Source organism: Paenibacillus sp. RC21 (assembly GCF_044907935.1).
Taxonomy (GTDB): domain Bacteria; phylum Bacillota; class Bacilli; order Paenibacillales; family Paenibacillaceae; genus Paenibacillus; species Paenibacillus terrae_A.
In genome coordinates this window covers 402,674-518,016 of the sequence record NZ_JBIYCS010000002.1, presented here as the reverse complement: position 1 = coordinate 518,016, position 115,343 = coordinate 402,674, and the positions used below count along the sequence as shown (strand labels likewise).

General features: G+C 45.7%; 104 protein-coding genes, 1 tRNA gene, 3 pseudogenes, 1 riboswitch and 1 other annotated feature (1 of these 110 cut by a window edge). Of the genes and pseudogenes, 83 read left to right on the top strand and 25 right to left on the bottom strand.

Annotated elements, in window-relative coordinates; all coding sequences use genetic code 11:
- The first annotated feature begins 222 nt into the window (after positions 1-222).
- The 4 genes from ABIA61_RS07645 (at position 223) to ABIA61_RS07630 (ending at position 5,292) form a co-directional block, all read left to right on the top strand.
- Positions 223-1,113, top strand: coding sequence for an ABC transporter permease (locus ABIA61_RS07645; RefSeq protein WP_283652426.1), 891 nt, complete (start codon positions 223-225; stop codon positions 1,111-1,113).
- Positions 1,114-1,140: 27 nt separating this feature from the next.
- Entirely contained in the window at positions 1,141-2,019 is an 879-nt protein-coding gene (locus ABIA61_RS07640; RefSeq protein WP_283652425.1) for a carbohydrate ABC transporter permease, read from the top strand.
- Positions 2,020-2,103: 84 nt separating this feature from the next.
- The gene (locus tag ABIA61_RS07635) at positions 2,104-4,149 is read left to right on the top strand and encodes a beta-galactosidase (RefSeq protein WP_404580036.1); all 2,046 of its coding nucleotides are present in this window, start codon (positions 2,104-2,106) and stop codon (positions 4,147-4,149) included.
- A 90-nt stretch (positions 4,150-4,239) separates the two neighbouring features.
- A complete protein-coding gene (locus ABIA61_RS07630) occupies positions 4,240-5,292 on the top strand; it encodes a glycoside hydrolase family 53 protein (protein WP_283652423.1) in 1,053 nt (350 codons plus the stop codon).
- A gap of 91 nt (positions 5,293-5,383) precedes the next feature.
- Here ABIA61_RS07630 and ABIA61_RS07625 read toward each other — a convergent pair whose 3' ends face one another.
- From ABIA61_RS07625 to ABIA61_RS07610, 4 genes and pseudogenes are all read right to left on the bottom strand, one after another.
- Positions 5,384-7,147 carry a methyl-accepting chemotaxis protein gene (locus ABIA61_RS07625; RefSeq protein ID WP_283652422.1) on the bottom strand — a complete coding sequence of 588 codons (1,764 nt, stop codon included), beginning with the start codon at positions 7,145-7,147 and terminating at the stop codon, positions 5,384-5,386.
- A 391-nt stretch (positions 7,148-7,538) separates the two neighbouring features.
- A pseudogene (locus tag ABIA61_RS07620) lies at positions 7,539-8,370 on the bottom strand (AEC family transporter).
- A 107-nt stretch (positions 8,371-8,477) separates the two neighbouring features.
- Complete coding sequence (locus tag ABIA61_RS07615; RefSeq protein WP_283652421.1) at positions 8,478-10,196, bottom strand: NAD-dependent malic enzyme; 1,719 nt, start codon at positions 10,194-10,196, stop codon at positions 8,478-8,480.
- Between the two features lie 448 nt (positions 10,197-10,644).
- A tRNA-Val gene (locus ABIA61_RS07610) sits at positions 10,645-10,716 on the bottom strand.
- A gap of 141 nt (positions 10,717-10,857) precedes the next feature.
- On the opposite strand from ABIA61_RS07610, the gene ABIA61_RS07605 reads away from it, so the two are divergent.
- Positions 10,858-11,301 carry a GNAT family N-acetyltransferase gene (locus ABIA61_RS07605; protein WP_044648641.1) on the top strand — a complete coding sequence of 148 codons (444 nt, stop codon included), beginning with the start codon at positions 10,858-10,860 and terminating at the stop codon, positions 11,299-11,301.
- Positions 11,302-11,389: 88 nt separating this feature from the next.
- A complete protein-coding gene (locus ABIA61_RS07600) occupies positions 11,390-11,626 on the top strand; it encodes a DUF3892 domain-containing protein (protein ID WP_283652420.1) in 237 nt (78 codons plus the stop codon).
- Between the two features lie 121 nt (positions 11,627-11,747).
- On the opposite strand, the gene ABIA61_RS07595 is transcribed toward ABIA61_RS07600, so the two are convergent.
- Positions 11,748-12,512: an MBL fold metallo-hydrolase gene (locus ABIA61_RS07595; protein WP_044648640.1), complete on the bottom strand. Its 765-nt coding sequence runs from the start codon at positions 12,510-12,512 to the stop codon at positions 11,748-11,750.
- Positions 12,513-12,713: 201 nt separating this feature from the next.
- Between ABIA61_RS07595 and ABIA61_RS07590 the strand changes: the two genes are divergently transcribed.
- Positions 12,714-13,271, top strand: coding sequence for a hypothetical protein (locus ABIA61_RS07590; protein WP_044648639.1), 558 nt, complete (start codon positions 12,714-12,716; stop codon positions 13,269-13,271).
- A gap of 79 nt (positions 13,272-13,350) precedes the next feature.
- Positions 13,351-13,656, top strand: coding sequence for a DUF1292 domain-containing protein (locus ABIA61_RS07585; protein ID WP_025684269.1), 306 nt, complete (start codon positions 13,351-13,353; stop codon positions 13,654-13,656).
- Positions 13,657-13,778: 122 nt separating this feature from the next.
- Here the strand turns inward: ABIA61_RS07585 and ABIA61_RS07580 are convergent, their stop codons facing one another.
- Positions 13,779-15,254: an aminotransferase class I/II-fold pyridoxal phosphate-dependent enzyme gene (locus ABIA61_RS07580; RefSeq protein ID WP_044648638.1), complete on the bottom strand. Its 1,476-nt coding sequence runs from the start codon at positions 15,252-15,254 to the stop codon at positions 13,779-13,781.
- 186 nt (positions 15,255-15,440) lie between these two features.
- Between ABIA61_RS07580 and ABIA61_RS07575 the strand changes: the two genes are divergently transcribed.
- Positions 15,441-16,724 (top strand): MFS transporter, encoded by a 1,284-nt coding sequence (locus ABIA61_RS07575; protein WP_283652419.1) that lies wholly within the window; start codon positions 15,441-15,443, stop codon positions 16,722-16,724.
- 26 nt (positions 16,725-16,750) lie between these two features.
- Here ABIA61_RS07575 and ABIA61_RS07570 read toward each other — a convergent pair whose 3' ends face one another.
- Complete coding sequence (locus ABIA61_RS07570) at positions 16,751-17,383, bottom strand: YktB family protein (protein WP_283652418.1); 633 nt, start codon at positions 17,381-17,383, stop codon at positions 16,751-16,753.
- A 279-nt stretch (positions 17,384-17,662) separates the two neighbouring features.
- Here ABIA61_RS07570 and ABIA61_RS07565 point away from each other — a divergent pair, with 279 nt between their 5' ends.
- Complete coding sequence (locus ABIA61_RS07565) at positions 17,663-18,262, top strand: hypothetical protein (RefSeq protein ID WP_283652417.1); 600 nt, start codon at positions 17,663-17,665, stop codon at positions 18,260-18,262.
- Positions 18,263-18,449: 187 nt separating this feature from the next.
- Positions 18,450-19,856: an NADP-dependent phosphogluconate dehydrogenase gene (gndA, locus tag ABIA61_RS07560; protein ID WP_044648633.1), complete on the top strand. Its 1,407-nt coding sequence runs from the start codon at positions 18,450-18,452 to the stop codon at positions 19,854-19,856.
- 250 nt (positions 19,857-20,106) lie between these two features.
- Here gndA and ABIA61_RS07555 read toward each other — a convergent pair whose 3' ends face one another.
- The gene (locus ABIA61_RS07555; RefSeq protein WP_014282339.1) at positions 20,107-20,412 is read right to left on the bottom strand and encodes a rhodanese-like domain-containing protein; all 306 of its coding nucleotides are present in this window, start codon (positions 20,410-20,412) and stop codon (positions 20,107-20,109) included.
- 270 nt (positions 20,413-20,682) lie between these two features.
- On the opposite strand from ABIA61_RS07555, the gene aroA reads away from it, so the two are divergent.
- The 4 genes from aroA to ptsP all read left to right on the top strand — a co-directional run bounded on the left by aroA (position 20,683) and on the right by ptsP (position 26,489).
- A complete protein-coding gene (aroA, locus tag ABIA61_RS07550; protein WP_404580532.1) occupies positions 20,683-21,975 on the top strand; it encodes a 3-phosphoshikimate 1-carboxyvinyltransferase in 1,293 nt (430 codons plus the stop codon).
- Positions 21,976-22,009: 34 nt separating this feature from the next.
- The gene (locus ABIA61_RS07545; protein ID WP_283652415.1) at positions 22,010-22,444 is read left to right on the top strand and encodes a CoA-binding protein; all 435 of its coding nucleotides are present in this window, start codon (positions 22,010-22,012) and stop codon (positions 22,442-22,444) included.
- 419 nt (positions 22,445-22,863) lie between these two features.
- Positions 22,864-24,747: a glucose PTS transporter subunit IIA gene (locus ABIA61_RS07540; RefSeq protein ID WP_404518824.1), complete on the top strand. Its 1,884-nt coding sequence runs from the start codon at positions 22,864-22,866 to the stop codon at positions 24,745-24,747.
- Positions 24,744-26,489, top strand: coding sequence for a phosphoenolpyruvate--protein phosphotransferase (gene ptsP / locus ABIA61_RS07535; protein ID WP_283652413.1), 1,746 nt, complete (start codon positions 24,744-24,746; stop codon positions 26,487-26,489). The genes ABIA61_RS07540 and ptsP overlap by 4 nt, the downstream gene beginning before the upstream one ends.
- A gap of 104 nt (positions 26,490-26,593) precedes the next feature.
- Here ptsP and ABIA61_RS07530 read toward each other — a convergent pair whose 3' ends face one another.
- Positions 26,594-27,130, bottom strand: coding sequence for a type 1 glutamine amidotransferase domain-containing protein (locus tag ABIA61_RS07530; RefSeq protein WP_404518825.1), 537 nt, complete (start codon positions 27,128-27,130; stop codon positions 26,594-26,596).
- A 335-nt stretch (positions 27,131-27,465) separates the two neighbouring features.
- On the opposite strand from ABIA61_RS07530, the gene ABIA61_RS07525 reads away from it, so the two are divergent.
- From ABIA61_RS07525 to ABIA61_RS07510, 4 genes are all read left to right on the top strand, one after another.
- Entirely contained in the window at positions 27,466-27,912 is a 447-nt protein-coding gene (locus tag ABIA61_RS07525) for a hypothetical protein (RefSeq protein WP_044648627.1), read from the top strand.
- A 101-nt stretch (positions 27,913-28,013) separates the two neighbouring features.
- On the top strand, positions 28,014-28,355 hold the full coding sequence (ytxJ, locus tag ABIA61_RS07520; RefSeq protein ID WP_283652410.1) for a bacillithiol system redox-active protein YtxJ: 342 nt from the start codon (positions 28,014-28,016) through the stop codon (positions 28,353-28,355).
- A gap of 107 nt (positions 28,356-28,462) precedes the next feature.
- The gene (gene ccpA, locus ABIA61_RS07515) at positions 28,463-29,470 is read left to right on the top strand and encodes a catabolite control protein A (RefSeq protein ID WP_044648625.1); all 1,008 of its coding nucleotides are present in this window, start codon (positions 28,463-28,465) and stop codon (positions 29,468-29,470) included.
- Between the two features lie 111 nt (positions 29,471-29,581).
- Positions 29,582-30,280: a 5'-methylthioadenosine/adenosylhomocysteine nucleosidase gene (locus ABIA61_RS07510; RefSeq protein WP_283652409.1), complete on the top strand. Its 699-nt coding sequence runs from the start codon at positions 29,582-29,584 to the stop codon at positions 30,278-30,280.
- Between the two features lie 19 nt (positions 30,281-30,299).
- On the opposite strand, the gene ABIA61_RS07505 is transcribed toward ABIA61_RS07510, so the two are convergent.
- Complete coding sequence (locus ABIA61_RS07505; RefSeq protein WP_404518826.1) at positions 30,300-30,932, bottom strand: GNAT family N-acetyltransferase; 633 nt, start codon at positions 30,930-30,932, stop codon at positions 30,300-30,302.
- Positions 30,933-31,174: 242 nt separating this feature from the next.
- Here ABIA61_RS07505 and acsA point away from each other — a divergent pair, with 242 nt between their 5' ends.
- A complete protein-coding gene (gene acsA / locus ABIA61_RS07500; protein ID WP_283652407.1) occupies positions 31,175-32,890 on the top strand; it encodes an acetate--CoA ligase in 1,716 nt (571 codons plus the stop codon).
- Positions 32,891-33,017: 127 nt separating this feature from the next.
- On the opposite strand, the gene ABIA61_RS07495 is transcribed toward acsA, so the two are convergent.
- The gene (locus tag ABIA61_RS07495) at positions 33,018-36,041 is read right to left on the bottom strand and encodes a transglycosylase domain-containing protein (protein ID WP_283652406.1); all 3,024 of its coding nucleotides are present in this window, start codon (positions 36,039-36,041) and stop codon (positions 33,018-33,020) included.
- A gap of 135 nt (positions 36,042-36,176) precedes the next feature.
- Positions 36,177-36,445: a binding site (T-box leader), on the top strand.
- A 65-nt stretch (positions 36,446-36,510) separates the two neighbouring features.
- On the opposite strand from ABIA61_RS07495, the gene tyrS reads away from it, so the two are divergent.
- Both tyrS and ABIA61_RS07485 read left to right on the top strand, forming a co-directional pair.
- Entirely contained in the window at positions 36,511-37,764 is a 1,254-nt protein-coding gene (gene tyrS, locus ABIA61_RS07490; protein WP_283652405.1) for a tyrosine--tRNA ligase, read from the top strand.
- A 226-nt stretch (positions 37,765-37,990) separates the two neighbouring features.
- Positions 37,991-38,857 carry an AraC family transcriptional regulator gene (locus ABIA61_RS07485; protein WP_404518971.1) on the top strand — a complete coding sequence of 289 codons (867 nt, stop codon included), beginning with the start codon at positions 37,991-37,993 and terminating at the stop codon, positions 38,855-38,857.
- Positions 38,858-38,939: 82 nt separating this feature from the next.
- Here ABIA61_RS07485 and rpsD read toward each other — a convergent pair whose 3' ends face one another.
- Complete coding sequence (gene rpsD / locus ABIA61_RS07480; RefSeq protein WP_025684247.1) at positions 38,940-39,539, bottom strand: 30S ribosomal protein S4; 600 nt, start codon at positions 39,537-39,539, stop codon at positions 38,940-38,942.
- A 436-nt stretch (positions 39,540-39,975) separates the two neighbouring features.
- On the opposite strand from rpsD, the gene ABIA61_RS07475 reads away from it, so the two are divergent.
- The 5 genes from ABIA61_RS07475 to ABIA61_RS07455 all read left to right on the top strand — a co-directional run bounded on the left by ABIA61_RS07475 (position 39,976) and on the right by ABIA61_RS07455 (position 44,982).
- Entirely contained in the window at positions 39,976-41,961 is a 1,986-nt protein-coding gene (locus ABIA61_RS07475) for a sensor domain-containing diguanylate cyclase (RefSeq protein WP_404518827.1), read from the top strand.
- Between the two features lie 213 nt (positions 41,962-42,174).
- Positions 42,175-43,026 carry a hypothetical protein gene (locus tag ABIA61_RS07470; protein WP_283652403.1) on the top strand — a complete coding sequence of 284 codons (852 nt, stop codon included), beginning with the start codon at positions 42,175-42,177 and terminating at the stop codon, positions 43,024-43,026.
- A 76-nt stretch (positions 43,027-43,102) separates the two neighbouring features.
- Positions 43,103-44,218 carry an aminopeptidase gene (locus ABIA61_RS07465; RefSeq protein WP_283652402.1) on the top strand — a complete coding sequence of 372 codons (1,116 nt, stop codon included), beginning with the start codon at positions 43,103-43,105 and terminating at the stop codon, positions 44,216-44,218.
- Between the two features lie 89 nt (positions 44,219-44,307).
- On the top strand, positions 44,308-44,550 hold the full coding sequence (locus tag ABIA61_RS07460; RefSeq protein WP_044649319.1) for an HPr family phosphocarrier protein: 243 nt from the start codon (positions 44,308-44,310) through the stop codon (positions 44,548-44,550).
- 141 nt (positions 44,551-44,691) lie between these two features.
- Complete coding sequence (locus tag ABIA61_RS07455) at positions 44,692-44,982, top strand: Fpa/YlaN family protein (protein ID WP_014282319.1); 291 nt, start codon at positions 44,692-44,694, stop codon at positions 44,980-44,982.
- Between the two features lie 102 nt (positions 44,983-45,084).
- Here the strand turns inward: ABIA61_RS07455 and cax are convergent, their stop codons facing one another.
- Positions 45,085-46,155 (bottom strand): calcium/proton exchanger, encoded by a 1,071-nt coding sequence (gene cax, locus ABIA61_RS07450; RefSeq protein ID WP_283652401.1) that lies wholly within the window; start codon positions 46,153-46,155, stop codon positions 45,085-45,087.
- A gap of 192 nt (positions 46,156-46,347) precedes the next feature.
- On the opposite strand from cax, the gene ABIA61_RS07445 reads away from it, so the two are divergent.
- Positions 46,348-46,713, top strand: a complete 366-nt coding sequence (locus tag ABIA61_RS07445; protein ID WP_013310912.1) for an Asp23/Gls24 family envelope stress response protein — start codon at positions 46,348-46,350, stop codon at positions 46,711-46,713.
- 219 nt (positions 46,714-46,932) lie between these two features.
- Here the strand turns inward: ABIA61_RS07445 and ftsW are convergent, their stop codons facing one another.
- Positions 46,933-48,192: a putative lipid II flippase FtsW gene (gene ftsW, locus ABIA61_RS07440; RefSeq protein WP_283652400.1), complete on the bottom strand. Its 1,260-nt coding sequence runs from the start codon at positions 48,190-48,192 to the stop codon at positions 46,933-46,935.
- Positions 48,193-48,457: 265 nt separating this feature from the next.
- On the opposite strand from ftsW, the gene ABIA61_RS07435 reads away from it, so the two are divergent.
- The 9 genes from ABIA61_RS07435 (at position 48,458) to ABIA61_RS07395 (ending at position 57,887) form a co-directional block, all read left to right on the top strand.
- Complete coding sequence (locus tag ABIA61_RS07435) at positions 48,458-49,663, top strand: M20 metallopeptidase family protein (RefSeq protein ID WP_283652399.1); 1,206 nt, start codon at positions 48,458-48,460, stop codon at positions 49,661-49,663.
- 89 nt (positions 49,664-49,752) lie between these two features.
- Positions 49,753-50,181 carry a CBS domain-containing protein gene (locus ABIA61_RS07430; protein ID WP_014282315.1) on the top strand — a complete coding sequence of 143 codons (429 nt, stop codon included), beginning with the start codon at positions 49,753-49,755 and terminating at the stop codon, positions 50,179-50,181.
- A gap of 151 nt (positions 50,182-50,332) precedes the next feature.
- Positions 50,333-52,156, top strand: coding sequence for a DNA repair helicase XPB (locus ABIA61_RS07425; protein ID WP_404580531.1), 1,824 nt, complete (start codon positions 50,333-50,335; stop codon positions 52,154-52,156).
- Positions 52,157-52,162: 6 nt separating this feature from the next.
- The gene (locus ABIA61_RS07420) at positions 52,163-54,229 is read left to right on the top strand and encodes a helicase-associated domain-containing protein (RefSeq protein WP_283652397.1); all 2,067 of its coding nucleotides are present in this window, start codon (positions 52,163-52,165) and stop codon (positions 54,227-54,229) included.
- Positions 54,230-54,335: 106 nt separating this feature from the next.
- The gene (locus ABIA61_RS07415) at positions 54,336-54,776 is read left to right on the top strand and encodes a YlbF/YmcA family competence regulator (protein ID WP_014282312.1); all 441 of its coding nucleotides are present in this window, start codon (positions 54,336-54,338) and stop codon (positions 54,774-54,776) included.
- A 39-nt stretch (positions 54,777-54,815) separates the two neighbouring features.
- Entirely contained in the window at positions 54,816-55,076 is a 261-nt protein-coding gene (locus ABIA61_RS07410; protein ID WP_014282311.1) for a YlbG family protein, read from the top strand.
- A 229-nt stretch (positions 55,077-55,305) separates the two neighbouring features.
- Complete coding sequence (locus tag ABIA61_RS07405) at positions 55,306-55,743, top strand: hypothetical protein (protein ID WP_014282310.1); 438 nt, start codon at positions 55,306-55,308, stop codon at positions 55,741-55,743.
- Positions 55,744-56,061: 318 nt separating this feature from the next.
- Positions 56,062-57,018, top strand: a complete 957-nt coding sequence (locus ABIA61_RS07400; RefSeq protein WP_404580530.1) for a selenium metabolism-associated LysR family transcriptional regulator — start codon at positions 56,062-56,064, stop codon at positions 57,016-57,018.
- Positions 57,018-57,887, top strand: coding sequence for a PHP domain-containing protein (locus ABIA61_RS07395; RefSeq protein WP_283652394.1), 870 nt, complete (start codon positions 57,018-57,020; stop codon positions 57,885-57,887). The genes ABIA61_RS07400 and ABIA61_RS07395 overlap by 1 nt, the downstream gene beginning before the upstream one ends.
- A 197-nt stretch (positions 57,888-58,084) precedes the next feature.
- On the opposite strand, the gene ABIA61_RS07390 is transcribed toward ABIA61_RS07395, so the two are convergent.
- Positions 58,085-59,830 (bottom strand): Rqc2 family fibronectin-binding protein, encoded by a 1,746-nt coding sequence (locus ABIA61_RS07390; RefSeq protein ID WP_283652393.1) that lies wholly within the window; start codon positions 59,828-59,830, stop codon positions 58,085-58,087.
- A gap of 228 nt (positions 59,831-60,058) precedes the next feature.
- Here ABIA61_RS07390 and ABIA61_RS07385 point away from each other — a divergent pair, with 228 nt between their 5' ends.
- The 21 genes from ABIA61_RS07385 (at position 60,059) to ABIA61_RS07285 (ending at position 82,850) form a co-directional block, all read left to right on the top strand.
- On the top strand, positions 60,059-62,857 hold the full coding sequence (locus ABIA61_RS07385) for a calcium-translocating P-type ATPase, SERCA-type (protein WP_283652392.1): 2,799 nt from the start codon (positions 60,059-60,061) through the stop codon (positions 62,855-62,857).
- Positions 62,858-62,973: 116 nt separating this feature from the next.
- Positions 62,974-63,807 carry a diaminopimelate epimerase gene (dapF, locus tag ABIA61_RS07380; protein WP_404580529.1) on the top strand — a complete coding sequence of 278 codons (834 nt, stop codon included), beginning with the start codon at positions 62,974-62,976 and terminating at the stop codon, positions 63,805-63,807.
- A 194-nt stretch (positions 63,808-64,001) separates the two neighbouring features.
- Entirely contained in the window at positions 64,002-65,030 is a 1,029-nt protein-coding gene (locus tag ABIA61_RS07375) for a hypothetical protein (RefSeq protein WP_283656292.1), read from the top strand.
- 153 nt (positions 65,031-65,183) lie between these two features.
- Positions 65,184-67,076 carry a bifunctional homocysteine S-methyltransferase/methylenetetrahydrofolate reductase gene (locus ABIA61_RS07370; protein WP_404580528.1) on the top strand — a complete coding sequence of 631 codons (1,893 nt, stop codon included), beginning with the start codon at positions 65,184-65,186 and terminating at the stop codon, positions 67,074-67,076.
- Between the two features lie 35 nt (positions 67,077-67,111).
- Entirely contained in the window at positions 67,112-67,999 is an 888-nt protein-coding gene (locus ABIA61_RS07365) for a YicC/YloC family endoribonuclease (protein ID WP_404518834.1), read from the top strand.
- A gap of 56 nt (positions 68,000-68,055) precedes the next feature.
- The gene (gene remA, locus ABIA61_RS07360) at positions 68,056-68,316 is read left to right on the top strand and encodes an extracellular matrix/biofilm regulator RemA (RefSeq protein WP_005548256.1); all 261 of its coding nucleotides are present in this window, start codon (positions 68,056-68,058) and stop codon (positions 68,314-68,316) included.
- Positions 68,317-68,330: 14 nt separating this feature from the next.
- Positions 68,331-68,903: a guanylate kinase gene (gene gmk / locus ABIA61_RS07355; RefSeq protein ID WP_137063621.1), complete on the top strand. Its 573-nt coding sequence runs from the start codon at positions 68,331-68,333 to the stop codon at positions 68,901-68,903.
- Between the two features lie 121 nt (positions 68,904-69,024).
- Positions 69,025-69,228, top strand: coding sequence for a DNA-directed RNA polymerase subunit omega (rpoZ, locus tag ABIA61_RS07350; protein ID WP_013310893.1), 204 nt, complete (start codon positions 69,025-69,027; stop codon positions 69,226-69,228).
- A 90-nt stretch (positions 69,229-69,318) separates the two neighbouring features.
- Complete coding sequence (gene coaBC, locus ABIA61_RS07345; protein WP_404580527.1) at positions 69,319-70,632, top strand: bifunctional phosphopantothenoylcysteine decarboxylase/phosphopantothenate--cysteine ligase CoaBC; 1,314 nt, start codon at positions 69,319-69,321, stop codon at positions 70,630-70,632.
- Complete coding sequence (gene priA, locus ABIA61_RS07340) at positions 70,632-73,253, top strand: primosomal protein N' (protein ID WP_283652387.1); 2,622 nt, start codon at positions 70,632-70,634, stop codon at positions 73,251-73,253. Before coaBC ends, priA begins: the two co-directional genes overlap by 1 nt.
- 130 nt (positions 73,254-73,383) lie before the next feature.
- Positions 73,384-73,881 carry a peptide deformylase gene (def, locus tag ABIA61_RS07335; protein ID WP_404518837.1) on the top strand — a complete coding sequence of 166 codons (498 nt, stop codon included), beginning with the start codon at positions 73,384-73,386 and terminating at the stop codon, positions 73,879-73,881.
- Between the two features lie 6 nt (positions 73,882-73,887).
- A complete protein-coding gene (gene fmt, locus ABIA61_RS07330) occupies positions 73,888-74,847 on the top strand; it encodes a methionyl-tRNA formyltransferase (RefSeq protein ID WP_404518838.1) in 960 nt (319 codons plus the stop codon).
- The gene (gene rsmB / locus ABIA61_RS07325) at positions 74,844-76,259 is read left to right on the top strand and encodes a 16S rRNA (cytosine(967)-C(5))-methyltransferase RsmB (protein WP_404518974.1); all 1,416 of its coding nucleotides are present in this window, start codon (positions 74,844-74,846) and stop codon (positions 76,257-76,259) included. Before fmt ends, rsmB begins: the two co-directional genes overlap by 4 nt.
- Before the next feature lie 189 nt (positions 76,260-76,448).
- Positions 76,449-77,489 (top strand): dual-specificity RNA methyltransferase RlmN, encoded by a 1,041-nt coding sequence (gene rlmN, locus ABIA61_RS07320; RefSeq protein WP_283652384.1) that lies wholly within the window; start codon positions 76,449-76,451, stop codon positions 77,487-77,489.
- Between the two features lie 6 nt (positions 77,490-77,495).
- Positions 77,496-78,272 carry a Stp1/IreP family PP2C-type Ser/Thr phosphatase gene (locus tag ABIA61_RS07315; RefSeq protein ID WP_283652383.1) on the top strand — a complete coding sequence of 259 codons (777 nt, stop codon included), beginning with the start codon at positions 77,496-77,498 and terminating at the stop codon, positions 78,270-78,272.
- Complete coding sequence (gene pknB, locus ABIA61_RS07310) at positions 78,269-80,545, top strand: Stk1 family PASTA domain-containing Ser/Thr kinase (RefSeq protein WP_404518839.1); 2,277 nt, start codon at positions 78,269-78,271, stop codon at positions 80,543-80,545. Before ABIA61_RS07315 ends, pknB begins: the two co-directional genes overlap by 4 nt.
- 87 nt (positions 80,546-80,632) lie before the next feature.
- Complete coding sequence (gene rsgA, locus ABIA61_RS07305) at positions 80,633-81,550, top strand: ribosome small subunit-dependent GTPase A (protein WP_404518840.1); 918 nt, start codon at positions 80,633-80,635, stop codon at positions 81,548-81,550.
- Between the two features lie 4 nt (positions 81,551-81,554).
- Positions 81,555-82,223, top strand: a complete 669-nt coding sequence (gene rpe / locus ABIA61_RS07300; RefSeq protein ID WP_283652380.1) for a ribulose-phosphate 3-epimerase — start codon at positions 81,555-81,557, stop codon at positions 82,221-82,223.
- On the top strand, positions 82,220-82,471 hold the full coding sequence (locus ABIA61_RS07295; protein ID WP_044649370.1) for a hypothetical protein: 252 nt from the start codon (positions 82,220-82,222) through the stop codon (positions 82,469-82,471). Before rpe ends, ABIA61_RS07295 begins: the two co-directional genes overlap by 4 nt.
- Before the next feature lie 142 nt (positions 82,472-82,613).
- Positions 82,614-82,694: a stage V sporulation protein SpoVM gene (gene spoVM / locus ABIA61_RS07290; RefSeq protein WP_014282289.1), complete on the top strand. Its 81-nt coding sequence runs from the start codon at positions 82,614-82,616 to the stop codon at positions 82,692-82,694.
- Between the two features lie 24 nt (positions 82,695-82,718).
- A complete protein-coding gene (locus tag ABIA61_RS07285) occupies positions 82,719-82,850 on the top strand; it encodes a hypothetical protein (protein ID WP_404529618.1) in 132 nt (43 codons plus the stop codon).
- A 71-nt stretch (positions 82,851-82,921) separates the two neighbouring features.
- Here the strand turns inward: ABIA61_RS07285 and rpmB are convergent, their stop codons facing one another.
- Positions 82,922-83,110: a 50S ribosomal protein L28 gene (gene rpmB / locus ABIA61_RS07280; protein WP_014282288.1), complete on the bottom strand. Its 189-nt coding sequence runs from the start codon at positions 83,108-83,110 to the stop codon at positions 82,922-82,924.
- Between the two features lie 512 nt (positions 83,111-83,622).
- Between rpmB and ABIA61_RS07275 the strand changes: the two genes are divergently transcribed.
- The 9 genes from ABIA61_RS07275 (at position 83,623) to ABIA61_RS07235 (ending at position 93,521) form a co-directional block, all read left to right on the top strand.
- Entirely contained in the window at positions 83,623-85,407 is a 1,785-nt protein-coding gene (locus tag ABIA61_RS07275) for a DAK2 domain-containing protein (RefSeq protein WP_404518843.1), read from the top strand.
- A gap of 49 nt (positions 85,408-85,456) precedes the next feature.
- Positions 85,457-86,326 carry a DegV family protein gene (locus ABIA61_RS07270; protein ID WP_044647316.1) on the top strand — a complete coding sequence of 290 codons (870 nt, stop codon included), beginning with the start codon at positions 85,457-85,459 and terminating at the stop codon, positions 86,324-86,326.
- 1 nt (position 86,327) lies between these two features.
- Complete coding sequence (recG, locus tag ABIA61_RS07265; RefSeq protein ID WP_283652378.1) at positions 86,328-88,376, top strand: ATP-dependent DNA helicase RecG; 2,049 nt, start codon at positions 86,328-86,330, stop codon at positions 88,374-88,376.
- Between the two features lie 111 nt (positions 88,377-88,487).
- On the top strand, positions 88,488-88,775 hold the full coding sequence (locus tag ABIA61_RS07260) for a stage VI sporulation protein F (protein WP_014282284.1): 288 nt from the start codon (positions 88,488-88,490) through the stop codon (positions 88,773-88,775).
- A 948-nt stretch (positions 88,776-89,723) separates the two neighbouring features.
- Complete coding sequence (locus ABIA61_RS07255; protein ID WP_404580526.1) at positions 89,724-90,149, top strand: hypothetical protein; 426 nt, start codon at positions 89,724-89,726, stop codon at positions 90,147-90,149.
- 869 nt (positions 90,150-91,018) lie between these two features.
- Positions 91,019-91,228, top strand: coding sequence for a hypothetical protein (locus tag ABIA61_RS07250; RefSeq protein ID WP_283652376.1), 210 nt, complete (start codon positions 91,019-91,021; stop codon positions 91,226-91,228).
- Between the two features lie 228 nt (positions 91,229-91,456).
- On the top strand, positions 91,457-92,212 hold the full coding sequence (locus ABIA61_RS07245; RefSeq protein WP_404518848.1) for a DNA/RNA nuclease SfsA: 756 nt from the start codon (positions 91,457-91,459) through the stop codon (positions 92,210-92,212).
- Positions 92,213-92,228: 16 nt separating this feature from the next.
- Positions 92,229-93,176, top strand: a complete 948-nt coding sequence (locus ABIA61_RS07240; RefSeq protein WP_404518849.1) for a helix-turn-helix transcriptional regulator — start codon at positions 92,229-92,231, stop codon at positions 93,174-93,176.
- Between the two features lie 102 nt (positions 93,177-93,278).
- Positions 93,279-93,521 (top strand): NADPH-dependent FMN reductase family protein, encoded by a 243-nt coding sequence (locus ABIA61_RS07235; RefSeq protein ID WP_283652373.1) that lies wholly within the window; start codon positions 93,279-93,281, stop codon positions 93,519-93,521.
- A gap of 287 nt (positions 93,522-93,808) precedes the next feature.
- Here the strand turns inward: ABIA61_RS07235 and ABIA61_RS07230 are convergent, their stop codons facing one another.
- Both ABIA61_RS07230 and ABIA61_RS07225 read right to left on the bottom strand, forming a co-directional pair.
- Entirely contained in the window at positions 93,809-94,075 is a 267-nt protein-coding gene (locus ABIA61_RS07230) for an MFS transporter (RefSeq protein WP_349361962.1), read from the bottom strand.
- Between the two features lie 11 nt (positions 94,076-94,086).
- Positions 94,087-94,338 carry an MFS transporter gene (locus tag ABIA61_RS07225; protein WP_283656290.1) on the bottom strand — a complete coding sequence of 84 codons (252 nt, stop codon included), beginning with the start codon at positions 94,336-94,338 and terminating at the stop codon, positions 94,087-94,089.
- A 447-nt stretch (positions 94,339-94,785) separates the two neighbouring features.
- Here ABIA61_RS07225 and ABIA61_RS07220 point away from each other — a divergent pair, with 447 nt between their 5' ends.
- From ABIA61_RS07220 to ABIA61_RS07205, 4 genes and pseudogenes are all read left to right on the top strand, one after another.
- Complete coding sequence (locus ABIA61_RS07220; protein WP_283652371.1) at positions 94,786-95,709, top strand: carbon-nitrogen hydrolase family protein; 924 nt, start codon at positions 94,786-94,788, stop codon at positions 95,707-95,709.
- A 62-nt stretch (positions 95,710-95,771) separates the two neighbouring features.
- Positions 95,772-96,671: an NmrA family NAD(P)-binding protein gene (locus ABIA61_RS07215; RefSeq protein ID WP_404580525.1), complete on the top strand. Its 900-nt coding sequence runs from the start codon at positions 95,772-95,774 to the stop codon at positions 96,669-96,671.
- 186 nt (positions 96,672-96,857) lie between these two features.
- Positions 96,858-96,996, top strand: a pseudogene (locus ABIA61_RS07210) (Y-family DNA polymerase); the annotation flags it as partial.
- A 589-nt stretch (positions 96,997-97,585) separates the two neighbouring features.
- Positions 97,586-97,966 (top strand): VOC family protein, encoded by a 381-nt coding sequence (locus ABIA61_RS07205; RefSeq protein ID WP_044647313.1) that lies wholly within the window; start codon positions 97,586-97,588, stop codon positions 97,964-97,966.
- 249 nt (positions 97,967-98,215) lie between these two features.
- Here the strand turns inward: ABIA61_RS07205 and ABIA61_RS07200 are convergent, their stop codons facing one another.
- Together ABIA61_RS07200 and ABIA61_RS07195 are read right to left on the bottom strand one after the other, a co-directional pair.
- Positions 98,216-98,473, bottom strand: a complete 258-nt coding sequence (locus ABIA61_RS07200) for a LysR substrate-binding domain-containing protein (protein ID WP_404518851.1) — start codon at positions 98,471-98,473, stop codon at positions 98,216-98,218.
- Between the two features lie 67 nt (positions 98,474-98,540).
- A complete protein-coding gene (locus ABIA61_RS07195; protein ID WP_283652367.1) occupies positions 98,541-98,672 on the bottom strand; it encodes a LysR family transcriptional regulator in 132 nt (43 codons plus the stop codon).
- A 297-nt stretch (positions 98,673-98,969) separates the two neighbouring features.
- Between ABIA61_RS07195 and ABIA61_RS07190 the strand changes: the two genes are divergently transcribed.
- The 3 genes from ABIA61_RS07190 to ABIA61_RS07180 all read left to right on the top strand — a co-directional run bounded on the left by ABIA61_RS07190 (position 98,970) and on the right by ABIA61_RS07180 (position 101,382).
- Entirely contained in the window at positions 98,970-99,320 is a 351-nt protein-coding gene (locus tag ABIA61_RS07190; RefSeq protein WP_404529616.1) for a hypothetical protein, read from the top strand.
- Positions 99,321-99,561: 241 nt separating this feature from the next.
- Positions 99,562-100,830, top strand: a complete 1,269-nt coding sequence (locus ABIA61_RS07185; RefSeq protein WP_404518853.1) for a DNA polymerase IV — start codon at positions 99,562-99,564, stop codon at positions 100,828-100,830.
- A 312-nt stretch (positions 100,831-101,142) separates the two neighbouring features.
- On the top strand, positions 101,143-101,382 hold the full coding sequence (locus ABIA61_RS07180) for a hypothetical protein (protein WP_404529615.1): 240 nt from the start codon (positions 101,143-101,145) through the stop codon (positions 101,380-101,382).
- 327 nt (positions 101,383-101,709) lie between these two features.
- Here the strand turns inward: ABIA61_RS07180 and ABIA61_RS07175 are convergent, their stop codons facing one another.
- Positions 101,710-102,603 carry a LysR family transcriptional regulator gene (locus ABIA61_RS07175; RefSeq protein ID WP_283652364.1) on the bottom strand — a complete coding sequence of 298 codons (894 nt, stop codon included), beginning with the start codon at positions 102,601-102,603 and terminating at the stop codon, positions 101,710-101,712.
- 377 nt (positions 102,604-102,980) lie between these two features.
- Here ABIA61_RS07175 and ABIA61_RS07170 point away from each other — a divergent pair, with 377 nt between their 5' ends.
- From ABIA61_RS07170 to ABIA61_RS07155, 4 genes are all read left to right on the top strand, one after another.
- Positions 102,981-103,421: a DMT family transporter gene (locus ABIA61_RS07170; RefSeq protein ID WP_283652363.1), complete on the top strand. Its 441-nt coding sequence runs from the start codon at positions 102,981-102,983 to the stop codon at positions 103,419-103,421.
- A 6-nt stretch (positions 103,422-103,427) separates the two neighbouring features.
- Positions 103,428-104,888 carry a glycoside hydrolase family 1 protein gene (locus ABIA61_RS07165; RefSeq protein ID WP_404518854.1) on the top strand — a complete coding sequence of 487 codons (1,461 nt, stop codon included), beginning with the start codon at positions 103,428-103,430 and terminating at the stop codon, positions 104,886-104,888.
- A gap of 103 nt (positions 104,889-104,991) precedes the next feature.
- Positions 104,992-106,857 carry a beta-glucoside-specific PTS transporter subunit IIABC gene (locus ABIA61_RS07160; RefSeq protein WP_404580524.1) on the top strand — a complete coding sequence of 622 codons (1,866 nt, stop codon included), beginning with the start codon at positions 104,992-104,994 and terminating at the stop codon, positions 106,855-106,857.
- A 676-nt stretch (positions 106,858-107,533) separates the two neighbouring features.
- Complete coding sequence (locus tag ABIA61_RS07155) at positions 107,534-108,328, top strand: arylamine N-acetyltransferase family protein (RefSeq protein WP_404518858.1); 795 nt, start codon at positions 107,534-107,536, stop codon at positions 108,326-108,328.
- A 462-nt stretch (positions 108,329-108,790) separates the two neighbouring features.
- On the opposite strand, the gene ABIA61_RS07150 is transcribed toward ABIA61_RS07155, so the two are convergent.
- The 3 genes from ABIA61_RS07150 to ABIA61_RS07140 form a co-directional block, all read right to left on the bottom strand.
- Positions 108,791-109,102, bottom strand: a complete 312-nt coding sequence (locus ABIA61_RS07150; protein WP_283652359.1) for an EamA family transporter — start codon at positions 109,100-109,102, stop codon at positions 108,791-108,793.
- A gap of 288 nt (positions 109,103-109,390) precedes the next feature.
- Positions 109,391-110,305 (bottom strand): dihydrodipicolinate synthase family protein, encoded by a 915-nt coding sequence (locus tag ABIA61_RS07145; RefSeq protein WP_283652358.1) that lies wholly within the window; start codon positions 110,303-110,305, stop codon positions 109,391-109,393.
- A gap of 331 nt (positions 110,306-110,636) precedes the next feature.
- On the bottom strand, positions 110,637-111,281 hold the full coding sequence (locus tag ABIA61_RS07140; RefSeq protein WP_404518860.1) for a YczE/YyaS/YitT family protein: 645 nt from the start codon (positions 111,279-111,281) through the stop codon (positions 110,637-110,639).
- Positions 111,282-111,395: 114 nt separating this feature from the next.
- On the opposite strand from ABIA61_RS07140, the gene ABIA61_RS07135 reads away from it, so the two are divergent.
- The 4 genes from ABIA61_RS07135 (at position 111,396) to ABIA61_RS07120 (ending at position 113,426) form a co-directional block, all read left to right on the top strand.
- Positions 111,396-111,848, top strand: coding sequence for a MarR family winged helix-turn-helix transcriptional regulator (locus ABIA61_RS07135; protein ID WP_404580522.1), 453 nt, complete (start codon positions 111,396-111,398; stop codon positions 111,846-111,848).
- A 26-nt stretch (positions 111,849-111,874) separates the two neighbouring features.
- The gene (gene paiA, locus ABIA61_RS07130; RefSeq protein WP_404518862.1) at positions 111,875-112,393 is read left to right on the top strand and encodes a spermidine/spermine N(1)-acetyltransferase; all 519 of its coding nucleotides are present in this window, start codon (positions 111,875-111,877) and stop codon (positions 112,391-112,393) included.
- Positions 112,394-112,571: 178 nt separating this feature from the next.
- A riboswitch (guanidine-I (ykkC/yxkD leader) is annotated at positions 112,572-112,670 on the top strand.
- Between the two features lie 96 nt (positions 112,671-112,766).
- Positions 112,767-113,108: a DMT family transporter gene (locus tag ABIA61_RS07125; protein WP_283652354.1), complete on the top strand. Its 342-nt coding sequence runs from the start codon at positions 112,767-112,769 to the stop codon at positions 113,106-113,108.
- Between the two features lie 3 nt (positions 113,109-113,111).
- Positions 113,112-113,426 carry a DMT family transporter gene (locus tag ABIA61_RS07120; RefSeq protein ID WP_044647304.1) on the top strand — a complete coding sequence of 105 codons (315 nt, stop codon included), beginning with the start codon at positions 113,112-113,114 and terminating at the stop codon, positions 113,424-113,426.
- A gap of 445 nt (positions 113,427-113,871) precedes the next feature.
- Here the strand turns inward: ABIA61_RS07120 and ABIA61_RS07115 are convergent.
- Positions 113,872-114,339, bottom strand: a pseudogene (locus ABIA61_RS07115) (Y-family DNA polymerase); the annotation flags it as partial.
- 216 nt (positions 114,340-114,555) lie between these two features.
- Between ABIA61_RS07115 and ABIA61_RS07110 the strand changes: the two are divergent.
- A protein-coding gene (locus ABIA61_RS07110; RefSeq protein ID WP_404580521.1) for a transglycosylase domain-containing protein crosses the window boundary here: on the top strand, positions 114,556-115,343 show its beginning. It continues 1,729 nt past the right edge of the window; the window shows 788 of its 2,517 coding nt (coding positions 1-788); it begins with the start codon at positions 114,556-114,558; its stop codon lies beyond the right edge, outside the window.

Sequence of the window (115,343 nt, the reverse complement as noted above, 5' to 3'; positions counted from 1 at the left end):
GTTAACAGGCTGTCCCAAACGGGCAGCCTTTTTAATACAGATTATCAGAATGAATTGGAAATGAATGCATTATAATGATGCTTGCGAGATAGACTTTCATTCACCGGGTGAGACTAAAAAATGATTGCTTTTGTGCCATGTATGTTGGTTTTTTGAACTGTTGGGAGAGTAGAATCGTCTTTATAATTGAAGTATAACATGAGAGTTACAGGAGGAACTGCAATGAGAAGTCTGCAACGTACGTGGCCATTTCATATTATGCTACTGCCAGCCATCATTTTCTTAATTGTATTTAGCTACATTCCGATGGGCGGCATTGTGATGGCCTTTCAAAATTACAAGCCTTGGCTCGGCATAACCGGTTCCGAGTGGGTTGGACTGGACAATTTCCGCTTTTTGTTTCAACGGGAAGACAGTCTTCAGGTCGTCTGGAATACGCTCATTATCGCGGTATTAAAGATGTTTTTCAATCTGCTGATTCCGTTTGTTTTTGCTATACTGCTCAATGAAATCCGCAAGGTTGGACTTCAGCGTTCCATTCAGACACTGGTCTACCTGCCACACTTTCTGTCGTGGGTAATCTTGGGCGGAATTCTGGTTGACCTGTTGGCTACAGATGGATTTATGAACCGTATTCTCGGAAGTTTCGGGATCCAGCCCATTTTCTTTCTGGGAGATAATAACTGGTTTCGCTTTACTGTCATTGTGTCGGATATATGGAAGGAGTTTGGCTACAACACCATCGTATTTCTCGCCGCACTGGCGGGCATTAATCCTTCGTTGTACGAAGCATCCGAGATGGATGGGGCAAGCCGCTGGAGACAGACGCTACACATCACTGTACCTTCGTTGATTCCTATGGTGGTGGTTGTCGGTACGCTTGCACTCGGCAATGTCCTGAATGCCGGTTTTGACCAGATTTTTAACCTTTATAATCCGTTGGTATACCAAAAAGGCGATATTATTGACACCTTCGTCTACCGGACAGCCTTAATTAATGGGGAAATGGGCTTTGCTACCGCCATTGGGTTATTCAAATCCGTTATTAGTATGGTTCTCATTCTGATATCTTATCGACTTGCTTACAAATGGGCAGGTTACCGCATATTTTGATTCTACGAGGCTGAAAGAGGGAGAGTCATGTATCATAAAACAACGGCATATCGCATCTTCAATGTGTTTAATATTTGTTTGCTTGTGTTTTTATCCATCCTGTGTATCGTTCCGCTGATTCATGTATTGGCGGTATCATTTAGTGCCAAATCAGCAGCAGACGCCAATCTGGTTGGACTGTGGCCGGTGCAATTTTCATTAGAAGCCTACAAGAAGACGATGAATAATCCTATTTTTCTGCACTCTATCTGGATTTCTGTTCTCCGGACCGTGCTGGGAACTGGTTTGACGCTGCTCATTACCTTCTTAGCTGCTTATCCACTTTCAAAGGAAACATCTGTGTTCCGTAGCCGAAACGTATATTCATGGCTGTTTGTATTCAGTATGATTTTTAACGGTGGCCTGGTTCCATTCTATATGGTTATTCAAAAGATTCATCTAATGGACAGCTTTTGGGTACTTGTTTTGCCAGGAGCGGTCAATACATTTCTGGTAATCCTCATGTTGAACTTTTTTAGAGGAATACCCAAAGAGATGGAGGAGGCCGCACTGATTGACGGGGCAGGTCATTTTCGGACCTTGTTTAGTATATTTTTGCCGATATCCATGCCATCTATTGCGACGATTGCGTTGTTTAGTATGGTATTTCACTGGAACTCATGGTTTGATGGCCTGCTTTATTTGAGCAATGCCAAGGATTATCCATTGGCTACATTCCTGCAAACGGTAATCATTCAGAAGGATATGAGCTCCATGAGTATGAGTCCCAAAGAGATGGAGTTGCTTTCGCAAACGACAGTGAATGCAGCGCAAATTTTTATTGGTGCAGCCCCTATTCTGATTGTATATCCATTTTTACAAAAGTATTTTGTTAAAGGTATGACGCTTGGTTCTGTCAAGGAGTAAACAGCATTGATTAAAAGGAGATGATTTATAGTGTCACAGCAAAACATAATCAAATACCCGCCAATCAGTGAGCGAGTTCCACGTATGCTGCATGGGGCGGATTATAACCCGGAGCAATGGCAGCATTATCCCGAGGTGCTAAATGAGGATATTCGGCTGATGAAGCAGGCTAAATGTAATGTGATGTCCGTCGGCATATTCTCATGGGTTTCATTGGAGCCTGAGGAGGGTGTATTCACGTTCGAATGGCTGGACCGTATCCTGGATTCGTTTGCTGAAAACGGGATCTATGCGTTTTTGGCTACTCCTAGTGGAGCAAGACCGGCCTGGATGTCGCAGAAATATCCAGAGGTATTGCGTGTGGAGGCTAACCGTGTCCGTAACTTGCACGGGTTTCGTCATAATCACTGTTCTACGTCGCCTGTCTACGGGGAAAAAGTACGTATCATGAATACGAAGCTGGCCGAGCGTTATGCAAATCATCCGGCTGTCATTGGTTGGCATATTTCCAATGAATTTGGTGGGGATTGCCACTGTGATTATTGTCAGGAGGCATTTCGCGTTTGGGTGAAGGATAAATACGGCACGTTGGATAAGCTTAATCACGCATGGTGGACGACCTTTTGGAGTCATACGGTTACGGATTGGAGTCAAATCGAATCTCCGGCCCCTCACGGTGAAACGCAGGTCCATGCTATGAATTTGGACTGGAGACGCTTTGTAACTGATCAGACCGCAGATTTTATCAAAAATGAGATTATACCGCTCAAAGCTGCAAACCCGGCGCTTCCGGTCACCACAAATCTGATGGAGTTTTTTGAAGGATTGAATTACTGGAAGTTTGCCGATCTGCTCGATGTTGTATCCTGGGACAGCTATCCAACGTGGCATGACCGTGGGGGAGATGATAGCCGTCAGGCTGCCAAAGTGGCCATGATGCATGATATTATCCGTTCAATCAAGGGCGGGAAGCCTTGGATGCTGATGGAGAGTACGCCAAGCTTGACGAATTGGCAGGAGATTAGCAAGCTGAAGCGGCCGGGTATGCATCTGCTATCGTCTTTACAGGCTGTGGCACACGGATCAGATACAGTCCAGTATTTCCAGTGGCGGAAAAGCCGCGGTTCGAGTGAAAAATTGCATGGTGCAGTCGTCGATCATGTGGGGCATGAGCATACTCGGGTGTTTGGGGATGTGACAAATGTGGGCAACGCGCTGGAAAAACTGGAGGAGGTTATCGGCACATCTGTACCAGCAGAGGCGGCAGTTATTTTTGATTGGGAGAATCGCTGGGCGGTCAACGACTCACAAGGGCCACGTAATAAAGGTGTAAAATATGAGGAGACAGCCGAAGCACATTATTTGGCTTTGTGGGAGCAGGGTGTGCCTGTAGATGTCATTCATATGGATGCAGATTTCTCCAAATACAAACTTGTGGTAGCTCCAATGCTATATATGGTGCGCAGCGGTGTAGGTGAGCGAATACAAAAGTTTGTTGAAAGCGGTGGCATTTTTGTAGCAACCTATTGGTCCGGTATTGTGGATGAACATGATTTGTGCTTCCTTGGAGGCTTTCCGGGGCCGCTTCGTAAGACGCTTGGGATCTGGTCGGAAGAGATTGACGGGCTGCATGATCACGACCGTAATCATATTTTGCCAGTTGAAGGCAATGAGTTGGATCTGCATGGCGAATATGAGGCTGTAGAACTGTGCGATCTCATTCATACGGAAGGTGCAGAGGTACTGGCTGTATACGGTTCAGACTTTTATGCAGGACGCCCAGCCTTGACGGTGAACCGCTTGGGACAGGGAAAAGCTTATTATATCGCCTCACGCAACACCGGATCGTTCAACAGTCATTTTTACAGAAGTTTGATTGATGGCGCAGGAATTAGTAAAGCACTCGATGTTCAGTTGCCGCATGGAGTGAATACGGCGATTCGTACCGATGGAGTCCATGATTATATTTTCATGCTGAATTTCACTCATGAGCCGCAAGAGATTAGGCTGGATGGACGAATTTATGCGGATATGCTCGAAAATCATGTGGTGGAAGACGGCAAGGTTCTATTGGATGCCTATGCTGTTAAGGTACTAAAGACAGAGCGGAGTAAATCGGAAATAGTATAGAGTGTGATGGCTGACGTTTTCCCGAATGAGGGATCTGGGTAGATTTGTCAGAGACAATGAGGGGTACACAATTCAGATGGGGGATGACTTATGAAAACAAGTAAACGGACTATGGTATTTGTGATGTTGATCTTGTTATCCAGCTTTTTGTATCCATTTGGCTCTGCGGGATTAGGTGCGGCCTCGGCCGCCCCTGCTTTTGCCAAAGGAGCAGATATAAGCTGGGTAGCAGGAATGGAAGCGCAAGGTAGGACCTGGAAGGATAAAAAAGGGGTTCGCGGAGATGTGCTGCAAATTTTGCGGGACGATTATCAGATCAACTCGGTGCGTATCCGGGTGTGGGTAAACCCTGACATGAAGGATTATGGAAGCGGATACATGAATGCCGAAAAGGCAGCAGAACTGGCGCAGCGAGCTAAAAAATTGGGTATGAGCGTCATGCTGACGCTGCACTACAGCGATTCATGGGCTGATCCCGGGCAGCAGAACAAACCTTATGCGTGGCGAAATCTTACATTTACGCAACTTATGGATGCGGTCTGGTCTCATACGGTTTATGTTATGAACACGATGAAAAGCAAGGGGGTAACACCGGATTGGGTGCAAATCGGCAATGAAACGAACAATGGAATGCTCTGGGAAGACGGCAAAGCCTCAGTGAACATGAAAAACTACGCCTGGCTCGTCAATACAGGGAATAATGCTGTAAAATCGGTAAGCAGCAGTACTAAAACGATCGTACACCTGGCAAACGGGGATAGTGGCTCCACCTTAGCCTGGAATATTGGCGGCTTAATTGACAATGGAGCTCAGTTTGACCTCATCGGGTTTTCTCTGTATCCGTCTCCTTCGAACTGGCAGGGAAAAGTGAACCAGACGATTACCAATACCAATGATCTCATTGCAAAATACGGCAAAGGTATTGTTATCAGTGAAATCGGAATGGAATATAATGAACCTGCAACCTCAAAGGCATTTATTGCAGACATCAAAACGAAGGTTCGTAGTATCACGGGCGGCAAAGGCTTGGGAGTATTTTATTGGGAGCCGGCTGCAACCCCAGGTTATAATCAGGGCTATAACAAAGGTGCTTGGCAGGCTGACGGTAAGCCAACCTCAGCGCTGGAAGGCTTTATAAACTAGAGTACGTGACGAGTATGTCAAAGAACCTCTAATCCGCACAATGTGCAGAATAGAGGTTCTTTGTTTTCGTTGGTTTATTGAAGGTAGATCGTTAGGATTTCCGGTTTACCTTGAAGAATGAAATAAGCTCTCCTAACTCCCCGGACATCATGGTAAGCTTGTCGGAAGCTTTGACGATAGAAGCCATCGACTCAGCCTGTTCTCCAATGGTGTGCTCAATTTGTTTGCTGCTGTCTGCTGTTTTGCTTACTGTGGAAGACAGCTCGTCAGAGGTTGCTGACATTTCCTGCGTACTGGCTGAAATCTGCTGCGTCGCACTGGATACCTCCTGAATTTGTGACGATACATTATTGGCCGCATTCAAAATCTCCGAGAACATTTCGCCCGTCTGACGTGTGACTTCCAGCCCGACTTGAACTTCCTTCGCGCCTAGACTCATTCCTTCTACCGTTTGTTCAATTTCCTTTTGAATTTCCCCAATAAGCTCGGCAATTTGTCTAGCGGATTCTTGAGATTGCTCAGCCAAATTACGCACTTCTCCTGCTACTACTGCAAAGCCTTTACCTTCCTCACCTACTCTGGCGGCCTCAATGGAGGCATTCAGTGCGAGCAGATTGGTTTGGCTGGCAATGCCTGTAATGATGCTTACGATATTACTGATTTCGTTAGATCGGTTCTGTAGCGCATTAACGGAATCAACTGTTCTTTCTATTGTAGTAGAGATAGAATCCATTTGAGTAGATAGCTTCTGGGCTACCTGGTTGCCTTCTACCGAGCGTTTTTCCATGGAATAAGCTTGATCTGATACGGAAGATGAGCTTTCGGCAATGGTTTGGATAACCGTAGACATTTCATTCATAGCCCGGGAGCTTTCAAGCGCAGCTTGATCCTGGGATTCAAGTCCTTGGGTTATTTCCTGAATATTGCTATTAATGATGTTCGTATTCTCACTGTTTTTCTCGCTAATACTTAGCAATTCCTGAGCTGATCCTGTAACCTCTTGCGTCGTATCCTGTACTTTTACCATCGTATCGTTAATACGTTTGATCATGGTATTAAACTTTTGATTGATAATGCCAAGATCATCCTGGCCTGTTTTGATGCTAACATTCAGATTGCCCTCGCTCACTTCCTCGATGCCCTTCATCAAGCTGCGAATCGGGGAAAGGGTACGTTTTACCAGCAAATATTGAATGGTTAAGAAAATAGCAAGGAACAGAATGAGCAGGGATACACCGTATAAAAGCAGTTTATGAAGTCCGGCAGGCACTGAGCTTGCGTCTACGTCAAAGTAGATGGCGCTCGTAATTTTACCGCTTGCATCAGTAATGGGATAAACAATGGTAGTCCATGTGCCATAATCGTCGGAATAAAAGCTGCTCAACGCCGATTCTTTCGATTTTAGCATTTCATTTACGGCGTTTACGTTTTCAATAGGAAGAGCATACATATCCCCTATGTTCATTTTGGAATCTTGGAACGATTGAACCAGATTTGTGGGAACGCCAATGATGGAGGTTTGGTCTCCTTCTTTTAACTCTGTACCAAATATGTAAGCTTGGGCAACATTAGGATAAAAGGTGTGAATGGAGTCGAGAAATTTGCGTAAATCCTGTTGAACAGAGCCATTATAATCTTTCTCGGTCAAGGCTTGCTCTACTTTCGTTTTATCGACATCATTTGCCCATTTTTTGGTTAACACCTTAACCTGGTCTTGCAACTGTGTGGTCAGAATGTTCTTTTGAAGTATGTAGCTGGATGTGATGAGAATCGTACCGATCAATACGATGTTAAGGAATGAAATCAATAGATTTTTACCAAAAAAGGACATAGTACTCCACTTCAAGTTTTTCACGTGCTTCTTCTCCTTTAAGTTGAACTATATTTTTAATATACAACCTATACCTTATATATTTCGTCAATTAGCTTTCTAAATGTTAGATATTTATTAAATTTGGAGAATATCGGTTACATATTGGTGAAATATAGTGACAAAAACCGACAAAGATTCTTTTCACTTTCATATGGGAAAAATGGGGTTTGGAGGAGAAAAGGAAATGGGAGGCTACATAATAACAACGGTGGCTTACAACGAAAGAACGTTGTGGAACGACCGCTTGTCGGCATGAATAATTCATTTTATTGTTTGGACAATATTTAAAAAATAAGATATTAAGGAACAGACGAGCACCCTAAGATCATGTATATGTCTGCATCACGTCGAGGCTTATAGAAAATCCTGCCCCTTATATAAGCAATGAAATGAGCAAGGGGAGGGAAATAAGCGACAATACTGAGCTGATGACAAATGCAGATGCGGCTTCCGTTTCCAGCGTTTCATAGCGGGTAGCAATTATAGCGGCTACCGCCGAGCCTGGAAATGCAACAAGCAGTACAGCTTTGGTTATATCTTCATGGGACAGTCCTACGAGTACAGCGATGCCTAGCATGACTATAGGCATGACGATGGCTTTCAGTACAGCAATGCTAATTGCTTTGGGACTGAACGTAATCTTTTTGATTCCGATGGTTACCCCGATGGCAAACAAGGCTGTACCAGAAGTGACGTTGCCGATTTGATCAAACATGGATTGCAGCAACTTCGGAGCCTGAAATCCACAAAGGGTGAGTATGACGCCGATCAACGGTACACAGGCAAGTGGCTCGCTGAGTCCGTGAAGGACTGATTTCATAGTAACTTTAAACAAGTTGCCTTGTTCCTTCGTTTCTGAGTTGCGCTGACCGACCGTTCCTAAAATACTTGCAAGTGGATCAAGAATCGCATTAACGACGATGCCAGTGATCGCAGTCGGAATGGCGACAGCAGCGCTTCCGAATAAGCTGCCGAGAACCGGTATTCCCATAAACGCAAAAGAAGGCTGAGTTGAATTCAAAGCGAACATGGAGGATTCGGTCAGAGCTTTTTTGGCAATTAAGCGATATCCTACGAGCAATACGATATAAAAGCCGATAATCCCAAGAAGCAGGGTTAAATGCTTTGAACAAACCTGCAACATAACCAATTAAAATAACAAAGAAAATAGGAATTAAAATGATAAAAATATGACCTGTAGCCATGATGTCGCCTCCAATAATGAAGATGTCCGCCAAATGGATGGCGGACATCGGGGAATCAATAATTACTTTGTTTGTATGCAAGTACAACCTGACGTTGTTCGCTAATCTTAAACCAGGACCGTTTCTTTGCCATTCTGTTTGATTGGTCTATACTTGCAGTCCCACATTGCATCCCGAACCGCTTGGCGGATATCATCGGGCTGGTGACGTGCTACGCCATCCTGAACGGCAGCCTCTGCAACTGCTACAGCTACTGCTTCAGATACTTCACGCAACTCGCTGATTTTCGGCAGCAGGGAAGCTCCAGGCTGTGACAAATCGACCATATCGGCTACTGCATGGGCAGCGGCGGCGAACATGCTGTCTGTGATGATTTTGGATTTCACTACAATCGCGCCAAGTCCAAGACCAGGGAACACGAAAGCATTATTGGATTGTCCAATTTCAAACTTAACATTATTATAGGTTACTGGTTCAAAAGGGCTGCCTGTTGCAATCAATGCTTTTCCTTCAGTCCAGCGGATCAAGTCTTCCGGAGTTGCTTCAGCCAGTGGAGTTGGATTAGACATAGGCATAATAATAGGACGTTCTGTATGCTTGGCCATTTCTTTAACGATTTCCTCACTAAATGCTCCGGTAACACCGGAGGTTCCGATCATAATGGTCGGTTTCACCCGGCGAATAACTTCCAAAAGTGGAATTTTGCCGTCCTCCGCACGTTCCCAATCACGACATTCTGCGGCATCCCGTACATAAGGAACCTGGAATGGGAAAAGTCCTTCTGTTTCATTAGTAAGCAGGCCGCGGTAATCATAAGCCCAGAAGTTACTTCTTGCTTCGGTTTCCGATAGTCCTTCCAGCATCATGGCTGCACTAATTTGATCTGCATTACCGATACCGGCGGCTCCTGGACCAAAGACCAAAACTCGATGCTTGCTTAGTGGGACTCCGGACAGTTTAACACCAGACATAACACCTGCGAGCGTAACTGCACCAGTGCCTTGGATATCATCATTAAATGTCAGAATACTGCTTCCGTATTTATTGATAATGTTCCGGGCGTTGACATTGCCCAGGTCTTCCCAGTGCAGTAGCGCATTCGGAAAGTAAGACAGTGCAGTTTGAACATAGGTGTCAATAAATTGGTCATATTGTTCTCCGCGAACACGTTTGTGACGGTTCCCCATGTATAAAGGATCTTCCAGCAGTTTTTCGTTGTTCGTACCTGCATCAAGAACAACTGCCAGCACCCGGCTAGGATCAATTCCGGCAGCAGCGGTATACACGGCAAGCTTACCGATGGAGATATTAATTCCACCAACTCCCCAGTCCCCGATTCCCAGAATACTTTCGGAATCCGTGGCTACGATGAGGTCAATATCCTCAGGGTCCAGGCTCAAATTTTTAAAAGCTTCTTCAATGGCGGAAAGGTTACCAATAGATAAATACATACCGCCGGGTTTGTGGTATTCATGACTGTATTCCTGTATAGCCTGACCGACCGTCGGAGTATAAACAATCGGAAGCATTTCGTTTAGGTGCTCGGAGAGCAAGCGATAGTAAAGGACTGTATTCCGGTTAAACAGATCGTTTAACGCGATATTTTTACGCAAATTATCCGGTTGGCTCTGAAATTGCTCGTAAACCCGTTGAACCTGTTCCTCAATAGTCAATATGGTAGGAGGAAGGAGACCGTCAAGTCCAAGCTGCTGCCGTTCTTCAAGAGTAAAAGCCACTCCTTTATTCAGTAGTGGATTAGCCAGCAATTCCTTTCCGGTTAATTTGGTTTCGATAGAACCATCTTCCGTCAATTGAAAAGCACGCATTTCTAATTCCTTCTTTCTAGAAAATTACATTTAGTTAAACCTTGAACAATTCGTGAACCAGTATACGCCTTATTTTAAACCAAGTGAACAAGTATGTTGTGTGAAAAATGGTTATATAAGTGTTTACATAAGAAAATTTATGAAAATGAAAATATTTTTCAATCATTTTTATCTGAAAATTACATTTAATTTTCATTATATTTTCAATAATTTTTATTAAATGTAAGTTTTGTCATAGCGAAGCTACTATGGAGCTGGATGGGTCTTTCAATCAGGAATAGAATTTATTTCATTCCATAGATAGGAAGAGATTTTTATAACAGGTGGATAAAGTGAATGAAGAAGAGAGAGGGGGATATACACAATAAGTCACTTGGAGTTCTAACTATGAGACTTTTTTATTTTCAGGCAAACAAAAAAGCCTTGAGTATCAAGGCTTTTTGACGTATAGGACGGATGGGGATCGAACCCATGACCCTTACCCTGTCAAGATAATGCTCTCCCGCTGAGCTACCGTCCTTCGGTTATTAGATAATATCATGTATTAACCATAAATGTAAAGTAGAAAAATAGAAATAAGCTTGTACTTCATTACCATTTATATATATAATTCAAATTTAGTGGGTTTGCAAATTGAAGCAGTGATAAGGGGGAGCGGATGATGGCCGCAGAAATTATTAGTGTGACGACAGAAGAACAGCTACAGGCAGCGATATTGATCCGTACTAAGGTGTTTGTCGAGGAGCAGAAAGTTCCTCTCAATCTAGAAATTGACCATTTTGACAAGCTGGGGGATACTGCACATCATTTGTTGATCTCTGATCATGGTGAGATGGTGGCAACGGGACGCTTGACCTATTATGAGGAAGATACAGCTAAAATGCAACGTATTGCGGTTCTCAAGGAGCATCGCTCCGGGGGGTACGGACGTATATTGCTGCTGGCTCTGGAGGAACGCGCACGTGAGCTGGGGCTGCGGCATTCGCTGCTGGATGCTCAATGTCAAGCTGAAAAGTTTTACGAGAAGCTCGGTTACGAGACGATTTCGGAAGAACCTTTTGACGATGCCGGGATTCCACATGTGCGCATGCGCAAAAAGCTGTAGCCGGCAGCCCGAAGATGCATATAATTCTGCATAGGGTGCATGCTAGTAAAAGTTCCTCCACTACACTATGGATAAGGAGCGATGCAGCATGGCTAATGTAGAACGGGAACAAATTACGGCAGTACGTAAAAACGGTGATGGTGATCTGACGTCATTTCAGACATCTACCGGACGGGTTCTGGATTACAGTCAGGCTCTAAATGAAATTGAAGCAGGCTCGATTGCCGGGGTCAATGTTTTCAAAGCCAAGGACGGAAGCAACCGGATTCGCGGAGATGCTGATGGAGATCCTACGAATAATTTGGATCAGTTGCCGTTGTTCTGACGTTCATTTCAAGCATCTATCACTAAGCACATAACTACACGCAAGTATATGCCAAAGTCGCCGGGCTCTTTTTCCAGTTGGAAACCCGGCGGCTTTTTGCTTTCTCACTTTGTATCCAGTATTATTTTTGCTCTGTGCGTTCCAGCTCCACAATGTTGTATACGCGCTGCTGCTCCAGAAAGGACATGACTCCAGCTTTTTCCTTGAATTGCTCCATGTCGTCACTATAGTGCATGAGACGAATCCGCTCTTGAAGCTGGATTGGCAAGCTGAGCAGCTCGTCCAACGTCGTATGGACTTCTCCTGCACCCTGTAATTGAACCTCATGCAAAATGCTGCGACAGCCTCGCTCGTGTACCAGTTGATTCAGCAGATCTGGATCAAAGGTCATATCCGCACTATAAAAAAGACGGTCATTAATGAACAGGGAGTAGCTGTCTTTACCGGGGATATGACGGGTAGGAATGAGTTCAACTTCGATGCCGGATACTAAGCTGGTGGGTTCACCAGGCGTCAGCACGTTTACCTCAAACACATCCTCCAGCTTGCCAATCATTCCTTGCTGTGACATGCCGCCCTTGAGCGTATTTTCCCATAATGGATGAATTAGCGGTTCTGCGATACAAAGCACAGGTTTGCGACCATGTAGGATATTCATTTGAAAGCCAAACTCTTCCAGACCCCCGACATGATCGGCGTGAATGTGGGTGATTAGAATGGCGTCAATTTCGGGCAATGGGACACCCATTTGGTGCAGAGCCAGCGAAGCGGTTGTTCCACAGTCGATTAGCAGCTTGCCTTCTCCACTGTCCAGCAGTGCGTTATTGTTGTAATAGTTTTTGGCAAAGGCACTGCCTGTGCCTAGCATTTGTATGGTCAGGCTCATTCGTATTTCACCCTCCAGGCTAAATGTGTATAAATCCTCTTCAGTCGTATCTTACCATCGATGCTGTTAGAAATTAAAGATTTTACGCCATATCAAAAACTTTGGACAATTTGTGATGCCTAGCGCAACTTGTGGAACTGAGCTAGGTATAAATGTAAGACAGAAGTTATTTAACAGATAATGATGGAGGGATATCTAGCGATGAAGTGGAGAAAAGTTATGGCCCTAGTGATGGCCTTTTCGATAATGGGAGGGACCGTTATTTCGGCGGAATCCGCCAAGGACCAAGTGAAGTTGATTATTAACGGTGAGGTGTCGAAGGATGGCGCGGTTGTCATTGATGGCAAAACGTATGTGCCCATTCGGGATTTTAACGGGATTGTCAGTTTTGATCCGTCCGGTGGAAAAGTTGTTTTCGACCAACCAAATGTACACATGTTCTTGTTTAAGGGCGATACGGTGTTCGGTAACGTGAATAAAGGCAACAAAGTGAAATTCAATGTATTCAGTCAGATTGATACGTTGAAAGCGGATATCTCCGGAGTGAAGGTAGCGATTACTGACCCGGCGGGTAACGTGAAAGATATTCAGTCCCAGGATATCAGCGGAGCACAAAAGGATAACTTTTGGTTCCGTACCAACGACTTTACGTATGATTTTAAAACAGCAGGGAATTACCGGGTTGGTTTCTACATTAAAGAAAGTAAAGACAGCAGCTATACACTGGTGTCCGAAAAAGTCATTACAGCGATAAATTAGGCATACCACAAATTGACCTGTACCCTTGATCATGTTACGATACGGGGGAAAATAAAACAATTTGAAGGTAGGTATTTCCATGAGTGATCACAAACATGAACACGGTGAAGCCTGCAACCACGATCATGACCACGAACATGAAGAAATGGTTCTTACGCTAACTGATGAAAATGGCAAAGATGTAGAAATGGTGCTGGTAGAGACCTTTGACGTAGAAAATCACGTTTACGCTCTCCTGCTGGAGCGCGGCAATCCTGAAGCAGACGGCATTATTCTTCGTATGGAAGAAGAAAACGAAGAAATGGTGCTTTACAATATCGAGGACGAAGATGAATGGAAACGTGTAGAAGAGGCATACAGCGAGCTGGTTGCCCAATACGAATAACCTTGGATCTATCGGCTGCTACAACTTTGTAAGCTGATGAAAAAGCCCCCAATCGGGGGCTTTTTTTGTTAAGCATTTAAGATGCTTATAAGATTTTTCAAGCTTGTTACGGCTCAGGAGGCTTAGGAAATGGCGTCCGTTTCGACGATAACCTTCACTTGATGTACCGTTCGATCCTCAGGCCCTTTAACAGGCAGGCCTACTTCCACATGATCGACAATATAATCAATATTGTCCTGTGAGATCACTTCGCCCGGCAGCAGGATCGGAATACCTGGCGGATATACATAAATGAATTCTGCAATAATGCGTCCAGCAGATTCCTTGAATGGTACCACTTCCGTATCTCCGTAAAAAGCGTCTCTCGGAATCAGGGAGAGCTGGGGGATTTCCTGTATTTTTACATCCAGTTCATGCTGCTGACCTGTAGAATAATGAATAGCAGCCAGCTCACGCAGAGCCTTCAATAAAATCTCAATGTCCTCTTTCGTATCCCCGGGGGTCACCAGACAGAGAATATTGTACATATCGCTAAGCTCAACCTCGATATTGTAGTTTTCTCTCAGCCAATTTTCCACGTCGTACCCAGTAAGGCCTAGATGACGAATATGAATGGTGATTTTGGTCGCGTCATAATTATAGGTTGCCTCTGTACCGAGAATTTCACTGCCAAAGCAATATAATCCTTCAATCTTGTTGACCTCTGCACGGCAGTATTCGGCCAAATCAAGCGCACGTTGCGCTATTTCATAGCCATTGAGAGCCAGATTGCGGCGTGATGTGTCCAGAGAAGCCAGCAGGATATAGGAAGTGGAAGTCGTTGTCAGCATACTGAAAATCGTCTGCACACGCTGCGGATTGACGTATCCGTTTTTGGTATTCACATTCAGAATCGAGCTTTGTGTCAAGGAACCGCCTAGCTTATGGACGCTTGTAGCTGACATATCTGCTCCCGCTTCCATGGCGGACATCGGCAGATCAGGATGAAAATGAATGAGTACACCGTGGGCCTCATCGACCAGGACCGGCACATTATAGCTGTGAGCGAGATCAACTATTTCTTTCAAATCGGCGCACACACCGTAATATGTCGGGTTGATGACGAGGACGCCCTTGGCGTCAGGATGGCGTTCCAGTGCCCGGCGTACGGACTTGGTTGTAATCCCGTGGTGAATACCAAGATTTTCATCACTGACCGGAGATACGAATACAGGCTTTGCTCCAGACAATATAATGGCAGACATTATAGATTTGTGTACATTTCGGGGTACAATAATTTTATCACCTGGCAAGCAGATGGACATAATCATAGTAATGATAGCTCCACTTGTACCCTGTACACTGTAGTAAGTATAATCTGCTCCATAGGCTTCTGCCGCAAGCTTTTGGGCTTCTTCGATGACACCCGTAGGTTGATGCAGATCGTCCAATGGAGCGATGTTGATCATATCTATGGAAAAGGCATTATCCCCCATAAATTCGCGAAATTCCGGATCTGCCCCCACTCCCTTTTTATGACCTGGGATGTGAAATTGAACCGGGTTGCTCTGAGCGTGCTTTTTCAAAGCAGTAAAAAGCGGGGTGTTGCTTTGATTCATTAGTGTTGTCACAACCTTTCGTGCAGGATTTCGACAATCCTGGCAAGTGATAATAGAACAAAATTGAGTATAGCAGTTTGAAGTAGGAATGCAAGCGGTTGACGGTGCTTTTATTTGTGAATGAGAGGAGCATGGAGACAACCCGGACTTTATGACGAAAAAACGAAGGTAGAGGATGTGGGACAGATGAAACAAATCGGAAGAGAAAAAAATCCTCGGCGGTTATGGTCTCCCTTTTTTGCGGAATTATGGGTACTGGTATTTCTGGTTGAATTTATGAAGGGATCTCTTCTGGTAGCTATCCTGCCGGTATATATGGGAGAAACGCTCGGACTGTCAGCCGGAATCATCGGTCTGGCCTTTTCGCTCCAGTATTTTGGTGACAATGCGTTCCGGGCACCGGCGGGCTGGATAGCTGAACGGCTCGGCTACCGGGGAACGATGTCGACCGCGTTGCTGTTCACACTTGTAGCGGTGATCATGCTAAGCGTGCTGACAGAGCCAGTGTGGCTCGTAGTCGCCTGTCTGCTGCTCGGTCTGGGCACTTCTCCGCTCTGGCCTTGTGTCATGACTGGAACGACTGAAATGTCCGGGCCTAATAACAGCAATGGTGCGGCGATGGGCACATTGGAAATTGCGTCCATGGGCGGAACAGGAATGGGGCCGCTTGTTATGAATTTCGCTATGGCACATTATGGTCATTCCTACGGAATGGTGTTTATGATTTTGACAGGATGCAGCATTTTGTTATTGCTGGTCTCCCTTATGCTGCCCGGACGCAAAAAATCTGCTGACAAAGGAGCGCTGCAACGGAGCGCCTTGGTGTCCTCCGACGGTCTCGCGAAGCAAAAGAAGCAGCTACTGGGAGGAATCAAGGAAACGTTCAACTCTCTCAAAACAAAACTTGATGTAAACCCGTTAATTTACCCGGCGCTGTTTTTGCAGTCGTTTGTTATCGGTTTGATCAGCCCAGTATTGACACTGTACGCCCGGACAGACCTCGGCATTTCGCCGAATCTGTACAGTGTATTTTTGATCGCGGGCGGCGGGGTGACGGTGCTGGCGCTTATTCCTTGCGGAAAGCTGGTGGATCGGCTGGGAACAGAGTATTTTCTGCACGCCGGTTTTTTGCTTGCCGGGATTACGCTGTTTTTCTTTTCCGCCGTCCGATCCATTCCGCTTGTGTTCGTATCCGTAGCGCTCATTGGCTTGGGCTATGCGCTTATTTTACCTGCATGGAATACCTTCCTCGCTAAATTGATCCCGGAAAGCGAACGAGCGACGGTATGGGGCTTTTTTCTGACACTCCAAGGCTCCGGCATGGTCATCGGTCCACTCGTTTCAGGAGTGCTGTGGGACCGCGCTGGACACACAGCTCCATTTATCATCAGCGGAGTTGTAATGCTGCTTATGTTCGGCTGTCATTTGGCTTTGGCGCGTAATCCGCGCAGAAAGACGGCCAAAGCCTGAATAGCAGCTTGATTAGCTAATGCTGGTTACTCTTTCGAGAAGGCAATTTGGTACAGCGGCAGCAAACGCTCAAAAGTAGAACGCACTGTCTGTAGCAATGCAGCTCCGTCACTGGCGAGTGGATCGTCCCGGTCGATACGGATACCACACATGACCTCGGATTTTTTTACCTGCTGTAGCTTGTCGATGATCGTTTGAAAATCCTTCTCGTCCATTTGTTTTTGCTCTGTACCTTCCGGAGCCATATGGTCCATGGACCAGTAAAAATGATCCGGTATGTTAGAGCGTACATTGCTCAGGTTGGCTTTGAGTGCCTGGGCAAACGTAGTTTTATTCGGACTTTCATAAATAATTGCAAAAATGACGAATAGATGTGAAGCAAACATACCTACCTCAAAATGCGGTAACGCCTTGTATCCACGCTTGTTCGCCGCCCAAGCTACCCAAGAATCCTTGGGTGGGTTTACTTTGCGTCGTGCATGCTTTGCAACATGAACGTGCATAGGCTCGCCGCACAAGTCCGTCAGGAAAGGAGCCAACTCCGCACCAATCGCTTCCAGTTTGGGTCGAACCTGTTCAATCAGTACCTCCATGCGAGGCTCCAGCCCCGGTATTCCAAAAACATCAAAGTCCTTTGCAGTAAATCCACTGAATGTCATACCTTTTCCTCCTGTAACTGGGTTAAGCCATTTCGTGTGGCGTAATATGTCCGATTATAGCATAATGCCATCAGGCTTGACCGACTTTAGGCCGGGTTTGGGACAAGAGTATAAGGCAAAAGTAGGATTGTGCGTTGTTACTCATAAAAATAGGTCAAATAACCAAGTACCCTTACATAAAATGAAGTATAAAATAGAGCAAGGGAAGATCAAGCGGGAAAGCCGCAGGCTTGCTGTAGCCGGACTTCTTGAATCGGACTTGAAAAAGGAGGGAATGCCGTGAACAAGGGCTGCGAGGTAGAATATTGTAATTTGGAGCTCCGGTTTAGCCGTCGGCATATCCATAATCTGATCAAGGATTTGATATCGGAAGGATATTCGCTGTACTGGAGCGAGGATGAGTCGTACCTGGTGCTGTCGGTAAGGACCGGACGCAAGCTGGTGAAGCTTCGTTTTCAACAATTGCGTACAGGGCACTACAAGTTGGCCGGAGATTATGTGATCCGCGACGCCAAGTTGGCGGAGTGGTTGGAAAAGCTGATTGGAAGCACCCGAGGCCATGCCATTGTCAAAAGAGTCAAGGACCATCATATTTTGGTGGAAAATATTTTGTTCGGTGAGGTCATTCGTCTGGTTGAGGTTACTGGTTTTAAGCAACGCGTTATTTATCAGAAGGGACCAGTGCTGTCAGTGCAGGAGATGGAGGAAATGTATATTTCCAATGAGGGAGAGACCCGACTGCTGCTGCTCAGAATGCAAGTGGATGATGAATTGGAGAAGCTTTTCACGGCAATGACAGAGGGAGATACGACCAGAGCCGAGAACTGCCATGAACGCCTGCAAGCGCTATCCCGCCAACTGCTGATGATGGAAGCATAATGATGTAGATTTAGTATAATTGAACACCTCATGAAAATGGGGTGTTTTGATCTGCGAATAGACAGGGGTTCACTTCTGACACCAAAAACGTTAAAATAGAATTGCACGTGTTCCGATTCACATAAAGTGTAATGCGGTAAAGCGGCGATATAGAATAAAAAATATGTTGCAAAGGATGAGGAACCAGATGGCAAAACAGCAGATTGGTGTGATCGGCCTGGCGGTAATGGGTAAGAATTTGGCCCTTAATATTGAGAGCAGAGGCTTCACCGTCTCGGTATTTAACCGCTCTCCCGAAAAAACGCACGATCTTATCAAAGAAGCAGAAGGTAAGAAATTGACGGGTACTTTCTCCATTGAAGAATTTGTGAACTCACTGGAATCGCCCCGTAAAATCCTGATCATGGTTCAAGCTGGTAAAGCAACGGATGCCACGATTGAGCAGCTTGTGCCTCATCTGGACAAGGGCGACATTATTATAGACGGCGGCAATGCCTACTTCCCTGATACACAGCGCCGCAGTAAGGAGCTGGAGGAAAAAGGATTTCGCTTTATTGGTACAGGCGTATCCGGTGGCGAAGAAGGTGCCTTGAACGGTCCTGCAATTATGCCAGGTGGACAAGAAAGTGCCTACAAGCTGGTAGAGCCGATTCTGACAGCAATCTCTGCAAAAGTAGAAGGCGACCCTTGTTGTACATATATCGGTCCCGACGGTGCTGGTCACTATGTAAAAATGGTGCATAACGGTATCGAGTACGGCGACATGCAATTGATTGGTGAGGCTTATCACCTGTTGAAATCGGTCCTGAATGTGAATGCGGAAGAGCTTCATGAAATCTTCACAGAATGGAATAAAGGCGAGCTGGACAGCTACCTGATCGAAATCACGGCTGACATCTTCTCCCAATATGATTCCGAAACAGGCAAACCAATGGTAGACGTTATTCTGGATGCAGCAGGTCAAAAAGGTACTGGTAAATGGACAAGCCAAAGCGCGCTGGATCTGGGCGTGCCACTGTCTATGATCACCGAATCCGTATTTTCCCGCTTCCTGTCTGCTATGAAAGACGAGCGCATTGCGGCAAGCAAAGTGCTGAGCGGTCCTAATGCTGAATCCTTCAGCGGAGACAAAAAAGAATTTATCGAAAGCGTACGTAAAGCATTGTTCGCAAGTAAAATTGTGTCTTATGCTCAAGGGTTTGCTCAAATGCGTGCAGCTTCCGATGAATACGATTGGGATTTGAAATACGGAAAAATTGCTATGATCTTCCGCGGCGGTTGCATTATCCGTTCGCAATTCCTGCAAAACATCAAGGATGCGTATGACCGCGATCCTGCTCTGAAAAACCTGTTGCTGGATTCCTACTTCAAAAATGTAGTAGAAACTTACCAAAACGCATGGCGTCAGGTGATTTCCGTGGCTGTATCTCAAGGTATTCCAGTGCCGGGCTTCTCCAGCGCGCTCGCATACTATGACAGCTATCGTACTGAGCGTCTGCCAGCAAACTTGCTGCAAGCGCAACGTGACTACTTCGGTGCGCATACGTTCAAACGTGTGGACAAAGAAGGCGTGTTCCATCACCAGTGGTTCTAATAAATTGATGGATATGTAAGGATAGCATCGATGTAATACAGCGGAAGCTTTTTTTACCCTTGTGGTAGAAGAAGCTTCCGTTTTTTGATTTTCGTGGATAGTTGATTGGATGAGGATGAAGCTAGAGGATTGTGTAATCTTTTGGCGCTGTGGTATGATAACGACAAGATATTTTAACGCATTACCGCGTCTAAGCTTTGGGTTGTAACAAAAAGACGGGAAGATCCCGTCTCTTGTGGTGAGCAGCATTTTACTGCTCTTGTGACCATTGCAGCATACCGCCAGTCATGTTAGTGCAGCCTTCATAACCGAGCTGTTGTAAATATTCGCAGGCTCGTTCGCTGCGATAACCGCTCCGGCAAATAAAGATAATTTCACCGGTACGTTCAATTTCCTCAAGACGACTCGGAATCTGTCCGAGCGGAATATGCTTGGCACCGTCAATCATGCCTTCCGCTACTTCTTCTGCCTCGCGAACGTCGATCAATTGCAGTTGCTCTCCTGCTTGCAGGCGTGCGCGAAGCTCAGAAGGTTCAATCAGGGCGATTTGCGTCATGGCTGGACCTCTTTTCTAATGTATAATGGGTGCTGCGTGTGTTATTGACGTGTGCAAAACATCACACTCTCTATGTATGATAGCGAAGCTATCTCTAAGCTGTCAATTGGGTTAATCCTAAAGAAAGATAGAGACTAATCAACCTGCTGGATTAAACTCCGAAAGACCTAGATGAATATTGTATATTTTTTTGGGTAGAGAAATGAACGCTACAGCTTGTATAATTAACGTAAACTAGGATGGTTTGAATCGAAAAGGAGCATGTACAATATGGATGTTATCGTTAGACCTACCCCTTCCTTGCAGGGAGAGATTGGGGCCTTGTCCTCCAAAAACTACACTACACGCTATCTGCTCACAGCAGCGCTTGCCGATGGAGAAAGTACCATTTATTTTCCGGCACACAGTGAGGATAGTGATGCTATGCGTCGTTGTATCGCTGATCTGGGGGCAGTGCTGGAAGAGGATGACGAAAAAATTGTCATTACGGGTTTTGGTAGCCATCCTCGTGCTGTGAAGGAGTTAAATGTGGGGAATGCCGGAGCGGTGCTCCGTTTTTTGATGGGAATTACATCCTTATGTCCGGATGTTACTTTCGTTAATACATATCCTGACTCATTGGGTAAACGACCACATGATGATCTAATTGATGCGCTGGGCCAATTGGGTGTGAGAGTGGACCATCGCGAAGGTAAGTTGCCAATTCGTATCCAGGGCGGTCAAGCTAAGGGCGGCAAAATTCAGGTGTCCGGTTCGGTTAGCTCACAATATTTGAGCGCTTTGCTATTCCTTACACCTTTACTGGAGGAAGACAGCGAAATCGAGGTGCTGCATGATCTGAAATCCAAGGTGGTTATTGGTCAGACGCTGGAGGTGCTCCAAGAGGCAGGTATAATCATTCATGCAAGTGACGATTATTTGTCTTTCCGTGTTCCGGGACGACAATCTTATCAGCCGCGCACGTATACAGTGCAGGGGGATTACCCGGGCAGTGCCGCGGTGCTGGCAGCGGCTGCCGTAACGAACTCGGATGTCACCATCCATCGGCTAAAGGAACAGAGCAAGCAGGGAGAACGTGCTATTGTAGATGTGCTTCGTATGATGGAAGTACCGCTGACGCACAAGAACGACACAGTTGTCGTGAAGGGGAATGGACGTTTGAAGGCAATCGAGTTTGACGGCGATGCTGCAACCGATGCTGTGCTGGCCATGGTGGCTGCCGCTGTATTTGCTGACGGCACATCCCGTTTTTATAATGTGGAAAATTTGCGGTACAAGGAATGTGATCGCATTACCGATTATTTGAACGAACTGACCAAGGCCGGAGCTCGCGTGGAGGAACGTCAGGCTGAAATTATCGTACATGGCCGACCGGAGGGGGTCGAAGGCGGCGTTGAAATCAACGCGCATTTTGATCACCGTGTTATTATGGCTTTGACGGTAGTCGGTCTACGGGCCCAGAAACCGCTGGTGATCAAGGATGCGCATCATGTTGCCAAATCATATCCGCAATATTTTGACCATCTGACGACGCTTGGCGCCTCTGTAGAGTGGGTAAAATAATAGTAAGCTTTAGAAGTGAACAGGAGGGGACAGGATGGCTTTTGAAAATCCGTCAAGAGAAGAGATCAAAAGCATTTTGGAACAAGTAGGCAACATTGCGGTTGTGGGTTTGTCTGATAAATCGGACCGGACCTCGTATATGGTGTCTTATGCTATGCAAAAGCGGGGATACCGGATTATTCCGGTTAATCCTGCAGCAGCGGGGCAAACGATTTTAGGAGAAACTTGCTATGCAAGTCTCGAAGAAGTACCTGAGCCTGTGGAACTGGTCAATGTATTCCGTCGCAGTGAGTACTGCGCGGAGGTTGCTCGTGAGGCAGCTGCCATTGGTGCCAGGGTTTTGTGGCTTCAACAGGGCATTATCAGCCAGGAAGCCGCTGACATCGCGCAGGAGCATGGAATGACGGTTATTATGGATCGCTGCATTAAGGTAGAGGATTCCGTAACCCAAGCTGTACGCAAAGGATAATCTGGACATGAAGAAAAACCTTCGCCCCGATGAAATACGGGGAAGAAGGTTTTTAGTGTGGAATTAAACTATATTTGGCTTTACTTTTTTTCACTCAGTTGCTTGGTTAAGTTTAGTCAGGAACTGTATATTATACTTACAGGAATTCATATAATGTATGTATGCCATTATGATGATATTATCTTGGTGAATTCGCTTATTTTATTGGTTATGGTAATGGAATCGCTGCTCCATCCCCCTTTGTTTCAGGATAGCTTGGTCCAAGCTGATAAACAAGCAAAATATAACTTAAATAGGCCATTTAATGGAGTTGTCCAGACCTTTAAAGCGTATATAAGTATTTTTAATCAAGCAAGAGAATCGCTTTGACAAAAGTATCTATTCGGCTTACCATCAGGGATAGAAAGGAGAGGAATGCCATGAATTGGCTCGGATCCTTACAACAGCTTGGTCGTGCTGTCATGCTCCCGACGATGGTGTTACCGGCTGCTGCTATATTACTAAGTCTCGGTAGCCTTCCCTGGTCCACTTGGGGATTTCCAATGGTGTCTGATATGGCTAATGCGGCAGGGAACGGTATTTTTTATTTTTTGCCGTATTTGTTTGCGGTTGGTGTAGCACTCGGCATGTCAAATCAGGCAGGTCAGGCGGGATTGGCGGCATTGGCTGGTATGGCAATATATGATCAGGTCACATTGAGATTTGGAAACGGACTCATTCATCCGGCGACGCTCATTGGCATCATTTTAGGTGTCATTTCAGGGGTGGCGTATAACCGCTTCAAAAGCATTAAGCTGCCCGAGGTACTCCAATTTTTTGGAGGGACTCGATTTGTTTTACTGCTAATTGGCTTGTTCTCCGCCGTGTTCGCAGGACTGATGCTGATTGTGGCTCCACTCATTCAGAGAGGATTGCAGTTTATAGCAGGTCTGGAATTGAGCTTGGGCGGCTTCGGATTGTTTATTTATGGTATTTTGTATCGGGTGCTGGCGGCTTTTGGCCTCCATCATCTGCTTAATAATATATTCTGGTTTCAACTGGGTACATATAAAACACCGTCAGGCAACATAGTGCAGGGAGACTTACCCCGATTTTTTGCTGGCGATCCGACGGCGGGCTATTTTATGTCAGGGTTGTTTCCAATCATGATGTTTGCGATTCCAGCCATTGCGCTGGCGATTATTCAGGAAGCACGTGAAGACTTGAAGCCAAAGGTGCAAAAGACATTTTTGACTGCTGCCCTGGTCTGTTTTTTTACCGGTGTATCGGAACAAATCGAGTTTGCCTTTTTGTTTGCTGCTCCTTATTTGTTCCTTGTTCATGCAGTCATGTCCGGTCTGGCTATGTGGCTTACCTTTGAACTGGATATTCATCACGGTTTTTCATATTCAGCGGGTTTTATAGATTACGTACTCAATTTCCATCTGTCACATAATGCCTGGTTGTTGATTCCGTTAGGTGTGGCGTATGGGCTGGTGTATTATGTGCTATTCCGCTGGGCGATTCGGAGGTTCCGTATTCCCACTCCAGGTCGCGAGGAAGGTTCAGTTCTGGAGGATTGGGCAGGCAATATTCCCTACAGCGCTCCGCTCATTTTGGAGGCGCTCGGCGGGAAGGAAAATATTGTTCGGGTGGAAGCCTGTATTACACGGTTGCGCCTCACCGTCCACAATGACCGGCTGATTGATACTGGAGCGATAAAAGCCTTGGGCTCGGCTGGACTCATCAACCTGGGAGGGGGCAACTTGCAGGTTGTGTTCGGGACGTATTCGGAGCTGATTCGTGAGGAAATCGCGAAGCTTATGGATCGTGATCTTCCTCAAGTGTTGTTCAACGCTCCTGTGCATGGAAAAATGCTGCCGATTCACGAGGTGCCGGACAAAATTTTTGCGACGAAGCTGGTCGGAGACGGAGTTGCTTTTGTTCCCGAACGAGGTGAACTTGTGTCTCCGGTGTATGGTACGGTTATGCATTTGTATCCGACCATGCACGCTTTGGGCATTTCTACACGAGAGGGACTTGAGGTTCTGCTTCATATAGGGATTGATACTTCACAGCTAAAAGGGAATTTTACTGCTATGGTAGAAGCAGGCGATACGGTGGAACCGGGACAATTGCTGATCAAATTTGATTTGCAGGCGCTGCGGGAACAAGCTCCATCTTTAGTGACCCCTATGGTCATTACGAATCCGGATCGCGTGAAGTCATGGAGCTTTGCTCCGTTTAAAACAGTGAAAAAAGGTCAGACCTCGGTAATGTCCGTTGTGCTGCATGACAGGAATGTTGGAGGGGTAGAGACATGATAGAAGGCATCGGCGCCGCAGCAGGTGTGGCAATCGGGAAGGCTTTTGTCCTGCCGAGCTGGGAGTGGGATTTACCTGAGCAGAAAATGGATGCGGTGGATCTCGCAAAGGAATTCGAGCGGCTGTATGAAGGGATACGCACATCCAAAAGTGAAATCCAGTTTATTAAGGATGAGTTTCGGGAAATGGTGGGACCGGAAGAATCCAGCATTTTTGATGCGCATCTGGCTATATTGGAGGACCCTGAATTCATGAACGAAGTTCGTGGAATCATCGAGCGTCAATATAAAGCAGCCGAGGTGGCTGTTAAGGAAGCAATTGACCATTTTGTGACGATGTTTGATCTGCTGGATGATGAATATATGAAGGAGCGGGCGATCGACATCAAGGATGTGGGGAATCGGTTGCTCAAGCATTTGCTGGGTGCGCCGGAAGTAACTCTTCCGAAGGACACACAGCCTTACATTCTGGTAGCCAAGGAGCTTTCTCCATCTCAATCGGCCCACTTGAATCCAAGCTATGTATTAGGAATTGTAACTATGAATGGGGGCAAAACATCGCATTCCGCGATCATGGCCCGTGCGATGGGCATTCCGCTTGTTTCGGGACTGGAGAGCAATCTCAATTTGCCTGTCCAGACTGGGGATATGATGGTTGTCGACGGAGACTTGGGTAAGGTTTATGTGAAGCCGGAGAAATCCATTATTGATCATTATACGGCATTACGTGATGAGCAGCTCCGCAGAAAAGAACAGCTTCAGGTGCTCGCTTCCGTGGAAGCCGTGACCAAGGATGGAACTGAACTGAGGCTGGCAGCGAATATCAGTTCTGTCAAGGAACTGGAGGCGGCATTGAAGCATGGGGCGCAGGGTGTTGGACTGTTCCGCACGGAATTTTTATATATGGATCGAAACTCTGCACCGGATGAAGATGAGCAGTATGAAGTGTATCGGCTGGTAGCAGAAAAGGCAGGAAACCACTCCGTTGTTATCCGTACATTGGATATCGGCGGGGATAAACCGCTGGACTATCTTCAACTGCCGGTGGAAGAAAACCCGTTTCTCGGCTATCGCGCTATACGCATCAGTCTCGATTGGAAGGAATTATTCAAGACACAACTGACAGCTATTTTACGTGCCAGTGCGGCAGGGAATATCAAGGTCATGTATCCGATGATCTCATCGGTGGAGGAGATCCGCCAGGCGGATGCAATCTTGAAGGAAGCTATGGCGGATTTGGATGCGAGAGGGGTTGCCTACAATCCACATATCCAGCAAGGGATTATGATCGAGGTGCCAGCGGCAGCAATGATTGCCGATCTACTCGCTGCTGAAACAGATTTTTTCAGTATAGGCACGAATGATCTGGTACAGTATGTGCTGGCCGTAGACCGTATGAACGAGCAGATTGCCCATATGTACCATCCATACCATCCGGCTGTGCTGCGGATGCTGCGTATGACGGCACAGGCGGCTCATCAAGCGGGAATTGATGTGAGTGTGTGCGGTGAAATGGCAGGGGATGAACGCTCCATTCCCTTGTGGCTGGAGTTGGGAATACACCAGCTAAGCATGTCTCCCCAGTCCTTGCTGCGAGTTAAGCATCGTGTGCTGAACACGTCCGCAGCTGAGGCAACACTGGTTGCCCAGGCGTGCTTCAGCATGTCTACCGGCGCGGCGATCGAAGACAAGCTGACCGCAGTTAGTGTCAGTTGTATTTCAGTCGGGCCTGGACGGCAGTAATCATGCAATGGCTGTGTAGCTTGTTTTGGAATAAAAAAACACCTTCAAAACCATGGATAACGTGGTGATTTTGAAGGTGTTTTTGCTCATTATATTGGACTGCCTTATTTCTTTGCGTTGTTTGCCAACAGATCGCAGAACGCTTTTCCATATGGCGGAAGGTCAGGCGGGCGGCGGGCAGATACGATATGTCCGTCTGTCACGACAGCTTCGTCCTTCCAGATGGCTCCTGCGTTTTCCATATCATCACGAATGCCCGGTGTGGAAGTTACGGTGACACCGTCCAAAATTTTGGCGGAGATCAGCACCCAGCCTGCGTGGCAGATCTGCCCGATGGGTTTGTGGGCGGCGTGAAACTCCTGTACAAGTTGAATCACCTTGGGATAGCGGCGCAGTTTATCCGGCGCCCAGCCTCCGGGGACAAGAATCCCGTCATAATCGCGGCTGTTCAATTCCTCAAAGGCATATTCCGCTTCAGCAGGTACGCCATATTTTCCAATATATTTTTTACCCTTTTCAGCACCGGCCAAATGCACTTCTGCGCCTTCTTCACGGACGCGGTACACGGGGTACCATAGCTCCAGATCCTCGAATTCCTCATCTACCAGGGCGATAACCTTTTTTCCGGCAAGTCTCGACATCTAACCATCCTTTCGTGCGTCACTTGATGACACGCTGTTTTATATCTGCACCTATACATCTTAAGAAAAAGAGCGCCGGAAGTCCATTCCTCTGCACATTCTCATAAATTGACTAGCTCTTTTAATACTAGCATCACCATTCCGAAACCCACTAAACCTTTGGTAATTTGTTCATAGCTGCAATCTGTGGAAGGATTTGAGGTCCCAAAGTCGAAATAAAAAAGAGTGTGAAAAATTTTATAGAGTTAACAAATCTTTTATAGACTAGTAGATAGATATATCTGGATTCTGATGAAATCCTCATATAGCTTGATCCTACGTAATGAGGTGGTTAAATGCATAAGCAATGCCAATGCGGTAAACCGATGGGGCTGGAGTTGAGAAAGGTAGTTTATGCGGACAAGGTTGAAATTTTACATGTTCCCGTATTTTCATGCCCTTCATGCTTCTCCAGTGAGGTTTTGCAGCATGTAACGAAGGACATCAAGGAGCTATTGCAAAATTTGGGGAGCAAGCCTACGGCTCGGCGCATTTCCTTTGCCCGTAACAACGAGCTGGCTGAAATTATTCGCAGGCTGGTGCTGGAGGAAGCGGACAATCCTAATGTGGACTGGCAATCCTCTTTGGAGGAGCGAATGGAGCTTCGAATCAATCTGCTGCTGGACCTTTATCGTTATGCGAGAAGTCTGGGAGATGAGGATTGGATGAACGATGTACAGAAAAGATTGGGGCAATTATCCGGTTTTACCAGTGAATCGGTGTTTATGAATACAAAAAACTAAAAAAAATGAAAATTTTCATGGTCACCATTGGATTTTACATGTTCTTTTTGTTAGGATGTGAATAGGACATACGACAATACGAGGAAAGGAATGTATATCCAATGGCGACGATGACAAAGATGACTACTGTTCAACAATTAAATGCGGCGCTGGAAGCGTCATCAGACAAGGCATTGCTTCTTTTTAAACATAGTACGCGCTGTCCGATTAGCTCTGGCGCACATCAGGAACTGGAGTCCTATTTGCAAGGCACTCCCAACGAAAATATTGAATACGGTATCATTTATGTAGTAGAAGACCGGCCGGTGTCCAATGAGGCTGCGAACAAGCTCCAACTGCAGCATGAATCACCGCAGGCCATTTTGATCAAGGGCGGAGAGGCTGTCTGGCATACATCCCATTCGAATATCACTGCGCGTGCGCTTCACGATCATTTGGTATAGATAGAATGAGCGCTGTCGTTGCATAAAGTAGTATTTTGTCGTATCATAGTTCTAATTAGTTGTTCTTGGATTCGGTTGAAAATTTATTGGCAATGGAGAGAAGGAATTTGACGGTAACGATCTATGATGTAGCTCGCGAAGCTGGTGTCTCAATGGCGACAGTGTCCCGTGTAGTTAACAATAATCCTAACGTAAAACCTCAGACACGCAAGAAGGTATATGAAGCGATTGAGCAATTGGGATATCGGCCTAATGCGGTGGCTAGAGGTCTGGCCAGCAAGAAGACAACAACCGTCGGCGTGGTTATCCCTGATATATCAAACTCAATTTTCGCAGAGATTGCGCGGGGCATTGAGGATATTGCGAATATGTATCACTATAACATTATTTTGTGTAATGCCGATAAGAGGAAAGAAAAAGAGATTCGTGTCATCAATACGCTGCTCGAAAAACAGGTTGATGGACTTCTGTTCATGGGTGGCACAGTAACGGACGAGCATATTCAGGCTTTTCATACGGCTGCGGTTCCTATCGTTCTGTGCGCAACGAGTGATGAGAAAGGCAGCTACCCTTCGGTTGATATTGACCATGAAGCCGCTGCTTTTGATGCAGTGAATACATTGATCCGCCACGGGCACCGTCAAATCGCGATGATTAGTGGTACTCTTCAGGATCCTGCGAACGGCTATGCACGTTTCCAAGGCTACAAGAGAGCGCTGGAAGCAGCAGGAATGGAGTATCAGGAAGATCTCGTGCGAATCGGGAACTATCGTTATGAGTCCGGTGTGGAGGCAATGAAGTATTTCCTGGGCCTCAAGAAGAAGCCAAGCGCGATTTTTGCGGCTACGGATGAAATGGCAATTGGTGCGATTCATAGCATTCAGGATGAAGGCTTGAAAGTACCGGACGATTTCTCTGTCATCAGTGTGGACAATATCCGTATGGCTTCCATGGTTCGTCCGCAGCTTACGACAGTAGCGCAACCGATGTACGATTTGGGTGCAGTAGCGATGCGTTTGCTGACCAAGCTGATGAAGAAGGAAAATGTGGAAAATCCCCGCGTTATTTTGCCGCATGAAACGATTTTGCGGTTGTCGGTTAATTATTTAGACTAGACAAATTTGTTAACAGGATAGACCTTCGATGAAAGCTCCTTTTATGGAGCTTTTTTCGTGAATACATAGTCCATAATGCACATCATTAAACAAAGAATAGAGGGATTTGAGATGAGCCGAATTTATGGATTAATTGGTGCCATGGATGAAGAAATTGAGCTGCTGCTTGCTGCAATGACTGAAGCTAGTAAGTCGGTCAAGGCTGGAATCACCTATACAAAGGGAGTCATTCACGGTCAACAGGTTGTCGTATGCAAGTCCGGTGTAGGTAAGGTCAATGCTGCGGTAACGACACAAATCCTTATCGATAGCTTTGGAGCGGAACAAATCATATTTACAGGAGTGGCAGGGGCGGTGCATCCGGATTTAAATATTGGGGATATCGTGATCTCCTCGACGTGCATGCAGCATGATATGGATGTAACGCCTTTGGGTTACGCCAAAGGGGTCATTCCTTATCAGGATACCTCGGAGTTTGCGGCTGATCCTGATCTTGTTCGCCTGGCTGAGCAAGCCTGTCAATCCTTCGGCGATCGTTATATTATCGGCAAGGTGCTTTCCGGTGACCAGTTTATCGCCAGTCGTGAGCTGGTAGCTGCATTGCATCAGGAGATGGACGGTGCTTGTACCGAGATGGAGGGCGCAGCAGTGGCTCAGACAGCCCATATGAACGCTGTGCCTTACGTTGTCCTCCGCTCTATGTCTGATAAGGCAGACGGATCTGCCCATGTTAATTTTGGCGAATTTACAGTAGAATCTTCCCATCGTTCGCATCGGATTGTGGAGTATATGCTGAAGTATTTGGCTTAAATGGCTAGTAGTGTAACATTTAATACATGAACCTTCTCACAAACCGGATACGATCAAACTGTTCCCGTGATGTGAGGGGGACATCCTCTCCCATTCGGACCATTAGGCAATTCGCCGGGTGAGAGCATATTTCAGGATCATCCGTTGCGTACCAGATCATATCCACGGTTTTCATCAGACGTTCCATCATGCGGCGGTATTCCCATACAGAGAGACCGCTGCCTTTTAAATCCCAATGCCAATAGTACTCAGTCGTAAAAATGATATAGGATTCCAGTTGTCCGTCCTCAAAGGCGACACGGATCATTTGGCTTCCCAGACCCAGTCCGCGATATTCGTCGGCTACCTCAATCGCTCCAAGCTCCAGCAGGTCCTTCATTCCGGCTTCCGACCAGCGTTCCATCTCATCCGGATAGTGAAAAGTCACGTATCCGAGAATGGTTTCCCCATCATGTGCGATGATAATCCTGCCTTCCGGCAGTCCCGAAATATCCATCAGCGCGTCGAATTGCTCCTTCGGCTTGCGAAAGGCGTCCAGTTGTGGATGCATTTGAAATGAACGCAGTTGATCAGCGGATACGGGGCCTTCTACGTAAATCTTTTGCCCGTTATGACTCAGCGTGTCCAAATGGTGCAGTTTTAAATGCTGCATACATGCGCCTCCTTCTTTACCGTGACCTAGCTCTCCATATCCCCTACTTATAGCAAAAAAACAAATAAATGAAAAGGATGGTCGTCACATCCTCACCTATGATATACTGTTTTAGACATAAATTGTTCACAATTAGTCGCTTTTATCAGATGTTAAACAAAGGAATTGACATGCTTGTATTGAATTTGTAAGCGTTATCTTGTTCTGTATTATTCTCATTATATCGTGAGGAGGCTGAACGCATGAAGATTGAAGAACTCCAGGCTGTAGTTCCCACATCCAACATGGGCCCGTATGAACAAGCTTACAACCGCTTTCAGTGGGAAGATGCAGAGCGTCATTTTACGTGGTATGAATCAGGCAAGGTGAACATGGCGCATGAAGCGATTGACCGGCATGTAGAGGAAGGGAGAGGCAGCAAAACGGCGTTGTTGTATTGTGACGCGAACCGCCATGAAGCCTACACCTTTTCTCAGTTGCGTGCCAGCTCCAACAGGTTTGGTAATGTGCTGCGTAAATACGGAATTGGCAAAGGGGAGCGGGTATTTATATTTATGCCGCGTTCACCTGAGCTGGTCATTAGTCTGCTTGGCATTTTGAAGGTAGGAGCAGTCGTCGGACCTTTATTTGAGGCATTTATGGAAACGGCGGTCAAGGATCGGCTGGAGGATAGCGGGGCGGTGGCGCTGGTGACCACGCCTGGACTTCTCTCGCGCGTACAGCGTGAGGAACTTCCGGAGCTGCGGCATATTTTTGTGGTTGGCGACGTGGACGAACGGGAACAAGGGATTATTGATTTTGAAACGGAAATGCTTGCGTCCTCCGAGGAACTTGAACCGGAATGGCTGAGTCGTGAGGATGGGTTGATTATTCATTACACGTCAGGCTCAACGGGCAAGCCTAAAGGCGTGTATCATGTGCAAAACGCGATGATCCAGCACTATTATACCGGAAAAATGGTGCTGGATCTGCGTGAAGATGATGTGTATTGGTGTACAGCCGATCCCGGTTGGGTTACCGGAACGTCATATGGCATTTTTGCCCCATGGCTGAATGGAGTAACAAATGTTATTCGTGGCGGTCGTTTTAGCCCCGAGGACTGGTATCGAACCATTGAGCGTTACGAGGTGACCGTATGGTATAGCGCTCCTACGGCGTTTCGGATGCTCATGAGCGCAGGGGAGGATATCGTTGACAAATATGATCTCGGAAGCCTGCGGCATGTGCTGTCCGTCGGAGAGCCGCTGAATCCCGAGGTGGTGCGCTGGGGCTGGCAGGTATATAAGCAGCGTATTCATGATACCTGGTGGATGACGGAAACGGGTGGCCAAATGATCTGTAATTACCCTGAGCTGCCGATTAAGCCCGGCTCGATGGGAAAGCCATTGCCTGGCATTCAGGCCGCTATTCTGGACGACAGGGGGCAAGTGCTTCCGCCTAACCGAATGGGGCATTTGGCGATTCGTACGCCGTGGCCGTCTATGATGAACCGTATATGGAACAACCCGAACAAATTTCAGGAGTATTTCCGTTTTTCCGACTGGTATGTGTCTGGTGATTCTGCTTATATGGATGAGGACGGATACTTCTGGTTTCAGGGACGAATTGATGATGTCATTAATTCGTCCGGGGAGCGAATTGGTCCTTTTGAGGTCGAGAGCAAGCTTCTGGAGCATCCCGCTGTAGCGGAGGCTGGAGTGATCGGAAAGCCGGATACTGTGCGGGGAGAGATCATTAAAGCTTTTATCGCACTCCGTGAAGGCTACACCCCCTCTGAAGCTTTGCAGCAGGATATTTATCGCTTTGTCAAAGAAGGGCTGTCTGCCCATGCTGCACCACGTGAAATTGAGTTTAAGGAAAAGCTGCCCAAAACCCGTTCCGGTAAAATTATGAGACGTGTACTGAAAGCTTGGGAGCTTAATCTTCCTACAGGAGATTTGTCTACCATAGAGGATTGAAATGCTTTTTAAGAAAGATACAAAAAAGGGAGTCTCCAAAGCCGTGATGGCTAAGGAACTCCCTTTTTGTTGGTTCTGATAAAGTGGGTTTTTACCAAATATCAGTATTTGTTGCTGTTGTGAGCTTTTATGGACGAACGGCTCCGGAAGGAGCTGATTCCCCCAAGGCATTCATGGAAGTGATGCGGAACCAACCCTTCGGTTTGCTGCCCGCTTTATATTGAAAGCTGGTGGATGCGGTGGAGCCGATGTTTGTAAAAGGCTCCGCACCGCTTTCACTGTAGTACACGTTATAGCCTGTAATCGCATCCGCAGGCTTTCCTGCACTCCATTGGAGCGCTACGGCTGAGCCTGCTGCTTTCGCTTGAGGCTGCCCAGGAGCGGTAGGAATCTCCGTAGGCTGCGCACTTGGTCCATCTCCTTCACTCGGTACAACTGGATTCTCGGGATCAACAGGTGGTGCTACAGGCGCTGCACTTGCTTGGGAGCTTGGCCCTGACTCATGTCCGCCTACATCAACGGCGGTTACGTAGTAGCTGGAGCTGCCACCACCCGGGCTGTCAGAGAACACTTTGGAGCCGTCAGCCATGACGACTTTGCCAAGCCGTTGGAAGCTGCCCCCATCTGTAGAACGATATAGACGGTATCCTACGACATCGCTGTTTCCGCTTGGGCTAAAGCTGATCATAGCTTTGCCGTCACTATAGCTTACGCTAACGTTAGACGGAGCACTAGGATCGGCTCCATCGTCTTTGCGCGGATCAATCTGGGTAGGAGCCGCCTTATCTGCATCCTGAGGCAGATAGTAGGACAACGAATTATGTCGTCTCATCACGGTAAAGGCTTGCTGGAGCTCTTTAATCAGCTCTGAAATCGGTTTTTCCCGTTTGCTAACGGTCCGCTCGTTCAACATATCATCCGGTGTGCCGTCCCGTGGAATGTAATTGACACCTTGATAGGTAATATATTTGGCACGAGTGACACCATTTTCACTGTTTTTGGGTGGATACTTACTGTTGTAAATATCCGAACCGTATGCGGATGCTGTTCTTGTTACAATACCGTCTGGTCGCTTGAAGCTGTCGGTTCGGAACAGATCCGGATCCTTTGCGGTCACTTCATTCATGATTTGCGCCCACAGGCGGCGTGCCCGCTCTTTTTGTGCTTTCGTTTCAAGCTTATTGACAGGTTGCTTGTAACCAACCCATACACCCAGTGTGACGTCAGGCGTAAAGCCCTCGAACCATACATCGGTATAAGATTGTGTAGTACCTGTTTTACCAGCAATCGGAATCTTGCCAGCTTGATTGAAATTACGCTTCACCAGTCTGCCTGTACCTTCCGACACAGCTGTACGCAGCATATCCGTCATCAGATAGGCGGTTTGTGGTGTAAAGGCTTGTACGGGATTAGGCTGATGCTTATAAACGATATTCCCTTGCGAGTCCACAATCTTTTCGATCATGTAGGCGTCATTAAATACACCGCCGTTTGGAATCGCACCATAAGCATTCGTCAGTTCCTCGACTGTGACCCCATGGGCCAAACCGCCGAGTACACCCGTCTGGGCGTTGTTATCGCTTGGTTCCAAGGTGGTAATGCCTAGCTTCTTGGCAAAATCCCAAGCTTTGCTGATACCTACCTTTTCGTTAAACAGCTTGAGTGCTATCGTATTTAGTGACTGATTCAACGCATAACGGGCCGTAACCAGCCCCTGATAGCGGTTATTGGCGTTTTTCGGGATGTGATACCCATTGCTGCCATCCTTCAAAATAATAGGTGCATCATCCACGATGCTGCCAGGCTGCACGAGACCGCTGTCCAATGCAGGGAGATAGGCGGCAATCGGCTTCATAGCCGATCCCGGCTGGCGTACCATCTGGGTAGCATAATTCATCTGTTCTTTTTGGAAATCCCGGCCTTCCATCATACCGAGAATCGCGCCTGTTTTGTGCTGGATAAGAATGGCGGCCGCTTGCTCGTCACCCTTGGTTTTACTTGTGGAAGAGAAATTATCCTTGTTTTCTGCAATTTGGCGCATCGACTTGTAGATACTTTTATCAATAGTGGTGTATACCATATAACCACCTGTTCGAAGCTGTTGTTCAGCTTCTTTGAGCAAGTCGTTATCATCCTTGGTTTTGGCATCTGCACTGGCATTGGCCGCTTGACCCGGATTTGTGACTGACATAAGTGCCTGTGCCGCTTGCCGTTCCGTTTCCATCATAAGATACGGATACGTGTTGTAGGCTTTAACAGTGCGTGGAGCGAGCGACTTTTTGATATCAAAAGCCATCGCCTCATCATACTGTGCCTGATTGATTTTGTTCTCCTCTAGCATCCTGCTAAGTACCAGGTGCTGGCGGTTGATCGCCCTTTTAAAGCCGGACTCGTTAAATTCACCCTTACCGTTGTAAGCGGAATAAGAGGAAGGAAGCTGTGGCAGACCTGCCAGATAGGCGGCTTGAGCCACATTCAGCTTATTCAGATCATTCTCATTAAAAATACCTTTGGCCGCTGCTTTGATCCCAAAGACGTTATAACCGCTTGATCCGTTACCAAAAGGTACTTTATTGAGATAGGCCGTAATAATTTGCTGCTTGCTCAGGAAGCGCTCAAGGCGCAGAGAGAGCAAAATTTCCTTGACCTTGCGGTCATCCGTGCGATCCAGATTCAGAAAGACACGACGGGCGAGCTGCTGGGTTAGGGTGCTTCCCCCGGTTTGTACGGATTCATGCAGCGCTTTTTGTTTTATAGCCCGCAGCGTTCCCGACAGATCGACACCTTTATGCTCGTAAAAATGGTTATCTTCAATGGCAATGACTGCGTTAATAACGAGTTGCGGAATCTCCTTAAACGTGACAGGACGCCGATCTTCTTCTGTCCGGAGCTGTCCGATAGGGGAGCCATCATTGAAATAAGCGAAGCCTGTAATTGCGTTTTTGTCTACTTCCTGTTCAATCATGGATCTGGAGCGCACAGGCTCGCTTTTTACAATAGAGGCTACATAGCCGGCTGCGGCTCCTCCTGCAAACAGCGCTCCCATAAAACCGATGATGACGACCCACTTTATGACACGGCCGAGCCTTCGCATGTATGTCCGTAAGCGGGAAGGCTTTGGCTCTGACACATTATTTTTTTCTTCAACCATTAAGTCTTCCTCCTTTATAACAGCCATTATTATAGCATAAAATTACAAAATGAACCCATATGCTAAAAAGCCTGTCTTTTGGTGTCGTTGACTCTATAAAAGTGGTGTGTTATAAATAAGTCAAAGTAAATATCGTGAAAAGCAGAGAAAGACTTCAGTAGAAGGTGGAATCACGTTGTGCAGAGAGCCGATGGGTGGTGCGAATCGGTAACGACCCTCCTTTGAATTACTGTCTGGAGCTGTCTGGATGAATGGTGTAGCTTTTGCAGATTTGCGAAGCTGACTATAGTAATCCAGTACCGGGTGTAGGCCCGTTATAGGAATGAAGTGAAAGAAACGCTTGTCTTTGGCATACGTTTCTTTAATTAGGGTGGTAACGCGAGCGGCTCCTTCTCGTCCCTTGGGATGAAAGGGGCTTTTTGGTCTGTTTAATATGTAATATTTTGGATAAAAACAGGAGGTATACAGGATGAAGTGGGAAGAGTTGAAGCCTGAACAGCAGGTAGAGGTAGAACGTCAATTAAATGTGATTCAACGTGGTGTGGCAGAAATTGTACCGGAGGACGAGCTGAAGCGTAAGCTTATTAAATCGGTCGTTAGCGGTGAGCCGCTTCAAATTAAATTAGGACTTGACCCATCGGCGCCGGACATTCACATCGGGCATACGGTCGTTATGCATAAGCTACGCCAGTTTCAGGAGCTTGGTCATCAGGTACAACTTATCATCGGCGATTTTACGGGCAAGATTGGTGATCCGACAGGCAAATCGGAAACTCGTAAGCAGCTGACCGAGGAAGATGTCCAGCGCAATGCTCAGACGTATAAGGAGCAGATATTCAAAATTCTGGACCCCGAAAAAACAAAGGTATACTACAATTCCCATTGGTTGGCGCCCATGTCTTTTGCGGATGTGGTAACGCTGGCCGCTAAAGTAACTGTCGCACGTATGCTGGAACGGGATGACTTTACGAAAAGATACCAAAACGGCTTGCCGATCAGCATCCATGAATTTTTCTACCCGTTGATGCAAGGGATGGATTCCGTGGAACTCCGAAGCGACATTGAGTTGGGCGGTACAGATCAAAAGTTCAATTTGCTGATGGGCAGAACTCTGCAAAAGGAATACGGAGTGGAGCCACAGGCCACCATTACGTTGCCACTGCTTGAAGGGCTGGATGGCGTGCAGAAGATGAGCAAAAGTCTGGGCAATTACATTGGTGTCGATGAAGAGCCGAACGAAATCTATGGAAAATCCATGTCGGTTCCTGATGAACTGATGTTTAAATATTTTGAGCTGGCAACAGATTTGAACAATGAGGAACTGGCTGAGCTCGCGGAAGGTATTAAGAACGGTTCAGTGCATCCGCGTGACGCCAAAATGAAGCTGGCCGGAACGTTGGTACGCATGTACCACGGTAAGGAAGCGGAGGAAGCAGCGAAGCAGCATTTTGTGACTGTATTCCAGCAACGAGCACTGCCTGACGATATTGAAGAGTTCACTTTGACGGAGGATCATTTGGAAGATGGCGGCATCCGTGTCATCCAATTGCTGACTCAATTGGGCTTTGCGGCTTCTAACGGTGAAGCCAAACGCAGCATTCAGCAGGGCTCGGTCAAAATTAACGAAGAGAAATGGACCGATGTAAACGAAGCATACACGCCGCAGGAAGGCGATATTGTGCAGGTTGGTAAACGGAAGTTCGCCAAAATCAAGCTGGGTTGATTTTTATAGTTGGGAAATAAAAATGCTTTTAAAAGCAACGCTGAGACGATATTCATGTCTTAGCGTTGCTTTTTTACACATTCTATTTGAAGTGAAAAACCGTGGTAAACTTAGCACAAATGATCAAACAAGCTTGTGTAGGATTGTACATAATGGATTACGAAGTCTTATTAAATTCGCTTGGCGGATGAATGGTCAAACCACAACGAGTAAGGGGAAGGATCGTATGGACTACTTTAAAAGAATACAGTGTGCGATTGAGTTTATTGAAATGAATCTTCGGGAGGAGTTAGAAATTACTGAAATTGCTTCGCAAGCTTGCTTTTCAGCCTTTCATTTTCAGCGGCTTTTTCAGGCGATATCGGGCTTTACGGTTCAACAGTATATAAGGAAGAGAAGATTATCGGAGGCGGCTGTAGGGCTGAAACGGTCCCATCAAAACGTATTAGATATCGCTCTTGAATACCAGTACAGCTCGCAAGAAGCGTTTACACGTGCTTTTGAAAAAAGTTTTGGTGTCACCCCGGGGAGATACCGGAACGGTGATATAGATATTTCTCGACAACACAAGATCAATTTTCTGGATTATCAAAAGAACACCAAAGGAGATTTAGATGTTAATAAGCCGGTGATGCTGCAACTCGATACGATTAAGATTATAGGGCATGAATACAAAACAAACCTGAATCATGAGCAGCATTATAATGAGATTCCAGGATTTTATGATCACTTTGGAAAGAATGAGCATTTTATGCGCATTCCGAACAAAATTGCACCGGGGATGTCGTATGGTATTGCTTGCTATTTTCAAGATAATGGTGAATTTTCATTTGTGATTGGCGAGGAAGTTGAGGGAGAAGCGGAGGATTTGGCAAAGGGCTTTATCTATATGGAGATTCCAGCTGGAAGGTATGCCGAATTTAACGCTTCAGGTCCAAATGGCCGGGTTCAGGATGTAAGAAACTATATCTACGGCACATGGCTTCCCAACTCTAATTTTGAGCGTAGGGAAGGACCGGATTTTGAAATCACCGATGTGATGAATTCTTCCTTTCCCGATTTGGATATTAAGGTATATATACCGATCGAATAAAATGTTGCAAGCTTCACGCAACAGTAACACGAAAAAAAGCACCCGAACGAAGTTCGGGTGCTTTTCGGTGCTATCACAAGGATTAGCGGTTGTAGAATTCGACGATTTGTTTTTCGTCGATATCTTGGGACAATTCGCCACGCTCAGGCAAACGGATGTATTTGCCTTCCAGAGCTGCGTCATTGTACTCCAGGTAAGCTGCCAAGTGGTTGCGGTTTTCCAAAGCTTCTTTGATGGAAGACAGGGAACGACTTCTTTCACGAAGGCCGATCACGTCGCCCAGGCTTACTTGGTAAGAAGCGATGTCAACTTTTTTACCGTTCACAGTAACGTGACCGTGTGCTACCAATTGACGTGCGCCTGCACGGGAGTTAGCAAAGCCAAGACGGAACACGAGGTTGTCCAGGCGGCTTTCCAGCAAGAACATGAAGTTCTCACCAGCGATACCGTGCATGTGTTGAGCTTTGTTGAACAGAGTGCGGAATTGTTTTTCACCCAAGCCGTACATGTGACGCAGCTTTTGTTTTTCTTGAAGCTGCATACCGTAGTTGCTGATTTTTCTCCGTTGGTTTGCACCATGTTGTCCCGGAGGGAAAGGGCGTTTCAATTCTTTACCTGTGCCGCTCAGGGAAATTCCCAGACGACGGCTCAATTTAAATTTAGGACCAGTGTAACGTGCCATTATAGAGTTAACTCCTTCATAATTAAAATTTGAGTTGGGGCTCTCTTTGCGCTCCAATTTGTTCGGCGCTCCCTATCAAGGTGATGCGCACTACTGACAGAAAAGTTCAGCCGCTGTCCTGTCAGCAACAAATAAGATGAGGGTGACACAAACTGTTACGCCCAAAATTTAAGATCCGCACAGTAGATAGTTCTGCCGTACAGTCTTTTTCATTAATATATACTATATGTAATAGTGGGTCAATGTCAAGAAGAGAAAAAGAATGAAAACGTCAAAATTTGTCGATAGGGCTTTAGAACTAAAAAAGTGGGACGAATTTCTGGAAAATGGATGCATATTTCTGTAGTTAAGAGTAAAATAGATCATATTATAAGCTATAGTGGTGTATAGCCGCTGTCTTGGTACAGCTAATTTTGCTGTGAAGGAGCGCCTTAATATGTCGGACTTTTCAACAACGGATCAGCAAACGCTTGACGGTAAAACAGCCCAGGCTAGCGATGCCCCGCTGTTTGATGATAAAGGATATACGTCTTTTGCCTGGCTCCAAAACATGGATATGACACCATTTGATTTCCCCTATATTAATCAGCTTCTTGTCCAAGGGTATCGAAACTGGTTGCAGCAGAGCAATGGCATATCGTGGGTTAATGAAGAACATACCGCCGTTTTTAATTTTACAGGTGTTCGGGTTGCAGGTAGGGAAGAGGATGATGACGAGGATTTGGAGCTGGTCGAACGTTGCTGCTTGTCCAGAGAAATGGAAATAAGCCAACGCAAACTTCGGGACGGAAGCCTTGCATTTGTGTACATGGTTCCTGTATTTTGCCGCAATTATAAGGGTGAGACTTTTGCTGCTCTTCGTTTTACACTGCCTGCTCAACATTCTGTTCCTGAGCAGGATGCATTATTGGCGGCAGCTTTGCATTTTAGATCCTGCTTTTATACGAGATTTGAGTATATATTTATGGAAGACATCCTCGGGATGAAGAACCGGAGCGACCGCGAAGGCAGGCGACGCTCTATTTTATTTCAGATTGTAAAGCGGATGCATGACAAGATTGATGTTGAAGGCGTGCTGGACGAGGTATTTGGCAGCATAGCTTACTTGTTTCCTCATGTGGATATCACGTTATATATGAGCCAGGATCGACACAGTCGTAATCCACAGGTCAAACCTTTGTTGTTGCACGAGCGGGACGAGGATGTATGTGTGCGTGCATTTATGAAAGGTCAAATGGCTGTAAATGAGCCTGGAGGCACAGAAGGAGAAATGACCGAAATTGGCATTCCTTTACGTGGCAAGCAAGGAGTATATGGTGTATTCCATATGATTCTTCCATCAGGTGTCGAAAGCATGAAGAAAGTGGATGTGGAGCTGATCGCCATGATGGCAGACACAGCCGGCACCGCATTTGAAAATGCAAAGCTGCTGGAGCAATCCAATGTGCTCATCCATGAGTTGCGCCTCATTAATGAACTCGTTCAGCGCTTGAATCAAAGCCTTAAACTGAATGAAATATTCGAGTTTGCTGTGCAGGAATTATTGAAAATGTTCTTGGCTGACTTTTGCTGTATTGTGCAACTCGATCAGGAGGAAAATTGCTTTAAGGTCACGTCAAGCAACGTAGAAAGTTCGAGGCTGCATAGTTACTCTGATGAGGACGGGTTTGCAGGGCTGATACGCAGAACAGGAGAGCCTCTCATCGTGTCGGATTACAGAAAGGAAGGGAAGATATCCTCCGATTTTATGGATATGACCGACTCCCTTTCTTTGATGGCGGTACCTATGAAGACCAGCGGCACGCCGAGAGGGGCTATTTTATTGTCTAGTAAGCTCCCTCACTTTTTTTCGTACGATAATTACAAAATGCTGCAAATGCTGGCGCCCCATATCGGTTTGGCTGTAACAAATGCCATGCTGCATGCTGAGGTACGGCGTCTGGCCAATATGGACATGTTAACGGGTTTGTATGTACGTCATTATGTGGACAAAGTAATTCAGAGGCATCAGGAGAAAGATTTTTGCGGATCTCTCATTCTGGTGGACATTGATCAGTTCAAACAGGTGAATGATACATACGGGCATCAGATAGGTGACCAAATATTGAAAAGCGTCAGCGATATTGTTCGTTCGGCGACTCGCAGTGTGGATGTATGTGCCAGATGGGGTGGCGAGGAACTGGCGATCTATTTGCCGCAGCTTGGGGTGCAGCAGGCGTTGGAATATGCGGAAAAAATCCGTTATCGCGTAGAACATGAGACCCAGCCACAGGTGACCGTCTCCTGCGGAATTGCCGAATGGAATTGGCTGGATGAGCAGATTAGTATTGAATCTTTATTTTACAGGGCAGATATGGCTCTGTATGAGGCGAAAAATGAAGGGCGCAACCGGATTGTTATTGATCATGTCAGTAATTCATAGAGAATGTTCCTAATGGAATATTCTCTTTTTTTTGCTGTGCATAACCTTTTGTAGACAGGAAACCCTAATCGTAGCTATAAAAATAACAAACTCAGACGTGTGGCGCATAAGCGGCACTAGAATGGATAAGTACAAGTAACGTAGTTTTCCTGAAGTGCGATTCCTTGTTTACTGGGTAGTGGTTATTTCAGGACATGATGGGCGGATGATTGGATGCGTTGGAGAAGAGAATGGGTTATGCTAGTTTGTATATTGCTCGTGATGTGCTCGTTGAGTGGATGTACACTGACAGAACAGCAAAATGCGCCGGAGCAGATTTTTAAAAGAGCAGTTGCAGGAATAGCGGGCAAAGAAATGTTAACGTTCAAAGGACAGGCTGGTGTCATAACCAAAAACGGTTTGCTGATGAACAAACAATTTGCATATCATGGGAAAGTGAGCAATCACGATGAACTGACCATGCATTGGGGTTCTGCGGCGGCTTTTAACAAACAGTCAAGCTATGCTGCATTCGAACAAGGCGTATCCGGGAATGGGGTAACAAAGGAGCGTTTTCTTCGTCTGGATGGAAAATGGATTGCGGTGACGCCTGATCGTATAGCTATGAATGGAGCAGGGATGTTAAATCGTTTTAATCCGATTCAGGAGCTGGAGGAACTGAATGCACTGAATAAGACTGTTCGTATGGAGGCCGGGGCAGCGAGGGGAACCTGGGTAGTGAGGATTGAGCCGGAGCCTGCTTCCGCAAAGCGATGGTTGAAAGAGCGTTTAATGAAAGAAATGAATGCCATAAATCCTCAACTCTTGCAAGCGAAAATGAAGTATGACGGGACGAATCGAGAGCTACAGCAAAAATTGAATCGAATATGGGCGCAGAGTCGCGAGGATATGAGTAGCCAATTAGAACATTCTGATGTGCAGGCTGTGTATCATCTGACGATAGAACGTCAAACAGGTCTGCCCCTGAAGTTGTCGTCGGAATGCCGAATTGCCCGGCAGGAGGCAATCGGAGAGGAGCATGAGGAAGCTCTGATTACCAGAGTTGCTTTTGAGGGCTACAAGTAACAGGGCGGGCATGATACAATGGATTTCGAATTAACCGTTGTTCAAAAAGAATGAAATAGAGAAGGAGAGACAACAAATGAAAGATCCCAGAATACTTAAACTGGCAGAAAATCTGGTAGGTTACTCTGTTGAGGTACAGCCGGGTGAGAACGTGTTAGTTGAAATGATCGGTACAGAACGTGACCTGCTTAACGCCATTATTCATGAGGTGGGCAAAAAAGGCGGCAACGTTTTCGTTCAACTTACTGATCGTAAGGTACAGAGCGCCATGCTTCGCCATGCGACAAAGGAAATGGTGCAAACCTGGGCTGAAATAGACCTTAATCGGATGAAACAAATGCATTGCTACATCGGGATTCGCGCTGGTGAAAATGTCAATGATCTGTCAGACGTGCCGGAAGATAAGATGAAATTGTATAATTCGATTTATCAGCATGCGGTACATAGCGAGCAGCGGGTGAAGCATACGAAATGGGTTGTATTGCGTTACCCGAATGACAGCATGGCGCAGTTAGCGAATACGAGCACAGAGGCGTTCGAGGATTTTTATTTCAATGTGTGCAATCTGGATTACGCGAAAATGGATAAGGCACAGGATGCGTTGGCAGACCTGATGAACCGGACGGACAAGGTGCGGATTAGCGGATCGGGCACGGATCTGAATTTCTCTATTAAGCAAATCGGTGCCATCAAATGCTCCGGTCAATGCAATATCCCGGATGGCGAAGTATATAGCGCACCCGTGCGAGATTCCGTTAACGGAACCATTAGCTATAATGCACAAACGTTGTACAATGGTATCACTTTTGAAAATGTAAAATTCCGCTTTGAGAATGGTAAAATTGTAGAAGCAACGAGTAATGATACAAAGCGGCTGAACGATATTTTGGATTCCGACGAGGGAGCACGCTATATTGGCGAGTTTGCGATTGGGTTCAATCCGTATATTTTGCATCCGATGAAGGATATTCTGTTTGATGAAAAAATTGCAGGCAGCTTGCATTTTACGCCGGGTCAGGCTTATGAAACAGCAGACAACGGCAACCGTTCTTCGATCCATTGGGATTTGGTCTTGATTCAGCGTCCGGAATATGGCGGCGGCGAAATTTATTTTGACGATGTTCTAATCCGCAAAGACGGCATATTTGTACTTCCTGAGCTGGAGCCGTTAAATCCTGAGAATTTAAAATAACGATATCTCTCCTTGCTGAGAAAGCGATTTCAATGTATTATAATGGATGAGTAATGATACATGATAATCCAGTAAAGCGAGGGATCTCTATGTCTAATAATAATGCGGCGGTTGTTGAAATTGCACAGACAGCGAGCAAGTTTACTTCTTCCATCGTCCTTCATTCCGAAAATAAGTATATTGATGTGAAAAGTATACTTGGCTTGTTTACGACATTGGTCAGCAGCCACAGCTATGAGCTGCATGTTCACGGACCTGACGCGGAGGAAGCCAAGAAAGCGATGACTGAAGTGTTCCAGAAGCACGGGCTACACATAACGGTAGCCTCCTGACTATATTCTTGGATCAAAAGCATCCCTACCTGTAACTGTAGGGATGCTTTTTTTGTCAGGTTCTTGTATTAGCCTGCAATTTGGTCTAATATTAACGTTAGGACGTCTTGTGCGACATTGAGACATAGGGGGGAAGAATCCATGACTTCATCTGATTTGCAGGAACAATTGAACATCAGGGCCATTAATCTGCTTCAGGACGATGCAGATAAAATAAAGAAGCTTATTGAAGTACAGATGGAGAATCTGGCAACCCGTTACTGCCCTCTCTATGAGGAAGTGCTGGATACTCAGATGTACGGATTTTCCAAGGAAGTGGATTTTGCGGTTCGCGCCGGCCTTCTTCCGGAAATGGTAGGTAAACAGCTGGTCAGTGAGCTGGAACGCAATCTGGCTATTCTATATGAGGCCATGAACAATAAGGCCAATTAGGAAGACGGTTTTAATTGATGAGAGCATGCGAGTCTGAGAGCATGCTTTTTTTGATGCCTTTACATATGCAATGGGAACGAGTCAACCTACCTTGAAAGGTGTCTACACCAGGAAGAATGATACGCCTAACAGAACATACACAACCAGCAGCATCAATCCCTCATACCAGTTGGTTGAGCCGTCTTGGGTAATAGACTTGGCGATAAATACAGCGACGGCAATGGCAACCAGCTCAATCGTGGTGAAAACGATATTCATCGTATTTCCCATGAAGTAGCTGACAAAAATCAGCACAGGTGCAACGAATAGCGCAATTTGCAGACTACTGCCGACTGCGATTTCGACAGATGCGCCGATTTTGTTTTTCATCGCCAGCAAAATGGCCGCGCTGTGCTCAGCCGCATTACCGATAATGGCAACGAGGAATGCACCCACGAACAATTCGCTGAGTCCGAACTGGGTCGTGAATACCTCCAGTGTTCCTACAAGCCATTCGCTGACAAAGGCGACCATAACGGTAGCGATTACCAGGTAAGTAATAGATTTATTTCTGGACCACACAGGGGCGTGCTCATGCGGCAGTTCTTCGTCCTGTTGTTCAGTTACGTCAGATAAATAGTCTTTGTGTGTAATCATGGAAAAAATAAGCCACGCAATATAGGCCACAATCAGTGTGCCTGCCACAATGAGACTGAGCGTATCCGACTCACTTTCCGTAATGACATGTGTATTCAGAAATACAGCCGGAACAAACAGGGCAATGACCGCCACAATCATCAGTGAACCGCTTAAGCCAGCCAGTGATACATTAAAATTTTGTACTTTGTATTTCAACCCACCGGCGAACAGGCTTGCTCCAAGCACTAGCAGCAAATTGCCGATGATCGAGCCGGTCAGACTCGCCTTCACCATATCGTAAAGACCTTCTTTTACGAGAAAGATGGCAATGATCAGTTCGGCTGCGTTGCCGAAAGTGGCATTCAAAAATCCGCCCAGACGTTGGCCTGCATAATGTGCTACGCTTTCGGTGGCTCTGCCGAGAAACCCGGCTACGAACACGACAGAGATTGCGCAAATGACGAATTGAGCGATCGCGTTCCAATGTGCGTAATGAGCGACTGCGCTAAGGGCAAAGGTCGCTACCAGCAAGCTGGGAGATAACCATTTTTTCAATGTAGTGCACCTCGATATCAAAGGATATGTACAAGTTTGGTGAATGCTGTCACTTGTATGGATTTTCTAAATTAATATACCCAAATTGATATAGGTTGTAAACGAAAGTTATTTTTCATACGTAAGGTTTGCAATTGCAGTGGCTGAGGCTTTACAATACAAATAAAGGATGGATGAAGGGGGACATAGGTCATGGCAGAGCAAATTCAACAACTGGAAGCAGGAAACATCAAGATTTCCAACGATGTCGTAGGTAAAATTGCGGGGATGGCCGCACTGGAGACGCCCGGCATTGCTGCAATGTCAGGTGGCTTATCTGAAGGCTGGGCCAAAAGGCTGAGTGGTAAAAATGTGCAAAAAGGCGTATCAGTGGAGGTTGGACAGTTGGAAGCTGCCATTGATCTCCGTATTATTGTGCTCTACGAAACACCTATTCATGAGGTGTCCCGAATTCTTCAACAAAATGTGCGGGAAGCTGTCGAAAGCATGACAGGTCTGCGGGTTGTGGAAGTGAACGTAAAAGTAGAGGGTGTCGCTTTCAAGGACGACGCAGTGTAAATAAGACAAGGGGGGTACATCGACGTTTTCCGCCAGTTTTATACATGCAGGGAAATTCCCCGCGAAGATACAAATAAAACACAAAAACTGGCGGTTTCAGGATCGCCAGTTTTTGTTTGCAGATAAGCAGCATCGTATATCGCCAGATTGAACGCATGTATATACATATACAAAAGAACTTCCAAACCACCGTCGCCGGCGATCGGGGAAGTTCTTTTTTTAACGGGAACGGTTGGCTCTACGAGTTTGAAAACGGTTAGGCACTTCGGTCCGAACTGCTACTCCTGTAGTACGTTCCTGTACTGCCTGCTTGGTGTTTTCGCGGGAGATGCTGAGCATGATTCCAATGGAGAACATCGTGACGAGAAGCGATGATCCACCAAAACTGATAAAAGGAAGCGTAACCCCGGTGATCGGAATAGTCTGGGTTACACCGCCGATATTAATGAACGCCTGAATGGCGATCAGGCCCATAATACCTGTACCCACCAACGTCCCAAACGGATCATGGCAACGCAAGGCGATAATCATCCCTCGCCAAATGAAATACAGGTACAGCATCAGAAATATGGCTGTTCCGATGAATCCGAATTCTTCACCAATCACGGAAAAAATAAAGTCATTAAAAGAGTTAGGCAAGTAGTGAAGCTTGATAATGCCCTTACCGAATCCCGACCCATTTATTCCGCCTTCCCCTATAGCTTGCAAGGATTGCACCAGATTATATCCAGTTCCCTGCCTATATTTCTCAGGATTAAGGAAAGCTTGAAAACGTCCGATTTTGTAATCTTGCTTGGCTGTGGCTTGTCCATCTGTTGTTCCAGAATTTCCTCCAAACAACGAGCCTACACCGAAAACGAGGGCAGCGCCCAGTAAGAGCAGACCAATCGAAGCCGTAATATGCTTGACACTGGCTCCCCCGGCATAAATAATCAGGCCACTGGTGGCTACCAGAATGAAGCAAGACCCAAAATCCGGCTGAAGCATAATGAGTCCTGCAACAAAGCCTACAATGACGGTTACGGGTATGTAGCCGGTTCGTAAATCTCTAAAGCGATCCCCTTTTTTGACAATCAGCGCGGATAAGTACAGGATAATGGATATTTTCGCAAGCTCGGTTGGCTGGAAACCAATACTACCAAATCTGAGCCAGCTTTTTGCGCCGTTAAGAGAGCCTGTAAAAAGAACGATGACCAGCAGTAAAACTGTAATGAAAAATAAAGGTACAAACAGCTTTTTATATTTTTCCATCCTAATATTCATAGCTACGAACATGATGAAAAGTCCAAGTATAGCAAACGCAGCTTGACGCTTCACAAAATACAAAGAGTCAAAATTGTAATCTTTATTCAGCAGAGCTACGCTGGAGCTGGCGCTAAATACCATGATTACGCCGAATCCAACCAGCAACAAGGTGAGGATCAGCAATTGGAAATCCGGTGTGCCTCTTCTTCGAGTCTCCGGCTTCGTATTTCTCATATCAGCTTCCCCCGGTATTCGCCGCAAGTTATACCTCGCAGACGTTTATCATTATTATTTTATCGTTTATCCATTTAATCATAGTATTTTTGGAGGGGTTCTGCAACCTCCATACAGCAACGGATATCGCAACAATTCCATATCTGCTACAATAGAATACAAAATTAGGTTTGAGAGCAGTGGCACATACGTTGTGAATCTGCAAGATTTATCGGGAAGCTACCCGGTGTTTTAACCGGTGCCTTAAAAGGAGAGGTGGAGCAATATGACACAACATTCGACAGATAAGAGCTGGTTTGACCAGCTACAGGAACATATGGTGGAGTGGCGCAGATATTTACATAAAAATCCTGAAATCTCTTTTCAGGAAAGCCAAACGGCAGCCTTTGTAGCGGACAAGCTGGAGAGCTGGGGTATTGAGGTCCGCCGTCAAGTAGGGGGGCACGGTGTTGTCGGTACCATTCGTGGTTCCAAGCCCGGGCCTGTTGTGATGCTGCGCGCCGATATGGATGCTCTCCCCATTCAGGATGAAAAAGAATGCAAATATCGTTCCAGCATAGATGGAGTCATGCATGCATGCGGACATGACGGGCATACGTCCGTTTTGCTAGGAACGGCTTACTATTTTAGTCTGCATCGGGATGAGCTGGTAGGAGAAATACGGTTGTTGTTCCAGCCTGCGGAGGAATTGTTGCCCGGCGGTGCGGTCAATGTACTGAAGGATGGTGTGCTGGAAGGTGTGGACGTTATTTACGGCATCCATCTGTGGACACCCTTTCCGGTCGGAACGGCTGCGAGTTGCGCAGGTCCGTTGATGGCGGCGGCGGACGATTTTTATATTGAAATTACGGGCAAGGGTGGTCATGGCGGTATGCCTCAGTCCACCCATGATAGTGTGGTAGCGGGCTCAGCTCTTGTTATGCAACTGCAAAGCATCGTGAGCCGTTCAGTAGACCCTTTGCAACCTGCTGTGTTGACGGTAGGAACGATTCAAGGGGGGGCTGCGCAAAATGTGATCGCGGAAACATGCCGTCTGAGTGGGACGATTCGTACGTTTGATGAGGAAACCCGGATGGTGATGAAGGATCGGCTACATGCGGTTGCGGAGCTTACAGCGGCAACTTACGGAACAACAGCCAATATTCGTTATATTATGGGATACCCGCCTGTTGTAAATGATGCGCACGAAGCTTCGCGTTTCTTTAAGGAAGCAGGACCCGTTTTCGGTGAGGGAAAAGTTCAGGAAGCGTCGAAGCTGATGCCTGCCGAAGATTTTGCTTATTATCTGGAACGTGTGCCTGGCTGCTTCATGTTCGTGGGAGCGGGTAACCCTGCTAAAGGAGCCGTTTATCCGCATCACCACCCTAAGTTTGATTTTGACGAGGACGCGATGATTAAGGCGGTTCGTTTGTTTATTGCGATGTCTACCGGATATGCAGCGGAGCGAAAAGCAGAAAATTCCAGCCGTTGACAGCTAACGGAGCTGAAACGGTATGAGCTGATTCGGTGTATGAGCAGAATGAAATGGGGTACCCTACTCTTGAAAAGGAGGGAGTACCCATGAAAAAGGTTCAGGAAGTTATGACTGAAAAATGTGTAACGGTTACCCCGCAAGACAATATTTATGAAATTGCGCTCAAAATGAAGGACAACGACACCGGTTTTATCCCGGTTGTGGAGAGTGAAGGCAGTGACAAGCTCATCGGTGTGGTAACGGACCGTGACCTTGTCGTTCGCGGTTATGCGGCTAAGCATTCCGGCTCTAGTTCGGTCGACACAGTGATGACAACAGGCATCCGTACCGCTCAAGCCGACATGTCGGTGGATCAAGCAGCCGAGCTGATGGCGGAGCAGCAAATCCGCCGTCTGCCGGTAACGGAAGGGGATCGTTTGATCGGGATTGTTTCGATTGGCGATCTGGCCGTACGTAATATTTTTGCAGACAACGCTGGAGAGGCGCTTAGCCATATTTCAGAGCAGGTTCACTAGGTAAAAAAGCAAGGATAGGCTTGGATGATAAGGAGTTCAACCCATATACGGGTTGGACTTCTTGCTATTCCGGTTGATCTGCGAATAAACGGACAAACTGTTTGTTATATAGATTTTAAGATGATGTGTTATAGATTGACGGGAGGTAATTATGAATCCGGATCACCCTTGTATTGTACAACGCGATTTTACCGTTTTGCTGGAAATCGGCCTGCCCGCTTCGGAGCATGCACGTTCACAGTTGCAGGTCTATGCGGAGCTGGTTAAAAGCCCATCCGCTTTTCATACATATCACATCACTCCCTTGTCCCTGTGGAATGCGGCCGCCCTTGGGTGGAGTGCCGCCGATGTTCAACATAGTCTACAATCCATGTCCCGTTGGGAAATTCCCCGTGAATTGTTAAAGGATATTGAACAGCTCGTCGCCCGTTACGGGACGCTTAGGCTGTCACGGGCGAGAGTGGAAGAAGAGGGCCGTTACAGCATGCATACTGCTGATCTGAACAGTATAGAGCAGGATGCAACTATAGGCATGGAAACGGATAAAACTCATAGCTGTACAGCGGTCGACCGCTTGATACTAACGGCGGACAGCCCGGCTTTACTGGATGAACTGCTGCTCAAGCAGGATCTTCAGCAGCTTGGTTTGCTTCGTGACAGTGAAGTGACCGTGTCGGTTCTGCCAGAAAATCGGGGCCTGCTTAAGCAGGAACTGGCACGACTTGGATTCCCGGTCATGGATACGGCAGGCTATCTTGAGGGGAATCAGCTTCGTTTTTCTCTGGGTCAGGGACAAACGGAGCTGAAGCTTCGTGATTATCAAGTGGAGGCAGCCGATGCGTTTGAAGGGGCAGACGGTCTGGGTGGCAGCGGTGTGCTGGTGCTTCCATGTGGAGCGGGAAAAACCGTAATCGGTATGGCGGTGATGGAGCGGCTTCAGTGCGAGGTGCTTATTTTAACCTCCAATACCACATCTGTTCGGCAATGGATTGAGGAATTGAAGCTAAAGACGGATATTCCTGTTGATTCCATTGGAGAATACAGTGGACAGAAAAAGGAAGTGCGTCCGATTACAGCGGCAACCTACCAGATTTTAACGCATCGCCGTACTAAAGATGGAGGATTTGAGCATATGAAGCTACTTAGCGAGCGCAAATGGGGGTTAATTGTATATGATGAGGTGCATTTGCTGCCTGCGCCGGTATTTCGGGCAACGGCGGATATTCAGGCCACCCGTCGTTTGGGATTGACCGCGACGCTGGTTCGGGAGGACGGGTGTGAGCGGGATGTGTTCTCCTTGATCGGACCGAAACGGTACGACATGCCGTGGAAAGAACTGGAGCGACAGGGCTGGATCGCTCAGGTCGATTGTGTGGAGCTGCGGCTTCCCATGTCGGCTGCACTTCTGGAGCGTAGTATGCGTGCTGAAGGCAGGCAGCAGTATCGGATTGCCGCCGAAAATCCGGCCAAGCTGGAAGCGGTGCGCAGCCTGATGCAACAGCACAAGGGCTTGCCCACGCTTATTATTGGGCAATATTTGGATCAATTGCGTATATTGGCGCAGGAGCTGAGTGTGCCGTTGATAACCGGGTCTATGAGCCAGGCTGAACGGGTGCGGTGGTTCGATGCGTTCCGCAACGGTACAATTCGGACTCTTCTGGTGTCCAAGGTGGCGAACTTTGCTGTGGATTTGCCGGATGCGGCCGTAGCTATTGAGGTATCGGGCAGCTTTGGCTCCCGTCAGGAGGAGGCACAGCGGCTTGGCCGCATTTTGAGACCAAAGTCTGGTGAAAATAAGGCTTATTTTTATGCGCTGGTGACGGAAAACAGTAAGGAGACGGATTTTGCAGCCCGTCGTCAGCTGTTTCTGATTGAGCAGGGCTATGAATATGCGATTCGCAGATTCAGCTCCGGGGAGGTTATCAGTAACCTGAATGATGAGACCGAAGCTGGTGGAAAGAAAAGGGAGGCGTAATCAAGGATGGGCGTAACGGACACGGAAGGCGGCTGGAAGGAGCTTGCATCGGATGAGCTGTTGGTGCTACGTCGATGCTTTATCCGACACGCGGGACAGCCCATGAAGGAAGAAGAGCCATTACGGCTTACCCGGGGAGCATTGAGCGGAGCCGAAACGAAACTGGCACTGCACGGACTGCGCGACCGGGGCTGGCTGGAGGCGGTTACCAAATCGTGGGGCGAACGAATGTTATATATTCCGGTTTATCGGCTGCCAGATCTGTACGAAATGCTGTTGGAGCAAAGCCAAAGTACGATGAAAGCGATGGATACAGACCAACCGCTGACGGTGCATGAAGCAATGACGGGACTGGAAGCGGAGCTGCTACATGTGTTGTCCCGTATTGCAGTGCAGGGAGTACCTTTGACAGCGAAAGGGACCATTCATAAACGGTCGCTGCAAAAGCTAAACGAGCTGACTCCCTTTCATCCGAAAGATTTGACTGGACTTGGGCTACAATATGCGCACGCCGAGCTATATCCGGTGCAAACGGTGGTGATGATGGACTTGCTGCTCAGCTTGGGTCTGCTGGTGAAGGAAGCTGCTTCTTTTCATGTTCAGGAATCCGGGCTGGCAGCGTGGGTTCGCTTGTCCGCTTGGCAAATGCGCAAGCATATTCTTGTCACGCTCATGGAAAGGTACGGCAAGGCCGAAGCGTCTATGCAGCATTTTCGGTATATGCTGTGTGTGGCCTCCACTCATGCGGGACCAGAAGGCTGGATACATATCGGGCCGTTGCTCCAATGGATGACTCAGACGGGACTGATTACGCAGGAGAGTCTGAGTAAAGAGGATCGGAAAAGTAGTAATACTTTGGAATTTGCTGCTATTCATGCAAGCCCCGTAAGAATTGAGGGCAACACAGTCTCTGATTTCAACTTTAACGGACAATACATAGATATGGTTAAGGGATGGCTGACCGCACTGACCGCCTTTGGAATGGGTGATTGGGGGCTGACCGCGTCGGGAGAACTGTGTTTTCGCTGGAACGTACCGGTGCTGGATATGCTTCGTTCCGATGATGAGAAGGATGCGGTTCAGGAGCCAGGTACCTTTTATGTACAGCCGGATTTTGAAATATTGGTGCCACCGGATGTAGCTTATGATGTGCGCTGGAAGCTGGAATGCTTCTGCAAACGTGTGACGGGGGACCGAATGGTGGTATACCGGATCACCCGAGACAGTGTTACAGAGGCGATCGAGTTGGGGATGGAGGCCAAAGCTATTCCTGCTCTTCTGGACAAGTTTAGCCGGACAGGCGTGCCTGACCATGTACGCGTGGCAGTGGAGCAGTGGGCAGGAGATGTGGGACGGATAGCGTTTGCAACGGTAACACTTCTGCGCTGTGGTACCCGAGAGGACGCAGACACTGCTGCACGTCACCCCGGACTGGCTGGATTGCTTGAACGGATTGGTGAAAGGGACTTTATTATTCCGGCACGTTCGGCTGCCAAAATCCGCAGGACACTTGCTACGATTGGGCTAAGTCCGCGCCGGGAGCTGGAGGGGGTGGACGAGCCTGTTCACCGTTATCCGCTGGTTGCGGAAACGGAGGGAATTTGTACGGATAGTTCCAACAGTCTATTTGATGTGGATGATACAGAAACGACGGTTGGCGAAACGTTAACAGACTCAACTCAGGAATGGCCGATGTTTTCTCAAGAGGGAAGGGCAGGTTTGGTTTATACGGGGCGGACGTTGCATTTTTATGAACGGGAGCATACGCTACCTGACCCATCCGATTATTTTCCAGAGAAATTGGCAGTACCCGCGTCATGGACGAAAGAATGGAGAAGCTACCATGCATCCACCGCTCGGCAGCTCATGGAACAGGCGATTCGCTGGCAAGCGGCGGTAGGACTGCGAATCGGTGAAAAAGAGGTCAAATGGATACCGGAAGCGGTGGCTCCCGGTGAGCCGTGGAGTGTGACTGGCTGGTATGCTACCGGAACGGACGGTGAGACGTTGCCCCGCACGACTTTACAGCCGGGGGAATGGTCGGACATGCGCCTGCTGGTTCCTTTTACATAGAAGAGCCAGGATGTGCATGAAACTCCTTCTTCTCAAAAGAAGGATGTGGTATGATAAATGAGTCTACTTTACCAGTAGAACTTTATATAAAGTGAGATGAACATTCATGAGCGTAGCCGAATTGAATACGGTCAATATGGCAGAAGTGCTTATTAACGCCTATGAATTGGGCGATATGGTCAACCGGTCCTTTGAGGTATCGGATTATTTATATTGGAAACAGCGTGTGGAATTGAATCCGTCGATTCAGGCGTGTGTACGCAAGCTGGATGCCAAAAAGGAGCTGTTCGCGGAAACGGAACGCTTTGGGCATTTTCACCCAAACTTTCATGAAGCGAAGGATGCAGTGCAGCTCGTTGAACTGGAACTTGAACAATTTCAGGAGGTTCAGGAGTTCAAACGGGCAGAAAGGGCGTTGGATGATATGCTCCATGCCATGTCCGAAACGATTGCTTATTCTGTGTCCGACACCATTAAAGTGCCGAGCAATGATCCGAATGTGAAAAAGGGTGGCTGCGGTAGCGGAGGCAAGTGCTCCTGCGGATAGGCCATAGGGATGATATCGAATGGAGGGGAGATGAAGCGAATGTTTGCCGAGCGGACAGGGTACATCATTTGGGTAAGCGATATCAAGGCTGCCCGCAATTTGGAGAAATACGGGAATGTCCACTATATTTCGAGGCGTATGCATTATGTTGTCATTTACATGAATGCGGATCGGGCAGAGGATACCGTTAAAAATATTCGCAGGCTTTCCTATGTGCGCAAGGTCGAACGCTCCTTCCGAAATGAGATAAGGACGGAGTATAACGACGATAAGGAAAAATTAAAAGAGTATGAAATATAATTTTTAAAGGTGTTATTTTTCAAGTTTTATTAAAAAGTCGGCCTATGGGCTGGCTTTTTTTTATAAAGTCAGGACTTTTGCATAATAGCCTTAATGCTGATAGACCTAAAATAATCTTTAAAAATTAGCGATAAACTTCAATTTTGTAACTTGTAGTCCCGGGTCTGTTGAGGTAACATATGAATATATTGGTAGATATAAAGACCTATCTGGTGGGGAGAGTGATCCCGTGCGTGACAAGGCAATGCAGCGATGGAGTACATACGAACCGTTCTACGTAGAGATGGGCGACAAGAAGGTCGCCGATATTGTGATTACAAATCATGCGCAAACACGCTACTTAGACCGTATAGAACAGAAACAGTCCGAAACGAATCATATCGCCGCCTGGCTTTGGGAATGCCTGAAGCAAAACAGGATGGAGTCCTATTATCACAATGAAGAGGATGTATATTTAATTGATGGTGACCTGGTCGTCGTGGCCGAGTTTGGTGAGTTGCCTGGCGAAATGGATATTGCGGGTAACCCGCTCCACAAAATGATTGTGATCACCTTTTTGGGACGGATGTCAGAGACCATTGAACTGCGGGATTTGAAGTCATACTATTCCTGGTTGCGCCATTCGCGGCGTATGACACTGATGAAAAGCACCCGCAAACGGAAATAGACGTTGATTTGGCGGAAGGGATATCGTCTAGTACCTTATCTATTAGAAGTATGCAGGAATCAGCTGCATACTTTTTTTATTTCAGCATTTTGCATCATTCGATTTCCGACGCTTAAAAGTACAATATATAGACAAACTAGACCGATTTTGATCTATATATTGCTGATTTGAAATCGCTCTTGGGATTTATGCAAAATGCTTATTTATAAAATCTATAATAAAAATCCACTAATTTAGGTCTGTTTTCTTGGGAATCCTTCGACAGATGTTTTTCTTATGTTAAAATAAGGAGATCAGAGAGGGGAGAGGGCTGTTAGTATGAACTTTCATCAGCTGCATATTTTTTATACGGTAGCGGAGCGGGGGAGCTTCTCGGCAGCGGCGCAAGCGCTGCATATGACGCAACCTGCCGTGACGATGCAAATTCAGTCTTTGGAAGATTATTTTGGTACGAAGCTACTGCATCGATCTACCAAAAAAATCGAGCTGTCGGAGGCAGGAGCGACACTGCTGCCTTTTGCGAAAAAAAGCATGCAGCTAATTCGTGAAGCTGATGAGGCGATGTCTGCTTTTACTCACATGCTGGAGGGGAGATTACATATTGGCGCAAGTCTTACGATTGGCGAGTACATTGTGCCGAGAATGTTGGGGCCGTTTGGTCAGGAGTACCCTCATATACGCATGGCAATGAATGTAATGAATACGACTCAAATTATGGATGATATTTTAAAGCATCAATTGAATTTAGGGCTGATTGAAGCACCGATTCAACACCCGGATATCGTGGTGGAGCCCGTGATGCAGGATGAGCTGAAGCTGATTGTTCCTTCGGATCATGTACTGGCCAAGGCCAAAAAGGTAGTTCTGGAGGACGTGTTTAAGCATCCTTTTGTAGCAAGAGAAAAGGGGTCAGGTACAAGGCAGGTGATAGAGGATGAGCTGAAAAGCCGTGGTGTTGATGCGTCCCGACTTTCCATCGTTATGGAGATGGGCAGCACTGGAGCGGTCAAATCGGCGGTGGAGGCGGGATTAGGCATTACGATGCTATCGCCTTCTTCGGTGAAGCACGAGGTTGCACTCGGATTGCTGAAAATCGTAAATATTTCCGATATCACCTTTAAACGCGAGTTTTATGCCATTCATCTGAAATCAGCGCTATTGCCGATTCCGGTGGTGACCTTTCTGTCATTCTTGCGTCGTCATGATCAGGGAACGAACGTGTCCAGGGATACGGTGGACGAGCTTGCAGAGATGAAAGAGGAGGAGAATGCGTAATGGAGGAGCAGACGAATTCGGGACGATACGATTTACATACTCACACTCAGGCATCTGACGGAATGCAGCCACCAGCGGACAATGTGCGTTGGGCCAAGGAAAAAGGACTGGCAGGGGTTGCAATTACGGATCACGATACGGTAGCTGGGCTGGAGGAAGCGCTTGAGGAAGGGCGGCGATTGGGCATTACAGTGGTGCCGGGTGTGGAAATTAGCACACGGGCAGGTGGTAAGGATATTCATATACTCGGTTATTTTATGGATTACCGTAATGAAGTTTTTTTGGAACGGTTGGAAAAGCTACGTCAGGCGAGGGATACCCGCAATGATCTGATTTTGAGTCGGCTGCGTAGCCTGGGTGTGGAAATCACACTGGATGAGGTGGTAGCTACGATGGGCAGACCGCTGGCGCAAGATGAAAGCATTGGACGTCCGCATATGGCGGATACGCTGGTGCAAAAAGGCTATGCGAAGGATATGAGGGATGCGTTTGACCGTTATTTGGCAGAGGGAGCGCCCGGTTATGTGTCTGTGCCCCGAGTGGAGCCTGCGGAGGCCATAAGCTGGATTCGGGAAGCAGCAGGGGTATCAGTGGTGGCTCACCCTGGATTGTATGGCAATGATGAGCTGGTTCGCTCCATTGTAGAGGAGGCGAAGCCTGCGGGCTTGGAAGTGCGACATTCAGACCATGATGATGCGGCTGAGAGTCGATATGCCGCAATGGCGGCACACTACGGGCTGATCCCGACTGGTGGCTCGGATTTTCATGGTGCACGCCAAGGCGTTATTTTTCACGGTGATCTGGGCAGCCGTAGTGTGGAGAGTCAGGTCGTGGAGGAGTTGAGAAAGGCTGCTATTGCACATATATGAAAATGTATCACAGAATGACGATAGGAAACAGCAATAGGAAACACAAATAGCCCCTTGTATTGTGTCTGCACACATGAAGTGTGGCTTTGCACAAGATAAGGGGCTTTAAGTGCATGCAAGGAACTTGTCCGCTATGCTATGCTTCGTGGCGGGCGTTCCTGAATGGATACTTATTTACTAGATTATGCTAGTGCGGCTCAGCCGTTTTTGATGCGATTTGGCAGCTTTTTGACCAGCTCCTCGTCGGGTGTGATGAAGAGCGTGCGCTGATGATCGTAGATAACAAAGCCGGGCTTGGCTCCGCTAGGCTTGCGCACATGCCGGATCAAGGTGGCGTCTACGGGCACGCTGCTGGACTGTTTGGCCTGGCTGAAATAGGCAGCGAGCTGAGCTGCTTCCTCCAGCGTTGTGTCTCCGAATTGCTCAGCGCGAATAACGACGTGTGACCCCGGAATATCTTTCGTGTGCAGCCACGTGTCATTAGGCCCGGCCAGTCGGTTCGTTACATATTCGTTCTGTAAGTTGTTTTTGCCGACCAGCAGCTCGATGCCTTCGGATGACGTATATACGTGTAAGGTTGGACGGTCAGTTTTCTTCTTTTTCTTCCCTTTTTTGACCCGGTCTCGGAGATAGCCTTGCTGAACCAATTCTTCACGTATTTCCTCGATATCGTTCATGGAGGCATGAGCCAGTTGCTGTAGGAGATTGTCCATATACCGAATTTCTTCGTGTGTTTTCTCCAGTTGTTCATCAATGACAGCCAGGCTGTTTTTATATTTATTGTACTTTTTGAAGTACCGTTGCGCATTATCTGATGGACCCAGCAACGGGTCCAGCGGGATAGTCATTGGACGCTGTTCTTCATCATAAAAGTTGGTGAGCGTCACTTCCTTGTCGCCCTTTTTCACTTCATGCAGCGAAGCGAACAGCAGCTCCCCGTAAATGCGAAATTGATCAGCGTCCTCGGCCTCAGCTAAATCCTGATGCAGATGGTCTAGTTTTTTTACGTTTTTGCTCCGTTCATTTTGCAGGAAGCGCAGCAGGTCACTGACCTTTTGCTTGACCGTATCCCGTTCTGCTTTTTCACCGAAAAAGTCCTCCATACACTCGCTGATCGTAGTGTATTCTTTGCGCTCTCCTTGAATCAACGTGAGGGGAATGGCAGAAAATATCACTTTTTCCTGTGCGTTCAGACCGGATACCGGCTGAAAACGATGATCCCGGACGTCATCCATGATGTGACTAAATGTATTCCACAGCGGACGATAATCCTCAGCAGGTGCTTCGTTGGAAACTCGGGTCAGCATCTCCTCGGCAATAAGGGGACTCAGTCCAGTAAAGGTGTTCACGATCCAGCGTTTGGGAGCTTCTTCTGCTTCGATAGCTGTCTGATATGAGGATGCGAAAGCTGTTTCTTCCGTTTCCAGCGGATTCAGCTTATTTTGTTCAGGAGGCTCCGTGTATTGAAAGCCGGGCATGATGATCCGATAGCTGCTGATAGACGGTGTAACATGATGGATGCCGTCCAGCATAACGCCTGTTTCCGGGTCAAGCAAAATAATGTTGCTGTGTCTGCCCATCAGCTCAATGATAATTCGCTTGAGTGAAATATCCCCCAGCTCATCACGCTGACGCACATCCATGTGAATAATACGCTCCATGCCCACCTGGCTAATTTTTTCGATGATACCACCTTCGCAGTGCTTGCGAAGCAGCATACAGAACATAGGGGCCTCCGTCGGATTGAGAAAGCTTTGTTCTGTAAAATGTACACGCGGGAATGTCGGGTTGGCCGACAGCAGCAGCTTGACACTCCCGCCTTGAGCCCGCAGATTCAGTAAGATATCGTGATCGTTCGGCTGATGTATTTTATTGATGCGCCCGCCCCGGATGCCTTGCAGCTCGTGTACGATAGCGCGGGTTACGATTCCGTCCAATGCCATAATGTTTGTTCTCCTTTGAAGCAAATATTTTTGCCTTCCTTCTATGATACATAACTTTGGGACAAAACTTAAGCGGCATTGTGATATTTCAGGTCCTGTCCGAATAGATTGAATCTAGAAAGTCTGTCCAGCTTATCAGCATTCGTGGCACAAAAACGCAATTACGGGCAGCCATCCTACGCACTACCGACGGAAACGGACTATCTGACCGGGAGGGAATTGGGGAGAATGGAACAAGCACACTGGCACCAATTAAGCAATGAACAGCTTTCAACAAGCCTGGAAGTCGACCCGAAGCAGGGTCTTTCGGAGGAACAGCTTGCGGAAAGAAGAGAAAGGTCAGGATGGAATGAGCTGAGCGAGGGGAAGCGTGTCTCGCCGATCCTGCTGCTGCTGAATCAGTTCAAGGATTTTATGATGCTCGTACTGATGGGAGCCACACTGATATCCGGCCTGCTCGGCGAATATCTGGATGCGATTACCATTATTGCTATTGTTGTGCTGAATGGAATTCTTGGTTTTGTGCAGGAGTTTAGAGCTGAACGTTCGCTTCGAGCTTTGAAGCAGATGTCCGCTCCGACCGCTAAAGTACTGCGAGCAGGCAAACGGATTCAGATTCAGGCCAGAGAGCTGGTACCGGGTGATATCGTGCTATTGGAAAGCGGCGATCGTATTCCCGCAGATATAAGATGGCTGAGCACGAATGGCTGCGATGTGGAGGAATCCGCCCTGACTGGCGAATCGGTTCCAGTGAGCAAGCATTGCCGTCCTATTCATGCCGCCGAGGTACCGCTGGGAGATCAAAAGAACATCGGCTTTATGGGCACAATGATGACCAGAGGTACAGCTCAGGGAGTCGTTATTCGTACAGGCATGAATACGGAAATGGGCAAAATCGCAGACTTGATCCAAAATACGGAGTCTCAGGAGACCCCGTTGCAGCACAGACTGGAGCAATTGGGTAAAATTCTGATCATTGTAGCACTGGCGTTAACGGTGCTTGTCGTCGTAGCGGGTATCCTGCATGGACAGCCAGCGATGAGTATGTTCCTGGCAGGGGTGAGCTTGGCTGTAGCAGCTATACCGGAAGGCTTGCCTGCCATTGTGACGATTGCGCTCGCCTTGGGCGTGCAGCGTATGATCAAACGCAAGGCGATTGTGAGAAAACTGCCTTCGGTTGAAACGCTCGGATGTGCGTCTGTCATTTGCTCTGACAAAACAGGTACACTGACCCAGAACAAAATGACGGTCACCAAGCTATGGGTGGACGGTCGCTTCTGGGGAGTGACAGGAGAGGGCTATGACCCGCACGGACATATTATGGACAGGGATGCTCCTGCGGACCTCAAAAACGGACAATCACTTCGCAGACTGCTGCAAGCCAGCGTGCTGTGCAATAACGCGGAAATTGTTCAAGCCGACATGGATGAGCTACGCTCAAAAAAGAAAACCAAGGAGCCGATGCCGTCCGCTGTTTGGGAGCTGAAAGGCGACCCGACGGAGGGGGCGCTTGTCACGTTAGCCGCCAAGGGCGGGGTTACGCGCCAGGGGCTGAATGAGCTGTATACACGGGAACGCGAATTTCCTTTTGACTCGGAGCGGAAACGGATGTCTGTACTTGTAAGGCATCAAGGAGGGCATATCGTATTTGCCAAAGGCGCGCCGGATGTGCTGTTAGGTCAGTGCTCCTACATTTTATGGGAAGGGAATGTCGTTCCACTAACGGGCACGCTGCGCCAAAAGGTGCTGGCAGCCAACGAAGGAATGGCCTCGGAGGCACTCCGTGTACTGAGTGTCGCTTACCGGGATATCCGCTCGCATGAGCGTGTCGTCTCGGTGGAAGAGGCTGAGAATCAGCTCATCTTCATCGGCCTTACGGGTATGATTGATCCGCCGCGCCGCGAGGCCCGCGAAGCTATTAGCAAGTGCCGCCGCGCTGGCATCCGCACGGTGATGATTACGGGCGACCACGGTACAACAGCTGAGGCCATTGCGCAGCAGTTAGGCATTTTTCAGCGCGGCTCGCATGTGCTGACCGGACAGCAGCTATCTGTGATGGATGATGCGGCGCTGGACAAAGCAGTAGACATGGTCTCTGTATATGCGCGGGTATCCCCGGAGCATAAGCTGCGGATTGTCAAATCGCTGCAAAGACGCGGGCATGTCGTAGCCATGACTGGAGACGGCGTGAATGACGCGCCAGCGATTAAGGCGTCGGATATCGGTATTGCGATGGGCATAACAGGAACGGATGTGACCAAGGAAGCGGCTGCGCTCGTGCTCAGCGACGATAATTTCTCGACGATTGTAGCAGCGATTGAGGAAGGGCGAAATATTTACGAAAATATTCGTAAATTTATCCGTTATCTGCTTGCCTCCAATGTCGGTGAAATTTTGACGATGTTTTTCGCGATGATGGCCGGTTTGCCATTGCCGTTGCTTCCGATTCAGATTTTATGGGTGAACCTGGTGACTGACGGGCTTCCCGCGATGGCTCTGGGTGTAGATCAGCCGGAAAAGGATCTTATGGAGCACAAACCACGCGGCGCGAAGGAAAATATTTTCGCCCGCCGTCTTGGCTGGAAAATCATTAGTCGCGGCCTGCTGATCGGCTTATGTACGCTTGCGGCGTTCTGGCTGACACTGCGTATCGCGCCTGATAACGCGGCACAACTGGTCAAGGCACAATCGGTTGCCTTCGCCACGTTGGTGCTGGCACAGCTCATTCATGTGTTTGATTGTCGCAGCTCCCGTTCTATTTTCCACCGTAATCCGTTTCAAAATAGTTATCTCGTGCTTGCCGTGCTGTCTTCGGTGGTGCTGATGCTGGTGGTTATGTACGTACCTGTGCTGCAACCTATTTTCAAAACGGTACCGCTCGGCTTCCGCGAATGGGCGCTTTCCATTGTCGCTGCCGGTATTCCGACCTTCCTGATGGGGGCGGGAAGCGTATGGGGTGGCAGACGCAACCGTCGTCGTGGCGGACATACGCGCTTCGCTCCAGGGCGCACGAAGTTTTCGGCTTAAGCTTCCTGCTCGGGACAGACATACTTGCATCACTTTTCCCTTTTTGCCCCGTATGCTATCATGGAACCAAAGCTTCATAAGGAGCATGAGATTAGCAGCAACGGCGGGGGGAAGCTATGGAATTCACAAAAATGCACGGATTGGGTAATGATTTTATCGTTTGGTTTGGGTATCAGGAATTGCCGCCTGACGCTTCGGAATTGGCTGTTCGGCTGTGTGACCGACATTTTGGTGTCGGCGCTGACGGTCTGGTATATATATTGCCATCTGAAAGAGCGGATTTCTGCATGCGCATCATTAATTCAGACGGCTCGGAGGCTGAGCAATGCGGAAATGCCATCCGTTGTGCAGCCAAATATGTGTATGACCGCAAGCATATCAGTCGTGATCAGATTACGATTGAGACGCTGGGTGCAGGTGTGCAGCAGGTCGAATTGACCGTAGAGGGCGGACTTGTACGTCAAGTGAAGGTGGATATGGGAGAACCGATTCTGGAGGGTTTGAAAATTCCAACAACGCTGGATCTGGCTAGTGTCATCAACCAGTCCATCGAAGCTGGAGGCAGCGGCTTTCGTTTTACAGCTGTATCCATGGGCAATCCGCACTGTGTCATTTATGTTGAGGATGCACCTGGCTTTGATCTGGAAGCCTGGGGGACGAAGCTGGAATGCCACCCGCTGTTCCCTAGAAAAACAAATGTCGAGTTCGCTACGGTACGAAGCCGGGACCACATTGACATGAGAGTATGGGAGCGGGGAGCCGGGCCTACGTTGGCATGTGGAACCGGAGCCTGTGCTACGCTTGTGGCGTCTGTATTGAACGGATATAGCGACCGCCGCGCGATTGTCAGCCTGAAGGGCGGAGATCTGGATATCGAATGGAACGAGAATGACAATCATGTATATATGACGGGGCCGGCTGAGATTGTGTACGATGGTCGTTTGTCCTGAAATAAGCGAATGCAGCATTGTGATAGAGGAAGATTGGGATAAGTGTGATGAAGACCTTAGCCGGTCTTCTTTTTTTCGCCTTTTTTCGTATAAAATGAAGGAAATGCGGGGCATGAAGCAACATTCTGTCTTTTTTTGACGTCTGAACCATGTATAATATAGAAAATGAGAAAACGATAAGGAGGCCGTTCATGGTGCGGAAATTTCGTTGGATTTCAGCGTTTGCAGCTCTTATATTTGTAGTCGCCGCGCTTCCGGCTCAGGCCGCGACCGTTCCTGCTACTGCGGAAAAAACGACTGATAAGCAGGTCGGCTCACTAACCCCTACTGTCGTGAATCGTTTGGAAAAGGCAGTACAAGAACTCATCGGTACGAAGACGGCATTTCAATTTGACGATGTGACGGATATGGGTAAAACCTGGATTGTCGAGGGCGAACTGGAGGATGGAACAGCTACGATTCAGACGGAATATAATAAGGAAAAAAACAGAGTGGATTCTACAACCGTTCGATATAAAATAAGCAGCTTGGCAAAAGCGATGGACGCGCCACTCAAAACTAAAGTGCTGAACAGCGCCAAAGCGTTTGATAGCAAGCGTCCCCAGCAATTTGAGGCATTCTGGCGGGTCAAATCCCCTTACCAGTCTAACAAGCCTTCGAATTATTGGGTGTTCTGGGGGGCCGGGGAAAAGGCTTCCTCGCTGTACGTTGATGTGGATCGCGGCAACAGCATCACCATTAATGCCGACTATCCGCTGAAGCAGGTGGACCCTGTATTGCTAAATCGTGCAGTGAACAGCTTCAAGCGTGTTAGCGGACAGCGTATCACGGTGCTGCATGCTTCACGTTACAAGGACGAGGCAAAAGGGCTTTCTTATTGGTCGTTTGAGGATGCAAGCGAGGCGAGTGAGGTCAAAATTGGCGCAGTAACCGGCAAAGTGCTGGCTGTATCCACCTTTGGGGTGGACTGGAACGATGACACGGATTTCAAAAAATCGTTTACCAGCCCTAAATATACGGCCTCTGAAGCTTTGAAGCTGGCCAAGCCCAAGGTCCAACTGTTATTTAACATTAACTTATCCGATTATAGTGTTGAAATCCAGGGGAATGCATATACATTTTCCAAAAAACAAAAGGGGACGCCCTCTATTGTGGGTAAAGTGAATAAAAAAGGAACTTTTTACGCATTCTCTCTTCATTCTGCCGATGGGAAATTGCAATAAAGGTAATAGAATATAGCTATGATGAGTCAAGTTGCTTCGCTCCTGATCGCATAAATATGGGGAGTGGGGCGGCTTTTTTTGTTTTTGGCTTATGTTTGCAGTCTCTTTATGTTACATTAGTATGAAAATAAAGAGCGGGGTGGAGAAGAGGACATGAAACCGGATTTGCGTACTGTGCTGGATCGTGAAATTATTGTCGGAGACGGCGCAATGGGAACCTTTTTATATCAGCTTGGATTTCCGGTAAATACGTCTTACGAAGAGCTGAATATCACGTCGCCTGACGTCATATCAGACGTGCATCGTCAATATGTACAAGCGGGAGCACGGTTGCTGGAGACCAATACGTTTTCTGCAAACGATTATAAACTGGCCCGCTTCGGGCTGGAATCCAAGGTGGAAGAAATTAACCGTGCCGGGGTGAGAATTGCCAGAGCAGCGGCTGGCCCAGAGCACTATGTGGTGGGTGCGGTAGGCTCCATATGCGGTGGCAAACGGCTTAATATATCAAAGGTAGAGCTGGCACGTAACTATGATCAGCAGATTGATGCACTTCTCTCCGAAGGGGTGGACGGCATTTTGTGCGAAACGTTCTATTCGCTGGATGAAGTGCGCATTGCCCTTCGTGGTGTGCGTAAATATAGTAATACCCCGGTGATTTGTCAGTTTGCGGTAGATCAGGTAGGGCGTACACAGGATGGATTTTCGGTGGCGGAGGCTTTTACGGTGCTGCGAAATGAAGGGGCGGATATCCTCGGATTTAACTGCCACTCTGGCCCACAGGGGATTATGAGTGTGATGGAGCAGCTGGACGGTCCGCTGTCTGTACCGCTGTCCGTATATCCTAATGCGGGTCTGGCGGATTATGTGGATGGTCACTATGTGTATGGTGCATCGCCTGAATATTTTGGGGAATGCGCTGCTTCCTTCGTAGAGCTGGGTACGAGAATCATCGGTGGCTGCTGCGGCACCACACCAGAGCATATCGCAGCGATTTCAAAAGCTTTGAATGGTTTGCAGCCTCCTCCTCTGGCTCCAAGAGAGATACTGACAGATGTGCCAGTCATTGTGGCTGAGCCGGAACAGATTGCACGTGAAGGGGAACGGGGCAACGGTAGAAGCGCCAGCGAACCCAACATTGTGGAATTGGTCAAGGAACGGCATACGGTGATTGTAGAGCTTGATCCTCCGCGCGATCTGGACATTACACGGTTCATGCAGGGGGCACAGGCACTGAAAGCGGCCGGGGCCGACGCGCTTACGCTGGCAGACAATTCACTTGCGGTTACTCGCATGAGCAACATGGCGCTTGGACATTTGGTGAGCCTTGAAACGGGCATGCGCCCGTTAATTCATATTGCCTGCCGTGATCGTAACCTGATTGGTACCCAGTCCCACATGATGGGCTTTGATGCGCTGGGCATTGATCATGTATTGGCCGTTACAGGAGATCCGGCGCGGTTCGGTGATTTGCCTGGTGCCAGCTCGGTGTATGATATGACTTCTTTTGAAATTATACGTATGATCAAGCAGTTGAATGACGGTATCGCTTTTTCCGGCAAGCCACTCAAGCAAAAAGCTAATTTTGTGGTGGGTGCCGCTTTTAATCCCAATGTCAAGCATTTGGGCAAAGCTGTGCAGCGGCTGGAGAAAAAAATTGCTTCCGGTGCGGATTACATTATGACCCAGCCTGTTTACGACCGCGAACTGATTATAGCCATGGCGGAACAGACCCGTCATTTGGAGGTGCCGATTTTTATCGGTATTATGCCGCTGGCCAGCGGGCGCAATGCGGAGTACTTGCACAACGAGGTACCCGGCATCCAGTTGTCGGACGAGGTTCGTGCACGTATGTCTGGTCTGGAGGGGGCGGAAGGCCGCGCGATGGGCGTGACCATTGCCAAGGAGCTGCTAGATACGGCGATGGAGCATTTTAACGGTATCTATTTAATGACTCCATTTATGTTCTATGAAATGACGGCGGAGCTGACTTCTTATGTATGGCAAAAATCCGGCCGTGTGCAGGCCCCCTTGTTTCGACTATAATAATCAATTACAATAGTATAATGGATGTGATGCCGATGTCATTGAGTATGACCGGATACGGTCAAGCCATCCTTCATTATGAAGGCTATAAAGTGCGCTTGGAGCTGAAATCGGTGAATCACCGCTATTGCGAAGTGATGATGAGGATTCCGCGCGAATGGACTCGTTATGAAGATGGCTTGAGAAGAACGGTTCAACAGCAAATCAAGCGCGGCCGTGTCGACGTCTTCATTCACAGGGAACGTGATGAAGAACAGATACCCGCCGCACGGTTGAATGACACTGTAGTGCAGGCTTATTTGCATGCAGCGGAGCAGCTGGCGGATCGGTACGGCGTGAAGGGAACGTTGGGTATAAGCGACATTCTTGCGCTGCCTGACGTTCTGGGTGAGCCTGGTGAGGCTTGCAATGGAGACGAAGAGGGCTGGGGAGAGCAGCTTCAGCAAGCTCTGAATGAAGCATTGCAGGGACTGCTGGACATGAGAAGACGAGAAGGCGGGCATTTGGCGCAGGATGTGGAATCCCGTATTTCGCGTTTGGAGTCCCTGCATCATGAAATGACTGTGCTGGCTCCTCATGTTGTGAGCGACTACCGTAACAGGCTAAAACACAGACTTACTGAGCTTCAGGATGGTTCATTTACGCTTGATGAGCATAAGTTCGGAATGGAGATTGCTTTATTCGCGGATCGCAGCAGTATTGATGAGGAGCTTACCCGGCTTCAAAGTCACTTTGGGCAATGCAGGGGATTGCTGCTGTCGGACGAGCCAGCCGGTCGCAAATTAGATTTTTTAATCCAGGAAATGAACAGGGAAGTCAACACGATCGGCTCCAAGGCCAATCATCTTGCGCTAGTTAATTTAGTCGTCGAGATGAAGGCGGAGCTGGAAAAAATTCGTGAGCAGGCTGCAAACATCGAGTAGCTACCTGGTAGCGGCACGGCTGCAATAGTCACATGTATAGGGGGAAAGACCTGAATATGGCAATCAAATTGATCAATATTGGTTTCGGCAATATCGTGTCGGCCAACCGAATTATCTCCATCGTCAGTCCGGAGTCTGCTCCGATCAAGCGGATTATACAAGAAGCTAGGGACCGTCATATGTTGATTGACGCTACCTATGGCCGCCGGACACGAGCTGTTATTATAACGGACAGTGATCATGTGATCTTGTCTGCGGTGCAGCCGGAAACGGTCGCTCATCGACTATCCACTAAAGATGATGACAATGACGAATAAAAATGGAGTGTACTATGGCTAAGGGATTATTATTTGTATTATCCGGACCTTCGGGTGTCGGCAAAGGAACAGTAGGCAACGCACTGCGTGAAAAACTGCCGGAATTGACATACTCGGTTTCCGCGACAACCCGCACGCCCCGCATGGGTGAACAGGACGGAGTTAACTATTTTTTTAAGTCGCGTGAACAGTTTTTGGGCATGATTGAACGGGATGAGTTGCTGGAGCATGCAGAGTACGTAGGTAACTATTACGGCACTCCACGTGATTTTGTAGATCAGACGCTTGCGCAGGGAAAAGATATTTTTCTGGAGATTGAGGTTCAGGGAGCGCTCAAAGTGAAGGAGAAATTTCCTGATGGCATTTTCATTTTCTTGCTTCCGCCTTCGCTGGATGAATTGAAGGACCGGATTCGGGGACGGGGCACAGAAACTCAGGCAACCATTGATCACCGCATGTCGGTAGCTGTGGATGAAATGAATCTGTTGCGTCACTATGATTATGCGGTTGTCAATGATGAGATTGATTTCGCTTGTAAACGAATAGAATCCATTATTATCGCCGAACATTGTAAGGTCCATCCATAAACGAGGACTATATATATGCCAAGCGTACTTAAAGAGAAAATTACTATACAAGCTGAACTCGGAAATGTACACTGGAATTCAGCTTGTATAGTCCCAAAACTACATGAAGAGGTGTCTATTCGTGCTGTATCCTTCCATTGATGAAATGATGAAAAAGGCAGATAGTAAGTATTCGTTGGTTGTAGCGGCTTCACGCCGTGCCAGACAGTTGCGCGAGGGTGAGAAGACGACTCTCAAGAATCCTAAATCCCACAAGCAAGTTGGAGTGGCGTTGGAAGAGATCTACGCGGATCATTTGCGTCTTGAAAGTGGCGAAGACGAATAAGAATTATAGACAATTATTATAACCGGGCGCAATGCCAATTTCTTTGACAACCGCAAGGTTGTTATTTTTTTCGGTCAGGGGGAGTTAACGATGTTGAAGGGGAAAGTTATTATTCTTGGTATTACCGGCGGAATTGCCGCTTATAAAGGGGCTGCGCTGTGTAGTAAGCTAACGCAAAAGGGAGCCGAGGTTCATGTCATTATGACGGCATCCGCGAAGGAGTTTATTACCGAGCTTACGCTTCAGTCGCTCTCTCGTAATCCGGTATACAGTGACACGTTTGATGAAAGAGAACCGTCCGTCGTATCCCATATTCATCTGGCGGACAAAGCCGATCTGGTGCTGGTTGCACCTGCAACCGCAAATATCATCGGGAAAATGGCGCATGGGCTTGCTGAAGATATGCTATCCACAACGCTGCTGGCAACGACAGCACCTATTATGGTAGCACCTGCTATGAACGTGCATATGTATACTCATCCCGCAGTAATGCAAAACATGGAGACGCTCGTATCCCGGGGTGTCATGATGATTGAGCCGGGTGAAGGATTGCTGGCTTGTGGTTATGTTGGCAAAGGACGGTTGGAAGAGCCGGAAACCATCGTACAAACGGTAGAACGGTTTTTTGAACAGCAAGAACAGGAAGGTAAGGGCGTCACCAACAAGCCGGAGCCACGTTGGTTTGGCGGAGAAGCTGTGGATTCGGGTGGACAATCGCAAGGTTCGCTGCTGAATGGCAATGAACGGTTGCTGTCAGGCAAAAAAGTGATTGTAACCGCTGGAGGCACGATCGAGAGAATTGATCCGGTACGTTATATTACGAATGACTCTTCCGGTAAAATGGGCTTTGCCATCGCAAAAGTGGCTCAGGAGTTGGGTGCCGATGTACATTTGATTGCTGCAAATACAAGTGCGGAGCCTCCTGTGGGCATTTCGATTGAAAAAGTTCAGTCCGCTGACGACATGTATAGCGCTGTGCTCAGACAGTGGGAAGAGAGCGATTTGGTCGTGATGGCTGCTGCGGTTGCAGACTATCGACCGCGTGAGGCGGCACTGACCAAGATCAAGAAGAAGGATAGTACATTTACACTGGAGTTAGTGAAGAATATCGATATTCTGGAGTCACTCGGACGAAGCAAGAAGCATCAATTTTTAATCGGCTTTGCTGCGGAGACCGGGAACCTGGAGACGTATGCCATGGATAAGCTGGAGCGAAAAAATTGTGATCTTCTGGCGGCTAACGACGTAACTGCTGATGGAGCAGGCTTTGGCGTCGATACGAACGCTGTACAAATTTATGACCGTGGCGGAATGGTAGAACGTATTCCTGTGCAGTCAAAGGAAGAAGTAGCGCGTAAGCTCCTTACGATAGCGGCTGGACGTATGGGTGGGGTGTTGCATTAATGGAAATGGGCAATTTAGTTGCCAAAGTTATTGTAGATGTGCCCGCCAAGGATACGGATCGTACTTTCGATTATCTGATTCCTGAGTCAATGCGGCCATGGATTGAGCCGGGTAGCCGGGTTGCAGTGCCATTCGGCAAACGGACGGTGCAGGCATTTGTCATCTCGGTAGTACCGGCCGAGGAGCCGCCGAAATATCGGATGAGGGCGATACAGGAGCTGCTGGATTTGGTACCGCCCCTGTCTCCGGATCTGGTAGAACTGGGTAAATGGATAAGCGAACGCTATGCCTGCAATCAAATTATGGCGCTGCAAGTGATGATTCCTACAGCGTTAAAGGGCAAGGCCGAACGTTATATTTCTATCGCTGAGCAGCATGAATTCACAGATCATCTGCCTGCTGCTGACGTTTTGAATTACGGTTCAGAAGCGGATACACATCGAGCCATGCGGTCGGATATGAGGGGAGAACCCGAATGGGCTCTTCTGACCGACGATGGTATGAGCGACCCGGCTGAACGCCAGATTGTCAGCTTTATTCAGGAGAAGGAGCAAGTCCCGCTTCAGCAGCTAAGCCGCCGTTTCCCCGAAGAAGCAGAGATTATTAAATCGCTGTTGCGCCGGGGGGTGCTTCAGGAGAGTCAGGTTATTAAGGACAAGCTTGGCAAGAAGACCATGAAGGCCGTGGATTTGGCTATCGGCATAGAAGAGGCATCAGCGGCGCTTGAACAGTTTTCCGCCAAAGCGCAGCGTCAGCGGGAGGTACTTGCTTTTTTGCTGGAACGCAGCGAGTTTCTGCCCCTGCCGCTGAAGGAAGTCATGACCTCGCTTAGTGTATCAGCCGCAACGGTCAAGGCGCTGGAGGATAAGGGCTATGCGGTGCTTGAGGATGTAGAGGTGTTCCGCGACCCTTATCGGGGTAGAAACTTCAAGCCTACGAAGCCGTTGCCGCTCACCGAAGAGCAGCAATACGTGTATGAACGGATCATCCGGCAGCTGGATACGCGTGAGCAAGGAGCTTATTTGCTGCATGGAGTTACGGGCAGTGGTAAGACGGAAATTTATCTACAGACGATTCAGCGCTGTATTGAGCAGAATCGTCAGGCGATTGTGCTGGTTCCGGAAATATCGTTGACACCGCAAATGGTAGAGCGTTTTAAAGGTCGCTTTGGCGATCAGGTCGCGGTGATGCACAGCAGACTGTCCGGAGGCGAACGTTACGACGAGTGGCGTAAAATACGCGAAGGCCGTGTGAAGGTGGCGATTGGCGCCCGTTCGGCTGTATTTGCGCCTTTTCGTGAACTTGGCCTTATTATTATGGATGAGGAGCATGAAACCTCCTATAAGCAGGAAGAGACACCCAAATACCACGCGCGTGACGTGGCTGTACGCAGAGCCCATCAGCATGGGGCTGTGGTTATTCTTGGTTCAGCTACGCCGTCTCTGGAAAGCTATTACGCGGCCCGCTCGCAAAGTAATGACGAGTTTGCACCGCTGCTGCTTGAAATGCAGACTCGCGCACTAGGGAACTCATTACCCGAGGTGCATATCATGGATATGCGCGAGGAACTGCGTGCTGGCAACCGCTCCATGTTCAGCCGCGCATTGCATAACGGAATCGCAGAGCGGCTGGAGCGCAAGGAACAGACAGTATTGCTACTGAATCGGCGCGGACATTCTACGTTCGTCATGTGCCGTAGCTGCGGCTATGTGGCGGGTTGCCCGCATTGTGATATTTCGCTCACATATCATCAGCGGTCAAACAATTTACGTTGCCATTACTGCGGTTATTCTGAGCCCGTGCCTCAGGTTTGTCCGGAATGCGGTAGTGAGCATATTCGCTACTTTGGCACAGGTACTCAGCGAGTGGAAGAGGAACTGGCAAAGCTGTTTCCCGGTATACGTGTCGTGCGGATGGACGTCGATACAACGACGGAGAAAAATGCCCATGAAAAGCTGCTCAAGCAATTTCGTGATAAAAAAGCGGATGTACTGCTCGGCACCCAAATGGTTGCCAAAGGGCTGGACTTTCCCGATGTAACGCTGGTAGGTGTCATCACTGCGGATTCGGCGCTTAATTTACCGGATTTTCGGGCTGCGGAAAAGACATTCCAGTTGTTAACACAGGTAGCCGGACGCGCCGGGAGGCATCAATTGCCTGGGGAAGTGTTCGTGCAAACCTATACACCGGAACATTACTCGGTTATTCACGCGAGTCGGCACGACTACGGTTCTTTTGTCAGGGAAGAGTTAAAACACCGCCGTAATCTGCATTATCCACCGTATTGCCGTCTCATTTTGGTGACCTTCTCTCATGAACAGCTCCCTGTACTGGTTCGACTGGCTGAGAACTATTCAGCCACAGTACAAGGGAGAGCGAGGCAAAGGGGCTGGTTCGGCAATATGGATCGGCTTACATCGGATGTGCTTGACATTTTAGGGCCTGTAGCTTCACCGATTTCGAGAATCAAGAATAGATACCGATTTCAATGTATGATAAAATGGCGTGGAAATATAGATGCGATTGGTCTGGCCCAGCAGGTAGCTGATGAAATGGCGGAATCCGCACAGGCCCAAAAGCTGCTGGTCAGTCTGGATGTCGATCCGCAGATGCTTATGTAGCGTATGCGCAAAAGTTTTCGGCACAGTTAATGCGGACAAGCCGTCCGTACATAGGATAATGTAGCAGTCGCGCTTGTTGTGAATACGACGAAGCTTAAATGAAGGATAAAGAGGAAGGTGTTCTATTGTCATGTCAATTAGAATTATAGTGTTGGAACCGGATGATGTACTGCACAAAGTAGCAAAGGAAGTTACTAAAATTACGCCTAACGTGCAAAAGCTGCTCGACGATATGGCAGATACCATGTATGAAGCTGAGGGAGTGGGCCTTGCTGCTCCACAAGTAGGTATTTTGAAGCGTCTAATCGTTGTGGATGCCGGGGATGAGCATGGTTTAATTAAAATGATAAATCCTGAAATTATGTCCGAAGAAGGCGAGCAATTGGGTGCTGAGGGCTGCTTAAGTATTCCTGGGTTAAATGGTGATGTGCGTCGTGCCGAGAAGGTTACCGTCAAGGGGCTGGACCGTGATGGTAAGGTGATTACGGTTACAGCGACAGGATTGCTTTCTCGGGCTTTTCAACATGAAATTGACCATTTGAACGGAGTTTTATTTACGGATATTGCGGAAAAAGTATATGAGGTTGCTCCGGAACAGCCAGGACCGAACCGTCAGACAGGAGAGTGAGGTTCGATGAGTCAAGACATTCGTATCGTCTTTATGGGCACGCCGGATTTCGCTGTGCCTTCGTTAAACATGCTGCTGGACAATGGCTATAATGTAGTCGGTGTCATTACGCAGCCGGATAAGCCGCAGGGACGGAAAAAAATATTAACGCCTACGCCAGTTAAGGAAGCGGCGGAGAAGCGCGGGTTGCCCGTGCTTCAACCGACCCGCTTACGCCAGCCGGAAGCGGTGGCTCAGGTGGCGGAGCTGCGTCCGGATCTGATCGTAACAGCGGCTTATGGGCAGATTTTGCCTAAATCCGTATTGGACTTGCCCCGTTTCGGCTGTCTTAACGTACATGGTTCGCTGCTTCCTCGTTATCGGGGAGGGGCGCCAATCCAGCGTGCAATTATTAACGGCGAAACCGTTACAGGTGTAACGCTGATGTATATGGCGGAAGGACTGGATACCGGCGATATGATATCGCGGGTTGAGGTTGCTATTGAACCGGAGGATACATCCGGTACGATTTTTGAGAAGCTGAGCATAGCTGGAGCAGAGCTTTTACAGGATGAGCTGCCTAAGCTGCTGGCAGGGCAATCGGGTCGAACGCCGCAAAACGAGGAAGAGGCAACTTACGCTCCGAACCTGAACCGCGACGATGAGCGCATTCCGTGGAATGACAGTGCGCAGCAAATATACAACCGGATTCGTGGGCTGGTTCCGTTTTCAGGTGCATTTACGCTGTGGGAAGAAAATGTTTTTAAAATATGGGCGGCTGAGCAGCCTTCCATCCATAGTGAAGCGGCTGGTCCAAATGCTCCAGCACCCGGAACAGTTCTGCAATTGACTGCCCGTGGCGTTGAAGTACAGACGGGCAAGGGCACGCTCTGGCTGACACAGGTGCAGCCGGCAGGCAAGAAGGTTATGGAAGCCGGGAACTTTGCGTGTGGCGGCCAGATGAAGCCGGGCACGGTGCTCGGGTGAGCGGCGGTCACTCCCGTCAGGGAGGCCAAGGCAGGGACGTTGGTGCAAGAGCAGGCAAGACCCGTAACCAGACGGCTAGGGAAGTTGCGTTGGACGTGCTGACGGGAGTTGAGCAGGAAGGTGCATATAGCAACCTTGAGCTGAACCGTCGGCTTCAACAGGCGGGCTTGTCCGCGAGTGACGCTGGCTTGGCCACGGAACTTGTATATGGTACGGTTGCACGCCGGAATACGCTGGATTATTTTCTAACAAAGTTTGTTCAGAAAGGAACAGCCAAGCTCCAGGCTTGGGTACGTTCGCTGTTGCGAATGAGTGTCTATCAGATCGTATATCTGGATCGCATTCCGGATCATGCAGTCGTTAGTGAAGCAGTGACCATTGCCAAGCGTCGCGGACACCAGGGGATTTCAGGGATGGTCAACGGCGTGTTGCGCAGCATGCTGCGTGAGCCGGACAAGCTGCGCATTCCGGACGGGCTGTCAGCCGAGGAACGGATTGCATTGGAGCATTCCCATCCGCAGTGGCTGGTCAAGCGCTGGATTAAGCAATACGGTGTGGATATTGCGGAAGCCATCTGCTGCGCTAATAATGAGCCACCTGCGGTCAGCGTGCGGGTGAATACGACAATGACCAGTCGTGATCAACTCTTGAACGAGATGCTTGCGAAAGGGATGGATGCTGTTCCATCGGGGGTTAGCCCTTACGGAATTGTCGTTCGCAGCGGCGGAAATATGGCGCTCACTTCCTGGTATACAGACGGTTTGCTGTCCGTGCAGGACGAAAGCTCCATGCTCGTCGCCGAGGCGGTTGCGCCTGAGCCGGATATGCTGGTACTGGATTGCTGCGCTGCTCCGGGCGGCAAAACAGCTCATATGGCTGAGTTAATGAAGGATCAGGGCCGGATTATCGCCAACGATCTGCATGCTCACAAACATCGGCTAATCCAGGAACAGGCAGATCGGCTAGGGCTGGATGCCGTGGAAACGGTCACCGGGGACGCACTTGAGTTGAAAAATCGTTATGCTCCGGCATCATTTGACCGCGTCTTGCTGGACGCGCCATGCTCCGGTTTTGGAGTGATCCGCCGCAAGCCTGACTTGCGCTGGAGTAAAACTCTCCAGGATGTTCGTGACATCACGCAGCTCCAGCATGAACTGCTGGACAGCGTAGCTGAGCTTTTGAAGCCGGGTGGTATTCTGGTGTACAGTACATGCACGATTGAACCGGATGAAAATGAAGGGCAAATCACCCGTTTTTTAAGTGACCATCCCGAGTATGAACTGGCAGAAGGACATTTCTTATCAGACGTAACTGACGGCATGGATCATGCTCAGCGCGGCTCGATACAGCTGTTGCCGCAGCATTTTCACAGCGACGGATTTTATATCGCGCGTTTGCGCCGGGTAAAATAGTTCGTAAGAATCCCGAAGGCAGTCAACCACCAACATTTCCACATTCCGCCGGACATCATCCGGCGGTTTTTGCATTGGGACGAAAAATTTTTACCCCCTAAGGGATTTGTGCTAAAATAGGAAGAATGAAAAACACTGTCTGTGAGAATGAAACAGAACTTAATGAAGAAGGAACGGGTGCAAACATTGATGAAACCTTTTATATATGATTTAACTCTGGAGGAGTTGCAGGACTGGACCAAGCGTAATGGCGAGCCTGCTTTTCGCGGAGGACAAATTTTTGACTGGCTGTATGTGAAGCGGGTCAATGATTTTAGTGAGATGACGAATTTGTCCAAGTCGCTGAGAGAGAAGCTTGAGGACCAGTTCAGTTTTGTGACGCTTCATGAAATTACAAAGCTGGAGTCGAAGGACGGTACGGTAAAATTTCTGTTTGGTCTGCATGATGATCATGCTATCGAGACAGTTATTATGAGACACAATTACGGAAACAGTATTTGTGTAACGACTCAAGTGGGCTGCCGGATCGGCTGTACATTTTGCGCTTCGACGCTTGGTGGACTCAAACGTAACCTGACCGCCGGTGAAATAACTGCGCAGGTCGTTCAGGCACAGAAAATTTTGGATAAGACGAATGAACGTGTGAGCAGCATCGTCATTATGGGTTCGGGTGAGCCTTTTGAAAACTATGAAGCGACCATGACATTTTTGCGTACGATGATTCATGAAAAGGGTCTGAATATTGGTCAGCGTCACATCACGGTGTCGACCAGCGGTATCGTGCCGAATATTTACAAATTTGCGGACGAGGATACCCAGATTAATCTGGCAATATCCATTCATGCCCCCAATGATGCGCTTCGTTCGAAGCTGATGCCTGTAAACCGACGTTATCCTTTTCAGGATGTTATGGAATCGCTTCGTTACTATCTTGCTAAAACAGGCCGGAGAATTTCGTTTGAATATGCCTTGATTGGTGGAGTGAATGATCAGGCGGAACATGCTGAAGAACTGGCGGACGTGCTGAAGGACATGCTGTGCCACGTCAACCTGATTCCGGTTAACCATGTGCCTGAGCGCAAGTATGTGCGCACATCGCGCAGCGATATTTTTAATTTCCAGCGCATTCTTGCCGAGAAAGGCGTCAATGTGACGATCCGGCGTGAGCAGGGTCATGATATCGCCGCTGCGTGCGGCCAGTTGCGTGCAAAGCATATGGAGTTGGGGTGAGACCATTTGATCAAAACAGTTCATGTCAGCCACGTCGGACGTGTACGTTCGGTGAATGAGGATTCTGCCTGGATCAGGCACTTGGAGCAGGGATATATTCTTGGAATTGTTGCCGACGGCATGGGGGGGCATTTGGCCGGTGATACGGCCAGCCGCCTTGCGGTTGAGACACTTGCCGCTGATTTGGCGACGCTGGAGAGCGGGTTATCCGCGCATTCTTTGACAGCGGCGCTTAGCGACGCTATTTTGCATGCTAATGAAGTCATCTTCCAGACGGCTGCCCACGATGACAAGTATCATAATATGGGAACAACAGTTGTAGCCGTTTTGCTAAACGATGCCTCCGGGATTATCGGACATATCGGGGACAGCCGTGCCTATGTGATTTCTAAAGGGGCGGTACGTCAGATTACGGAAGATCACACGCTGGTCAATGAGTTATTCAAAAACGGTCAGATCAGTAAGGAAGAGCGGGAGAACCACCCTCGTCGCAATGTGTTAACACGGGCGCTGGGTACTGATTCCGAGGTGCAGGTGGATATGGACTCCATTTCTCTGGAAAAAGGCGATGTACTGTTACTGTGCAGCGACGGGCTGAGCAATCTGGTGACAGAGGAGCAAATTAGTAAAGTAGTAGGTGCCGCCGAGAATCCTCTGGAAGAACGAGCAGATCGTCTGCTGCATCTGGCACTGCTTGCCGGAGGCGACGACAACATCACGGTAGCTTTGTTTGAATTACCCGATGACACAGTTTCATTGAGTGAAAAGGGGTGTGACGCATGATCGGGCACCTGCTTGGGGGAAGATACGAAATTATTGAGCGTATCGGCGGCGGCGGTATGGCGCTGGTGTACAGGGCTCAAGACATTTTGCTGAATCGTAATGTGGCGGTCAAGGTGCTGCGTCAGCAATTTGTTCATGATGATGAATTTATTCGCCGGTTTCGGCGTGAGGCGCAGTCTGCGGCCTCGCTCTCCCATCCTAATGTGGTCAGTATTTATGATGTCGGCCAAGAGGATGAAATCCATTATATCGTAATGGAGTGCGTGGAGGGCAAAAATCTGAACGAAATCATTAAGGAACGTGCTCCGCTGCAAGTGGATGAAGCGGTACGAATCGCTTCTCAAATTTGTGATGCGCTGGAACACGCTCACCAAAATCAGATTATTCACCGGGACATTAAACCGCATAACATATTGATCGGGCGCAACGGACGGGTTAAGGTAACCGATTTTGGGATTGCTAGAGCCGTCACGTCAACGACGATTACCCAGACAGGCTCTGTCGTGGGCTCTGTCCATTACTTTTCACCTGAGCATGCGAAGGGAATCGTCACCGGCGAGAAATCGGACTTATATTCTCTTGGGATTGTTTTATACCAAATGCTGACGGCGCAGCTCCCCTTTCTGGGGGAAAGCCCGATCAGTGTAGCACTCAAGCATTTGCAAGAGGAGTTTGAGGAACCACGCAAAATTAATCCGCTGATTCCGCAAAGCGTGGAAAACGTCATTTTAAAATCCATGCGCAAAAATCCGGAGGAACGTTATCAATCAGCGGATGAAATGTTAAAAGATTTGGAGACATGCCTGTTGCCAGGACGACGTAATGAATCCAAGCTGGAATTTACACATTTGGACGACGAGGATCAAACGCGGGTTATTCCGGCTATTAAGCCTCAGCAAATGGGAATGTCCTCCAATGGAGACGACGTGTCTGTCCAATCCGGCAATTCTGAAAAGCCTCAGAGCAAGCAAACGGCTAAAAAAAGTAAAAAGAAGCCGATCTTATGGATAACGCTGGTGCTCGTATTGCTTCTTTGCATGGGCGGCGTAGTGTACTATGTGCAAAATTTGCTCGTCGTCCCTGACGTTGAAGTGCCGAATGTGGTGACCAAAACCGAGGATCAGGCGAAAGTGCTGATCAGTCAGTCCGGGTTGGTTATTAAGGATCCGATTAAGCGTGAGTATAAGGATGGGGTTGCGCCTGGAATTGTTTACTATCAGAGCTATCCAGAGAAATCTGTGGTTAAGAAGGGAACAGAAATTGAGCTGAAAGTCGGGATTGCGAAGCCACTTACTCCGATGCCGGATGTCAAAGGGCAGAGCTATGATGATGCTGTCAAGCTGTTGACCTCCCAGCAAATTAAGGAGACACAGATTCAGCGGAATGAGCAGTTCAGTGACAAGGCCGAAGGAACCGTCCTTAGTCAGACACCGGCGGCGAATGAGTCCTTTGATAAGGATACGGTACAGGTGGTGCTGACGGTCAGCAAGGGCGCTGCTACAGTGAAAATGCCAGATCTGCTCGGGCATACACAGAAGGAAGCAGAAAATGAGGTCAAAAAGGCGGGCTTGAAGGTTGGCTCGATTAAAGAGGAATTCAGCTATGAGCAGGAAAAAGGAAAAGTAACCAAGCAGTGGCCATCAGAGGCTGGCAGTGATTTGCCTCCAAATACGGAAATTACGTTTTATGTAAGCACTGGTTATCCGCCAGAAGCGATTACACTGCCATTTAATGTGCCAGTTGCGCCGAAGGAAGAGGGTAAAAACAGCAAGATTCGTATTACTTATACGGATGCACGTGGAGAAAACCAGGAATGGGGAAGCCGTACGATTAATACGACACAAGTGTTCACTATTAATCTGTTGCTGGCTCCGAACAAGGACAGTGTTGTCTCTGTATACAGAGATGGACAATTTGTTGATACGTATCCCGTTTCTTATATTGACGCGAAGAATGGAACGGTGACGATGCCTCAAATCGCTCCGCCTGCTGGAACTACACCGACGGATACGCCAGAAGGTACTTCTTCACAGAATGGCAGTGGCGAACAAGGGAATAGCGGGGATACTTCAAATGATGGTAATACTGGGGGTGACCCAAGCAATCAGGATGGTACCAATAGTAACGGTGAACCGTCCGCTCTTGCCCCCGAAACGGGCTCCACGGGCCTAGCGGGTGGTGAGTTTGCTGTTAAACACACAAACCATTCAGGTAAGGAAAAGGGCCTCCACAAAAAACAGGGTGAAGTCATTGAGGCTGTAAAGCATCAGTAATCTTGCCGTAGGTCAGTATACTACCCGTTATTCGCTTTCACTATTCGAATTTTGGAACTTAAACATATAAAGGAGGACGGCTTACACATGCCTGAAGGTCTGATCGTCAAGGCGCTCAGCGGATATTATTATGTCTCCAGTCTGGATCAGAATGGGCGGCCGGTATCCGGCGAAGCTACGGTACAATGCAGAGCACGCGGAATTTTTAAGAAAAAAGAGATTACGCCGCTTGTCGGCGACCGGGTCGCTTACGAACTGACTGAAAACGGGGAAGGTATGGTTAATGAGATTCGGAAGCGCACGACGGAGCTCATTCGCCCGCCAGTGGCTAACACTACGCTTGCCGTATTGTTGTTTTCCCTGCGTGAGCCGGATTTAAATCTGCCTCTGCTGGACAAATTTTTGGTGCATATTGAGCACGCCGGGCTGGATACGATTATCTGTCTGACAAAGCGCGATTTGTATGAGGGTAGTCCTTCGGAGGATGAGACGGTTTTGGCTGTTCAGGAAATGTACCAGAAGATTGGTTATGAGGTACTGGTGACCAGTGCTCGTACCGGGGAAGGTACGGCTGAGCTTAAAAAGCTGTTGGCTGGTCAAATCAGCGTGTTTTCCGGACAGTCAGGTGTCGGGAAGTCTTCCATGCTTAATGCGCTGGAACCGGGCCTAACGCTGGAGACGAGTGCCATTAGCAATAAGCTGGGCCGAGGACGGCACACGACTCGTCATGTAGAATTAATTCCACTCGACAATGGCGGTTTTGTAGCAGATACACCGGGTTTCAGCCAGCTGGATTTTTTGGAGCTGGGCGTGGATGAGTTATCCCCGTGTTTCCGTGAATTCCAACCGTACGCTGATGGGTGTAAATTTCGAGGTTGTACTCATATTCACGAACCTGGCTGTAAAGTGAGAGAGGCCTTGTCAGAAGGACATATTTCGCAGGGCCGGTATGATAACTATTTACAGTTTTATCAGGAGTTAAAAGAAAAAAAGCGGAGGTACTGAGCATATGTTAAAAATAGCACCGTCGATTTTATCCGCTGATTTTGCCCGTTTGGGCAGTGAAGTTGCGGAAGCTGAAGCAGGAGGAGCAGACTGGATTCATGTGGATGTCATGGATGGTCATTTTGTATCCAATATTACCTTAGGGCCTCCTATCGTTCAGGCTATTCGTCCGCATACGAGCCTTCCTCTGGACGTTCATCTGATGATTGAGCATCCTGAACGTTACATCGGCGATTTTGTGAAGGCTGGAGCTAATATCGTCACCGTTCATGCCGAAGCTTGTGTTCATCTGCACGGGGTCATTCATTTGATCAAGCAGCAAGGTGCTCTTGCGGGTGTGGCCCTCAATCCGGGCACTTCACCATATGCGATCAAGGAAGTGCTGCCAAATGTAGATATGATTCTGGTTATGACAGTTAACCCTGGGTTTGGAGGACAGTCTTTTATTCCGGAGACGCTGGATAAAATCAGACAGATTCGCACATGGTTGAATGAAATCGGCCGTCCGGATGTACATATCGAGGTAGACGGTGGCATCGCCGAGGAGACGGCACCAGCCGTATTTGAAGCAGGTGCTGACGTTCTGGTGGCTGGTAGTGCGGTATTTGGCAGAGCGGACCGTGGAGCGGCTATTACGGCTATTCGGGACAGTGCAGCTCATTTGTCCAAGTGAAGCTGACCGAAGCGCTGTGGATGACGGTAGCGAGTATGGCGACTGGTGTGATCCTAAGTTGCTTCTCGCTGGTGAAGGCTCCTTGGAATGCCCTTCTTTCACTCGTTGCCGTTCTGATTGTGCTGTTTTATTTTCGTAAAAATGAACGGCGCGGTTTGCGCATCGGCTTTGTAATAAGCAGCGTGCTTTATTATATCCTATTTATTTTCATACTCTCAGCATATCTGTATGTTCGTGGACTTGTCTAATGGTATAGCATGGGATGGATGTGCATAAATATGGTTACATGAGCGGGATTCTCATGTAGCCTTTTTTTGTATGGCAACAACCCTTGACAGGTTGCATAAACTACAGAGAACGGATGCACGAGGATGATGGGGAGGGTGAAGCATGAAGTTTTATACAATCAAGCTACCAAGATTTCTGGGTGGATTCGTCAAAGCCATTCTGAATACATTCCAGAAAAGCTGAATTGCACGGTAACGTACACACAGGATGCAAAATGAAGAGCAAGGTACGCAGGGCATGCTTCCCGGGCACAATAACATAAAGGTAGCTCGGCAGCAAAAGGCGGGAACGCGCGGGAAGATGCCTGACATTTTGACATCATGGATCGAATGGACGTAACATTTTGAATAACCAAAAAAGCACCCGTTTAAAACGAGGTGCCTTTTGTTTATAACGTTATTTTTTTGCGACTACACGCGAGTCACTTTACCGGCTTTCAATGCACGAGTGCTGACATAAACGCGTTTCGGTTTACCGTTAACGAGAATACGAACTTTCTGTACGTTGACGCCCCAAGTACGGCGATTACGGTTGTTAGCGTGAGATACGTGGTTACCGGTGCCAGGCTTTTTGCCTGTTACAGAACATTTACGAGACATGATTCCACCTCCTATTCTGAAAATAACCAAGTTCCGTATGGAACGGGTCGCTCTTCAGGCCGACTGGGTCAGTCGGACTTTGTAAGTCACTAACCTGAACAAAACAATACTTATATATAATATCATAGTCAAAAAAGCTCCGTCAACCGATTCAAAAACTTTATTTATTTCTCTTACGCATTATAGTACAATATGGGATAGCTATTGCTGTGATTATTCTTGTAATAGTTGGAATGTGAATTCTTATTCCAGTCATGCCGGACAGATCAGAGGCGGAACCATATTTATCATTCCAGCCGATGTTTCAGTGTCGGGTGGTTGACTGGTTTTTCATATATATGACCTGTGGAAGGCTGATCAGGCCATGAGTACGAAAAGCTTACGAAAGTGTGACATTCGTATTCGTCGTCTGGCTTTAGTATAATTCAATTGAACCTGTCCGCACAGATGAACATGACGATGCGGAAGGTTGATGGCAAAACAAGTGTATTAAGCTAGGAAGGGGAATTCTCTTGAGTAATCGTTCTTTGAATGGAACAGATTTTACCGCAATGGTTTTAGCCGGGGCGGAACAATTACAGCAGCATGCGGAACACGTCAATTCACTTAATGTATTTCCGGTGCCGGACGGTGACACAGGAACTAACATGAATTTGACGATGAGCGCGGGCGTAACAGAATTAAAGAGGGGGGATTCTTCCTCCATCGGTGTCATGTCCGGCATATTATCCAAAGGTTTGCTGATGGGAGCCCGCGGCAATTCAGGGGTTATCCTGTCTCAGTTGTTTCGTGGCTTTAGCCGTTACGCTGCCCCATACGAGGAATTGAATACCCTTCAGTTCGCATCGGCATTGCAGAGCGGGGTGGATGCGGCCTACAAGGCGGTGGTTAAGCCGGTGGAGGGTACAATTCTTACCGTGGCGAAGGAAGCGGCCAAGCATGCTGTGTTTTTTTCACGCCGGACAAATGACATTACTGAACTGATGGAAGAAGTGCTTGCCAAAGCGAAGGAAACGCTTGCCATGACGCAGGACATGCTTCCGGTACTGAAGCAAGTTGGGGTTGTGGACTCGGGTGGACAAGGACTTGTGTATATTTATGAAGGGTTCATGCAGCATCTTGGAAGCGGTTTGGTGACAGCTCCAATTGTAAAAGGGGAGAATGCACGCACTGCTTATGCTCCTCATGTATCCGAGAGACCGACAGCGCAAGAGATTGCTCCTTCACCGGATGCACCGATTTCGGCGCAGGCGAAGCTTGAAACGGAAAATATTGAATTTTTATATGATATGGAATTTTTTATTAATCGACAATTGGGAGAAGCCCAAGGTACGGACTTTGATGAGGAAGCCTTCCGGAAAGCGTTATCTGTGGATGGAGACTCTATCATTGTTATTTCTGACGATGATGTTATTAAGGTTCATGTTCATTCCAAGGCTCCGGGCGAAGTGTTGAATCTGGCGCTACGTTACGGGGAAATTACACAGATCCGTATTCTGAATATGCGCGAGCAGCATCGTGATTTGTTGTCTGCGGGTATGGATGGCGCTCCTGAGCCTGAGTGGTTTGCTGAAATACCGGCAGAGCCTGCACGTGAGGAGGAGCCATCTGAGCCACCGGCTCATGAGCTGGCACCCTATGGTTTCATAGCAGTGGCTTCAGGCGAAGGGATTGCTGATATTTTCAGAAGCTTAGGTGTGGATGTTGTCCTTTCCGGTGGTCAGACGATGAATCCAAGTACGGAAGACTTTGTTAATGCGGCTCGCTCGATTGCGGCTCAGCACATTTTTATCCTGCCGAATAATTCCAATATTATTCTGGCGGCAGAGCAGGCCCGTGAACTGCTGGAGATGGAGCGCCTGGTGTCGGTTATTCCGAGCAAGACGATTCCTCAGGGTATTGCTGCGGCATTCGCTTTTCAGGAGGAAGAAGCCTTTGAGGCTAATCAGGACAGCATGCGGGACGCGGTCAGCCGCGTGAAATCAGGACAGGTAACCTATGCAGTACGGGATACGACGCTTGATGACCTGCACATTACGGCCGGCCATTATATCGGTATTCAGGATTCCAAAATTGTAGCGACTGAAGAACAATTAATCGCAACGGCTCGTCTTTTGCTGACCAAAATGTTGGTGAATGGTGATGAGATTGTTACGATTCTCACAGGTTCGGATGCGAAGCAAGAAGATACAGAGCTGCTCGTTGCATGGCTTGAAGAAAATTATTCGGATGCTGAAGTGGAAGTTCATGAAGGCGGTCAGCCGATTTATCCTTACCTGTTTTCGGTGGAAACTTGATGGGCTGTAGAGCGTCCATAGAAGCTCACCACAAAAGGAGGTCTGATCGATGAGTAACACCATCATTGTGACCGATAGCACGGCTGATATTCCACAGGAACTGGTAGACCGTCTCGGGATAGTCATTGTGCCGCTGACGGTGATGTTTGGAAACACGACTTACCTTGACGGCATTGAGATGTCTGCCGCGCAATTTTACAGCGAACTGGTACGGGCTGATGAGCTACCTACGACGTCACAGCCTTCACCAGCCCGCTTTTTGGAGACATTTACGACGCTGTTGGAGCAACATCCCGAGAGCCAGATCGTTTCCATCCATTTGTCTTCCGGCGTGAGTGGAACGTATCAGTCCGCTCTGTTGGGTAAATCCATGCTGGAGAAGCATGAACATAGAGTGACAGTGGTGGATTCCAAATCAGCTTCATACGGATACGGCATGCTAGTGGTTTATGCGGCAGAGCTGGCGGCTGCCGGGCAATCCCCAGCTGATATTGGTCGGGCTGTGGAACGTCGTGGGGAGCGCCGTTGTTTGTATTTCCTGGTGGATACCCTGGAATACTTGCAAAAAGGTGGACGTATTGGCAAGGCAGCGGCAATGGTTGGCACCCTGCTCAATATTAAGCCGATTCTCTCGATGGACAAGGAAGGTATCATTTATTCGGTAGACAAGGCAAGAGGACATAAAAAAGCGACAGCAAGAATCATTGAATTGCTGGAGCGGGATTTAAAGGGCCAAAAAATTAATATTGCTGTAGGCCATACGGCAGATCGTTCGGCAGCAGAAGCGTTCGAGGCACAGTTGGCAGAACACTTTGAGCTGGGAGATCGAATATATACTGAACTTGGCGCTGTTATTGGGACCCATGTAGGACCAGGAACGATTGGCATTTTTGTATGGCCGGCCGGAGATGAGAGGTAATATGCTGCATTTGGATCAAATACCTTTAAAACAAATACATGGCGTGAGTGCTCTCAAAGAAGGAGAGCTTCACGCTTTTGGCATTTCTAACGTGCAGGACATGCTGGAATACTATCCGTTCCGGTATGAGGATTACCGTCTGCGTTCGTTGAGCGAAGTGAAGGACGGAGATAAAATTACGGTGCAGGCTAAAATCATGGGCATTCCGGTGCTTCAGCGTTACGGGCGCAAATCCAGATTGACTTGTAAATTGATGGCCGAGGATTGGATGTTTACAGCAACGTGGTTTAATCGGCATTTCATGAAGGAGCAGCTAACCTCAGGTCGTGAAATTGTGGTGACTGGTAAATGGGACCTCAAACGGATGCAAATGACTGTTGCAGATTCTGAGTTTCCCGATAAAGGAGTCGCTCGTTCGGGGACGCTTCAGCCTGTGTATTCCGTAGGCGGCAAGATTACGCAGACCTGGATGCGCAAGACGATGAACCAGACGCTCCAGCAGTTTGGTGAAATGATTCCCGAAATTTTACCGGAGTCACTTGTACGTAAATATAGTATAATGCCGCGTAAGCAGGCTATTGCAGGTATACACCAGCCTCAGGACAATCGAGAGGGACAAGAGGCCCGCCGCCGGATGGTGTATGAAGAGCTGTTTTTATTTCAGTTGAAAATGCAGGCATTCCGTGCGTTGAACCGCGGCCGGGCAGATGGGGTTGTACATACAGTGGATAATGCCACGGTTCGCGAATTTGTGAGGGCCTTGCCGTTTGAACTGACGGATGCTCAGAAGAAAGTGGAGCTTGAAATACTGCATGACCTGCGCTCGCCCTATTGTATGAACCGTCTGCTTCAAGGGGATGTTGGGTCAGGTAAAACCGTGGTTGCCGCCATCGGTTTGTTTGCTACGGTGCGTTCCGGTTTTCAGGGGGCGCTGATGGTGCCAACGGAAATTTTGGCTGAACAGCATATGCGGTCGCTTCATAAGTTATTTGAACCGTTTGGGATTAGTGTGGGGTTGTTGACGGGCAGTACGACCGGGAAGAAGCGTAAGGAGCTGCTGGCTTCGCTCCAGATGGGTCTGCTGGATATTGTGGTGGGCACGCATGCCCTTATTCAGGAAGATGTGTATTTCCGCCAGCTTGGGCTTGTCGTAACGGATGAGCAGCACAGGTTTGGTGTAAATCAGCGTAGTATATTGCGTCGCAAGGGCTATAATCCCGACGTTCTTACGATGACGGCAACGCCGATTCCGCGTACGCTGGCGATCACCGCATTTGGCGATATGGATGTCTCTACGTTGTCAGAGCGGCCAAAGGGTCGTATTCCGATTTCTACGTATTGGGTAAAGCATGAGCTGATGGATCGTGTGCTCGGATTTATTTCCCGTGAGGTGGATCAGGGACGGCAGGCTTATCTGATCTGCCCGTTGATTGAGGAGTCTGAGAAGCTGGATGTACAGAATGCCATCGATCTGCATATTCAAATGCAACAGGCTTTTCCACGTTACCGCGTCGGTCTGCTGCATGGGCGAATGACTCCCGCAGAAAAGGAAGAGGTTATGCGTTCTTTCTATGCCAATGAAGTCCAGTTACTCATTTCAACGACAGTTGTAGAGGTGGGCGTAGACGTGCCGAATGCGACGCTAATGATCATTATGGATGCCGACCGCTTTGGCTTGTCCCAGTTGCATCAGCTGCGTGGACGTGTCGGACGGGGTACACATGCCTCGTACTGTGTGCTGGTCGCTGATCCCAAGTCTGAGGTGGGTCAGGAGCGGATGAAGGTTATGACCGATACGGACGATGGTTTTGAGGTGGCTAGACGTGACTTGGATTTGAGAGGGCCGGGTGACTTTTTCGGTACCAAGCAAAGTGGGCTGCCCGAGTTTCGGTTAGCAGATATGGTAGCGGATTTTGAGGTGCTGGAAAAGGCACGTGAGGATGCGACTGGTTTGATCGCGGATTCGTCCTTTTGGACATCTCCGCATTATGAAGCATTACGTGGCTATTTGCAAAAAGAGCAGATTTTCCAGGGGGATCTTATCGACTGATACACCTTGAATTATAAGGTTGTTTTTATAGTTTTAAACAGATAGGCACAATGGACAGGCTGACCGTCATATATTTGGGAATGACCGAATGATATGGGAGGTGCGGTAACATTGAGCTATCAGCAATATGGAATCAGTCCGCAACTGGTGGAGCGGATTAAGTTGAAAATGAAAAATCGTGCACTCAAGGAGCGGGTTAAGCAGCAGATCGAAGGTGTGACCAAGGCGGACCTGCAAAACAAAGCCAAGGTACGTCAACTTGTGAAGTCCACTTCCGCTATTCTGAACGAGCGGCTGACGGCTGCACAGGAAGAGCAACTGACGGCCTTCGTACTGGCCCAAAAAATCGATCCATCTAATACGTTCCATCTGATTAAGCTGTGGGGGATGTTTCGTTAACCAGACATACGCAGAATGTCTCTAAAATCTCTCTGAATGCTCGATGCTCATCCAAGCTGGAAAAAGGATTGCCTGATGTCAGGTGGTCCTTTTTTGCTTGCTCCTCTATTTCCAGATTGTTTTCTATTCAGCATAGTATTCCATAGCCTTCGCTCGTATTTAATTCCCCGGGTAATAGACTGTGTGTTAATGGAGAGATTTTATTTATAATGACCGCCAATTTTGACGGATCGCTCCTGATCTTCATAAAAGTCCAGCTGGTACAGCTGATCATCCATCAGGCTGCTTAAGGCGACACCCACTCGCTTCACAGGCATATGGTTCCAAAAGGTATAAAAAATTTTTTTTCACGGTTTCATATATTTTTTTCGGCACGGTTTGTAGGATCGGACAGCTTTATCTGGCGGGAAAACCCGGTCGCTGCCTCATTAAATATGATGTAAATCCTTATATCCCACAGGTTTTATTGCTTCCCTTTTTTCTGTGTGAGCATAAATAGCGATTTAACATGATAACTAAAATATGGTAATGTATTGAATTTTATGTGATAATCTATGGGCATAACTATGAGACGAATTAGTCATGGGGGACTTTAGATGAATCATAATAATTCAATCGTACCTTTTTCATGGAAGATTAACGAGGTGCGTTTTGGTGTACAAAGCGTAGGGATTGAATTGTGGAAAAAGTATCGGGATCGCGAACCTGTTATTAATAAACATGCTGTGATCGTTTTACAAAATAAAAAAAATGGATGGATGTGCGTTCACTCCTTATCGGAATTTATATTTCATTACTGGAAATATAGAGCGTTCAATTCCCAGAGACTACACGCCAATTATCTTTGCGCTTTTAAATTACATACTTATTGAAAACCGAATAAAGTACAAGCTTTCGTCTTTGCGGGATCTCCAATTTTATCATGCAACTGCTTTTTTGAACGAATTAATGAAAACAGAGGAAACAAGAATGACTGTAAGGAAAGCAGAGAGAACCTTAACCTTGTTTTATGAGTTCTTAGCGAAGAAAAAACTGCTGGTCCATGTTGATGAAAGTGTCTTTAAAAAGAAAATCCTCTACGGAACATCGAATCAAAAATATACGGTTTCTGCATTTCAAGGGGTCATCATGCCGAGAAAAAAGCAAGGCCATATAGCCCATGATTTACCGGAACAATATATTTTACCTTTGATTGAGCTGGCAGTGAAAGTCGCGAATCCCATTGCTTTGGGAGTTTATATGCATTGCTTTGGAGGAATCCGCCAAGGAGAGCTTGTGAACGTCCGAAGATCAGATGTGACCTCAATCGGCTTCTTTGGAGAATTTGGTTTAGTGGTTAAGCTGCAACAAACAAATATGAGAAACGGATCTTAAAGATAGTTCCGGTTCGAATGGTGTTAAAAAAGTAAGAAGACAGATTGTTTTTCCAATTCAAGATTGGCTTCAGTTATTGTATCGAAACCATTTAGAAACTTATTCCCCTGTGGATGGGTCGGTTGCGTTATTTGTAAATCGAGATGGTAAAGCCATGTCAGGACAAGCTACAGGGCTTATTTCAGTAGGTTAAAACAAGAGTTTTTAAAAGCGACTCAGGAAATCATCTAATTCGGATGACCTTGTTTACAATCAAGTTGGAGGAATATAAGTGGTCCACTCATTTAGGCCGCGGCATATTTACAAATCTTCTGGCCGAAGAAGCTGATAATCCATACGATATTGCACTGCCAAGAGGAGACTCTAATCTTTCATCATCGCTGGTTTATCAAGGTAATACGGAACGAATGAGAAAAAAATTGAGAACCGGATGCAACAAATTGTATAAAGATTACTTGCCAAAATTAACAAAAAAATGAGTAGCGAAATCGAGTCATTGTTCTTGGACAATAATTTCTTTGGGTTTACTTTAATAAAAATAATGTTTTGGAGCAGAAAAATAAAGCAGCCGACTATTTATCTGTTACGGAATTGTGGATCAGAAAATTGGTATCAAAAAACCTTCTGACCGGAGTGGAAATTATCAACTGGAACAAATTGGTTGTTTCTTAGTAAGACAGCAACAAAGCAAAGATTCCTTAGCTTTACGACTGTCTATTCTTCCCGAGAATAGGTTCTTATCAATTTATTACCTTGATTGATCGATTTTATGATGAAATGGTTGTCCCAAAGTATGGTGATATTGAAAGAATAAGACCCGGCGACACCAGACATTTGCCTTTTGCAATATGATGCTACAGGGATTTAATATGTTAACTATTGCACGCAAAGGTGGGCATGCTCAGTTGGAAGCCCAACTCCATTACCATAAGCATTTGGATCATTTTTCCCAGTCATTTGTTCATTATGCAGCTCAAATGGTGCGCATGAAACGCAAGAACTTATGGAAATCAAGTTGGGATGTTGGGACTCATGCGATCATTGCAAAAAGCAGGTTGTACAAAGATGGTGATTTTTAAGAAAATATTATAAAATTTCAAATTTTCCTAATTTAATGATTTTAGTATAATAATACTACTGACATACTGTTGTCAGGAGTGTTTTTATATAATCAAGGTGCAGTGTTAACAAGCTATACACTGACTATAGAGATTTTGAATTGCATCTTGTAATTTCTCCTTCTTGGTATGCTTTTTTCTATATATTCACTAAGAACAGCAATTCAGATCTTATCCAGGAGACATCTAATGAAAAACAATAATCCATTTATTTTTGAGCCCCCTCTTCAGGAAGGGATAATTCGCAAGCGTAGAAATCGTTTTATCATGGAAGTAGAGATTAATGGAATCATTTATGATTGCCATTGCCCTACTACTGGACGAATCGGTAATATTGTTATTCGAGATATTGCTTGTTTGTTGTCTCATAGCACTGATCTAAAACGAAAAACACCCTATACTGTTGAAGCTATATCACTTGACCACCTTAACTCAGAACAGAAAAATTGGATCGGTATTAACCAAAATGCAGCTAATCGTTATGTAGAGCATTATATAGTCACCGACCAGTTATCAGACATGGTTAAAAACGGAACTACATTGAAACGAGAGCAGAAACTCGGAAATTCAAAGTTAGATTTCCTAGTGAATAACACCTATATTGAGGTTAAAACCCCTCTTCAGCAATTGCAGATCGAAATTCCCGCTCATATTACTGAACAAAAAGGGAGCGACTTTAATTCTCATGAGCGATTCATCAAGCATATTAGTGAGTTGGCTGGAAGTTTAGAAGCCAATGAACGAGCGATTTTATTAACCTGTTTAGTGTATAATAACGAAGGCTTTCGACCTGCCATGAAAAATAAAAATAGTCATTATATTAAAGAATCTATATATGCTTCAATCCAGCAAGGAATCGAAATATGGCAAATCAATTTTAAAATCACTTCCACTGGAGTTGACCTGGTTAATTATTATGAAATGACTGAGAATTTCACTGGCTAAGGAGGAAGACCATAAGTTGAATAAAACAGAACGCCTGTTAGCCATTGTGTTAGAATTGCAATGCAGTCGTGTATTAAAAGCTGAAGAGCTGGCAGCGCGGGTAGAAACCAGTGTACGAACAATCTATCGTGATATCCAGGCTCTTAGCGAAGCGGGTATTCCAATTGTAGGTCTGCCGGGATCAGGTTATTCCTTAATGGAGGGATACTTTCTGCCTCCCATTAGTTTTACGATGGAAGAGGCTTTAACATTATTAATTGGTTCTGATTTTATAGAACACCATTTTGATAGCAACCTTAGCAAAAATGCTCGTTCTTCTCGTGCTAAAATAGAAACAATCTTACCTCAAAAAGTAAGAGAAGAGGCTGGTCGGAATTACAGTAACATCCGACTTTTACCTCCTGAAGAACCAGCAGCAGGAGAACCTACAAGAAATGATCTGGCGATTATACGTATCGCTATGCTTGATGGAAAAAAAGTTAGATTTAAATACCGTAAAGGCGTAAAAGAGTCGAATGGCTATAGTGAAACCATCCGGACCGTGGCACCCTTCGGACTAGTATTGCTACAAGGCATGTGGATGTTGCTCGCCAGATGTGATTTGCGTGAAGATATCCGCCACTTTAAAATCTCCCGAATTAGTGATCTTGTTATTACAGATGAACCTTTTCAGCTTCCAGAGGATTTCAATCTGCATGAATATAGACGGAAAGATGATCGTCATATTCATATCCGTGCATTGTTTAAAGCAGAACTTGCAGGTAAGGTTCAAGAAACAAATAATTATTATATGGAAGATGCCGAGCTATGTCCGGACGGATATGTGGTGAATTTCCGTGTTCGTCAACCGGAAGAATTATTGTCCTGGATTCTCAACTGGGGGTCTGATGTAATTGTTCTCGAACCGGAATCCTTTCGGGATCAGGTCCACAAAGAAATTCAAAAGATGCTAGAGCGCTACTGACACACTATCGTCAGTAGCATTTTTGTATAGTTTAATCTAAGCGCATATATTTTTATGGGTTGCCAAGTTAGACAGTTTACTTACTGAAAGGAAGACACCAACATGTCCACTATTTTATTTCTCACTGCACATTCAGGATTCTCCTCTCATTCCTGCGTTCTATCGGTTGGTCAGCAATTGGCGGATTCTTATCGTGCAACTTATCCGCAACATAAAATTATTCATTTTGATCTGTATGATTTACAGGTGCCGGAAATAAATTCTGAAACCATTAAAGAGGGATTGCAAACTGTGTTCCAGAAGACCACGCAAGAGCAGAGCGACCTGATCCCCTGCCTGATGTGAATGTGGTGAAAGAATCGAGTCGATATCCGACTGTGTAACTTTTTGAGATAGCAGGTCTTCTTGTTGAACCTCCGAAGTAGTTCTATAATTAAGCCATGAGCCAAATACCGCTGCTCCCAAGGTAGAACCCAGACTCCTTAAAAACGTTGATAGTGCAATTGACGATCCTCTTAGTTTAAATCCAACTGCAGACTGCGCAATAACAGTAAAGACAGTAACACAAAAACCAAAACCTATACCATACAGCAGCGTACACAGCGGTAAAAACCAGGACGGTGAGCTACTATTCAAAAAAACGCCAGAGTGACAGCGCCAAAAACGATAAAACTTGAACCAATAATACATGTAATCCGGGGGCCGAGAGAAAACATGATTCTTCCACTAACGATTGAACTAATAAACCAGCCTATAGTCATTGGTAATAGTGCCACTCCAGCGGAAGATGCATTACCCCCGTAGACACCTTGAATCCATAGTGGTAAATAACTAGTCAATCCTATAATCAATGAACTTACCAGAAAGCCGGCTATACATGAAATCATGATATCACGAATACGAAACAGTTTTAGCGGAACGACTGGTTCCTTTGCCTGCTTTTCAATCCTTTGCCCCTCTCTTCTGCTTTATAGATATCTCCTACAATTGTAAAAGTAACCGGAACTACACTTCCTGCTCCTATCCCCTGAATTATCCGATATATAATTAGCGACTCCATTGAATGGGCAAACATACACCAAAAAGAACCAAGAGAAAAAAGGATGCTGCCAATCACAAAGACTGGTTTTCTTCCGTATAAATCACTTAACTTACCAAAAATCGGTGTTGATATCGTTGTGGCAAGTAAAATACCAGTTAAAATATATCCTCGCTGTTATTCCTAAATCTCTCCACCTTTTTTATTTCCACCTTCGTTTTGATTGCTTGTGTGCATGAATTCGTGCACAAAAAAAGGTACAGGTGGCCCAATTTCGGATCGCCTGTACCACAGCTGAAATAGAATGAGTTTTGCTAATATGGAAGAACTTTCTATTTCATCAGTTTATGGTTTGAAAATTCATTTGTCAAACTAAAAAATAAATATTTGAACACTAAAAACACTACTGCCATACAGTTGTCAGTAGTGTTTTTGTATAGTTTAGATACCTGCTGATCAAATCAGGAATGTCTCAATAATCACTGGATAAACCAACTTCATAAACATGCCTGAACCAATTTTATTTCAGTTTAACTCAAGTAGCGCAATCCATACAAAAGGAGAGTAACTATGTCTTATGAAAATATCGTTACGGTAGCAAATATTAATTTCCATGCAGAATGGGGAAATAAAACTGGGAATTTAGCTCGAATTAAAGAATATATTCAATCTGCTGCTGAACAGGGTGCTAAAATTATTCTTTTCCCGGAAATGGCACTTACCGGGTATAACATTGAGAAAGATTCCACAGCAATGCAAATTGAAAATGCGGAAACAATACCAGGTCCAGCAGCCAACGAGCTGGCTTTACTTGCTCAAAAACATAATGCATATATTATAGTGGGTATGCCAGAACGCGATGCTATAGATTCTTCTATACTTTACAATACAGCACTCGTTGTTGGCCCAGGAGGCATTGTAGGTGCTTACCGAAAAATTCATCCTGTTGGTCATGAGCTGTTGTGGGCCACAAAAGGAAACGATCCTTTGTTATTTGATACACCATGGGGACCTGTAGGTATTGGTATATGTTTCGATACCTATACATTCCCCGAAGTGGTAAGGTATTATGCCGCTCTTGGCTCTAGGTTGTATCTTAATCCGACGGCATCTGCTATAGGCTGGGAAGACAGTTATTTTACTCAACTCAAAGCACGTGTAATTGAAAATGCATTATTTATAATGAGTTCCAATCTGGTAGGATACGATTGTAATTTATCTTTTTCAGGTGAGAGTCTCATTATTGGTCCTTCGTCATCTATCTTAAGTACAGCTTATTATGCTAAACCAGCCGGATCCAGAGAAGAATTACAAGTCGCAACGCTGAATCTGTCACTCGTTGATAAATCACGTCAAATGCTAACTTTGTTTGGAGCCAATCCACTTACAGGTTCTCCAGATTGGCGACCAGAAATCTATGAAAAATGGTTGTTTAATATCCGCCAAAACTTTAATTTTTCTGCGTCTGCACCTTCATCTGTTGATATATTTTAGAGCCATCAGTCAATAAGGTAAATCATATTTTAATTTTGTTACTTTGAGGAGGATATACTAATATGAGCACACAAAAAGATACATTATTAGTCACGGGAGCAAGCGGGCATCTAGGCCGTACAGCTATAGAATGGCTGCTTGACCATTATGAAGGATCAATTATTGCATTAACACGTCACCCTGAGAAACTTTCGGATCTAGTTACGCAAGGATTAGAGGTCCGTCAAGCAGATTTTAACTATCTAGAGCAGTTAAAAGAATCCTTTGCTGGAGTACAACGGTTACTTCTTATTAGTACCGACGCTCTGGCAGTACCTGGTCAACGATTGAAACAGCATCAGGATGCGATACAGATAGCAGCCCAGAAAGGAGTAAAGCACATTGTCTATACTTCATTTCTGAATCCTGTGCCTGGCACAGCTAATACTACTGCTTCTGACCACTATGGAACGGAACAAGCCTTACACCAAAGTGGTCTCGCTTATACTATACTTCGTAATAATTTGTATGCTGATAATTTACTACCTTCTCTAGTACATGCAGTTAAAACTGGTCAATATATCAACGCTATAGACGAAGGCAAAGTTGCTTACGTCACTCGTAATGATTGTGCAATTGCAGCGGCAGCGGCAGTGGCATTAGCTTTTGCGAAACAGGACAAACGCACCTTGAATATTACCGGTCCAACAGCACTCTCCAGCTCCGATATAGCAGACATTTTAAATAAAATCACAGGTAAGAGCATTACGTACAACCTAATAAACATAAAACAAGTAGAAGGTATGTATGAAGCGTTTGGAGCGCCTCCGAAAGTGGCACAGGGATTAGCTTCTTTTGATACTGCAGCTGCTAAAGGAGAATATGAACAGGTTTCTCCAGCATTTGCAGAACTCACAGGGCAGGACCCTGTAAACTTAGAACAGTTCTTGGTTGAGCTCCAACCTGTTCTAATGAAGGGCTAACTCATTACATTTCATTGCAGTTAGTTCAGGCATTTTACGCCTCCTTTTTAAAATATTTTAAAGTTGTAAAATAAACAGGAAGCAGCAGCTTCTATTTTATATGGAGCTGCTCTTATCTATCGATAAATACATATATATCGATTAACCACCTTATGAACAAGAATTTATAAAATTAAGTCTTGGTAAAGAGGATCCGGAATTATTTTGGCAGCCTGTCCTATGGCAAAAAGCTTCGGAGTGTCTACAGCAAAACGGCTCGGTGAAGCTCTCAAGAAGTGTCCTGAGCTTGTGATTTGCCCGTCCCCATATGAAATATTATATCGATGCCAAGCAGGATAGTCTCCACTTCCGCAGACTGAACATAATCCCGGGGCAGGGTCATTATATGACCGATCGATTTTGGGGGTGTATCCAATGTTTCCGGCTTGACGGGACTGTGATCCAGAGTATCAGCAAAAAAGTGTGCATATTAATATTTGTGCATAATTGTTTCTATATGTACTACATTGTAAAGATTTAATTGTGATTTTACTTTATATTACAATGTACATAATTAACATCTATAAATATTGGTGAAATGTTGTATTATTTGATAAGTAATTAGAAAATGAGTCTAATAATTTTTTAAAAGTGAGGTATGGGATATAATACCTTGGGAGGGGGGGACCAGTGACTGAAACTATCAATGTTGTTCCAGTTAAGGATGGTTCTATGCATTTTATGATAAGGTAAGATGGGGATAGCTTATGTTGAGTTCTTCTAGAACAATGTTTTTAGGTGACTTCCATATTCAAGAATCTAAATATAATCTGTTATTTTTTTGTTGTACTTAATGCAGTCCAAACGAAGAGAACATTTCTTTGTAATAAAAGATACTGGAGAAGCCACCCATCTTTAAAATAGGAGGAGAAATAATGATAAAACGGCTTGATCATCTCGTTTTAACTGTTAGAAAAATTGAAGAATCCGTACATTTTTATACCCATGTTTTGGGTATGAAGGAGGAAACGTTCGGTTTAAATCGTAAAGCATTGCGTTTTGGCGATCAAAAAATAAATTTACATGAAGCTGGAAAAGAATTCGAACCCAAAGCCCAAAACCCGGTGTCCGGGTCTGCTGATTTGTGTTTCATTACCGATAAAAACATCGAAGAGATTGTGAATCATCTAGACACCATTGGAGTGAATATTGAGGAGGGACCCGTAACCAGAACAGGCGCGCTAGGTCCTATTGTATCCGTTTATATTAGAGATCCGGATCAAAATCTTATTGAAATATCTCAGTATTTAGTGTGATTTTACATGTTGTGACCAAACCGCACCCTATTTCCCACAAGTTATAGTGAGTTCTATTCACTTCAATTCCAAAATATCAGGTCGTAGTAACTGGTTCATTAAAGAGGAGACAGGTTTCCCATGCTTTTAATTTTATTTGCGTATCAGATGCATCCCAAATACGGTTAATCCTAGCATCCAATAGAGATGAATTTTATAATCAGCCCGCTGCTCTAATCTTTTCATCTTGTTCCCAGTTGTAAAATTTCCCTAAGAAAATTTGGCTATAATAAAATTTTTAAAACTCCCAGCAGCGGGCGGTAAATATCTCTCAATCCTCCATGCTAATCCTATGGATCGGTGGCATTCTGGGGCATTTAGGCGGACTTGGACAACCTTATGGGTGTCCAGTCCCTGTAAGTCTGGAAGCAACGATACGCCAAGGCCTGAGCCCACCAGTCCCGCAACGGTTGCGACCTCTTCGCCTTCAAAGGTGATGTGAGGTTGGATTCCGTGTTCTTGAAACATCAGATCCGTGGTTTGACGGAGAGCGTATCCTTTTTTAACAAAATAAGGGATTCATTAGCTAATTCGTTCAAACCAATGAAATGAGCTTGGAGATTGATCGGCTTAATGCTGGCTGGGAAAGGTTCAGTACCTCTGAAGCTCGCGTAACATGCTGTATGTCAGCCAAGACCTGAAAATATTTTAATTGTTGAATTTCCATACGTGTCCTCCTGAATTCATTTCACATTATTCATTACTGAAATGCATCGAAAGCATACTTATCATAAATTATACTTCTGTCATCGTTGATGATACCATAAGATTATCAGGTTGAGTCGATATGATGTGGAGGGTTTACAATGCACTATCTTAACGCCGTAATTCTGATAAGTCTAGCTGGATCGCGACTGAACTTATCACTAGACCAGAGAGTCCTTTCCACAATATTGGCAGCATAATAGGTAAACGCACTCGCGGACGTCACATTACTCTCCAAAATCTGTATCGAACTACTCAATTGTTATTTAAGGAACAAAAGTTAATAGGGACGAGCAACGAAGAGAGATACCAAGTTGCATTAAACTATTATCGATCAATTAAAGATACATTCTCCAAGGAATGGATTGACTACGGGGAGTACCGTATCACTCATATTGTTTGTCTAGATGCTCTTTCTATTGCGGGGTCCAAGCTTCTAACAATGTGCATAAATGAGCGTGATAGAATCGATTATAATATGATGCATAAGAGAGTAAAGAAGCTCAGTACAATGAATTGGTCATCTGACGGTCCTTTAAAATATGTAAAAGGTGTGAGTGGATCTAAATCTTTAGCAGCAGATTTAATCGATATGATGCTTTTGGCGTAATTGTTTTTATATCCCTAAACATCTTAGATAGACTTAAGCTCTTTATTAGTAATATATTTTTTATAAAAGGCAGGATGCTTAGCACATGATATAAGTAACAAAAATAGTGGAGATAGCTCTTTAATTGCTGTCTCCACTATTTTTTTAATTCCAGTATTTACTTTGTATATAGAACGTATGTTTGGTATATAATTGACTTGTGAATGTATGTTCTTATTCATTTGCTTTTTGGAGGTGCAACATGATTAAAAAAGATAAGAGAACAATTTTTTTAGCAGATTGTCAAAGTTTTTACGCTAGCGTGGAAAAAGCTTCTCACCCAGAATATAGAAATAAACCACTTGTGGTAGCTGGCGATCCTTCACGTAGGTCGGGAATCATTTTAGCGGCGTGCCCCATTGCAAAAAGTTTTGGTGTAACTACAGCAGAGCGTCTGGGAGAAGCTGTGAAAAAGTGTCCTAAACTTGTTATCGTACGACCACGGATGAAATACTATATTGATGTTTCTTTAGCAATCACGAATATATACAAGGAGTATACTGATCTTGTAGAAGTGTTTAGTATTGATGAACAGTTCTTGGATATTTCTGGTAGTGTAAGAACGTTTGGTGATTCATTAGTTATTGCAAAAGACATTCAGCAAAATGTTCTTTTACAAACTGGAGTTTGGGTTCGAATAGGAAGCAGCTTCAATAAGATACTTGCAAAAATTGCAACTGACATTTGGGCCAAGAAGAACAAAAGCGGGATTTTCACACTATCCAGAGCAGAAGTTGAACATTTATTGTGGCCACAGCCGGTCAGCAAAATGTTTGGAGTGGGATCGCGGATGACAGCACATTTTGCACGGCTTGGCATAACAACTATTGGAGATATAGGCAGAATGACTTTGCCAGAACTTAAGACGAAACTCCGCAGTCATTTTGGAAAACAGTCGGACATCCAGGCTGAGATTATGTGGAGAACTGCTAACGGTTTGGACGATAGTCCTGTTATCCCATCTACGCTCGATTCCCCGCAAAAGTCGATAAGCCATGCAATGACCCTGCCCAAGGATTATTCGAACAAGAATGAGATTGAAACGATTTTGCTTGAACTCACCGAAGAGGTTTGTCGAGACAGCCGTCGTAAAGGGTATATGGGTTCTGTTGTGACTGTCAGTTGTATATGCAGTCCATATGAAGCCCCTACTGGATTTTCCAGGCAAATGAAGCTTACTGACCCGACTAACAATACGAATAAAGTGTACGATGCAGCAAAAAAAATATTTTATAATTTTTGGAATGGCATGCCGATACGACGCCTAGGTGTCACTTTAAGTGAACTGGTTGACGATCAAACATATCAACTCTCCTTCTTTGAAGATCAGGAGCGTACACGTTCCCTGGAAAAAGCAACAGATAGCATTAAAGAACGCTATGGTAGTGCAGCTATTGTAAGAGCTTCCTCTTTGACCAACGCCGGTCAGGCGCTGGAAAGGTCCCTAAAAATCGGGGGGCATTATAAATAAACAGTTCGCAGATAAGGAAAATAAAACTAATCATCTAGCACTATGCATTTAGAATGCTCCTTTAAGATAGTACCATAAATCAATAATACAAAAATAATTATGCTTTCCATTGCTAAAGGAATATAATGTATAAAGTATGTCAAATTTACGATGAGGGTGTAGAAAATAAATGAAAAGAACACTGCGTAATCTTTCCCAACATCTTAGTCGAAGCTTTACTAGTGCAAGAAAAAAATTATCAAGAGTATCTTTATTTGAATGATATGCCTGTTAGCAAGAAGAAAGAAGACAAATTCCAATTTGATCAGTTTCATGCTCACTATACCGACCATCCAGTTGTCACAGGAGCAGACGGACTTCATTCTGGAGCGGTTGAAGCGAGGTTCGCTGGACCTCGGCTACGTTTATCTGCTTGTAAAGGACGAAGACATAGAGATTGTAGCTCGTATACTTCGCCTTATTGCGTGGTTGTTGGAGAAATCTCGTATTCGATCTCATCCTGAATATTCATACCGAGCTTTGTTCGGTGCGTATCTGGAAGCTGTGAAATAGATCTTTGCACGCAGTGGATGCCTCAATCCGAATTCTCCCCACTTCTTCGGACAAGAACTTGTTCTCCTTTGCCGTAAAGGACATACACATGATCCTTTTACAGATCGGATACCTCATTCACTAAATGGGTGGATGGACAGAGGCAGAAAATGATAGAAGCATATTTCAAGATATTCTGAAAAGTCATTTCGAATTTAAAAAATTGCTTGATTATTGAACAAAAAATTTGTTATAGAGGAACGATGGCTCTATTAGATCGTATTCTAGTTACTGTAGTTAAGATTCTAGATGCATATAGAAAAAAGGAAGCTCTTTATATAATTAAATTTATCCTGTACTACTTTGAAAAAGCTCAATAAACCTTTGAGTTGCTGAAGAAAGGGGCAAATCTTTTTTGATAGCAATACTTAGAAACCTTTTAGGTATGGTTTCTTGGATTGGTACTTTGAATAGCTGTTGTTGATCCAAATCGCTGCGAACAAAATCCTCGATTACACATGATATGCCCAAACCTTTTTTAGCAAACTCAATTAACAGTTCCATGGTACTCAGCTCTACTTTAGGTATTACTTTTAAGCCATATGAAGTGAAAAAGTTGTCAATGTACTTTCTTGTATTAAGTCCTTTCTGCATTAGAATGATCGGGTAATTTACTACTAGTTCTTTTAAGAATATTGGTTTATCACATATTTCTTTAAATCTCTCACCTACTACAAAACAATCTTGTATTTCTATTTTTCCAATCACCGTCAGAGAATCTCTGCTTCCGTTCAGATTGATGATTCCTATGTCAACTTCGCCTGACTCTAGCTGCTTAATTGTAGAATGAGTAGATTGATCTTTGATATAAATCTCGATATTAGGGTAAGCCAAGGAGAATCTTTCTAGGTATTGCATCAAGAAGTTACTACAAGCTGTTGTGCTTACGGCTATTCTTAGTTGGCCAGCATCTAAATTCCTTAATTCCGAAAATTTTCTTTCAGCCGCCTGTAATAACTCATAGCTTTGTTCTACATATTGAAATAATACCTCTCCTTCTACAGTAAGGGACACTCCTTGTGCTCTTCTATGAAACAACTGTCCACCTAGCTTATTTTCAAGTAATTTTATGGACTGACTAACTGCCGATTGTGATGTAAACAGTTCTTTTGCCGCATTAGACATACTTCCAGCTTTTACTGTGATATAGAAGATCTTATAGAGCTCATAATTAATATCCATATAAGTAATTAGTATACCTCCTATATTTATTATTAATTTTACTTATTATACTGCGTGAATTATACTCGGGTTGTCAATGATTAATCGATAAATTGAGAAGGTGATCAATCTAGTATTCCCATATTTAAGATAAATTATTGAATCATCTGTAGGGGATATTCAATCTTCAGAATTTGAGAGGGGATAATACTGAATGTTTCTGATTTCTATTCCATTGCTCTCTAAATAGTAGGTGGGATTACTTTTGCAATGGACACACTTGAAACCGTTCTTTTGGTATTTTCTCGTGGTTCTAAAATCGGATAAACGATTTAATGAAGCACTTCGTTCAATTTCCGATTGGCTAATCGATCAAAGCAAGAGAAAGGGGAACATACGTGGCTATCGTATTCATAATTTTCGCATTATTGGCAGGAATGGCCTTACCTACGCAATTTAGTGTTAATGCGCAGCTAAGGACGGTGGTGGGATCACCTATTGTTGCTTCGGCCATTTCTTTTACAGTAGGTGCCATCTCATTAATAATCATATCTTTTTTTGTAAAAGGATCGTTGTTCAAAAAAGAATGGTTTGAAGCTCCCTGGTGGATGTGGACAGGAGGACTACTGGGTGCTTTCTATGTATTGGCGACAACCATTCTCATGCCCAGAATAGGAGTAGCAGCTACGGTTGGATACGTTTTAGCTGGACAAATAATCGTGTCGGTGATCATTGATCATTTTGGATTAATTGGTGCTAGTATGCACACTTTGAATATTCCTCGATTATTGGGAGCTCTTTTGGTTATTGCAGGAGTCTTTATCGTACAAAAATTTTAAATACGCTTGGGGGAATCGTACATGAGCAAAATAAGAAAAGACTTTCTGTGGGGAGGAGCTATTGCTGCTAACCAAGCAGAAGGTGCACATCGCAGGGATGAAAGAGGTTTAAGTACCGCTGATATTCAGCCGTTTATTCCAGGGGCTGCTCCTACTGATCTACATTTTAATAATATGGATTCAGAAACATATGAAAAATACAAACATGGGACATACTATTTCCCTAAGCGCCAAGGAGTACATTTCTACGAACGATACCGTGAGTATATCGATGCGTTAGCGGACATGCATGTAAAAACATTGCGGTTGTCCATCTCATGGAGCAGGATTTTTCCGAATGGGGATGATACCGGCCCAAACGAGCAGGGCTTGGCCTTTTATGATCGACTATTTAGGTACATGAAAGAAAAAAATATTGAGCCGATCGTCACCATTTTCCATTATGAAATGCCTTTGAATCTGGTTGAGCAATATGGCGGTTGGACGAACCGGAAATTAATCGATTATTTCGTAAAGTATGGACAAACCGTACTGCAAAGATATCATCAAACCGTTAAATATTGGATTATTATCAATCAGATTAATCTTGTGCACAAAGAGGCGTTTGCTTCCCTAGGCATATTGAAAGATAAAGTTGACCATTACGAGCAGGCCCAGTTTCAAGCGGTTCATCACCAATTCGTTGCTTCTGCAAAGATTACTGAGTTTGGCCACAAGCTAAACCCATCCCTTCAAATGGGAATGATGTTGGCTGATACATTAACCGCCCCTTATTCATGTGAACCTGCAGATGCCGAACTGAATTTCAGACGGAATCGAATGCAATATTTCTACAGTGATGTTCTGATTCGAGGAGAGTATCCAGAATATGCATTGACGTATTTCGAAGACCATGGCATCCGGTTGGAAATTACTGAATCGGAGAAAGAACTGCTTCGGAACAATACAGCCGACTTCCTTGCAGTCTCATATTACTGGTCCAATACCGTTAAAGCTAGCGAGAATACGATGGACCCTAATTCTACCGTCAAAAATCCCCATTTGAAAGCGAATCGCTGGGGCTGGTCCATTAATGCTTCAGGATTATATCTCTGCATGTCCAAGTATTGGGACAGGTATCATGTTCCCATGATGGTGGCTGAGAATGGTCTTGGTTTTAAAGATGTTTTAACAGAGGACAACAAAGTTCATGACGATTATCGTATCGAATACCACCAGGAACATATTGCTGCGCTGAAAGAGGCAATACGTGAAGGGGCAGATGTTTTTGCCTACTGCAGTTGGGCCCCTTTTGACATCATCAGTGCAGGTACTGCAGAAATGAGCAAAAGATATGGCTTTATTTATGTGGACTATGATGATGAAGGTAAAGGAACTGGGCAATTCCATTATAAAGATAGCTTTTACTGGTATAAGCAAGTCATTGATACAAACGGCGAGAATCTTCATGTAATCACCAGCGATTAAGATGAGAACTGACTAGTTGAATAAGGCATCCCTGGATCATTTATCGTACCAGTTAACGGTATCTGGAGGAATGATCCGGGCACTTAAAATGGGGGGGATAACAATGAGTTATCAAAAATTGGCAAAGGATATTCTGGATGGTGTAGGAGGTAAAGAGAACGTCAATGCGGTTTGGCATTGTGCCACAAGACTGCGTTTCAAATTAAATGATGCCAGTGCTGCCAACACCAAAAAGATTGAAAACACAGATGGAGTCATTACTGTTGTCAATAGTGCTGGACAGTATCAGGTAGTTGTCGGTAATTCTGTATCTCAAGTCTACGATGAACTAACTTCATTACCTGGAATGGCAGTACATGTGTCTGCCAACGCTGAAAGCGCTTCAGAAAAAAGAACTGGGAAATTCAATCCTGTCAGTCAATTAATGGATTTTGTTTCGGCCGTATTCACTCCTTTCCTGGGAGCTTTGGCTGGAGCCGGAATTTTAAAAGGTATTCTGGCTTTATTTACAACAATGAACTGGATATCGATCGACAGTGGTGCGTATAAAGTATGGAATGCAGCAAGTGATGCAATTTTCTACTTCTTGCCGATTTTCTTGGCATTTACTGCGGCCAAGAAGCTGAAAGTCAATCAATTCGTAGCCGTTTCGTTAGCTGGTGCACTCATTCATCCGTCTTTAGTAGAGATCGTATCCAATTCACAAACGATTGATTTCTTTGGCATACCGATCATACCAATTACGTATACGTCGTCTGTGTTTCCGATTCTGTTGTCGATCTGGGGCCTCTCTTACTTGGAACCTTTGTTGAACAAATTCTTTCCGGAATCGATTCGTAATATGTTAACCCCTCTGTTTTCGCTAGTGATCATGTTGCCTCTAACTTTGGCTGCTATCGGCCCTATAGGCACAAAGATCAGTGACCTGTTCGCCATGGTATTGTTGGCAATCTACGGGTTCTCCCCATTACTTGCTGGGTTGGTTTTAGGAGCGTTCCATCAGTCGATCGTCATTTTTGGAGTCCATTGGGCGCTGATTACGCTGATGATAAACAATGTCGCTAATCAAGGATACGACCAATGGTTGCCAATTGTATGTGCAGCTGTACTTTCTCAAGCAGGTGCTGCTCTTGGCGTATTTTTGAAAAGCAAGGACGCCAAAATCAAAGGCCTATCGGGTTCCGCAGCGATCACAGCCATATTTGGAATCACTGAACCGGCAATTTACGGCGTAACCCTTAAGTTAAAGCGTCCATTCTACTGTGCAATGATTGCCGCCGGTATTGGAGGCGCTGTCATTGGATCATTTGAAGTACACGCATCCACATTTACATTTCCTAGCTTGTTGGCTATTCCAACTTATTTAGGCCAAGGTTTCATTGGAGAAGTCATCGGATTGATTATTGCATTCTTTGGAGCCGTCATTTTAACCTATTTCTTCGGTGTATCTAATAAGACTGGGACGAATTCCATAAGCGTTCAAGCAAATCCAAATGACGTTGTGGTACCTGTGGATGGCCAAATTGTTCCTTTAAGCAGTGTGAGCGATGAAGTGTTTGCGTCTGAAGCGATGGGTAAAGGAGCAGGGATTGTTCCAATAAGCGGAATTGTTACAGCTCCGGTAAACGGAACGGTAAGCAGCGTGTACAAAACCGGGCATGCGATTGGCATTGTATCTGATTCCGGTGTAGAACTTTTGATCCATATCGGTATTAATACTGTGAAATTAAAGGGACAACACTTTAAACCATTGGTTAAGGAAAATGAGAGAATTACGATTGGAGACAAATTAGTTGAGTTTGACTTGGAGCAAATCAAGGCTGCAGGTTATGATCCTACGGTAATGGTTATTGTTACGAATTCATCTAATTATGATCAAGTGCATGTGAATCTGGAGGATCCAAATTCAAAACAGTTATTACATGTGATTCCTGCAGAACCTGGGGTTTCATCTTCAAATTTGGTTTAACACAGGACAGCATGGATTTGATCTTGGAAGTAAATTGAAAAAAACGTATAACAACCAGCTATAGCTACTATAGTTGGTTGTTTTTCTAGTAGATAGTTCTGTTGCTAACGAAGAAAAGGATTGAGATATTACGAATGCCTGGGTAGTTCAGCAAAGTATTGGACAATAAAGTCTCGAAATAGCCTTATCGACTTCGAGAGGTAATGAGTCTGCTTCCAGGACAATGTAATTCAAAGCCTCTTGAAACACGTTGATCCAGAACAAAAAGCAAACCCACAATTGTAACAGGCCTTGTGGGAACAGGGAAATCAATCAAACTGGAACTTTTCATCTGTAAATGAACAGCGTGCCAACAATGTAGGAGACATGCCTCAATGCTGTGGTAGAGCCCGGTTTACACCTTTAACCGGAGTGGATAAACCAGGTCGCGAACGCACCTCTACTTGTTGATGCACAAGACATATGGGAGAACTAAATCAACACTTGTTTGGCTGGTATCGTATCCGTTAATAGTATTTTCTTTAACCGACCACGAATGAAGTTTTAATTCCGTACGATATCCAACACATCTCTTTGCTAGCAAATGATAGACTCAATGTCTACATTTCCCCCCGGAAGAGGTGTCTTGCTTTGAAATGCACTGGTTTCGATACTAATTATGGAGGAATGAACCAATATGTTAAACCTAAATAAATTATTGTGTAATAGATTAGGAATAAGTTGGGACAATAAATTAGAACTTGAAGATTTAAATACTATTATTGAAAAAACAGCAAAAACAATTCCATTTGAGAATTTAAGTATTATAAACAGTTCGTCGAGTGAAATAACACCTGAAAATCTATTAAAAAAAATAATCGAACGCAATGAAGGTGGACTTTGCTATGAATTAAATTCATTATTTTATTTCTTTTTAAGTGAAAATGGGTATAATGCAAAGCTAATTCGCTGTATGAGGTACGACTATACTAATCGAAGCTGGAGTGCGATAGGAAAAACACATGTTGCTATTATAATCAATCATAACGATAAGTTGTACCTCGTCGATGTTGGGTTTGGAGGGTATTCACCATTAAAGATTGTTCCTTTAAATGGAGATAAGGTGACTTCTGAAAATGGGGAATTCAAAGTAATAAATGTAAGCAGTGGGTATGGGGATTTTATTTTTTGTATGAAAATGAGGTACAAGGATACTGATTGGAAGATTGGTTATGCTTTTGATTCCAAAAACGCCATACAGGATATAACTGAGTTAAATGAAGTTCAAAAGCTCACCGTTGAACATCTTGGATCGAACTTTAATAAGAGACCGATAGTCACTAAATTCACCGATAACGGAAACTTAACATTAACAGATACTTCGTTCACTGAATGGGTGAATGGAGAAATGAAAAAAACAGAGATAATAGATAAAGAAATGTTTTGTAGTATTGCAAAACACCATTTCGGCTTGTTTAACTCCTGCTTCTAAGAAATCCACGGATTGGATTAGATGACAAATAGCACGTAATAATGCTACTAGCTGCCATGGTTACGCGTGTTATGGATATACTGACTCGGTTCGTCAATTGATCAGTGGCTAGACTGAATACAGGTAGCAAGCTTTCTCGGTTGAGCACAAATGTATGTAGTTTGAAAAACCATAGAGGAGTACTAGTCAGAGGGAATAGAGCTTCATTGAATGAAAAATATGCTGGGTTTCGATGTGATTTGCCTGCGTAGCAAATACAATAGCAAGCTTTTAGAAACTGTAATTTAGGTTGATTACGCACATTATATATTAAGGGAAGAGTACAAGATGGATTAACTCCATTTTATGCTCCGAATTGTTTTGCTTCATTAAAAGTTATATCTGTTGAAGAAGGATCTTGTCTAATCTTAATTACAAAGTATGCTCCAGCAAATAATATGCTACTTGTCATGAACATAATTGTCAAAACAGGAAAAATAGATACTCCGTAAAGTAAAGCTTGTTTTGAGGAAAGGTCTGTGAAGCTATAAAACAAGATGGCCAGTATGCCCCATTGCCAGCCTTGATACTGTCTACTTGCAGATCTCGCTGGTATCTAACGACGATAAGAGAGAGGATAATGATGCAGAATCCGACTAGCTGCACTAAAGTAAGCGTCTTTTGCCAAAGCAAAGCAGCTAGCAGGACAACAAGCATAGGCGTTAGTCCCGAAAAAAATGCTATGACTGAAGCTCTACCAACAGCATAACCTTTGTATAAGAACGTATTGGCCATAAAAGAAAAAATACCCATTAATAAGCCGAGCCAGGCCTTGTAACTCCAAGTTTGATTTGCGTACATTATTCATAATTAATGCCAGGATTGTACTGGATACATACACCCCAACAAACAACAGATTCCGATCAATAGACCGTTGAGACGTCCATTGATAGAAGATACCATGTAAGCCAAAGAAAAAAGCAGCGCCAATTGCAAATGTGAACCACATCTGTTGTTCCTCCAACACTCATAAAGAAAAATTTCACAGCAAACGTGCTTAGTAGTCTCCCCTTCGAAAAGGTATTAGCCGAATGGGGAACAGGATGTTTCTGTAGTCTGAATATCCTTTAGTATGAATTCCAAGTGTTCTCTAGCTGATTGATTCAATGGTTGTAAGGGTAAAGGAAGACTGGGACTTGAGATCAAGCCACTTATTTCTGCTGCTGCTGAAATAACACGAAGGCTACCATATTGATGAAATAACGTCCAAATCGGTTCAAGTAGTGCCGAGAGTCGTTTCGCTTCGTCAGCAAAACCGGCCTGGGCCAAACGGGTCATTTTTAGGCACACATTTGGAAACAAACCACCGAGAACTGAGTACCATGCTTCACAGCCTGCATTCAAGCCAGTGACTGCAAATGAATCTCCACTTACTCCTATAGTTACATGGGGAGGAATGGCCGTTCGCAGTTTTCTAATGCGTGTCTTGGCTGCTTCAGGATCAGAAGGTACTCCAGGAATCTTGATAGAACTAACGTTAGGTAGCTCAGCAATTCGACCGTGCAACTCATCGCTGAAATGAAAATGTGAGGTACTCGGATTATCATATACACAAAGTGGAATGGAGAGTGAATTCGTCACCTGTTCATAGAGTAAAAATACTTCGTCATTAGTTAGTGTTTGATAGGAGATAGGGGCTAGCAGCACTGCGCTTGCTCCTGCTCTTTGTGCATCTTCCGCTAATCGAAGTACTTCAGAAGTACGAATCGCACTTATGCTTGTCATCACGGGAATCCCCTCAGCTGAATGGACAGCAAGTCGAAGAACACGTAAACGTTCTTCTCGATTAAGATATGCATAATTTCCAGTTGAACCCAATGCACCAATTGAGTCTACACCAGCTGCAACTAATTGTTGAATCAGTGTTACAAATGCTTTTTCGTTAATACCTGTCTCGTTAACTGGGGTGAGTGGAAAAGCAGATAATCCACAGAACATAATGCTACACTCCTTTATTAATTGACCTTCAAAATACAAACACATTATAAAAATGAATTAGACACAATTAAAGTACCAATTGAGAGACAAATAACAGTACCAATTCTTCTAGAGAAACTTAAGATCGAAACAAAGAAATATGAGCATCAAGCTTCAGTGTCAACTTGGAAAAAAATGAGGTTCAATACGTAAGAAATTTCCTCGGCCGTAGGTCTGGAACTAAGTACAAAATACAATTCTGTATCGAAATCAACGGATGTTATTACAATGAACATAGTTCTTTGGTAGTTCAACTAACGGATCAGGTTAGTTGAACAAGAAAGAAAGCATTCTATATAGAATGCTTTTTATCTTTCTCATAATTTGGTGATGTACCAGAGTGTGTTAATATGCGGTTAAGTACCTTTTCAGTAAATGGCATAAAGTAATTGAGTATTAGCCCCCCTAAACAAACGGTTAACAAAGTTCCAATGCCAATGGGTCCATTTAAAATTACTGCTATTATCAAGAATATGAGGTAGATGAATGTTCTCGAAAAAAATAGATTTGTTCTAGTTAATTCTTGTATGATTAATGTTAATCGGTCAACTGGAATCGGCGCAAAATTTGTCTGTAAATATGTTGCAGTTCCTAATCCTACAACAACTAAACCAATTCCAAAACAAACAACTTTGCTGTACCATAGTTCAGGTGTTATCAAATTTTGCAATAAAAAAAGCCACATATCAATACCAATACCCGTTATAAATGCTGTTAACAACCCTAAAAATTCTGGTCTTTGTCTTTTTAAAAGTGAATTACAACATATCAATATTATAGCTATTATTATTTCCCAACTTCCCACAGTAAGCCCCACATTTATGGACAGTCCTACCAAAAGTGCATCAAAGGGTGAAGTCCCAAGGTCTGATTGTATAGTGAACGAAATTCCAAGGGATAATATAAAAATTCCTAATACAAAAAAAACATATTTCACTGTACTCGACCTCTTTATCATAATTTCATGTTGCAAATGCAACAAAATTAGGGTAAATTTAATATATACCATTTTTATTGCGTTTGCAACAAAATAGGTGCAAAGGAGTTAATTATGAAGGAAGTACTTCGTGAAATTGGAATGATAGCAAGGGCATTAGATTCTATAAGTAATATAGAATTTAAAGAATATGACCTTACAAAAGGGCAGTATTTGTACATTGTGCGAATATGTGAAAACCCCGGAATCATTCAAGAAAAGTTAGCTGAGATGATAAAGGTAGATCGAACAACAGCATCTCGTGCTATAAAAAAACTTGAAATTAATGGCTTTATTGAAAAGAAAGAAGATACACATAACAAAAAAATTAAAAAACTCTTTCCAACTGAGAAAGGGAACAATGTTTATCCATTTATAAAAAGAGAAAATGATCATTCCAATAACGTTGCATTAGAGGGATTTTCGGAAAGAGAAGTAGAAACCATTTTCATTCTTCTTCAAAGAGTAAGAGAAAATATAGGGGATGACTGGGAATTTGTGAAAAAGGGGAACAAGAGAAATTATTGATTTATAAGAAGGAGCGATGCATTAAAATGACTGTAAAAATAATAAAGTGCAGCCGTGAAGATTTACAAATACTCCAAGAAATAAGTATTGAAACATTCAACGATACATTTAAAGATCAGAATTCACCTGAAAATATGCAAACCTATCTGGAAAGAGCATTTAACTCTAAACAGTTGGATAAGGAATTGTCCAATGTCTCTTCAGAAATCTTTTTCATCTGTTTCAATGAAGAACTTGCTGGATATTTAAAGGTAAATATGAATGAGGCCCAATCCGAAAAAATGGGTGATGAGTCACTCGAAATTGAGAGGATTTATATAAAAAACAAATATCAAAAACATGGGCTTGGTAAATATCTGCTAAATAAAGCTATGGAAATTGCAATGGAACAAAATAAAAAGAAAATCTGGCTCGGTGTATGGGAAAAAAATGAAAACGCTATTGCTTTTTATAAGAAGATGGGGTTTGTTCAAACGGGTGCACACTCTTTTTATATGGGTGATGAAGAGCAAATTGATTTCATAATGACCAAAACAATGATATAGGTTTAGTAAATGCATCTTTCCAGTAATAAAACTGTGATATTGAGCAAGGGTTCGGGACTACTCCTTTTTAACATTCGACAGCTTACTTAGCAAGTACTACCTGATAATATCCGAATCTTTATTATTTTATATTGTAATTTGTTTACTTATGTGTATAATATTATCCATAATTGAATTCAAAAATGTTTTCTAGGGTTCCGCGATATAATATCGGCTGGTCCGAGAGAAAACTCACAGTCGTCGTACTGTGTCACGGAGGGATAAAAGCCTGGGAGAAAAACTGCTGTATGCAGTATGATCTCAGGCTTTTTTTCAATTGCTGCTTTAAACCCATACTACATTTGCAGCGTTATCAAAAAGGAGGAAGCACAGAATGAACAAGACATGGTTATCTGTTGTAATTGCGGCATTATTTGAAGTCGGATGGGTTATCGGCCTGAAACATGCTAGTGGATGGTTAGAGTGGGGAGGGACTTTAGTCGCCATTTTTGTAAGTTTCATACTCATGATTATGGCTTCCCGTACGCTTCCAGTAGGAACAGTATATGCAGTGTTTGTCGGTTTGGGAACGGCTGGTACTGTATTGGCAGATATTTTGTTGTTTGGTGCTGAAGTACAGGGATCTAAATTGATGTTGATCGGGCTACTTCTGTTCGGAGTTGTAGGACTCAAAATACAGAGCAAAGAGAAGAAACAAGGAAAAGAGGTGCACTGACGTATGAACTGGGTATTACTAATTTTGGCAGGCGTATTTGAGATGATTGGAGTTCTCATGATTAATAAGCTCCATAAAGACCGGAATTTCCTGTCCATTTTCTACTTGCTTGGAGGCTTTGGATTGAGCTTTTTCTTTCTTAACCTGGCCATGGAAGCACTACCAATGGGAACAGCCTATGCCGTCTGGACCGGTATTGGAGCTTCGGGCGGGGCCATATTGGGTATGATCTTTTATGGTGAACCACGTAATACTGCGAGAATTTTGTTCATTGCGATGGTACTTGGTTCAGCAGTTGGTCTAAAGCTGGTAAGCTGAATAATGATGGTATTAGATAAATTCGTTATTTTAGAATAGCAGCAAACTATCTGAATGCTTATGGACTATAACGACATGGTTTGCTGTATGGTTGCTAGAAACCACTTTAGATCCTTCTGGAATAGGATACTGATTTGAATTTCAACAGACTTAAAAAATGGATCTATACTCCTTATCTAACAGTTTAATAAACATAAAGACCTCTACAATATTTAGAAATTAGAGGTAAAGTTAGTGAATTGTTATCAGACATGTTAGCCCTCATTCTAGGACCAGTCGAATACTTTATTTTCCTAGTCTATAACTTAATCTTTTAATCTAAAACTTTTTCAGAAGACAATAAACAAAGCAATTGAATACTGTACATCACTTTTATTCGTTAAATATCTTGTTCCTACAGGATTCTATAATTATGTACAAGAAATTTAGTTTGTCTAAATACCATTTTAGCGAGCATTTTATTGGAACTGATGCCGATGCGAATCCATACCCCTGTCTGTGCCATTACTTTTTGTTGAATTTCACTTGCGATACTCACTGGATCTCCGAACAGGGAGAGGCTTCCGGTTATGTCTAAAAACTGCTCATCAATACTGAAAACCTCAACCAAATCCGTATACTCGTTATAAATTTCTGTTATTTTTAATGAGACGTCGATATAATGCTGCATGCGCGGGCATACAATGGTAAGGTCAGGACATTTTTTTATCGCTTCCCCCAAACGCTCTGCTGTAGATATAGCGTATTTTTTAGCAAGTGGACACGCAGCCAAGATAATGCCTGAACGCAGCGAAGGGTCACCAGCAACAACTAGCGGCTTATGGTGGTATTCGGGATTGTCGGCCTTTCCAATGCTGGTATAAAAGCTTTGGCAGTCTGCTAAAAATATAGTTTTTTTTCCGCGTTTGTTCAATGTTACAACCTCCTCTCCAGATGTATGCTGATCGTCTTTCCAAAATATTCTTGAATGTAAATTCATATAGTAGTATTATATACAGAACAAGTGTTCTTAATCCAAATGTATTTTCTGGAACGTTATAGTTTACGGAAAACCTAACATGGCGTATTATATTATCTTGAACGAAAGCATGTGGAAATGAATGCATATTGAGGGGAGAAAACCATTTTTATGAACCCAAAACGTCGACCATCATCTCAAAAACGCAGCAGGTGGCGTATTTTTGGCAGAGTTTTGCTGATTAATATCAAGTGGTTCTCGCTAGCGGGCGTACTTGGGATCCTATTTGCCGGAGGTCTTATATCCGGTTATGTGGCAGCGCTGGTTTATGATGAACCTGTACGATCACGCCAGTTGATATATGAAAAGGTAAACGAGAACGCTCTGACCAGCTTTGTATTTTTTAATGACCAGGTAACCCCGGTTGGACGAATGCGCATGGAGGAGGATCGGCAGCTCGTGGATCTGAAGGATGTTCCCCAATCCATTGTAGATGCCCTTATTTCAACAGAAGACAGCCAATTTTATGAGCATCAGGGTGTTGATCTAAAAGGGACGGCTCGCGCCGTCAAACAGAAGCTTCTGAACGAAAATCGCCAAACAGGCGGCAGCACACTGACACAGCAGGTAGCCCGGCGAGTTTTCCTCAGTCTGGATAAGACGGACAGCCGCAAGGTAAAGGAAATGCTGCTCGCACTGCGTATGGAGCGTTTTATGAGCAAGGATAAAATATTAACGGCATACTTAAACAAAATGCCGTTTGGCAATGGCTCCGCAGGTTACAATTTGTACGGGATCAAGTCGGCTTCGTTAGGGATTTTTAATGTAAGTGATCTACATAAGCTTCATATTGCTCAAGCGGCTTATTTGGCCGGTCTTCCACAATTACCATCTGTTTATTCAGCTTTTGACGGTAAAGGGAAGTTTGATGAAGAGGGCTTCAACAAAGCTATCCAGCG

What these genes read in the sequence shown, in the direction of transcription:
- ABIA61_RS07510 (WP_283652409.1), top strand. Translation starts at nt 29,582, where the DNA reads ATGAGCCGAATTTATGGATTAATTGGTGCCATGGATGAAGAAATTGAG.
- ABIA61_RS07410 (WP_014282311.1), top strand. Translation starts at nt 54,816, where the DNA reads ATGTTTGCCGAGCGGACAGGGTACATCATTTGGGTAAGCGATATCAAG.
- ABIA61_RS07605 (WP_044648641.1), top strand. Translation starts at nt 10,858, where the DNA reads ATGGCCGCAGAAATTATTAGTGTGACGACAGAAGAACAGCTACAGGCA.
- recG (WP_283652378.1), top strand. Translation starts at nt 86,328, where the DNA reads ATGCTGCATTTGGATCAAATACCTTTAAAACAAATACATGGCGTGAGT.
- paiA (WP_404518862.1), top strand. Translation starts at nt 111,875, where the DNA reads ATGACTGTAAAAATAATAAAGTGCAGCCGTGAAGATTTACAAATACTC.
- spoVM (WP_014282289.1), top strand. Translation starts at nt 82,614, where the DNA reads ATGAAGTTTTATACAATCAAGCTACCAAGATTTCTGGGTGGATTCGTC.
- ABIA61_RS07200 (WP_404518851.1), bottom strand. Translation starts at nt 98,473, where the DNA reads ATGTTTCAAGAACACGGAATCCAACCTCACATCACCTTTGAAGGCGAA.
- ABIA61_RS07150 (WP_283652359.1), bottom strand. Translation starts at nt 109,102, where the DNA reads ATGGCCAATACGTTCTTATACAAAGGTTATGCTGTTGGTAGAGCTTCA.
- ABIA61_RS07445 (WP_013310912.1), top strand. Translation starts at nt 46,348, where the DNA reads ATGGCAGAGCAAATTCAACAACTGGAAGCAGGAAACATCAAGATTTCC.
- acsA (WP_283652407.1), top strand. Translation starts at nt 31,175, where the DNA reads ATGAAGATTGAAGAACTCCAGGCTGTAGTTCCCACATCCAACATGGGC.
- ftsW (WP_283652400.1), bottom strand. Translation starts at nt 48,192, where the DNA reads ATGAGAAATACGAAGCCGGAGACTCGAAGAAGAGGCACACCGGATTTC.
- ABIA61_RS07180 (WP_404529615.1), top strand. Translation starts at nt 101,143, where the DNA reads ATGCTCACTATACCGACCATCCAGTTGTCACAGGAGCAGACGGACTTC.
- remA (WP_005548256.1), top strand. Translation starts at nt 68,056, where the DNA reads ATGGCAATCAAATTGATCAATATTGGTTTCGGCAATATCGTGTCGGCC.
- ABIA61_RS07640 (WP_283652425.1), top strand. Translation starts at nt 1,141, where the DNA reads ATGTATCATAAAACAACGGCATATCGCATCTTCAATGTGTTTAATATT.
- ABIA61_RS07400 (WP_404580530.1), top strand. Translation starts at nt 56,062, where the DNA reads ATGAACTTTCATCAGCTGCATATTTTTTATACGGTAGCGGAGCGGGGG.
- ABIA61_RS07580 (WP_044648638.1), bottom strand. Translation starts at nt 15,254, where the DNA reads ATGAATCAAAGCAACACCCCGCTTTTTACTGCTTTGAAAAAGCACGCT.
- ABIA61_RS07385 (WP_283652392.1), top strand. Translation starts at nt 60,059, where the DNA reads ATGGAACAAGCACACTGGCACCAATTAAGCAATGAACAGCTTTCAACA.
- ABIA61_RS07135 (WP_404580522.1), top strand. Translation starts at nt 111,396, where the DNA reads ATGAAGGAAGTACTTCGTGAAATTGGAATGATAGCAAGGGCATTAGAT.
- ABIA61_RS07585 (WP_025684269.1), top strand. Translation starts at nt 13,351, where the DNA reads ATGAGTGATCACAAACATGAACACGGTGAAGCCTGCAACCACGATCAT.
- ABIA61_RS07425 (WP_404580531.1), top strand. Translation starts at nt 50,333, where the DNA reads ATGAATCCGGATCACCCTTGTATTGTACAACGCGATTTTACCGTTTTG.
- ABIA61_RS07600 (WP_283652420.1), top strand. Translation starts at nt 11,390, where the DNA reads ATGGCTAATGTAGAACGGGAACAAATTACGGCAGTACGTAAAAACGGT.
- gndA (WP_044648633.1), top strand. Translation starts at nt 18,450, where the DNA reads ATGGCAAAACAGCAGATTGGTGTGATCGGCCTGGCGGTAATGGGTAAG.
- def (WP_404518837.1), top strand. Translation starts at nt 73,384, where the DNA reads ATGTCAATTAGAATTATAGTGTTGGAACCGGATGATGTACTGCACAAA.
- ABIA61_RS07420 (WP_283652397.1), top strand. Translation starts at nt 52,163, where the DNA reads ATGGGCGTAACGGACACGGAAGGCGGCTGGAAGGAGCTTGCATCGGAT.
- ABIA61_RS07430 (WP_014282315.1), top strand. Translation starts at nt 49,753, where the DNA reads ATGAAAAAGGTTCAGGAAGTTATGACTGAAAAATGTGTAACGGTTACC.
- ABIA61_RS07635 (WP_404580036.1), top strand. Translation starts at nt 2,104, where the DNA reads ATGCTGCATGGGGCGGATTATAACCCGGAGCAATGGCAGCATTATCCC.
- ABIA61_RS07285 (WP_404529618.1), top strand. Translation starts at nt 82,719, where the DNA reads ATGCAAAATGAAGAGCAAGGTACGCAGGGCATGCTTCCCGGGCACAAT.
- ABIA61_RS07395 (WP_283652394.1), top strand. Translation starts at nt 57,018, where the DNA reads ATGGAGGAGCAGACGAATTCGGGACGATACGATTTACATACTCACACT.
- ABIA61_RS07220 (WP_283652371.1), top strand. Translation starts at nt 94,786, where the DNA reads ATGTCTTATGAAAATATCGTTACGGTAGCAAATATTAATTTCCATGCA.
- ABIA61_RS07175 (WP_283652364.1), bottom strand. Translation starts at nt 102,603, where the DNA reads ATGGATATTAATTATGAGCTCTATAAGATCTTCTATATCACAGTAAAA.
- ABIA61_RS07575 (WP_283652419.1), top strand. Translation starts at nt 15,441, where the DNA reads ATGAAACAAATCGGAAGAGAAAAAAATCCTCGGCGGTTATGGTCTCCC.
- ABIA61_RS07195 (WP_283652367.1), bottom strand. Translation starts at nt 98,672, where the DNA reads ATGGAAATTCAACAATTAAAATATTTTCAGGTCTTGGCTGACATACAG.
- tyrS (WP_283652405.1), top strand. Translation starts at nt 36,511, where the DNA reads ATGAAGTGGGAAGAGTTGAAGCCTGAACAGCAGGTAGAGGTAGAACGT.
- ABIA61_RS07615 (WP_283652421.1), bottom strand. Translation starts at nt 10,196, where the DNA reads ATGCGTGCTTTTCAATTGACGGAAGATGGTTCTATCGAAACCAAATTA.
- rsgA (WP_404518840.1), top strand. Translation starts at nt 80,633, where the DNA reads ATGCCTGAAGGTCTGATCGTCAAGGCGCTCAGCGGATATTATTATGTC.
- ABIA61_RS07470 (WP_283652403.1), top strand. Translation starts at nt 42,175, where the DNA reads ATGCGTTGGAGAAGAGAATGGGTTATGCTAGTTTGTATATTGCTCGTG.
- ptsP (WP_283652413.1), top strand. Translation starts at nt 24,744, where the DNA reads ATGATAGAAGGCATCGGCGCCGCAGCAGGTGTGGCAATCGGGAAGGCT.
- ABIA61_RS07365 (WP_404518834.1), top strand. Translation starts at nt 67,112, where the DNA reads ATGTCATTGAGTATGACCGGATACGGTCAAGCCATCCTTCATTATGAA.
- aroA (WP_404580532.1), top strand. Translation starts at nt 20,683, where the DNA reads ATGGATGTTATCGTTAGACCTACCCCTTCCTTGCAGGGAGAGATTGGG.
- ABIA61_RS07525 (WP_044648627.1), top strand. Translation starts at nt 27,466, where the DNA reads ATGCATAAGCAATGCCAATGCGGTAAACCGATGGGGCTGGAGTTGAGA.
- rpsD (WP_025684247.1), bottom strand. Translation starts at nt 39,539, where the DNA reads ATGGCACGTTACACTGGTCCTAAATTTAAATTGAGCCGTCGTCTGGGA.
- ABIA61_RS07270 (WP_044647316.1), top strand. Translation starts at nt 85,457, where the DNA reads ATGAGTAACACCATCATTGTGACCGATAGCACGGCTGATATTCCACAG.
- gmk (WP_137063621.1), top strand. Translation starts at nt 68,331, where the DNA reads ATGGCTAAGGGATTATTATTTGTATTATCCGGACCTTCGGGTGTCGGC.
- ABIA61_RS07455 (WP_014282319.1), top strand. Translation starts at nt 44,692, where the DNA reads ATGACTTCATCTGATTTGCAGGAACAATTGAACATCAGGGCCATTAAT.
- ABIA61_RS07155 (WP_404518858.1), top strand. Translation starts at nt 107,534, where the DNA reads ATGTTAAACCTAAATAAATTATTGTGTAATAGATTAGGAATAAGTTGG.
- ABIA61_RS07465 (WP_283652402.1), top strand. Translation starts at nt 43,103, where the DNA reads ATGAAAGATCCCAGAATACTTAAACTGGCAGAAAATCTGGTAGGTTAC.
- ABIA61_RS07505 (WP_404518826.1), bottom strand. Translation starts at nt 30,932, where the DNA reads ATGCAGCATTTAAAACTGCACCATTTGGACACGCTGAGTCATAACGGG.
- coaBC (WP_404580527.1), top strand. Translation starts at nt 69,319, where the DNA reads ATGTTGAAGGGGAAAGTTATTATTCTTGGTATTACCGGCGGAATTGCC.
- pknB (WP_404518839.1), top strand. Translation starts at nt 78,269, where the DNA reads ATGATCGGGCACCTGCTTGGGGGAAGATACGAAATTATTGAGCGTATC.
- ABIA61_RS07185 (WP_404518853.1), top strand. Translation starts at nt 99,562, where the DNA reads ATGATTAAAAAAGATAAGAGAACAATTTTTTTAGCAGATTGTCAAAGT.
- ABIA61_RS07215 (WP_404580525.1), top strand. Translation starts at nt 95,772, where the DNA reads ATGAGCACACAAAAAGATACATTATTAGTCACGGGAGCAAGCGGGCAT.
- ytxJ (WP_283652410.1), top strand. Translation starts at nt 28,014, where the DNA reads ATGGCGACGATGACAAAGATGACTACTGTTCAACAATTAAATGCGGCG.
- ABIA61_RS07415 (WP_014282312.1), top strand. Translation starts at nt 54,336, where the DNA reads ATGAGCGTAGCCGAATTGAATACGGTCAATATGGCAGAAGTGCTTATT.
- ABIA61_RS07540 (WP_404518824.1), top strand. Translation starts at nt 22,864, where the DNA reads ATGAATTGGCTCGGATCCTTACAACAGCTTGGTCGTGCTGTCATGCTC.
- ABIA61_RS07370 (WP_404580528.1), top strand. Translation starts at nt 65,184, where the DNA reads ATGAAACCGGATTTGCGTACTGTGCTGGATCGTGAAATTATTGTCGGA.
- ABIA61_RS07555 (WP_014282339.1), bottom strand. Translation starts at nt 20,412, where the DNA reads ATGACGCAAATCGCCCTGATTGAACCTTCTGAGCTTCGCGCACGCCTG.
- ABIA61_RS07460 (WP_044649319.1), top strand. Translation starts at nt 44,308, where the DNA reads ATGTCTAATAATAATGCGGCGGTTGTTGAAATTGCACAGACAGCGAGC.
- ABIA61_RS07495 (WP_283652406.1), bottom strand. Translation starts at nt 36,041, where the DNA reads ATGGTTGAAGAAAAAAATAATGTGTCAGAGCCAAAGCCTTCCCGCTTA.
- ABIA61_RS07630 (WP_283652423.1), top strand. Translation starts at nt 4,240, where the DNA reads ATGAAAACAAGTAAACGGACTATGGTATTTGTGATGTTGATCTTGTTA.
- rpmB (WP_014282288.1), bottom strand. Translation starts at nt 83,110, where the DNA reads ATGTCTCGTAAATGTTCTGTAACAGGCAAAAAGCCTGGCACCGGTAAC.
- ABIA61_RS07250 (WP_283652376.1), top strand. Translation starts at nt 91,019, where the DNA reads ATGTTAACTATTGCACGCAAAGGTGGGCATGCTCAGTTGGAAGCCCAA.
- ABIA61_RS07530 (WP_404518825.1), bottom strand. Translation starts at nt 27,130, where the DNA reads ATGTCGAGACTTGCCGGAAAAAAGGTTATCGCCCTGGTAGATGAGGAA.
- rlmN (WP_283652384.1), top strand. Translation starts at nt 76,449, where the DNA reads ATGAAACCTTTTATATATGATTTAACTCTGGAGGAGTTGCAGGACTGG.
- priA (WP_283652387.1), top strand. Translation starts at nt 70,632, where the DNA reads ATGGAAATGGGCAATTTAGTTGCCAAAGTTATTGTAGATGTGCCCGCC.
- dapF (WP_404580529.1), top strand. Translation starts at nt 62,974, where the DNA reads ATGGAATTCACAAAAATGCACGGATTGGGTAATGATTTTATCGTTTGG.
- ABIA61_RS07645 (WP_283652426.1), top strand. Translation starts at nt 223, where the DNA reads ATGAGAAGTCTGCAACGTACGTGGCCATTTCATATTATGCTACTGCCA.
- ABIA61_RS07255 (WP_404580526.1), top strand. Translation starts at nt 89,724, where the DNA reads ATGAAAACAGAGGAAACAAGAATGACTGTAAGGAAAGCAGAGAGAACC.
- ABIA61_RS07390 (WP_283652393.1), bottom strand. Translation starts at nt 59,830, where the DNA reads ATGGCATTGGACGGAATCGTAACCCGCGCTATCGTACACGAGCTGCAA.
- ABIA61_RS07205 (WP_044647313.1), top strand. Translation starts at nt 97,586, where the DNA reads ATGATAAAACGGCTTGATCATCTCGTTTTAACTGTTAGAAAAATTGAA.
- ABIA61_RS07485 (WP_404518971.1), top strand. Translation starts at nt 37,991, where the DNA reads ATGGACTACTTTAAAAGAATACAGTGTGCGATTGAGTTTATTGAAATG.
- ABIA61_RS07595 (WP_044648640.1), bottom strand. Translation starts at nt 12,512, where the DNA reads ATGAGCCTGACCATACAAATGCTAGGCACAGGCAGTGCCTTTGCCAAA.
- ABIA61_RS07590 (WP_044648639.1), top strand. Translation starts at nt 12,714, where the DNA reads ATGAAGTGGAGAAAAGTTATGGCCCTAGTGATGGCCTTTTCGATAATG.
- ABIA61_RS07160 (WP_404580524.1), top strand. Translation starts at nt 104,992, where the DNA reads ATGAGTTATCAAAAATTGGCAAAGGATATTCTGGATGGTGTAGGAGGT.
- ABIA61_RS07435 (WP_283652399.1), top strand. Translation starts at nt 48,458, where the DNA reads ATGACACAACATTCGACAGATAAGAGCTGGTTTGACCAGCTACAGGAA.
- ABIA61_RS07145 (WP_283652358.1), bottom strand. Translation starts at nt 110,305, where the DNA reads ATGTTCTGTGGATTATCTGCTTTTCCACTCACCCCAGTTAACGAGACA.
- ABIA61_RS07120 (WP_044647304.1), top strand. Translation starts at nt 113,112, where the DNA reads ATGAACTGGGTATTACTAATTTTGGCAGGCGTATTTGAGATGATTGGA.
- rpe (WP_283652380.1), top strand. Translation starts at nt 81,555, where the DNA reads ATGTTAAAAATAGCACCGTCGATTTTATCCGCTGATTTTGCCCGTTTG.
- ABIA61_RS07475 (WP_404518827.1), top strand. Translation starts at nt 39,976, where the DNA reads ATGTCGGACTTTTCAACAACGGATCAGCAAACGCTTGACGGTAAAACA.
- fmt (WP_404518838.1), top strand. Translation starts at nt 73,888, where the DNA reads ATGAGTCAAGACATTCGTATCGTCTTTATGGGCACGCCGGATTTCGCT.
- ABIA61_RS07235 (WP_283652373.1), top strand. Translation starts at nt 93,279, where the DNA reads ATGTCCACTATTTTATTTCTCACTGCACATTCAGGATTCTCCTCTCAT.
- ABIA61_RS07125 (WP_283652354.1), top strand. Translation starts at nt 112,767, where the DNA reads ATGAACAAGACATGGTTATCTGTTGTAATTGCGGCATTATTTGAAGTC.
- ABIA61_RS07545 (WP_283652415.1), top strand. Translation starts at nt 22,010, where the DNA reads ATGGCTTTTGAAAATCCGTCAAGAGAAGAGATCAAAAGCATTTTGGAA.
- ABIA61_RS07245 (WP_404518848.1), top strand. Translation starts at nt 91,457, where the DNA reads ATGAAAAACAATAATCCATTTATTTTTGAGCCCCCTCTTCAGGAAGGG.
- ABIA61_RS07570 (WP_283652418.1), bottom strand. Translation starts at nt 17,383, where the DNA reads ATGACATTCAGTGGATTTACTGCAAAGGACTTTGATGTTTTTGGAATA.